The sequence below is a fragment of the Nonomuraea wenchangensis genome, from assembly GCF_900111685.1.
GTDB lineage: Bacteria > Actinomycetota > Actinomycetes > Streptosporangiales > Streptosporangiaceae > Nonomuraea > Nonomuraea wenchangensis.
Window position 1 is genome coordinate 486,948 of the sequence record NZ_FOHX01000003.1, and the last position, 108,669, is coordinate 595,616.

Annotated in this window: 119 protein-coding genes, 1 tRNA gene and 1 pseudogene (2 of these 121 running past the window's edge); 80 read left to right on the forward strand and 41 right to left on the reverse strand. The window is 71.0% G+C overall.

The genetic code is table 11. The features are described 5' to 3' along the window. The 3 genes in view from BMW85_RS10945 to BMW85_RS10955 are tightly spaced (each overlapping or abutting the next) and all read right to left on the reverse strand, a layout consistent with a single transcriptional unit that may run on beyond the window. On the reverse strand, window positions 1-575 hold the 5' portion of the coding sequence (locus BMW85_RS10945) for a hypothetical protein (RefSeq protein WP_177240604.1). The gene continues 88 nt to the left of window position 1, outside the view; the window shows 575 of its 663 coding nt (coding positions 1-575); its start codon is at window positions 573-575; the stop codon falls past the left edge of the window. Continuing rightward, window positions 572-2,974, reverse strand: a complete 2,403-nt coding sequence (gene hrpB, locus BMW85_RS10950) for an ATP-dependent helicase HrpB (protein WP_091080071.1) — start codon at window positions 2,972-2,974, stop codon at window positions 572-574. Before hrpB ends, BMW85_RS10945 begins: the two co-directional genes overlap by 4 nt. Then, a complete protein-coding gene (locus BMW85_RS10955) occupies window positions 2,971-3,294 on the reverse strand; it encodes an ArsR/SmtB family transcription factor (RefSeq protein WP_091080073.1) in 324 nt (107 codons plus the stop codon). The genes hrpB and BMW85_RS10955 overlap by 4 nt, the downstream gene beginning before the upstream one ends. A gap of 80 nt (window positions 3,295-3,374) precedes the next feature. On the opposite strand from BMW85_RS10955, the gene BMW85_RS10960 reads away from it, so the two are divergent. Both BMW85_RS10960 and BMW85_RS10965 read left to right on the forward strand, forming a co-directional pair. Beyond that, window positions 3,375-4,523 (forward strand): MFS transporter, encoded by a 1,149-nt coding sequence (locus BMW85_RS10960; protein WP_143082216.1) that lies wholly within the window; start codon window positions 3,375-3,377, stop codon window positions 4,521-4,523. A gap of 92 nt (window positions 4,524-4,615) precedes the next feature. Continuing rightward, complete coding sequence (locus BMW85_RS10965; RefSeq protein ID WP_091080078.1) at window positions 4,616-5,308, forward strand: hypothetical protein; 693 nt, start codon at window positions 4,616-4,618, stop codon at window positions 5,306-5,308. Here BMW85_RS10965 and BMW85_RS10970 read toward each other — a convergent pair. Beyond that, entirely contained in the window at window positions 5,260-6,129 is an 870-nt protein-coding gene (locus BMW85_RS10970) for an undecaprenyl-diphosphate phosphatase (protein WP_091080080.1), read from the reverse strand. The genes BMW85_RS10965 and BMW85_RS10970 overlap by 49 nt on opposite strands. Window positions 6,130-6,170: 41 nt before the next feature. Further along, window positions 6,171-6,980, reverse strand: coding sequence for an NAD(P)H-binding protein (locus BMW85_RS10975; RefSeq protein ID WP_091080082.1), 810 nt, complete (start codon window positions 6,978-6,980; stop codon window positions 6,171-6,173). 74 nt (window positions 6,981-7,054) lie between these two features. Here BMW85_RS10975 and BMW85_RS10980 point away from each other — a divergent pair, with 74 nt between their 5' ends. The 3 genes from BMW85_RS10980 (at window position 7,055) to BMW85_RS10990 (ending at window position 8,746) form a co-directional block, all read left to right on the forward strand. Next, window positions 7,055-7,984: an AraC family transcriptional regulator gene (locus BMW85_RS10980; protein ID WP_091080084.1), complete on the forward strand. Its 930-nt coding sequence runs from the start codon at window positions 7,055-7,057 to the stop codon at window positions 7,982-7,984. Then, window positions 7,981-8,493 (forward strand): HAD domain-containing protein, encoded by a 513-nt coding sequence (locus BMW85_RS10985; RefSeq protein WP_091080086.1) that lies wholly within the window; start codon window positions 7,981-7,983, stop codon window positions 8,491-8,493. The genes BMW85_RS10980 and BMW85_RS10985 overlap by 4 nt, the downstream gene beginning before the upstream one ends. Window positions 8,494-8,554: 61 nt before the next feature. Continuing rightward, complete coding sequence (locus BMW85_RS10990) at window positions 8,555-8,746, forward strand: PspC domain-containing protein (protein WP_091080088.1); 192 nt, start codon at window positions 8,555-8,557, stop codon at window positions 8,744-8,746. On the opposite strand, the gene BMW85_RS10995 is transcribed toward BMW85_RS10990, so the two are convergent. After that, complete coding sequence (locus tag BMW85_RS10995; protein ID WP_091080699.1) at window positions 8,731-9,582, reverse strand: alpha/beta fold hydrolase; 852 nt, start codon at window positions 9,580-9,582, stop codon at window positions 8,731-8,733. The genes BMW85_RS10990 and BMW85_RS10995 overlap by 16 nt on opposite strands. Window positions 9,583-9,646: 64 nt before the next feature. Here BMW85_RS10995 and lipB point away from each other — a divergent pair, with 64 nt between their 5' ends. Continuing rightward, window positions 9,647-10,285 carry a lipoyl(octanoyl) transferase LipB gene (gene lipB / locus BMW85_RS11000; protein ID WP_091080091.1) on the forward strand — a complete coding sequence of 213 codons (639 nt, stop codon included), beginning with the start codon at window positions 9,647-9,649 and terminating at the stop codon, window positions 10,283-10,285. A gap of 42 nt (window positions 10,286-10,327) precedes the next feature. Here lipB and BMW85_RS11005 read toward each other — a convergent pair whose 3' ends face one another. Both BMW85_RS11005 and BMW85_RS11010 read right to left on the reverse strand, forming a co-directional pair. After that, window positions 10,328-11,860 carry an amino acid permease gene (locus tag BMW85_RS11005; RefSeq protein ID WP_091080093.1) on the reverse strand — a complete coding sequence of 511 codons (1,533 nt, stop codon included), beginning with the start codon at window positions 11,858-11,860 and terminating at the stop codon, window positions 10,328-10,330. Window positions 11,861-12,016: 156 nt separating this feature from the next. Beyond that, complete coding sequence (locus BMW85_RS11010; protein ID WP_091080095.1) at window positions 12,017-12,562, reverse strand: type 1 glutamine amidotransferase domain-containing protein; 546 nt, start codon at window positions 12,560-12,562, stop codon at window positions 12,017-12,019. 118 nt (window positions 12,563-12,680) lie between these two features. On the opposite strand from BMW85_RS11010, the gene BMW85_RS11015 reads away from it, so the two are divergent. Further along, complete coding sequence (locus tag BMW85_RS11015; protein WP_091080098.1) at window positions 12,681-12,950, forward strand: heavy-metal-associated domain-containing protein; 270 nt, start codon at window positions 12,681-12,683, stop codon at window positions 12,948-12,950. 4 nt (window positions 12,951-12,954) lie between these two features. Here BMW85_RS11015 and BMW85_RS11020 read toward each other — a convergent pair whose 3' ends face one another. Next, on the reverse strand, window positions 12,955-13,305 hold the full coding sequence (locus BMW85_RS11020) for a ribosomal maturation YjgA family protein (RefSeq protein WP_218155725.1): 351 nt from the start codon (window positions 13,303-13,305) through the stop codon (window positions 12,955-12,957). 148 nt (window positions 13,306-13,453) lie between these two features. Here BMW85_RS11020 and BMW85_RS11025 point away from each other — a divergent pair, with 148 nt between their 5' ends. From BMW85_RS11025 to BMW85_RS11045, 5 genes are read left to right on the forward strand one after another with little or no spacing between them, the layout of a single operon-like run. Then, window positions 13,454-15,268, forward strand: coding sequence for an ABC transporter substrate-binding protein (locus tag BMW85_RS11025; protein WP_177240605.1), 1,815 nt, complete (start codon window positions 13,454-13,456; stop codon window positions 15,266-15,268). Then, a complete protein-coding gene (locus tag BMW85_RS11030) occupies window positions 15,265-16,317 on the forward strand; it encodes an ABC transporter permease (RefSeq protein ID WP_177240606.1) in 1,053 nt (350 codons plus the stop codon). The genes BMW85_RS11025 and BMW85_RS11030 overlap by 4 nt, the downstream gene beginning before the upstream one ends. Further along, complete coding sequence (locus BMW85_RS11035; protein ID WP_091080104.1) at window positions 16,314-17,195, forward strand: ABC transporter permease; 882 nt, start codon at window positions 16,314-16,316, stop codon at window positions 17,193-17,195. Before BMW85_RS11030 ends, BMW85_RS11035 begins: the two co-directional genes overlap by 4 nt. Continuing rightward, window positions 17,192-18,166 (forward strand): ABC transporter ATP-binding protein, encoded by a 975-nt coding sequence (locus tag BMW85_RS11040; protein ID WP_091080107.1) that lies wholly within the window; start codon window positions 17,192-17,194, stop codon window positions 18,164-18,166. Before BMW85_RS11035 ends, BMW85_RS11040 begins: the two co-directional genes overlap by 4 nt. Beyond that, window positions 18,163-19,167, forward strand: a complete 1,005-nt coding sequence (locus BMW85_RS11045) for an ABC transporter ATP-binding protein (RefSeq protein ID WP_091080109.1) — start codon at window positions 18,163-18,165, stop codon at window positions 19,165-19,167. Before BMW85_RS11040 ends, BMW85_RS11045 begins: the two co-directional genes overlap by 4 nt. Here the strand turns inward: BMW85_RS11045 and BMW85_RS11050 are convergent. Together BMW85_RS11050 and BMW85_RS11055 are read right to left on the reverse strand one after the other, a co-directional pair. Next, on the reverse strand, window positions 19,164-19,811 hold the full coding sequence (locus BMW85_RS11050; RefSeq protein WP_091080112.1) for a response regulator: 648 nt from the start codon (window positions 19,809-19,811) through the stop codon (window positions 19,164-19,166). The two genes, BMW85_RS11045 and BMW85_RS11050, sit on opposite strands and share 4 nt — an antisense overlap. Continuing rightward, complete coding sequence (locus BMW85_RS11055; protein WP_091080115.1) at window positions 19,808-21,001, reverse strand: sensor histidine kinase; 1,194 nt, start codon at window positions 20,999-21,001, stop codon at window positions 19,808-19,810. The genes BMW85_RS11050 and BMW85_RS11055 overlap by 4 nt, the downstream gene beginning before the upstream one ends. Window positions 21,002-21,110: 109 nt before the next feature. On the opposite strand from BMW85_RS11055, the gene BMW85_RS11060 reads away from it, so the two are divergent. Next, window positions 21,111-22,178 carry an alpha/beta hydrolase family protein gene (locus BMW85_RS11060; protein ID WP_091080117.1) on the forward strand — a complete coding sequence of 356 codons (1,068 nt, stop codon included), beginning with the start codon at window positions 21,111-21,113 and terminating at the stop codon, window positions 22,176-22,178. Here BMW85_RS11060 and BMW85_RS11065 read toward each other — a convergent pair. Together BMW85_RS11065 and BMW85_RS11070 are read right to left on the reverse strand one after the other, a co-directional pair. Beyond that, entirely contained in the window at window positions 22,139-22,963 is an 825-nt protein-coding gene (locus BMW85_RS11065) for an NmrA family NAD(P)-binding protein (protein ID WP_091080119.1), read from the reverse strand. The genes BMW85_RS11060 and BMW85_RS11065 overlap by 40 nt on opposite strands. A gap of 61 nt (window positions 22,964-23,024) precedes the next feature. Continuing rightward, on the reverse strand, window positions 23,025-24,203 hold the full coding sequence (locus tag BMW85_RS11070; RefSeq protein WP_091080122.1) for an FAD-dependent monooxygenase: 1,179 nt from the start codon (window positions 24,201-24,203) through the stop codon (window positions 23,025-23,027). A gap of 60 nt (window positions 24,204-24,263) precedes the next feature. On the opposite strand from BMW85_RS11070, the gene BMW85_RS11075 reads away from it, so the two are divergent. Continuing rightward, on the forward strand, window positions 24,264-24,830 hold the full coding sequence (locus BMW85_RS11075; RefSeq protein ID WP_091080125.1) for a TetR/AcrR family transcriptional regulator: 567 nt from the start codon (window positions 24,264-24,266) through the stop codon (window positions 24,828-24,830). A gap of 4 nt (window positions 24,831-24,834) precedes the next feature. Here the strand turns inward: BMW85_RS11075 and BMW85_RS11080 are convergent, their stop codons facing one another. The 3 genes from BMW85_RS11080 to BMW85_RS11090 are packed head-to-tail and all read right to left on the reverse strand — an operon-like array spanning window position 24,835 to window position 26,453. Next, entirely contained in the window at window positions 24,835-25,473 is a 639-nt protein-coding gene (locus BMW85_RS11080; protein ID WP_091080128.1) for a maleylpyruvate isomerase N-terminal domain-containing protein, read from the reverse strand. Window positions 25,474-25,491: 18 nt separating this feature from the next. Then, entirely contained in the window at window positions 25,492-25,806 is a 315-nt protein-coding gene (locus BMW85_RS11085) for a DMT family transporter (protein ID WP_091080131.1), read from the reverse strand. Beyond that, entirely contained in the window at window positions 25,803-26,453 is a 651-nt protein-coding gene (locus tag BMW85_RS11090) for an FMN-dependent NADH-azoreductase (protein WP_091080133.1), read from the reverse strand. The genes BMW85_RS11085 and BMW85_RS11090 overlap by 4 nt, the downstream gene beginning before the upstream one ends. 76 nt (window positions 26,454-26,529) lie before the next feature. Between BMW85_RS11090 and BMW85_RS11095 the strand changes: the two genes are divergently transcribed. Further along, window positions 26,530-27,090 carry a TetR/AcrR family transcriptional regulator gene (locus BMW85_RS11095; RefSeq protein ID WP_091080136.1) on the forward strand — a complete coding sequence of 187 codons (561 nt, stop codon included), beginning with the start codon at window positions 26,530-26,532 and terminating at the stop codon, window positions 27,088-27,090. Here the strand turns inward: BMW85_RS11095 and BMW85_RS11100 are convergent. Then, window positions 27,071-27,799: a nucleotidyltransferase domain-containing protein gene (locus BMW85_RS11100; protein WP_091080703.1), complete on the reverse strand. Its 729-nt coding sequence runs from the start codon at window positions 27,797-27,799 to the stop codon at window positions 27,071-27,073. The two genes, BMW85_RS11095 and BMW85_RS11100, sit on opposite strands and share 20 nt — an antisense overlap. A 10-nt stretch (window positions 27,800-27,809) precedes the next feature. On the opposite strand from BMW85_RS11100, the gene BMW85_RS11105 reads away from it, so the two are divergent. Continuing rightward, complete coding sequence (locus tag BMW85_RS11105; protein WP_091080138.1) at window positions 27,810-28,625, forward strand: SDR family NAD(P)-dependent oxidoreductase; 816 nt, start codon at window positions 27,810-27,812, stop codon at window positions 28,623-28,625. A 35-nt stretch (window positions 28,626-28,660) separates the two neighbouring features. Further along, complete coding sequence (locus BMW85_RS11110) at window positions 28,661-29,185, forward strand: hypothetical protein (RefSeq protein WP_091080140.1); 525 nt, start codon at window positions 28,661-28,663, stop codon at window positions 29,183-29,185. A gap of 15 nt (window positions 29,186-29,200) precedes the next feature. On the opposite strand, the gene BMW85_RS11115 is transcribed toward BMW85_RS11110, so the two are convergent. Continuing rightward, window positions 29,201-29,827, reverse strand: a complete 627-nt coding sequence (locus BMW85_RS11115; RefSeq protein ID WP_218155727.1) for an HAD family hydrolase — start codon at window positions 29,825-29,827, stop codon at window positions 29,201-29,203. Window positions 29,828-29,956: 129 nt separating this feature from the next. On the opposite strand from BMW85_RS11115, the gene BMW85_RS11120 reads away from it, so the two are divergent. Beyond that, window positions 29,957-31,759, forward strand: coding sequence for an alkyl/aryl-sulfatase (locus BMW85_RS11120; protein WP_091080145.1), 1,803 nt, complete (start codon window positions 29,957-29,959; stop codon window positions 31,757-31,759). Here the strand turns inward: BMW85_RS11120 and BMW85_RS11125 are convergent. Together BMW85_RS11125 and BMW85_RS11130 are read right to left on the reverse strand one after the other, a co-directional pair. Continuing rightward, window positions 31,749-32,273, reverse strand: a complete 525-nt coding sequence (locus BMW85_RS11125; protein WP_143082217.1) for a hypothetical protein — start codon at window positions 32,271-32,273, stop codon at window positions 31,749-31,751. The two genes, BMW85_RS11120 and BMW85_RS11125, sit on opposite strands and share 11 nt — an antisense overlap. 59 nt (window positions 32,274-32,332) lie before the next feature. Next, window positions 32,333-33,760, reverse strand: a complete 1,428-nt coding sequence (locus BMW85_RS11130; protein WP_091080159.1) for a purine-cytosine permease family protein — start codon at window positions 33,758-33,760, stop codon at window positions 32,333-32,335. 128 nt (window positions 33,761-33,888) lie between these two features. On the opposite strand from BMW85_RS11130, the gene BMW85_RS11135 reads away from it, so the two are divergent. After that, window positions 33,889-35,292, forward strand: coding sequence for an MFS transporter (locus BMW85_RS11135; protein WP_091080162.1), 1,404 nt, complete (start codon window positions 33,889-33,891; stop codon window positions 35,290-35,292). Between the two features lie 135 nt (window positions 35,293-35,427). Here the strand turns inward: BMW85_RS11135 and BMW85_RS11140 are convergent, their stop codons facing one another. Next, window positions 35,428-36,411 carry an NAD-dependent epimerase/dehydratase family protein gene (locus BMW85_RS11140; RefSeq protein ID WP_091080706.1) on the reverse strand — a complete coding sequence of 328 codons (984 nt, stop codon included), beginning with the start codon at window positions 36,409-36,411 and terminating at the stop codon, window positions 35,428-35,430. A 91-nt stretch (window positions 36,412-36,502) separates the two neighbouring features. After that, complete coding sequence (locus BMW85_RS49465; RefSeq protein ID WP_177240607.1) at window positions 36,503-36,679, reverse strand: hypothetical protein; 177 nt, start codon at window positions 36,677-36,679, stop codon at window positions 36,503-36,505. A gap of 152 nt (window positions 36,680-36,831) precedes the next feature. Here BMW85_RS49465 and BMW85_RS11145 point away from each other — a divergent pair, with 152 nt between their 5' ends. The 4 genes from BMW85_RS11145 to BMW85_RS11160 all read left to right on the forward strand — a co-directional run bounded on the left by BMW85_RS11145 (window position 36,832) and on the right by BMW85_RS11160 (window position 39,153). Then, window positions 36,832-37,140 (forward strand): MazG nucleotide pyrophosphohydrolase domain-containing protein, encoded by a 309-nt coding sequence (locus BMW85_RS11145; RefSeq protein WP_091080708.1) that lies wholly within the window; start codon window positions 36,832-36,834, stop codon window positions 37,138-37,140. Between the two features lie 90 nt (window positions 37,141-37,230). Then, a complete protein-coding gene (locus BMW85_RS11150; protein WP_177240608.1) occupies window positions 37,231-37,995 on the forward strand; it encodes an NAD(P)H-binding protein in 765 nt (254 codons plus the stop codon). Window positions 37,996-38,022: 27 nt separating this feature from the next. Beyond that, window positions 38,023-38,727 (forward strand): class I SAM-dependent methyltransferase, encoded by a 705-nt coding sequence (locus tag BMW85_RS11155; RefSeq protein WP_091080165.1) that lies wholly within the window; start codon window positions 38,023-38,025, stop codon window positions 38,725-38,727. Between the two features lie 87 nt (window positions 38,728-38,814). After that, window positions 38,815-39,153, forward strand: a complete 339-nt coding sequence (locus tag BMW85_RS11160) for a DoxX family protein (RefSeq protein WP_091080168.1) — start codon at window positions 38,815-38,817, stop codon at window positions 39,151-39,153. On the opposite strand, the gene BMW85_RS11165 is transcribed toward BMW85_RS11160, so the two are convergent. Both BMW85_RS11165 and BMW85_RS11170 read right to left on the reverse strand, forming a co-directional pair. Continuing rightward, window positions 39,154-40,371 carry a hypothetical protein gene (locus BMW85_RS11165; RefSeq protein WP_091080171.1) on the reverse strand — a complete coding sequence of 406 codons (1,218 nt, stop codon included), beginning with the start codon at window positions 40,369-40,371 and terminating at the stop codon, window positions 39,154-39,156. It abuts the gene before it with no gap. Next, complete coding sequence (locus BMW85_RS11170) at window positions 40,368-41,468, reverse strand: HesA/MoeB/ThiF family protein (RefSeq protein ID WP_091080174.1); 1,101 nt, start codon at window positions 41,466-41,468, stop codon at window positions 40,368-40,370. Before BMW85_RS11170 ends, BMW85_RS11165 begins: the two co-directional genes overlap by 4 nt. Window positions 41,469-41,735: 267 nt before the next feature. Between BMW85_RS11170 and BMW85_RS51890 the strand changes: the two genes are divergently transcribed. After that, window positions 41,736-44,681 (forward strand): AfsR/SARP family transcriptional regulator, encoded by a 2,946-nt coding sequence (locus BMW85_RS51890; protein WP_091080177.1) that lies wholly within the window; start codon window positions 41,736-41,738, stop codon window positions 44,679-44,681. Here the strand turns inward: BMW85_RS51890 and BMW85_RS11180 are convergent. Further along, entirely contained in the window at window positions 44,575-45,084 is a 510-nt protein-coding gene (locus tag BMW85_RS11180) for a GNAT family N-acetyltransferase (RefSeq protein WP_245774722.1), read from the reverse strand. The two genes, BMW85_RS51890 and BMW85_RS11180, sit on opposite strands and share 107 nt — an antisense overlap. A gap of 146 nt (window positions 45,085-45,230) precedes the next feature. On the opposite strand from BMW85_RS11180, the gene BMW85_RS11185 reads away from it, so the two are divergent. The 10 genes from BMW85_RS11185 (at window position 45,231) to BMW85_RS11230 (ending at window position 53,587) form a co-directional block, all read left to right on the forward strand. Further along, window positions 45,231-46,034: an SDR family NAD(P)-dependent oxidoreductase gene (locus BMW85_RS11185; RefSeq protein WP_091080181.1), complete on the forward strand. Its 804-nt coding sequence runs from the start codon at window positions 45,231-45,233 to the stop codon at window positions 46,032-46,034. 26 nt (window positions 46,035-46,060) lie between these two features. Then, window positions 46,061-46,801 (forward strand): phosphotransferase, encoded by a 741-nt coding sequence (locus tag BMW85_RS11190; protein ID WP_091080713.1) that lies wholly within the window; start codon window positions 46,061-46,063, stop codon window positions 46,799-46,801. After that, window positions 46,798-47,544, forward strand: a complete 747-nt coding sequence (locus BMW85_RS11195; RefSeq protein ID WP_091080183.1) for a Type 1 glutamine amidotransferase-like domain-containing protein — start codon at window positions 46,798-46,800, stop codon at window positions 47,542-47,544. Before BMW85_RS11190 ends, BMW85_RS11195 begins: the two co-directional genes overlap by 4 nt. Beyond that, on the forward strand, window positions 47,541-48,599 hold the full coding sequence (locus BMW85_RS11200; protein ID WP_091080185.1) for an ABC transporter substrate-binding protein: 1,059 nt from the start codon (window positions 47,541-47,543) through the stop codon (window positions 48,597-48,599). Before BMW85_RS11195 ends, BMW85_RS11200 begins: the two co-directional genes overlap by 4 nt. Window positions 48,600-48,675: 76 nt before the next feature. Then, window positions 48,676-49,011: a YciI family protein gene (locus BMW85_RS11205; protein ID WP_091080186.1), complete on the forward strand. Its 336-nt coding sequence runs from the start codon at window positions 48,676-48,678 to the stop codon at window positions 49,009-49,011. Then, window positions 49,008-50,231 (forward strand): RNA polymerase sigma factor, encoded by a 1,224-nt coding sequence (locus tag BMW85_RS11210; protein WP_091080189.1) that lies wholly within the window; start codon window positions 49,008-49,010, stop codon window positions 50,229-50,231. Before BMW85_RS11205 ends, BMW85_RS11210 begins: the two co-directional genes overlap by 4 nt. A 20-nt stretch (window positions 50,232-50,251) precedes the next feature. Next, complete coding sequence (locus BMW85_RS11215; protein ID WP_091080190.1) at window positions 50,252-51,415, forward strand: sensor histidine kinase; 1,164 nt, start codon at window positions 50,252-50,254, stop codon at window positions 51,413-51,415. Further along, window positions 51,403-52,056 carry a response regulator transcription factor gene (locus tag BMW85_RS11220; protein WP_091080193.1) on the forward strand — a complete coding sequence of 218 codons (654 nt, stop codon included), beginning with the start codon at window positions 51,403-51,405 and terminating at the stop codon, window positions 52,054-52,056. Before BMW85_RS11215 ends, BMW85_RS11220 begins: the two co-directional genes overlap by 13 nt. Before the next feature lie 72 nt (window positions 52,057-52,128). After that, window positions 52,129-52,830 carry a hypothetical protein gene (locus BMW85_RS50310; RefSeq protein ID WP_218155729.1) on the forward strand — a complete coding sequence of 234 codons (702 nt, stop codon included), beginning with the start codon at window positions 52,129-52,131 and terminating at the stop codon, window positions 52,828-52,830. 55 nt (window positions 52,831-52,885) lie between these two features. Next, complete coding sequence (locus tag BMW85_RS11230; RefSeq protein WP_091080195.1) at window positions 52,886-53,587, forward strand: nucleotidyltransferase domain-containing protein; 702 nt, start codon at window positions 52,886-52,888, stop codon at window positions 53,585-53,587. On the opposite strand, the gene BMW85_RS11235 is transcribed toward BMW85_RS11230, so the two are convergent. Beyond that, complete coding sequence (locus BMW85_RS11235; RefSeq protein ID WP_177240609.1) at window positions 53,553-54,314, reverse strand: MBL fold metallo-hydrolase; 762 nt, start codon at window positions 54,312-54,314, stop codon at window positions 53,553-53,555. The genes BMW85_RS11230 and BMW85_RS11235 overlap by 35 nt on opposite strands. Window positions 54,315-54,434: 120 nt before the next feature. Here BMW85_RS11235 and BMW85_RS11240 point away from each other — a divergent pair, with 120 nt between their 5' ends. From BMW85_RS11240 to BMW85_RS11275, 8 genes are all read left to right on the forward strand, one after another. Further along, window positions 54,435-54,956: an EF-hand domain-containing protein gene (locus BMW85_RS11240; RefSeq protein ID WP_091080199.1), complete on the forward strand. Its 522-nt coding sequence runs from the start codon at window positions 54,435-54,437 to the stop codon at window positions 54,954-54,956. Window positions 54,957-55,102: 146 nt separating this feature from the next. Then, complete coding sequence (locus tag BMW85_RS11245) at window positions 55,103-56,245, forward strand: ABC transporter permease (protein WP_091080202.1); 1,143 nt, start codon at window positions 55,103-55,105, stop codon at window positions 56,243-56,245. Beyond that, complete coding sequence (locus BMW85_RS11250; protein WP_177240610.1) at window positions 56,242-56,970, forward strand: ABC transporter ATP-binding protein; 729 nt, start codon at window positions 56,242-56,244, stop codon at window positions 56,968-56,970. Before BMW85_RS11245 ends, BMW85_RS11250 begins: the two co-directional genes overlap by 4 nt. Window positions 56,971-56,994: 24 nt before the next feature. Next, on the forward strand, window positions 56,995-57,618 hold the full coding sequence (locus BMW85_RS11255; RefSeq protein ID WP_091080204.1) for a TetR/AcrR family transcriptional regulator: 624 nt from the start codon (window positions 56,995-56,997) through the stop codon (window positions 57,616-57,618). A 10-nt stretch (window positions 57,619-57,628) separates the two neighbouring features. Next, window positions 57,629-58,282, forward strand: a complete 654-nt coding sequence (locus BMW85_RS11260) for a TetR/AcrR family transcriptional regulator (protein WP_091080207.1) — start codon at window positions 57,629-57,631, stop codon at window positions 58,280-58,282. Then, window positions 58,270-58,560: a DUF6204 family protein gene (locus tag BMW85_RS11265; protein WP_177240611.1), complete on the forward strand. Its 291-nt coding sequence runs from the start codon at window positions 58,270-58,272 to the stop codon at window positions 58,558-58,560. Before BMW85_RS11260 ends, BMW85_RS11265 begins: the two co-directional genes overlap by 13 nt. 223 nt (window positions 58,561-58,783) lie before the next feature. Beyond that, on the forward strand, window positions 58,784-59,428 hold the full coding sequence (locus BMW85_RS11270) for a hypothetical protein (RefSeq protein WP_091080212.1): 645 nt from the start codon (window positions 58,784-58,786) through the stop codon (window positions 59,426-59,428). Window positions 59,429-59,552: 124 nt separating this feature from the next. Next, a complete protein-coding gene (locus BMW85_RS11275; protein ID WP_091080215.1) occupies window positions 59,553-60,176 on the forward strand; it encodes a hypothetical protein in 624 nt (207 codons plus the stop codon). Window positions 60,177-60,406: 230 nt separating this feature from the next. Here the strand turns inward: BMW85_RS11275 and BMW85_RS11280 are convergent, their stop codons facing one another. Together BMW85_RS11280 and BMW85_RS11285 are read right to left on the reverse strand one after the other, a co-directional pair. Next, window positions 60,407-60,736, reverse strand: a complete 330-nt coding sequence (locus BMW85_RS11280) for a helix-turn-helix domain-containing protein (protein ID WP_091080217.1) — start codon at window positions 60,734-60,736, stop codon at window positions 60,407-60,409. Then, the gene (locus BMW85_RS11285; protein ID WP_091080219.1) at window positions 60,733-61,107 is read right to left on the reverse strand and encodes a type II toxin-antitoxin system RelE/ParE family toxin; all 375 of its coding nucleotides are present in this window, start codon (window positions 61,105-61,107) and stop codon (window positions 60,733-60,735) included. Before BMW85_RS11285 ends, BMW85_RS11280 begins: the two co-directional genes overlap by 4 nt. Window positions 61,108-61,561: 454 nt before the next feature. Between BMW85_RS11285 and BMW85_RS11290 the strand changes: the two genes are divergently transcribed. From BMW85_RS11290 to BMW85_RS11350, 13 genes are all read left to right on the forward strand, one after another. Continuing rightward, a complete protein-coding gene (locus BMW85_RS11290) occupies window positions 61,562-62,638 on the forward strand; it encodes a LacI family DNA-binding transcriptional regulator (protein WP_091080221.1) in 1,077 nt (358 codons plus the stop codon). 5 nt (window positions 62,639-62,643) lie between these two features. After that, window positions 62,644-63,564, forward strand: coding sequence for an ABC transporter permease (locus BMW85_RS11295; RefSeq protein ID WP_245774744.1), 921 nt, complete (start codon window positions 62,644-62,646; stop codon window positions 63,562-63,564). Continuing rightward, a complete protein-coding gene (locus tag BMW85_RS11300) occupies window positions 63,561-64,439 on the forward strand; it encodes an ABC transporter permease (protein WP_091080223.1) in 879 nt (292 codons plus the stop codon). The genes BMW85_RS11295 and BMW85_RS11300 overlap by 4 nt, the downstream gene beginning before the upstream one ends. 27 nt (window positions 64,440-64,466) lie before the next feature. Further along, window positions 64,467-65,981: an ABC transporter substrate-binding protein gene (locus tag BMW85_RS11305; protein ID WP_091080225.1), complete on the forward strand. Its 1,515-nt coding sequence runs from the start codon at window positions 64,467-64,469 to the stop codon at window positions 65,979-65,981. Next, window positions 65,981-66,991, forward strand: a complete 1,011-nt coding sequence (locus BMW85_RS11310; protein ID WP_091080228.1) for an ABC transporter ATP-binding protein — start codon at window positions 65,981-65,983, stop codon at window positions 66,989-66,991. Before BMW85_RS11305 ends, BMW85_RS11310 begins: the two co-directional genes overlap by 1 nt. Continuing rightward, window positions 66,988-67,812 (forward strand): ABC transporter ATP-binding protein, encoded by an 825-nt coding sequence (locus BMW85_RS11315; RefSeq protein WP_091080230.1) that lies wholly within the window; start codon window positions 66,988-66,990, stop codon window positions 67,810-67,812. The genes BMW85_RS11310 and BMW85_RS11315 overlap by 4 nt, the downstream gene beginning before the upstream one ends. Continuing rightward, window positions 67,809-69,863, forward strand: coding sequence for an MGH1-like glycoside hydrolase domain-containing protein (locus tag BMW85_RS11320; RefSeq protein ID WP_091080232.1), 2,055 nt, complete (start codon window positions 67,809-67,811; stop codon window positions 69,861-69,863). The genes BMW85_RS11315 and BMW85_RS11320 overlap by 4 nt, the downstream gene beginning before the upstream one ends. After that, on the forward strand, window positions 69,860-71,473 hold the full coding sequence (locus BMW85_RS11325) for an FAD-dependent oxidoreductase (RefSeq protein WP_245774723.1): 1,614 nt from the start codon (window positions 69,860-69,862) through the stop codon (window positions 71,471-71,473). The genes BMW85_RS11320 and BMW85_RS11325 overlap by 4 nt, the downstream gene beginning before the upstream one ends. After that, on the forward strand, window positions 71,473-72,390 hold the full coding sequence (locus tag BMW85_RS11330) for a dihydrodipicolinate synthase family protein (RefSeq protein WP_091080234.1): 918 nt from the start codon (window positions 71,473-71,475) through the stop codon (window positions 72,388-72,390). The genes BMW85_RS11325 and BMW85_RS11330 overlap by 1 nt, the downstream gene beginning before the upstream one ends. Before the next feature lie 3 nt (window positions 72,391-72,393). Next, window positions 72,394-74,490, forward strand: a complete 2,097-nt coding sequence (locus BMW85_RS11335; RefSeq protein WP_091080236.1) for a golvesin C-terminal-like domain-containing protein — start codon at window positions 72,394-72,396, stop codon at window positions 74,488-74,490. A gap of 2 nt (window positions 74,491-74,492) precedes the next feature. Beyond that, window positions 74,493-76,652, forward strand: a complete 2,160-nt coding sequence (locus BMW85_RS11340; protein ID WP_218155731.1) for a DUF6351 family protein — start codon at window positions 74,493-74,495, stop codon at window positions 76,650-76,652. 137 nt (window positions 76,653-76,789) lie between these two features. Continuing rightward, complete coding sequence (locus BMW85_RS11345) at window positions 76,790-77,227, forward strand: hypothetical protein (RefSeq protein WP_091080238.1); 438 nt, start codon at window positions 76,790-76,792, stop codon at window positions 77,225-77,227. Window positions 77,228-77,423: 196 nt separating this feature from the next. Then, window positions 77,424-77,903 (forward strand): GNAT family N-acetyltransferase, encoded by a 480-nt coding sequence (locus BMW85_RS11350; RefSeq protein ID WP_091080240.1) that lies wholly within the window; start codon window positions 77,424-77,426, stop codon window positions 77,901-77,903. 153 nt (window positions 77,904-78,056) lie between these two features. Here the strand turns inward: BMW85_RS11350 and BMW85_RS11355 are convergent, their stop codons facing one another. Beyond that, entirely contained in the window at window positions 78,057-78,620 is a 564-nt protein-coding gene (locus BMW85_RS11355) for a GNAT family N-acetyltransferase (RefSeq protein WP_091080243.1), read from the reverse strand. A gap of 589 nt (window positions 78,621-79,209) precedes the next feature. Here BMW85_RS11355 and BMW85_RS11360 point away from each other — a divergent pair. Together BMW85_RS11360 and BMW85_RS11370 are read left to right on the forward strand one after the other, a co-directional pair. Further along, window positions 79,210-79,830 carry an SMI1/KNR4 family protein gene (locus tag BMW85_RS11360; RefSeq protein ID WP_091080245.1) on the forward strand — a complete coding sequence of 207 codons (621 nt, stop codon included), beginning with the start codon at window positions 79,210-79,212 and terminating at the stop codon, window positions 79,828-79,830. 1,039 nt (window positions 79,831-80,869) lie between these two features. Further along, the gene (locus tag BMW85_RS11370) at window positions 80,870-81,232 is read left to right on the forward strand and encodes a hypothetical protein (protein WP_091080247.1); all 363 of its coding nucleotides are present in this window, start codon (window positions 80,870-80,872) and stop codon (window positions 81,230-81,232) included. Window positions 81,233-81,459: 227 nt separating this feature from the next. On the opposite strand, the gene BMW85_RS11375 is transcribed toward BMW85_RS11370, so the two are convergent. Beyond that, complete coding sequence (locus BMW85_RS11375) at window positions 81,460-81,906, reverse strand: WapI family immunity protein (RefSeq protein ID WP_091080250.1); 447 nt, start codon at window positions 81,904-81,906, stop codon at window positions 81,460-81,462. A gap of 641 nt (window positions 81,907-82,547) precedes the next feature. Between BMW85_RS11375 and BMW85_RS52505 the strand changes: the two are divergent. Beyond that, a pseudogene (locus BMW85_RS52505) lies at window positions 82,548-82,718 on the forward strand (transposase); the annotation flags it as partial. Window positions 82,719-82,945: 227 nt separating this feature from the next. On the opposite strand, the gene BMW85_RS49470 reads toward BMW85_RS52505, so the two are convergent. Then, on the reverse strand, window positions 82,946-83,701 hold the full coding sequence (locus tag BMW85_RS49470) for a hypothetical protein (RefSeq protein WP_177240612.1): 756 nt from the start codon (window positions 83,699-83,701) through the stop codon (window positions 82,946-82,948). Window positions 83,702-83,870: 169 nt separating this feature from the next. Between BMW85_RS49470 and BMW85_RS11390 the strand changes: the two genes are divergently transcribed. From BMW85_RS11390 to cutA, 4 genes are all read left to right on the forward strand, one after another. After that, window positions 83,871-85,646, forward strand: coding sequence for a sensor histidine kinase (locus BMW85_RS11390; protein WP_177240613.1), 1,776 nt, complete (start codon window positions 83,871-83,873; stop codon window positions 85,644-85,646). A gap of 26 nt (window positions 85,647-85,672) precedes the next feature. After that, window positions 85,673-86,320 carry a response regulator transcription factor gene (locus tag BMW85_RS11395; RefSeq protein ID WP_091080255.1) on the forward strand — a complete coding sequence of 216 codons (648 nt, stop codon included), beginning with the start codon at window positions 85,673-85,675 and terminating at the stop codon, window positions 86,318-86,320. Window positions 86,321-86,705: 385 nt separating this feature from the next. Continuing rightward, complete coding sequence (locus BMW85_RS11400; RefSeq protein ID WP_091080258.1) at window positions 86,706-87,248, forward strand: GNAT family N-acetyltransferase; 543 nt, start codon at window positions 86,706-86,708, stop codon at window positions 87,246-87,248. 208 nt (window positions 87,249-87,456) lie between these two features. Beyond that, entirely contained in the window at window positions 87,457-87,789 is a 333-nt protein-coding gene (gene cutA / locus BMW85_RS11405) for a divalent-cation tolerance protein CutA (RefSeq protein ID WP_091080261.1), read from the forward strand. Here cutA and BMW85_RS49475 read toward each other — a convergent pair. Together BMW85_RS49475 and BMW85_RS49480 are read right to left on the reverse strand one after the other, a co-directional pair. Further along, complete coding sequence (locus BMW85_RS49475) at window positions 87,755-88,069, reverse strand: hypothetical protein (protein WP_177240615.1); 315 nt, start codon at window positions 88,067-88,069, stop codon at window positions 87,755-87,757. The genes cutA and BMW85_RS49475 overlap by 35 nt on opposite strands. Then, window positions 88,066-88,419 (reverse strand): hypothetical protein, encoded by a 354-nt coding sequence (locus BMW85_RS49480; RefSeq protein ID WP_177240616.1) that lies wholly within the window; start codon window positions 88,417-88,419, stop codon window positions 88,066-88,068. The genes BMW85_RS49475 and BMW85_RS49480 overlap by 4 nt, the downstream gene beginning before the upstream one ends. Before the next feature lie 232 nt (window positions 88,420-88,651). On the opposite strand from BMW85_RS49480, the gene BMW85_RS11415 reads away from it, so the two are divergent. Further along, window positions 88,652-89,413, forward strand: a complete 762-nt coding sequence (locus tag BMW85_RS11415; protein WP_091080263.1) for a neutral zinc metallopeptidase — start codon at window positions 88,652-88,654, stop codon at window positions 89,411-89,413. Between the two features lie 67 nt (window positions 89,414-89,480). After that, entirely contained in the window at window positions 89,481-89,693 is a 213-nt protein-coding gene (locus BMW85_RS48310) for a hypothetical protein (RefSeq protein WP_143082221.1), read from the forward strand. Between the two features lie 302 nt (window positions 89,694-89,995). Here BMW85_RS48310 and BMW85_RS11420 read toward each other — a convergent pair whose 3' ends face one another. The 4 genes from BMW85_RS11420 to BMW85_RS48315 all read right to left on the reverse strand — a co-directional run bounded on the left by BMW85_RS11420 (window position 89,996) and on the right by BMW85_RS48315 (window position 91,712). After that, a complete protein-coding gene (locus tag BMW85_RS11420; RefSeq protein ID WP_091080265.1) occupies window positions 89,996-90,241 on the reverse strand; it encodes a hypothetical protein in 246 nt (81 codons plus the stop codon). After that, a complete protein-coding gene (locus tag BMW85_RS11425) occupies window positions 90,242-90,574 on the reverse strand; it encodes a DUF6247 family protein (RefSeq protein ID WP_091080268.1) in 333 nt (110 codons plus the stop codon). It abuts the gene before it with no gap. Window positions 90,575-90,765: 191 nt separating this feature from the next. Continuing rightward, entirely contained in the window at window positions 90,766-91,245 is a 480-nt protein-coding gene (locus BMW85_RS11430) for a hypothetical protein (protein WP_143082222.1), read from the reverse strand. A gap of 206 nt (window positions 91,246-91,451) precedes the next feature. Continuing rightward, window positions 91,452-91,712, reverse strand: a complete 261-nt coding sequence (locus BMW85_RS48315; protein ID WP_143082223.1) for a hypothetical protein — start codon at window positions 91,710-91,712, stop codon at window positions 91,452-91,454. Between the two features lie 564 nt (window positions 91,713-92,276). Here BMW85_RS48315 and BMW85_RS11435 point away from each other — a divergent pair. Then, complete coding sequence (locus BMW85_RS11435; RefSeq protein ID WP_091080272.1) at window positions 92,277-92,747, forward strand: hypothetical protein; 471 nt, start codon at window positions 92,277-92,279, stop codon at window positions 92,745-92,747. A gap of 497 nt (window positions 92,748-93,244) precedes the next feature. On the opposite strand, the gene BMW85_RS11440 is transcribed toward BMW85_RS11435, so the two are convergent. Together BMW85_RS11440 and BMW85_RS11445 are read right to left on the reverse strand one after the other, a co-directional pair. After that, complete coding sequence (locus BMW85_RS11440; RefSeq protein WP_091080274.1) at window positions 93,245-94,036, reverse strand: inositol monophosphatase family protein; 792 nt, start codon at window positions 94,034-94,036, stop codon at window positions 93,245-93,247. Then, a complete protein-coding gene (locus BMW85_RS11445; protein WP_218155732.1) occupies window positions 94,033-94,932 on the reverse strand; it encodes a DUF5919 domain-containing protein in 900 nt (299 codons plus the stop codon). Before BMW85_RS11445 ends, BMW85_RS11440 begins: the two co-directional genes overlap by 4 nt. A gap of 396 nt (window positions 94,933-95,328) precedes the next feature. On the opposite strand from BMW85_RS11445, the gene BMW85_RS11450 reads away from it, so the two are divergent. The 10 genes from BMW85_RS11450 to BMW85_RS11490 all read left to right on the forward strand — a co-directional run bounded on the left by BMW85_RS11450 (window position 95,329) and on the right by BMW85_RS11490 (window position 102,686). Further along, a complete protein-coding gene (locus BMW85_RS11450; protein ID WP_091080276.1) occupies window positions 95,329-95,514 on the forward strand; it encodes a hypothetical protein in 186 nt (61 codons plus the stop codon). Between the two features lie 184 nt (window positions 95,515-95,698). After that, window positions 95,699-96,430, forward strand: coding sequence for a GntR family transcriptional regulator (locus BMW85_RS11455; RefSeq protein WP_245774724.1), 732 nt, complete (start codon window positions 95,699-95,701; stop codon window positions 96,428-96,430). Window positions 96,431-96,939: 509 nt separating this feature from the next. Next, the gene (locus tag BMW85_RS11460; RefSeq protein WP_091080280.1) at window positions 96,940-97,353 is read left to right on the forward strand and encodes a plasmid replication, integration and excision activator; all 414 of its coding nucleotides are present in this window, start codon (window positions 96,940-96,942) and stop codon (window positions 97,351-97,353) included. Beyond that, a complete protein-coding gene (locus BMW85_RS11465) occupies window positions 97,353-97,628 on the forward strand; it encodes a hypothetical protein (RefSeq protein ID WP_091080281.1) in 276 nt (91 codons plus the stop codon). The genes BMW85_RS11460 and BMW85_RS11465 overlap by 1 nt, the downstream gene beginning before the upstream one ends. Next, complete coding sequence (locus tag BMW85_RS11470; RefSeq protein WP_091080284.1) at window positions 97,625-97,927, forward strand: hypothetical protein; 303 nt, start codon at window positions 97,625-97,627, stop codon at window positions 97,925-97,927. The genes BMW85_RS11465 and BMW85_RS11470 overlap by 4 nt, the downstream gene beginning before the upstream one ends. Before the next feature lie 88 nt (window positions 97,928-98,015). Continuing rightward, a complete protein-coding gene (locus BMW85_RS11475; RefSeq protein ID WP_091080286.1) occupies window positions 98,016-99,425 on the forward strand; it encodes an FtsK/SpoIIIE domain-containing protein in 1,410 nt (469 codons plus the stop codon). Beyond that, the gene (locus BMW85_RS49485; RefSeq protein WP_177240617.1) at window positions 99,422-99,574 is read left to right on the forward strand and encodes a hypothetical protein; all 153 of its coding nucleotides are present in this window, start codon (window positions 99,422-99,424) and stop codon (window positions 99,572-99,574) included. Before BMW85_RS11475 ends, BMW85_RS49485 begins: the two co-directional genes overlap by 4 nt. Window positions 99,575-99,603: 29 nt before the next feature. Next, window positions 99,604-101,139: a replication initiator gene (locus tag BMW85_RS11480; protein WP_091080728.1), complete on the forward strand. Its 1,536-nt coding sequence runs from the start codon at window positions 99,604-99,606 to the stop codon at window positions 101,137-101,139. 12 nt (window positions 101,140-101,151) lie between these two features. Further along, a complete protein-coding gene (locus BMW85_RS11485) occupies window positions 101,152-101,358 on the forward strand; it encodes a helix-turn-helix domain-containing protein (RefSeq protein ID WP_225271124.1) in 207 nt (68 codons plus the stop codon). Next, window positions 101,358-102,686, forward strand: a complete 1,329-nt coding sequence (locus BMW85_RS11490; RefSeq protein WP_091080290.1) for a tyrosine-type recombinase/integrase — start codon at window positions 101,358-101,360, stop codon at window positions 102,684-102,686. Before BMW85_RS11485 ends, BMW85_RS11490 begins: the two co-directional genes overlap by 1 nt. Before the next feature lie 104 nt (window positions 102,687-102,790). On the opposite strand, the gene BMW85_RS11495 is transcribed toward BMW85_RS11490, so the two are convergent. Beyond that, a tRNA-Gly gene (locus tag BMW85_RS11495) sits at window positions 102,791-102,861 on the reverse strand. Between the two features lie 148 nt (window positions 102,862-103,009). Here BMW85_RS11495 and dcd point away from each other — a divergent pair. The 3 genes from dcd (at window position 103,010) to BMW85_RS11510 (ending at window position 105,468) form a co-directional block, all read left to right on the forward strand. Then, on the forward strand, window positions 103,010-103,585 hold the full coding sequence (gene dcd / locus BMW85_RS11500) for a dCTP deaminase (protein ID WP_091080731.1): 576 nt from the start codon (window positions 103,010-103,012) through the stop codon (window positions 103,583-103,585). Between the two features lie 251 nt (window positions 103,586-103,836). Further along, entirely contained in the window at window positions 103,837-104,454 is a 618-nt protein-coding gene (locus BMW85_RS11505) for a DUF47 domain-containing protein (protein WP_043625094.1), read from the forward strand. A 9-nt stretch (window positions 104,455-104,463) separates the two neighbouring features. Then, entirely contained in the window at window positions 104,464-105,468 is a 1,005-nt protein-coding gene (locus BMW85_RS11510) for an inorganic phosphate transporter (protein ID WP_091080293.1), read from the forward strand. A gap of 6 nt (window positions 105,469-105,474) precedes the next feature. On the opposite strand, the gene mshD is transcribed toward BMW85_RS11510, so the two are convergent. Further along, window positions 105,475-106,389: a mycothiol synthase gene (gene mshD / locus BMW85_RS11515; protein ID WP_177240618.1), complete on the reverse strand. Its 915-nt coding sequence runs from the start codon at window positions 106,387-106,389 to the stop codon at window positions 105,475-105,477. 107 nt (window positions 106,390-106,496) lie between these two features. On the opposite strand from mshD, the gene BMW85_RS11520 reads away from it, so the two are divergent. Beyond that, window positions 106,497-108,296 carry a bifunctional metallophosphatase/5'-nucleotidase gene (locus BMW85_RS11520; RefSeq protein ID WP_091080298.1) on the forward strand — a complete coding sequence of 600 codons (1,800 nt, stop codon included), beginning with the start codon at window positions 106,497-106,499 and terminating at the stop codon, window positions 108,294-108,296. Window positions 108,297-108,393: 97 nt separating this feature from the next. Then, a protein-coding gene (locus tag BMW85_RS11525) for a GNAT family N-acetyltransferase (protein ID WP_091080733.1) crosses the window boundary here: on the forward strand, window positions 108,394-108,669 show its 5' portion. Its footprint extends 261 nt past the window's final position; the window shows 276 of its 537 coding nt (coding positions 1-276); it begins with the start codon at window positions 108,394-108,396; its stop codon lies off the right edge, out of view.

Here is a 108,669-nt window from a genome sequence, read left to right on the forward strand (position 1 = left end):
GGGCGGCCGGGGAAACGGGCGGCGGCCGCCGCGACGACGCCGGCCCAGGCGGTGTCCTCGTCGCAGCCCGTGGCGAACACGTTGGAGACGCCGACGACCCGTTCGCGCGGCGTGAGCACGCAGCCGCAGACCAGCTCGCCCCCGATCCGGCCGGACAGAACGCTCACCTCGGCGAGCAGCGCGGCCGGGAACAGCCCGCTCACCTCGCCGTCGAAGCACGCCCGCTCCCACTCGGGCAGCGTGCCGGGCGTGGCCTCCTCCCACCCGACCGGGGACGGGCCCGCCACCAGCGCGGGGTGGTGGATCCACCGCGCCTCGAACAGCACGTCGAAGCCCGGCAGGTCGAGCGTGGCGAAGCTGTCCTTGACGCTCGCCCCGGGGCCCGCGTCGATGCCGCCGAGCACGTCGGCGGCGGTCGCGGCGGGGGAGAGCGTCACCGCGTCGGGATAGTAGAGCGGCGTCCTGACGGCGCTGGTCCAGGCCCGCTCGGCGAACGCGCCGCCGGAGCCGTGGGCGCGGCACATGGTGTCGCACCACTCGGCGTTGTCGCGGGCGGCCAGCTCGGCGATGGTCATGAGCGGTTCCTGGGGTTCGTACGGCGGGTGGGCGGCGCGGTCAGCGGGTCCTCCGGCCAGGGATGCTTCGGATAACGACCGCGCAGCTCCGCGCGTACGGCACGATAGCCCTCCGCCCAGAACGAGGCGAGATCGGCCGTCACCGCCACCGGGCGGCCCGCCGGGGACAGCAGGTGCACCAGCACCGGTACGCCCGCGATCCGCGGCGTCTCCCGCAGGCCGAACAGCTCCTGCAGCTTCACCGCCAGCACCGGCTGCTCGCCCGAGTAGTCCACGCGTACGTGCGACCCGCTCGGCACCTCGACGCGCTCGGGCGCGGCCACGTCCAGGCGCTCGCTCCACGGGACCAGCCGGCGCAGGGCCTGGGCCACGTCGATCCGTTCCAGGTCGGCGCGGCGGCGGGCGCGCGACAGCTCGGGCTCCAGCCACCGGTCGGCCAGGGTCACGAGGTCGTCCACGGGCGGCCAGGGGTCGCCGAGCGCCCGGTGGCAGAAGGCCAGCCGGTCGCGCAGCTCCTTCGCCTGCCTGGTCCAGGTCAGCACGTCCTCCGTACGCAGGCCGTGCAGGAGCGCGGGGCGGACGTCGGCGCCCTCGATGGGGGTGGCGGACAGCTCGATCGCGCCCAGGCGCTCGACGGTGCGGGCCACGACGTCGCCGCGCCGCCCGCCGGGCGGCACCCGCCACTCGACCTCGTCCTCGTACGTGATCGGATGGGCGAGCCTGGCGATCTCCTCGTCGATGGCCACCGCCTGGCGGACCCGCGCCGAGGCCGCGCCGGTGGGGCGGTCGGCCACCGCGACGGCCAGCCACGGCGCGCTCTGGAGCCGTGAGCCGTCGGGGAGCAGGGCCTGGGTGCCCGAGGCCATCAGGTAGCCGCCGCCGCGCCGGCGCGCCACCCGCTCGGGGAACGCCAGCGCCACGACCAGCCCCGCCACGGCGTCGTCCGAAGCGTCCTCCGATCCGGGGGAGGCGGTGCGGCGGAGGCGGCGGGTCTCCTGGCGCCAGCGGGCGGCGAAGCCGGTGCCGCCGCGCCGCGCCGTACGCCAGACCTCCACGAGGTCGTCACCGGCGTCCCTCGGCAGCTGCTCGGAGAGCAGGGCCACCACCTCGGCGGCGCGCGGCCCGCCGTCGAGCAGCGCGCGGGCCAGCCGCGGGTGGACGCCCGCGAGCGCCATCCGCCGCCCCCGCCCCGTCACCCTGCCGCCGGCGTCCAGCGCGCCGAGTGCGGCGAGCGTGCGGGCGGCGGCCGACATGGCGGCCGGGGGCGGCGGGTCGAGCAGCGCGAGGCCGTTCGCGTCCGGATCACCCCAGCAGGCCGCCTGCAGCGCGAAGCCGGTCAGGTCGGCGAGCGCGATCTCCGGCCGCGGCTGCTCGGCCAGCCGCTCGTGCTCGGCCTCCGTCCAGCAGCGGTAGACCGCTCCGGGGGCCTCGCGGCCCGCCCGGCCGGCGCGCTGCCCGGCCGCCGCCTTCGACACGCGTACGGTGGTCAGCGAGCCGAGCCCGCGCGCGTGGTCGGTGCGCGGCTCCCGCGCCAGCCCCGAGTCCACGACCACCCGCACCCCGGGGACGGTCAGGCTCGACTCGGCCACGGACGTGGCGAGCACCACGCGGCGGGCCGCCCCGGCGGCGAGGACGGCGTCCTGCACGTGGGCGGGCGCCTGCCCGTGCACCTGGAGCACGTCCACGTCCAGCCCCGCGAGCAGCCCGGCCACCCTGGCGATCTCGCCGACGCCCGGCAGGAAGCACAGCACGTCGCCGTCGCGCTCGGCGAGCGCGCGCCGCACCACGGCGGCGACGTGCGCGAGCAGGGCCGGGTCGACACGCAGGCCGTGCGGCGGCGCGACCGGGCGCGGCGGCGGCGCCCAGACGGTCTCGACCGGGTGCGCCACGCCGCTCGCCGCCACCACCGGGCCGCCGAGCAGGCCGGACCAGCGCCCGGCGTCGGCGGTGGCCGAGGCCGCGACGAGCCGCAGGTCGGGCCGGAGCGTGGCGCGTACGTCGAGCAGGAAGGCGAGCGCGGTGTCGGCGTCCAGGTGCCGCTCGTGGCATTCGTCCAGGATGACGGCGTCGATCCCGGCCAGCTCCTGGTCCCGCTGGAGGCGCTGGAGCAGCACGCCGGTGGTGACCACCTCGACCATGGGGTTGGCCCCGGTGTGGCGCTCGCCGCGGATGGTATAGCTGACGCCCATGCGCCGGGCGGCGGCGCGCACCGCGAGCCGGCGCGGCTCGGCCACCAGCACCCGCATCCCGGCCTCGGCCAGGGCGAGCGGGACGACGGTCGTCTTGCCGGTGCCGGGCGGCGCGGTCAGCACGGCCGTCCCCGGCCCGTCGAGAACGCCCAGCAGGTCGGGCAGGACGTCCCGGATGGGCAGGGTGTCCCAGGTCGTGTCCCAGGTCACGGGCGGCCCACGCCCAGCACGGAGTTGAGCACCGAGTCGAGCAGGCCGGGGAAGCGGCGGTCGAGGTCGTCGCGGCGCAGGCTCATGTACTTCAGCCTGCCCACCTGCTTGGTGAGCACCACGCCGGCCTCGCGCAGCATGCGGTAGTGGTGCGAGGCCGTGGACTTGTGGACGCCGAGGTCGTCGCCGGCCACGGTGCAGGTCATCTCGCCGGCCACCGCGAGCCGGGCGACGATCTCCAGCCGGACGGGGTCGGACAGCGCCCGCAGAACCTCGGTGAGCTCGATGTTCTCCGTGGCGGGGTGAGGCAGCAGGCGCATGGCTGGAACCCTACCTCCGTTTTATTGTTTGACAACGATCCAACTATACGTCAGTTTGATGGACGTCCAATTGTTGTGTCGTGGAGGCTTCATTGAGCGCGCGGCTCTACCCCCTGGCCGTCGGGAACTTCGCCCTCGGCACCGGCATGTTCGTCACCGCCGGGTTGCTCCCGCCCATCTCGGCCGACCTCGGCGTCTCGCGCTCGGCCGCGGGGCAGCTCATGACGGTGTTCGCGCTGGCGTACGCGGTGCTCTCGCCCCTGCTGGCCGCCCTGACGGCGCGCATGCCGCGCAGACGGCTGCTGCTGCTCGCCATGGGCGTCTTCGTGGCGGGGAACGTGCTGACGGCGCTCGCGCCGACGTACCCGTTAGTGCTGGCCACGCGGGTGCTCGCGGCGGCGGGCGCGGCCATGTTCACCCCGACCGCGTCCGGCGTGGCCAACGCGCTGAGCACGCCCGAGCGGCGCGGGCGGGCGCTCGCGCTGGTGATGGGCGGGCTGAGCGTGTCCTCGGCGATCGGCGTGCCGCTCGGCACCTGGCTGGGCGGCGAGGCCGGCTGGCGGGCCACGCTCTGGATGGTGACCGGGCTCGGCGTGGTGGGGCTGGCCTGGGTGGCCGCCGTGGTGCCCGAGGTCAGGATGCCCGCGTCCGGGCGGCTGCGCGAGCGCTTCGCGCCGCTGGCCGAACGGCCGGTGCTGGCGGTCCTGGCGACGCAGTTGCTGATGTTCGCGGCGGGGTTCACCGCCTACACCTACATCGGGTCGCTGTTCGACCTGCCGCTGACGGCCGTGCTCTGGGCGTGGGGGCTCGGCGGCGTCGCCGGCAACCAGCTCGGCGGCCGGCTCACCGACCTGTACGGCCCCCGCCGGATGATCATCGTCGGCCTGGCCGCGTCCACCGTCTTCCTGGCCCTCATCCCGGTCGCCAACCTCGCCCTGCCCGTCGCGCTGGTGTGGGCGTTCCTGTGGGGCGCGCTCGGCTGGCTGATCGCCCCGGCGCAGCAGTTCAGGACCGTGGCCGCGGTGCCGGACAACGTGCCGATCGGGCTCGGGCTGCTGTCGTCCGCGCAGTACCTCGGGCTGTTCGTTGCGGGGCTGGCGGGCGGCGCGGCACTCGACTGGTTCGGCCGGACCGGGGTGACGGTGGTCGCCACCGCGTTCGGGCTGACGGCCCTGGTCGTGACGCTGGTCACGTACCGGCCGGCGCGGACGCCGGTGCCGGTGGCCTAGCCTGCCGGGCGATCTTCTCCCTCCCGTAGCGGACGGCGGATCGTCCGGCAGGCGGACGACCGCTCGCGGAAGCGGCGCCTACCGTTCGCGGCATGTTGAAGAACCAGGTGACCTTCCGCCGCGTCACGGCAGGCGTCCTGCTGATCGTGGCCCCGCTGCTCCAGGCCGTCGCCGTCGTCGTCGACCCGGGAACCTGGGGCGACGACCGCGAGGCCGTCAGCTTCGGCGACAACCCCGCGCTCGCGCAGGTCCAGTCCGCCCTCTACCACTGGTCGTGGATGCTCATGGCCGTCGCCGTGCTCGGGCTCGTGCACTTCACCCGGCGCAGGGCCAGCGTGCTCGGGCACGTCAGCGGCGGCCTGACGATCCTCGGCTACCTCGCGCTGTCGGCGCTGCTGATGATCGACCCCGTCGAGTGGTATCTCGGGCAGCGCAACTCCCCCGAGCAGGCGCAGAAGATCCTCGACGAGATGCTGAACCTGCCCGGCGTCATCTTCGGCTTCCAGATGCCGTGGATGTTCTTCGGCATCCTCGGCCTGCCGGTGGTGCTGCTCGCGGTCTGGCGGGCCGGCGCCGTGCACTGGTGGGTGCCGCTGGTCGTCGGCGTCGGCTACGTCGGCTCGTTCGCCGTCGACTACGGCCCGCTCACGGTGCCGCTCTGGGTCGGGCCCGCCGTGGCGCTCGGCTGGGTGGGCGTGAAGGTGCTGCGGATGGGGGACGCGGCCTGGGCCGCCTACTATCCGGCGCCGGTGCCCGCACCCGTGACCGAGGGCGCGCCCGCCTGAGGGTCGAGCCAGCCCATGCTGATCGCGAAGAGGATGAAGAGCCCCAGGAGGATCCGGTAGACCACGAAACCGGTGAACTTGTGCGTGCTGATGTACCGCAGGAACCAGGACACCGCCGCGTAGCCGACGGCGAACGAGATGACGGTGGCGAGGATGGTCGGCCCCCAGTCGGGGGCCGGCCCTTCGCCGATGTCCTTCAGCTCGAACAGCCCCGACGCCAGCACGGCCGGGATGGCCAGCAGGAACGAGTATTTGGCGGCGTCCTCGCGGCGGTAGTCGAGCAGCAGGCCGGCGGTGACGGTGCCGCCCGAGCGGGACACGCCGGGGATGAGCGCGAGCGCCTGGGCGAAGCCGTAGACGACGGCGTGGGTGAAGCTGAGGTGGCGCTCCAGCGTCAGCTTGTTGCGGGCGGTGTGGTCGGCGAACCACAGGATGACCGCGAAGACGATCAGCGTCGTGCTGACCAGCCGCAGGTCGCGGAAGACGGTCTCGATCTGGTCCTTCAGCAGCAGGCCGAGGATGCCGATGGGCAGCGTGCCGGCGATGACGTACCAGCCCATGCGGGCCGCCCAGTGGCCGCGCAGCTCCTTGTCGAACAGGGATCTGGTCCAGGTGGAGATGATCTCCCAGATCTCCTTGCGGAAGTAGATGAGCACCGCGGCCTCGGTGCCGAGCTGGATGACCGCGGTGAACGCCGCGCCGGGATCGGGCCATCCGGCGAAGGCGGACACCACGCGGATGTGGGCGCTGGAGGAGATCGGCAGGAACTCCGTGAGCCCCTGGACCAACCCCAAGATCACCGCTTCCAGCCAGCCGATCACGCGGACATCCTTCCAACACGTGCGAAGTGACGAAGGCGAGGCTAGCGGAACCGGTGGGCGTTGGCGCGGGCGAAGTCGACGAAGTCACGCGCCGGCCGGCCGAGGGCTCGCGGCACGCCGTCGGCGACGCTCGCGTTGCGGCCGTCCAGGATGCCGGTGAACAGGGCAGACAGCCCTTCCGCCTCCTCGCGCGGCACGCCGTGCGCGACGGCGCCGGCCACGTAATCCTCGGGCGTCACCCGGGTGAAGACGACCGGCCGGCCGACAGCCGCCGCCAGCTCCTCGGCCGCCTGGGCGAACGTCAGCAGCCGAGGCCCGGTCAGCTCGTACACCTGGCCCGCGTGGCCGCCGTCCCCGGCGAGCGCGGCCGCGGCCACGTCGGCGATGTCGTCGGCGTCCACGAACGGCTCCGGCACGTCCGCGGCCGGCAGCGCGATGACGCCGGCGCGCACCGGCTCCAGGATGAAGCCCTCGCTGAAGTTCTGCATGAACCAGCTGCAACGCACGATCGTCCACTCCGCGCCGGACTCCTGAACCGTGCGCTCGCTCGCCTGCGCCTCCGGCTCGCCCCGGCCCGACAGCAGCACCAGCCGGCGCACGCCGGAGCGCACGGCCAGCTCGGTGAACGCCTTCACGTCGTCGTACGCGCCGGGAAAGGCCAGGTCGGGATAGTAGGAGACGTACGCCGCCGTCACGCCCTCCAGCGCGGCGGGCCAGGTCGAGCGGTCCTCCCAGGCGAAGGACGGCGTGGCGGAGCGGGAGCCGACGCGCACGCTCAGCCCGCGGGCGGTGAGCCGGTCGGCGACGCGGCGGCCGGTCTTGCCCGTGCCGCCCAGAACCAGAATCGTCATGGATCCAGTAAGCCGCCTGCCCGTAAGACTCTCCATGGTTGAGAAGCGCAAAGGCATATGCGATCGTCTAACTCATGGATCAGCTCGCGGCGTTACTGGACGGCCCGCGGGCCCGTGGCGCGTTCCTGCTGCGCTGCGTCCTCGACCCGCCGTGGTCCATCCTGGTGCAGGACGAGGCCCCGCTGTCGGTGACCGCGCTGGTGCGCGGCGAGGCGTGGGTGCTGCTCGACGGCGCCGAGCCGGTACGCCTCGGTCCGGGCGAGGTGGCGGTCAACCGGGGGCCGGAGCCGTACGTGGTGGCCGACCGGCCCGGCACCGCGCCGCAGATCGTCATCCACCCCGGCCAGCGCTGCACCACGCTGGACGGCAGCACCCTCCACCAGGCCATGGACCTGGGGGTGCGGACATGGGGCAACGCCGCCGACGGCGGGACCGTCATGCTGACCGGCACGTACACGATGGAGGGCGAGGTCAGCAGGCGGCTGCTTGAGGCGCTGCCGCCGCTCGTCGTGCGGCCGGGCGGCCCGATCATCGGCCTGCTCGGCGCGGAGATCGACAAGGACGAGCCGGGCCAGGAGGCCGTGCTGGACCGGCTGCTCGACCTGCTGCTCATCGCCGTGCTGCGGGCGCATTTCGCCGCCCACGAGGCCCCGGCGTGGTACCGCGCCATGGGCGACCCCGTCGTGGGCAAGGCCCTGCGCATGCTGCACCACAACCCCGCCCACCCGTGGACGGTCGCCGCGCTGGCCGCCGAGGTCGGCGTCTCGCGGGCGGCCCTCGCCCGGCGCTTCACCGAGCTGGTGGGGGAGCCGCCGATGGCCTTCCTCACCGGCTGGCGGCTGGCGCTCGCCGCCGACCTGCTGCGCGAGCCCGACGCCACGATCGGGGCGGTGGCGCGCAAGGTCGGCTACGGCAGCCCGTTCGCGCTGAGCGCGGCCTTCAAGCGGGTACGCGGCGTGAGCCCCCAGGAATACCGGCGGCAGCCGGCCGGAGCCGTCGGGTGAGACCGCTGGTGCTGCTCGACGTGGACGGCGTGCTCAACCCGATCGGCCGCCGGCCCCCGGGCTACCGGCGTTACCGCTGCGTCGTTGAGGGCGTGACGTACGTCGTGAGCCTCGACCCCCGGCACGGCCGCCGCCTGCTCGGCCTCGCCGAGGCCACCGGGGCGGAGCTGGTGTGGGCGACGACCTGGGAGGAGCACGCCAACGACTGGATCGCCCCGCGCATCGGCCTGCCCTCGCTGCCCGTCGTCGCGGTGAACGCCGACACCCTGCCGGTGAGCGGGCACGGGGAGATGTTCAAGACCCCGGCGGTGGCGGCGTACGCGGGGCTGCGGCCGTTCGTCTGGTTCGACGATCAGGTGTGGGCCGAGGACGAGGAGTATCTCAGGGTCCATCAGGGTGTCGGCGATTTCCTGCTCGTGCACGTGGACCCGGCACACGGACTGACCAGCGATCATCTGGGCATGGCAAAGGAGTGGCTGACCCTTACAGGGTTTTCTCAGGGTTCCTGACGGGAGTCCTGAGCGCGGCCCCGTCCGTTGGCCCAGTAGGTCGAGAAACGGAAGGAACAACATGTACCGCTCCCGAGAGCACAGAATCCTCGCCGGCGTCTGCGGCGGCATCGCCGACAAGACGGGCATGCCCCCCACGCTGGTCCGGATCCTCTGGCTGCTCCTCTCCCTCATCCCCGGACCGCTCTGGGTCGTCTACGTCGCCATGTGGATCCTCGTCCCCGAGGAGCCCAAGGGCTACCGCACCGTCTGATCCAGCCAGTTCCGCAGCGTCTCGGCGAACCACAGGGGGTCGTCGAGCCACGGGAAGTGGCCGCCCCCGGGCTGCACCACGAGCCCGGCACGGGGGAACAGGCCGGCGACCTCGGCCACGGCCGGAGGCGGGCCGGCCACGTCCACCTCGCCGGCCAGTACGAGCACCGGCGCGTCGAGTGTCTTGAGCGCGGCGCGGGTGGCCGCCGGGTCGAAGGCGCCCTCGGCGCCGAACCCGGCCGCCGCCTCCCGGCTCAGCAGCCGCTCCCCGTCGGCGTGGTGGGCCCGCGCGGGCGCGTCCCAGCGCCCGTAGGTGAAGGGGGCGATCAGCGTGCCGTCGCCGGGCCGGCCCTCGCCGGCCGTGATCCGCTCCAGCGCCGCGTACGCCTCGGCGAACCAGGGCTCGGCGGCGCGCGAGCGGGCGACCTCGCGCCGCGCCTCCCCGGGGATGTCGACGCCGACGGCCCGGGTGCTGGGGGTGATCAGGACGAGGCGGGCGATCCTGGCGGGGTGGCGGGCGGCGTACTGGACGGCGAGGTTCGCGCCCGCGCAGTGGCCGAGGAGGTCGAGGCGGTCCTCGCCGAGATGCGCGCGCAGGGCCTCCACGTCCTCGGCCTGCCGGTCGCACCGGTACGTCCCCGCGTCGGCGGGCGTCGCGGACTCCCCGGTGCCGCGCAGGTCCAGCGTGATCACCCGCCGGTGGGCGGACAGCCCGCCCAGATCGCCCAGGTAAGCCGACGCCTGCGGCCCGCCCGGCAGGCAGACGAGCGGCCGGTCCCCGGAGCCGTGGACGTGGTAGGCGAGCGTGGTGCCGTCATGAGCGGCGAAGGTCGGCATGGCGGGCATTCTGGCAGGAGTCCCTGGCGTCCGCGGCGTTCCGGTGGCGGCATATCCTCGAACCATGAGGGCAAGGCCGTTGACACTCCTCCAGGACGATCTCGTCGACTACGACCCCGCGATGGAGCGCATGACCGACCTCGTCGGGCAGCGCCAGCGGGACGAACGCCCCGACACGCTCTGGCTGCTCAGCCATCCGTCCGTCTTCACCGTCGGCCGCCGCACCCCGGTCGCCCACCTGCCCGACCCCTCGCACGGCATCCCCGTCGCCGAGACCGGCCGCGGCGGGCAGCTCACCTACCACGGCCCCGGGCAGCTCGTCGGCTACCTCATCGTCAAGCTCGCCGAGGACGAGGGCATCGTCGACTACGTACGCGAGGTGGAGCTGCGCCTGGTGGAGGCGCTGGGCAAGCTCGGGCTCCCGGCCGAGCGGCGCGACACCCCGCCCGGCTCCGAGCTGCTGACCGGCGTGTGGACCTCCGAGACAGGCCGCAAGATCATCTCGATCGGCATGCGGCAGAGCCGCGGCGTCACCAGCCACGGCTTCGCGCTCAACGTCGACGGCGACCTCACGCCGTGGAGCTGGGCGGTCGCCTGCGGCATGCCGGACGTCGACATGACCTCGCTCCAGCGCGAGCTGGGCACGGCCACCATGGACGAGGTCCGCAAGGTCGTCGCGGAGGCGTTCGAGGCGTCCGACTGAGGGCCTGCCCGCCCCGGCCGGCAGGCCCCCTTCTGAGTGCGGTCAGACGGTCTCGGTCTCCTCGTCGACGGTCCGGCGCGGGCCGGTGAACCAGTGGCGGGCCGACAGGGTCCACCACAGCGCGATGAGGACGAGCACGACGCCGACCGCGATCGGCGCGTAGTTCACCGACGTCCAGGTGAAGTCGTCGCCGCCCGGCACGCCGGCCGGGCTGAACGGCATGATGAAGTAGATCGAGACGATCACGATCTCGACGCAGGCGATCCAGCACAGCACCTTGTACTTGCGTCCGAGGGTCCACGGTCCCGGCTGGAAGGCGTCGCCCATGCGCAGGCGCAGCCAGATCGGGATGAGGAAGGCCAGATAGAGGCCGATAACCGCGATCGACACGACGGCGTAGAACGCGACCGGGGTCGTCAGCCCGGCGGGGGCGTAGAGGGCGGGCAGGGTGATCAGGGCGGCCACGACGCAGCCGGCGATGATGGCGTTGACGGGCGTGCGGTTGCGGTCCACCTTCGACCACAGCCGCCAGCCGGGCACCGCGCCGTCCCGCGAGAAGGCGTACGTCATCCGCGACATCGAGGTCACGCAGCTCATGCCGCAGAAGAACTGGCCGATGGTGGAGATGGCGAAGACGGCCGTGGCGAGCGGCGAGGACAGCGCGGTCTCGAAGATGGCGCCGACGAACCCGCCCTGCTTGTTGAGCTCGTCCACGTTGGTGGCGGCGAACAGGAACGCGAGCAGCAGGATCCAGCCGCCGATCGCCGAGTAGAAGATCGACTGCCACAGGCCGCGGGCGGCGGTCCTGGCCGCGCCGTGGGTCTCCTCGGAGACGTGGGCGCAGGCGTCGAACCCGGTGATCGTGTACTGCGTGAGCAGGAAGCCGAGCGGCAGCACGTACAGCCAGAAGGGCAGGCCGTCGGAGCCGTCGCCGAAGCCGGAGTTGTTGTTGGTGCCGCCGAAGACGAAGCCGAGCGACTGGTGGTCGGAGGGGGCGAAGACCAGGATCGCGACGACGATCACGGCGCCGGCGACGTGCCACCAGACGCTCACGTTCTGCAGCAGCGAGATGAGCCGGTGGCTGAAGATGTTGATCAGGGCGTGCAGGGCGAGCACGATTACGAACAGCAGGAACGTCTGCGGGAGCGTGCCCTCCCAGGCGCCGCCGGTCAGGCGGGACAGGACGATGTTGAGGAACGTGGCGCAGCCGTAGTCGACCGACGCGGTGACGGCGATGAGCCCGATGAGGTTGAGCCAGCCGGTGAACCAGCCGTGGATCGGCTTGCCCATCTTGGCGGCCCACCAGTAGATGCCGCCCGCCGTCGGGTAGGCCGAGACCAGCTCGGCCATGCAGAACCCGATGATGAGGATGAACAGCGAGATCACCGGCCAGCCCCATGAGATGGCGATGGGGCCGCCGTTGTTCCAGGCCTGTCCGAAGGTCGTGAAGCAGCCGGCGAGGATCGAGATGATGGAGAAGGAGATGGCGAAGTTCGAGAATCCGCTCCAGGTGCGGGCCAGCTCTTGCTTGTAGCCGAGCTCGGCGAGTCGCCTGGAATCCTCGTCAACGGACATGAGGTCTCCCTGGGGGGCGCGGAGGACGCTCTGTATGGTCTACGTCTAGACCATTTCCTGCCGTGGGACAAGGCGTTACAGGCGGGTTTCGATCTCGTCAGGGCCGAACGGCGGCGGCCGGCGACCTCCTGGAGGTCGCCGGCCGCCCGATGCGGGTCACTGGCCGAACGCGTCGGTCGCGGCCTGGCAGAACGCCTTGAGGTCGTCGGGCTTGCGGCTGGTGACGAGGGTGTTCGGGCCCTCGGTGTCCACCACGACCTCCTGGTCGACCCAGGTGGCGCCGGCGTTGCGGAGATCGGTCTGGAGGCTCGGCCACGAGGTCATCGTGCGCCCGCGCACCACGTCCGCCTCGATCAGCGTCCAGGGCGCGTGGCAGATGGCCGCGACCGGCTTGCCGGCGTCGAAGAACGCGTGGACGAACCGTACGGCGCCGGGCTGCGTGCGCAGGAAGTCCGGGTTGGCGACGCCTCCGGGCAGCACGAGGCCGTCGAAGGACCCCGGGTCGGCGTTGTCCACCGTGTCGTCCACGGCGAACTCGTCGGCCTTGTCCAGGTGGTGGAACCCCTGGATCTGCCCGGAGTCGGTGGAGATCAGCTTGGGCGTGCCGCCCGCCTGCTTGACCGCCTTCCACGGTTCGGTGAGCTCCACCTGCTCCACGCCCTCGGGCGCGACGAGAAAGGCGATGGTCTTGCCGTTCATCATGGGAACTCCTCTATGAGTGTGGCGTTTTCTCCCCTCTATCCGGCCGTGTCGGATGTATGCGTCTTTACCCTAGGGGGGTATAGTGCCCGGGGAACGTCACTGTGAGGAGGGAGTCGACATGACCGTCACGACATACCAGGTCGAGGGCATGACCTGCGGCCACTGCGTGAGCTCGGTGACCGAGGAGGTCGGCAAGGTGGCCGGGGTGAGCGGGGTCGAGGTGGACCTGGCGTCCGGGGCCGTGACCGTGACTAGCGCCGCGCCGCTCGACGCGGACGCGGTGGAGGCCGCCGTCAACGAGGCGGGCTACGAGTTGGCCGGCCGGATCGAGCTGCTGCCGCAGGCGGGCGGTGGCGGGTGCTGCGGCGGCTCCTGCGGCTGCGGCTGACCGCTCAGCGCGCCAGGCGGGCGCGGGTGACGGTGTGGATGACCCATGCCACGCCCGCGCCGACCGCGTACCAGAGCAGGTCGGGCGGGTTGAAGGTGCTGCCCAGCAGTGGCCGCAGCGCGGCAGGGATCTCCCCGAGCTGGGCGAACTCGATCGCCCAGCTCAGCCCGGCCGACACCAGCGCCGCGGCCCACGGCCGCACCCGCGGGGCCACGAGCAGCACGAACGTGTAGATCAACACGGTGTAGAGCGCGTCACCGGCGTACTTCGGCACCGGCCCGTCCCAGAGCAGGCGCACGCCGAGACCCGCGGCGACGGTCAGGACGGCGGCGAGGGCGGTGAGCGGGCGGGGCACCGCATTCACGGTAGTGCCGTGAAGACTGAAAATTTACACCGCTAAAGGATACGAAGATGAAACAATTTTCCGTGTCTCGTTGACACGCGGTCTCCGTATGGTGTGCCTTTCCATACACAGGAAAACCCCGCCTGAAGGTGAGGCACTCATGAGGAAATGGCTCGCGCGCTTCGTAGCGCTGGGCGTGGCGGTATTAGTAGCAGGTCAGGGCACCACAGCGGCCCTTGCGCAGGAACCGGCGGCGGGGAAGAAGATCTTCAGGGTCGGCGCGACGCAGTCGATGGACTCGATGAACCCGTTCCTCGCGGTCCGCCTGGTCTCGACCTCCATCCACCGCTGGATGTACGGCTTCCTGACGGTGCCCGACCCCAAGACCCTGGCGCCCAGCCCCGACCTGGCCGAGTCGTGGACGACGTCGGAGGACGGGCTCACCTGGACGTTCAAGATCCGCCAGGCGAAGTGGTCCGACGGCCAGCCGATCACGGCTGACGACGCCGCCTGGACGTTCAACAAGATGATGACCGACGAGGCCGCCAAGACGGCGAACGGCCCCGCGGTGGAGAACTTCGAGACCGTCACGGCCAACGGCCAGGACCTCGTCATCAAGCTGAAGGCGCCGCAGGCGTCCATGCTGGAGAACCCGGTGCCGATCATGCCCAAGCACGCTTGGGAGTCGGTCACCGACATGGCCAACTACGACTCCGAGAAGTACCCCTCGGTGAGCAGCGGGCCGTACATCGCGGTCGAGCACAAGAAGGACCAGTACGTCAAGCTCCAGGCCAACCCCAACTACTGGCGGGGCAAGCCCAAGATCGACGAGCTCCAGGTCATCTTCTACGACAACCCGCAGGCCGCCATCGCGGGCCTGAAGAAGGGTGACATCGACCTGCTCGGCCGGATGTCCCCGCAGGAGTTCGAGGCCATCCAGAACGACCCGAACATCGAGGCCTGGAACACCCAGGGCCGGCGCGCGGCCTACCTGCAGGTCAACCACGGCGCCACCACGACCGACGACAAGGCCGTCGGCGACGGCCACCCGGCGCTGAAGGACGTCAAGGTCCGCCAGGCCGTGCACTACGCCATCGACAAGCAGAAGCTGGTCGACGAGGTCCAGAACGGCCTGGCCAAGCCCGCCGACGGCTCGATCGTGCCGCCGATGTACAAGGACTGGTTCTGGGAGGCCACCGGCGAGGAGAAGGTCACCTACGACCCCGCCAAGGCCAACCAGATCCTCGACGACGCGGGCTACAAGAAGGGCTCCGACGGCGTCCGTACGATGCCCGACGGCAAGCGCAAGCTGGAGTTCCGCTTCACCATCCACACCGACACGCCGGTCGAGGACAAGCTCGCCGAATACCTGACCGCCTTCCTCAAGGAGGTCGGCATCACGGTCACCACGGTCAAGCTGGACTCCAGCAAGTTCACCGAGGAGACCGGCACCACCGGCAACTTCGACATCGCGATCAGCGGCTGGTCCGTCAACCCCGACCCGGAGGAGGTCCTGGCCACGCACCTGTGCAGCCGGCGGCCCGCTCCGAACGGCGAGGGCGGCGGCACCGAGTCGTTCTTCTGCGACGACACCTTCGAGAAGCTCTACCAGGACCAGCTCAAGGAGCTGGACCGGCCCAAGCGCGTCGAGCTGATCAAGCAGATGCAGGAGCGGCTCTACACCCAGGCGCCGATCATCGCCATCTACTACACCAACGACCTTGAGGGCTACCGCAAGGACCGGGTCACCAGCATCACCCCGATCCCCGAGGACAAGGGCCTGCTCTACGGCGGCAGCGGCTACTGGCCGTTCTACACCGTGGACGTCAAGGCCGCGGCCGCGGCCGGCGCGAGCGGCGAGAGCGGCTCGAACACCGGGCTCATCGCCGGGATCGTCGGCGTCGTGGTGGTCCTCGGCCTCGGTGCCTTCTTCCTGACCAGGCGGCGCAAGAGCACCGCAGACGAGCGCGAATGACCACACCGCTCGAGTCAACGGAGCCCGCCGTCCAGGCGGCGGGCTCCGCGGACGACAGCCCCGCCCGCCGTGGCACGCTGCGTTACGCGGCGTCCAAGGCAGGCGGGGCGCTGTTCAGCATCGCCATGGTGATCGTCGGGACGTTCTTCCTCTTCCGCATGCTTCCCGGTGATCCCGTACGCAACCTGGCGCAGGGCCGCAACATGACCCCTGCGCAGCTCGACCTGGAACGTCGCCGGCTGGGCCTGGACAAGCCGCTGATCGACCAGTTCTTCGACTTCGTCGGCAAGACCCTCCGGCTCGACCTCGGCACCTCCTACGAGTACAAGCGGCCCGTGCTCGACCTCATCGGCGAGCGCATCGGCCCGACGCTGCTGCTCGCCGGCACCGGGCTGGTCATCGCGGTCAGCCTCGGCATCTGGCAGGGCACCCGCGCCGGCTGGCGGCACGGCACCCGCTTCGACCGCTTCTCCACCGGCGTGTCGCTGGTGCTCTGGTCGGTGCCGACCTTCTGGCTCGGACTGCTGCTCATGATGGTGCTCGGCGTCGGCATCGGGCCGATCCCCGGGCTGTTCCCGTTCCGGGGCATCGAGAGCGTGGACGCGCCCGACGGGTTCGCGTACGTGCTGGACGTCGCCTCGCACATGGTGCTGCCCTGCCTGACGCTGGTCGCCGTCGTCTACGCCCAGTACCTGCTCGTCATGCGCTCGTCGCTGCTGGAGGAGGTCGGGCAGGACTACGTCACCGTGGCGCGGGCCAAGGGGCTGCGCGACGACGACGTACGGCGGCGGCACGCCGTGCCCAACGCGCTGCTGCCGACCGTGACGCTGGTGTTCATGCGGATCGGGTTCGTCGTGGGCGGCGCGGTCACCGTCGAGACCATCTTCACCTGGCCCGGCCTCGGGCAGCTGTTCTACGAGGCGGTGCGGGTGCCTGACTTCACGCTCATGCAGGGCACGTTCCTGCTGATCACGGTCGCCGTGATCCTCATGAACACCCTGGCCGACGTGGTCTACCACATCCTCGACCCGAGAGTGAGGTCGGCATGACGAGCCTCGCCGCGACGCGGCGCCGCCTCGCGCTGAGCCGCTTCTGGGCCGACTTCCGCACCCATCGGGCCGGGCTCGCCGGCGCGGTGATCCTGCTGGTCGCCGTGCTGCTCGCGCTCGTCGCCCCGCTGTTCATCAGCGAGAACGTGACCAGCGTCGTGGAGGGCACCGGCCAGAAGTTCGCGCCGCCCAGCCTCGCCGAGCCGTTCGGCACCGACGAGTCGGGCCGCTCGATCCTGCTCATGGTGTGGTGGGGCTCGCGCACGTCGCTGCTCATCGGCTTCCTCGCCGCGCTGCTCAGCGTGGTCATCGGCCTGGTCGTCGGCGTCGCCGCCGGGCACTTCCGCGGCTGGCTCGGCGGCGCGCTCATGCGGGTCACCGACTGGTTCCTGGTGCTGCCGTCGCTGGTGACGGCGCTGGTGCTGGCGGCGATCCTGGGCGGCAGCACGCTGACGATCGTCACCGCGATCGCGATCACGACCTGGCCCTCGACCGCCCGGCTGATCCGCGCCCAGACGCTCGCCGTCGAGGCCCGCCCCTACATCGAGCGCTCCAAGGCGCTCGGCGCGGGGCACTGGCACATCACCACCCGGCACGTGCTGCCCAACGTGGCCCCGCTGCTGCTGGCCAGCACCACGCTGGAGGTGGCCAGCGCGATCGTGACCGAGTCCACGCTCGCCTTCCTCGGCGCCAGCGCCAACAAGACGTCCTGGGGCACGATGCTGCGCGCCTCCTACGACTTCGGCGCCGCCACCAACGCGGCCTGGTGGTACATCCTCATCCCCGGCCTCGCCATCCTCATCGTCGTCATGGCGTTCACCCTCATGGGGCGGGCGCTGGAGGCCGTGCTCAACCCCCAGCTCAGGAGGAAGGCGTGAGTCTCCTCGAACTCGATGACGTGTCGGTGACGTACCGGATCGCCGCCGGCGAGGTGCCCGCGGTGCGCGGCGTGTCACTGACCCTCGACTCCGGGGCGGCGCTCGGGGTCGCCGGCGAGTCGGGATCCGGCAAGTCGACGCTGGCCATGGCGCTGCTCAGGCTCCTGCCCGGGGACGCGCGCGTCGACGGCCGGATCCTCCTCGGCGGCGAGGACATCGCCGCCATGAAGTGGGGACGCCTGCGGGCCGTGCGCTGGGCGGAGGCGTCGATCGTCTTCCAGGGCGCGCAGCACGGGCTCAACCCCGTACGCAGGATCGGCGACCAGATCGCCGAGCCGCTGCTCGTCCACGGCCTGGCCAAGCCCGAGGGCGCCCGCAAGCGGGTGACCGAGCTGCTCGAACAGGTCGGCCTGCCGGCCTGGCGGGCGCGCAGCTACCCGCACGAGCTGTCGGGCGGGCAGCGGCAGCGCGTCATGATCGCGATGGCGCTGGCCTGCTCGCCGCGGCTGATCATCGCCGACGAGCCGACCACCGCGCTCGACGTGATGGTCCAGGCGCAGGTCCTGACGCTGATCAAGGAGCTGGTCGCCGAGCACGGCATCTCGCTGATCATGATCTCGCACGACCTGTCGGTGCTCGCCGACGTCTGCGACCAGCTCGCGGTCATGTACGCCGGCCGCGTCGTCGAGCACGGCCCGTCCGCGCAGGTCTTCCACGACCCGCGGCACCCGTACGCCAAGGCGCTGGCGGCGGCGTTCCCGACCGTGGGCGACCCGGCCTCGCGCATGGCGCCCAAGGGGCTCGGCGGCGACCCGCCCGACCCCATGCAGCTCCCGACCGGCTGCGCCTTCCACCCGCGCTGCCCGGTGGCGCTGCCGGAGTGCGCGAGCACCGACGTGGAGCTGTGGCCGGCCGGTCCCGGCCGCGTCGCGGCCTGCGTGCACGTACGGGCGAAGGAGGATGCCTCATGACCGAGACGCAGACCCCCGCCGAGGCGGTCGAGACCTCGCGGCCCACCCTGCTGGAGGCCCGCGACCTGCGCGTGGAGTTCAGCTCGCGGGGCCGCAGGGCGCGCGCCGTGGACGGCGTCAACCTGGCCATCGGCAAGGGCGAGATCGTCGCGCTGGTCGGCGAGTCGGGCTGCGGCAAGACCACGCTCGCCCGCACCCTGCTCGGCCTCGAACGCCCCACCGCCGGCGAGGTCCGCTTCGACGGGGCCGCGCTCGACTACCGGGCGCGGGCGCTCAAGGCGTACCGGCGGCAGGTCCAGCTCGTCCTTCAGGACCCGATGGGCTCGCTCAACCCCCGCCACACCGTGTACGAGGCCGTCGCCGAGGGCCCCCGCATCCACGGCCTGGCCGACGAGCGGGAGGTCGTGTCCACGGCCCTGTCGCACGCCGGGCTCCGGCCGCCGGACCGGTTCTTCCTGCGCCATCCGCACGAGCTGTCCGGCGGGCAGCGGCAGCGCGTGGTGATCGCGGGCGCGCTGGCCCTCGACCCGAAGGTGCTGATCGCCGACGAGCCGGTGGCCTCCCTGGACGCCTCCGTACGCGGTGAGATCCTGGCGCTGCTGCTCCGGCTGCGCGCCGAGCTGGGGCTGTCGGCGCTGGTCGTCACGCACGACCTCGGGCTGGCGTGGAACATCGCCGACCGGGTCGCCGTGATGTACCTCGGCAGGATCGTCGAGTCGGGGCCGGTCGAGCAGGTGCTGACCGCGCCGCGGCATCCGTACACGCAGGCGCTGCTGTCGGTGCTGCCGGAGTCGCCGGAACGGGTGGTGCTGACCGGCGAGCCGCCGGACCCGACCCGGATCCCCGGCGGGTGCCGCTTCCACGCCCGCTGCCAGGTGCTCGCCTCGGGGCGGGCGGCCGAGGCCGGGGTGGACGGCAGGTGCCGCTCCGAGCCGCCGGCCGTCCTGCCCGCCGACGCCGTGGCGCGGGCGGCCTGCCACTACGCGGAAGTGACCGGTTAGCCGAGCTCCGCGTCGTGGACCAGGATGGCCGCCTGGACCCGGTTGGCCAGGCCCAGCTTGGCCAGCACCCGGCTGACGTGCGCCTTGACCGTGGCCTCGGTCAGCCGCAGCTCGCGGCCGATCTCGGCGTTGGACAGGCCGCGGGCCAGGGCCCTGATCACGTCCTCCTCGCGATCGGTCAGCGCGGCGAGGCGGCGGCGGGCGGACTCGGCCCTGGACGGGGCGCGGCCGGCGTAGGAGGCGAGCAGGCGCCTGGTGACCGACGGGGCGAGCATGGCCTGGCCGGCCGCGACCGTGCGGACGGCCGCGGCCAGCTCCCTCGGCGGGGTGTCCTTGAGCAGGAAGCCGACCGCGCCGAGGCGCAGCGCCTCGTGGACGTACTCGTCGAGGTCGAACGTGGTCAGCATGACCACCTTGGGCGGGCTGGGGGCGGCGAGGAGCCTGGCGGCGGCGGTCAGTCCGTCGGTGCCGGGCATGCGCACGTCCATGAGCACGACCTCGGGGCGCAGCCGCGCCGCCGCCGAGACCGCCTCGGCGCCGTCGCGGGCCTCGGCGATCACGGCGATGTCGCCGGCCGCCTCCAGGATCAGCCGGAGCCCGGAGCGCACCAGCTCCTCGTCGTCGGCGACCAGGACCCGGATCACGCGGGGATCCTCGCCGCGACCAGGAAACCGCCGTCGTCCTGCGCGCTGGTGCGCAGGGTGCCGCCGAGCAGCTCGACCCGCTCGCGCAGGCCGACCAGCCCCCAGCCCGCGCCGGGCAGCCCGGCGGGCGGCGCTCCGGGGGCGCGGTTGCGCACCTCCACCTCCAGCGCCTCCGGCCGGTAGCGGACCCGCACGTCGGTGCGGGCGTCGGCGGCGTGCCGGTGCACGTTGGTGAGCGCCTCCTGCACCACCCGGTACGCGGTCCGCGCCACCGCCGGCTCCACCTCCCGCGCCTCGCCCTCGTCGTGCCTGACGACCTCGACGCCGAGCGCGCGCGACTGGTCGAGCAGCCGGTCGAGGTCGGCGAACGTGGGCGGCGGCGCGACCTCCTCCGCCCGCGGCCGGCCGGTGGCCCGGTCGGTGGCCCGATCGGTGGCCCGGTCGGTGGCCCGGTCGGTGGCCCAATCGGTGGCCCGGTCGGTGGCCCAATCGGTGGCGCGGTCGGTGGCGCGGAGCACGCCGAGCACGTCGCGCAGGTTCGCCAGCGCCTCGCGGCCGATGCCGCCGATGAGCGCGGCGGTCCGCGCGGCCTCCTCGTCGCCCGTACGCACCTCCAGCGCCCCGGCGTGCAGCACGATCAGCGAGACCCGGTGGGCGACCACGTCGTGCATCTCCCTGGCGATGCGGGCCCGTTCCTGGGCCCTCACCTGCTCGGCCCGCATGATCTGCTCGCGTTCGGCGCGCCGGCGCAGCTCGCGGCGGGCCCGCGTCCACAGGCCCAGCGCGAACGGCAGCCCGACCACGGCCAGCGCCATGAACAGCGCGTTGCCGGGGGTGGCCGCCAGGACCTCCCGCACGCCGTCGTGCCAGGCCCCCACCAGCGCGGACGCCCCGAACACGGCCGCGCAGCCGCCCAGGTAGGCCGCGACGTCCCGGCCCCTGACCAGGTCGCGGCCCGCGTGGTAGGAGGCGGCCAGCAGCGGCGGCCACAGCAGGAGCAAGGCGTGGCCGACGGCGGCCACGGCGGCGAGGGGCCACCAGGACCGCCGGGTCCACCACGCGGCCAGCCCGGCCGCCGCGGCGACCGCGAGCTCCGCCGGCAGCGGGAGCCCGGAAGGCGCCCCCGCCTGCCCCTGGAGGACGAACAGGGAGAGCCCGAACATGGCCGCGCCGAGCAGGACGAACCGCATGCCACCAGCGTAGGGGCCCGGCCGGAAGAGGCTTTACGACGAAAGTAGGGGGCGGCGATCGACGATCGGGGCGCACGCCCCGGCGGCTCCCGCCGCCAGATTGGCTCCCATGCTGAAGATTCTGACCGCCCTGTCCCTGGTCGCGGTGCCGCCGCAGGCGGACCTCGCGCTGCCGGAGCCCACCGGCCCGCTGCCCGTGGGCACGACCGACCTGCACCTGGTGGACGAGAGCCGGCCCGACCCCTGGAACCCGGAGGCGGACCGGCGCGAGCTGATGGTCACCCTCTGGTATCCGGCCCGGCGCGACAGCGGCGAGCGGGCGCGCTATCTGAGCCCGCAGGAGTCGGCCGCGGTCCTCGCCCCCTACCGCGACGTCCCCCCGGACGCGCTCACCCGGGTCAGGACCCACGCCGGGCGGGGCGCCGCCGTCCGCGCGGGCCGCCATCCGCTCGTCGTCCTCTCGCCCGGTTTCACCTTCCCCCGCGCCACCCTGACCTCGCTCGGCGAGGACCTGGCGAGCCGGGGCTACCTGGTCGCGGCCGTCGAGCACACCTACGAGTCGGTCGCCACCACGTTCCCCGACGGCCGTACGACCTCGTGTCTCGCCTGCGTCCCCGGCCAGGACGGCGCCGTCGTCGCGGCCGGGCGGGCGGCGGACGTGAGTTTCGTCCTCGACGAGCTGACGGCGGCGCGCTGGGGCCGGTCCGTCGACCGTTCGCGGATCGCCGTGGCCGGCCATTCGATGGGCGGCAACAGCGCCGCCGCCGTCCTGGCGAAGGACCGCCGGATCAAGGCCGGCGCCAACCTGGACGGCACCTTCATCCCGCCGGTCGAGCGCCTGGACCGGCCGTTCCTGTTGATCGGCTCCCCGCGTACGCATGCCTGGGACGGCAGCGACGACTCGTGGAAGAAGTCCTGGGCCCACCTGAAGGGTCCGAAGAAGTGGATCACGATCGCGGGCACCGATCACTCCGCCTTCGTGGACTACGCCGTGCTCCGGCCTCCGCTCGGCATCCCCGCTCAGGAGCTCGACGGCGCGCGGGCGCTGCGGATCACCCGTGATCACCTCGCGGCCTTCCTCGACCGCCACCTGCGGGGGCGGAAGACGCCGGTCCCGGCCTACCCTGAGGTCGTCGATCAGGGGCGGAAGGCGGCGGCGTTCTCCTCGGCCCACTGACGGAAGCTCCTGGCGTCCCGGCCGGTGACCTCCTTGACGGTCGGGACGACGGTGTAGCCGACCTCCGGCGTGTGGCCGAGCGCGCCGATCAGGAACTCGACGGTCTCCTCGCCCATGCCGTCGGCGCGCCACTTGGCGCGGGCCTCGTCCACGGTGAGCTCGACGAAGCGCACGTCCCTGCCGACGGCGGCGGCCAGGATCGCGACCTTCTCCCTGAGCGTGATCGCCTCGGGGCCGGTCAGCACGTACGTCCGCCCGCCGTGCCCGCCCTCCGTGAGCACGGTCGCGGCGACGGCGGCGATGTCGCGCTCGTGCACCAGCGCGCTCAGCCGGTCGCCGAACGGCTCCTTGATGACGCCCTCGGTCCGGACCGTCTCGGCCCACCAGCGCAGCGTGTTGGACATGAACTCGACCGGGTGCAGCAGCGTCCACTCGATGCCGCTGCCGGCGAGCGCCCGCTCCAGCTCGCCGTCCTCGCGCCCGCCGAGCACGGTGGCCCGCCGCACGCCCGCCTCGGCGGCCAGCCCGACCAGCGCGGCGCCGTCGGGGAGCGGGGCGTAGTCGTCGCCCGCGAAGTTGATGAGGTGCGCGGCCTCGACGCCGTCGAAGACGCCGGCCAGCTCGGCGGGCCGGGCGAGGTCGCCCGCGACCACCTCGACGCCCTCGGGCAGCGCGGCGGTGGCGGGGTTCCTGGTCAGGGCGCGGACCCGCTGCCCGGCGGCGAGCAGCTCCTCGACGACGAGCCGGCCGACGGTCCCGGTGGCGCCGGTGACGAGAACGGTCATGCTGAGACCCCCATAATTCGGAACGGAACGTTCTGCTCTCATAATAGCAGAACGGAATGGTTCATTCCATGTAATCCTTGAGCCCGATGGCGTTCGCCGCCCGGCGGATCGGCCCGGCGACGCGCTCCACCATGCGGTCGCGGCCCGGCAGGCGGGGGATCAGCCGGATCATCGCGAGCTGGAACCACAGGGCGAACCGCGACGGGATGACCATGCCCTTGAGGTTGGCGTCCGCCAGCGCCTGGTTGGCCGTGACGAAGTCGCGCAGCTCCCGCTCGTAGCCCTCCGGGCCGCGGCCCGCCGCCAGCTCGCCGGCCAGCACGTACGCCCCCACGACCGCCAGGCTCGTGCCCTGCCCCGAGGCGGGGGAGGCGCAGTAGGCCGCGTCGCCGAGCAGCACCACCCGCCCCTTCGACCAGCGGTCCATGCGGATCTGGCAGACCGCGTCGAAGTAGAGGTCGTCGGCCTCGCGCACCGCGTCGAGCAGGCGCGGCACCTCCCAGCGCATCCCGGACATGGCCGCGCCCAGCAGCTCCTTCTGCCGCTCGACGTCCCGGTGGTCGTAGGCGAGCGGCGGTGACGACCAGATGAACATGGCCCTGGCCACGCCGTCGTCCTGGCGGGTGCTGTAGACGTTGGCGGTGCGGCGGGGTGCCGCGTGCACCGCCTCCTCGCGGTCCAGACCGAGCGGGTCGGGCACCGAGCAGATCGAGATGTAGTGGCCGAGGTGGCGTACGAAGCCCTCCTCCGGCCCGAACGCCAGCCGCCGGACGTTGGAGTGCGCGCCGTCGGCCCCGATGACCAGGTCGAACACGCGCGGGGCGGAGCGCTCGAAGGTGACCGTGCCGTCCTCGGCGATGGCCGTGACCGAGTCGTCGAAGACGTACTCGACCTCGTCGCGGGTCAGCTCGTACAGCAGCTCGTTGAGGTCGCCGCGCATGATCTCGACGTCGTCGCCGGTGCGCCCGCCGAACAGGTCGGCGTCCATGGTCGCGACCTTCTCGCCGTCGGCGTCGTAGTGGGTGGCGACGCGCATGTCCGTGGCGCGGGCGCGGACCGCGTCCATGATCCCCATGCGCTCGATCACCCGCAGCGCCGCGCCCCTGAGGTCCACCTTGTAGCCGCCGGCGCGGACGGCGGGGGCCCGCTCGACCACGGTGACGGTGAAGCCGTGCCGGCGCAGCCAGTAGGCCGCGGACGTGCCGGCGATGCTCGCGCCGGAGATGAGGATGTTCGCCATGCCGGAAACAGTACAACTGTCTTAGACGCTTGTCTAGGACGATTGTGCTAGTCTTCTGGCATGGGAAACAGGGAGGACCTGCTGGCGGGCGCCAAGCGGTGTCTGGTCGAGAAGGGCTACACCCGCACCACGGCGCGCGACGTCGCGAAAGCGTCGGGCGTGAGCCTCGCGGCCATCGGCTACCACTTCAAGTCGAAGGAGGCGCTGCTCAACGAGGCGCTGTTCGAGGTCATGCGGGAGTGGGGCGACGAGCTGGCGACGACGCTGTCGGCCGAGGTGGAGCCGGGCGCGGACGGGCTGGAGCGCTTCGCCGTCGTCTGGGACCGCGTGCTGGAGTCGTTCGCGCGGCTGCGGCCGCTCTGGGTGACGCAGCTCGAACTCCTGGGCCAGGTCGAGCACCTGCCGGAGGTGCGCGAGCAGCTCGCCGCCGCGAACCGGGACGCCCAGGAGGGGCTCGCGGAGCTCTTCGGCGGCGGCGAGCCGGGCGCCGGTCCCGAGGACGCCCGGCTGACCGGGGCGCTCTACCAGGCGCTGCTCACTGGCTTCCTGTCCCAGTGGCTGCTCGATCCCGAGCGGGCGCTGTCGGGCCGCGAGGTGGCCGCCGCCCTGCGCCTGGTGACCGCGTGAACTTCTAGAACGCGCTGATGGTGGCCGGGGCGCGCTCGGCCCGGCTCAGCGTGCGGATGACCGCCGTCGCGCCGTGCCGGTGCACCGCCAGCCGGGCCAGCAGCTCGACCACGGGCCGGATGACCTCCGGCGGCAGCGCGGGCGTCTCGACGCCCACGCTGGCGGCCAGGTCGTCGGCGTGGACCACCAGCTCCACCAGGCGGGTGAGCAGGAAGTCGTCCAGGGTGAGCGCCCAGCCGGACCACTTCACGTGGACCACCCGGTCGGCGGGCTCGGCGGGCAGCGCGGTGATCTGCGCGTCGAGCAGCGCCCGCGTCCGCTCGATCAGCGCGGCCGGGCCGTCGGCCGCGGCGGCCTCGCCGCCCCGCCGGATGCCGACGTTGGTCTCGTGGTCGAGGCCCGCCTCCACCCACGGCGAGCGCGAGTAGTGCTCCAGGAGCTCGATCGGCTCGTGGCCGGCGCCGTCGGAGTCGAGCACGTCGCGAACCCGGACGATCTGGTGCGCCAGGTGCCCCGCCAGCCCCGCCACGCTGAACTCGGTGAGCGCGCTCGGTTTGTCCCAGGCCGCCGACACCGCCGGCTCCTCGAGCAGCGACACCGCCGACGTCGCGGCGATCACGTACGACTTCCTGATGTCCACCATCGTTCGCCCTTCCCTGTGTCAGGCCGTGATCCGGGCCAACACTATCCCTCCCACGATCAGCGCGAGCGCCGCCATCCGCCCCGCCGAGACGGGGTCGTCGTGGAGCACCACGCCCAGCGTGATCGCGCCGACCGCGCCGATGCCGGTGAAGACCGCGTACGCGGTGCCGACCGGCAGCGTGTTCATGGCCCGCGACAGCAGCCAGACGGCGGTGGCCATGAGCAGCAGGCTGACCAGCGTGGGCAGCGGGCGGGTGAAGTTCTGGGTCGGCTTGATGCTCTGCGACCAGGCCACTTCCACCAGCCCGGCCAGCAGCAGGACGAGCCAGCTCACCGCGCCGCCTCCGTGAGGGCCAGGGCGCGGACCTGGGCGCGGGCGGCGGCCAGCGACTCCTCGTGCCGCGCCCGCAGGTGGGCGAGCGCCGGGTCGAGGCGGGCGTTGACCAGCTCGGCGTGGATGAACGTCACGTCCTCGACCTGGAAGTGGCCCCGGAGGAAGTCGCGCAGGTAGCGCTCCTCGTGGTCGTACGGCTCGCGGGGGGTGCCGGGACCGTACGCGCCGCCCCGCGCGCCGGTCACCACGAACGAGCGGCCGGCCAGTGACATCTTGGGGAAGGTGATCTGGTCGAGCCACGCCTTGAGCGACGACGGGATCGAGTAGTTGTACATCGGCGTGCCGATCAGCACGACGTCGGCGGCGACGACCTCGGCGAGCAGCGGCTCGACGATCGCCCAGGCGGCCTTCTGCGCGGGGGTGCGGACCGCCTCGGGGTAGCGGGCGGGGTCGGTGATCCCGTGCTCCAGGACGTGGTCGCACAGCTCCGTCCACGCCTCGCCGATGTGCGGCACGGGGCGGGCGGCGAGGTCGCGGTAGGTGTAGCCGGCGTCGGGGTGGGCGGCGCGCCAGGCGCCGGCGTACTCGGCGGACAGCAGGCGCGAGAACGAGTTCCGACGCGCGCTGGCGTCCAGGTGCAGCAGCATCGTGGATCTCCTCAGCTATGTGGACGCTGTGTCCACTTCACTATAACCGGACGCCGTGTCCACCTACAATGGGCGCATGGAGAGAGCCGACGCCGCCCGCAACCGCGCCAGGATCCTGGAGGCCGCCGCCGCGCTCTTCGCCGAGCGCCCGCCCCAGGACGTGACGATGGACGACATCGCCAAGAAGGCCGGCGTCGGCCGGGGCACGCTCTACCGGCGCTATCCCGACCGCGCCTCGATCGCCGTCGCGCTGCTCGACGAGCACGAACGCGAGCTCCAGGAACGACTGCTGCGCGGCGAACCGCCGCTCGGCCCCGGCGCGCCCCCCGCCGACCGGCTCGCCGCCTTCTACGCCGCGATGGTGCGCCTGCTGGAGGACCACGCCCACCTGGTCCTGGGCACGGAGGTGGGCCGCTCGCGCTTCGAGACCGGCGCGTACGGCTTCTGGCGGGCCCACGTACGGGCCCTGCTGGTGGCGGCCGGCACCCCCGACCCGGACGCGCTGGTGGAGGTGCTGCTCGCCCCCCTCGCCCCCGAGGTGTACGGCCACCAGCGCACCCGGCTCGGCCTCACCCCGGACCGGATCATCGAGGCGCTGACCCGCCTGACCGTGCTGCTCAGGCCAGGGTCTTCCTGATCGCCGACCGGATGAACGCGCGGGCCAGCTTGGCCCGGCGGAAGCGGCTGAGCGGGGTGCGCGGCGTGCCGTACCTGCGGGCGCGCACGTCGGCCACCACGAGCTCGGGCGCCCCCATCCCCGGCAGCAGGTCCAGGGCCTCCCGCTTGGTGATGAGCCGCCCGTCGGCGAGCGTGACCGCGGCCCGCGCGACCGTCACCGTGCCGAGGTCCACCCAGATGTCATGCAGCCAGCGCCGCCGCCCGCGCGTCTTCTCCAGCCAGTAGTCCCGCAGATCCGTACGGACGAACTCGGCCAGCTCGGCGTCCGACACCGGCGGCAGCAGCCCGGCGGGCGACGGACCGTACAGTTCGAGCGCCTTCACGTGCAGCTCGCGCCGGGTCACGGGGGTCACCGGGCGGCGGAAGATCTGCTCGTGCGCCCACGTCACGTGCTCGGCGGACGGATCGGCCAGCTCCTGGCGCGGCATGTACGAGCAGTGCAGCCGGTCCGCCAGCGGCAGGTCCAGGCCGCGGTGCACGGCCTTGATCCGCCGCCAGTGCTCCATCGTGACCGGCTTGTCCACGACCGCGACGAGATCGAGGTCGCTGCGGCCAGGCTGGTAGTCGTCGCTCGCCAGCGACCCGTGGGCCCACAGCGCGACGAGGGGGACGGCGGGCTCCACGGCCTCCAGGAAACGGCTCAGCAGACGGTCGGTCGCGACGTGCATGATGGTCACTATGATCGATCCTCGCCTCACTGGAAAGGTCGCGTTGATCACCGGCGCCAATCAGGGCATCGGGGCGGCGGCCGCGATCGCGCTGGCGGCCCAGGGTGTGGCGGTCTTCCTGACGTACAAACGGCTCGACCCGCTGAAGCATCCGGCCTATCCCGAGGCGTACGACCGGCTGCGCGCCCGCGACGCAGGCGAGGTCGTGGCGCGGGTGCGCGAGGCGGGCGGCAGGGCGGAGTCGGCGGAGGCCGACCTCGCCGACCCGGAGACGCCCGGCCGGCTGTTCGACCTGGCGGAGTCGGCGTTCGGCCCGGTCGAGATCCTGGTCAACAACGCGAGCGGCTGGATCGCCGACACCTTCTCGGCGCAGGAGCACGACGGCTTCGGCCGCCCGACGCGGCAGGTGGACGCGGCGACGCACGACCGCCAGTTCGCGGTGGACGTGCGCGCGCCCGCGCTGCTCATCGCCGAGTTCGCCCGGCGGCACGTCGCCAGGGGCGCGAGCTGGGGCCGCGTCATCGGCCTGACCTCCGAGGGGCCGCACGGCTTCCCCGGCGAGGTCAGCTACGGCGCGGCCAAGTCGGCCCAGGAGAGCTACACGATGTCGGCGGCGCACGAGCTGGGCCGCCACGGCATCACCGCCAACATGATCCACCCTCCGATCACCGACACCGGCTGGATCAACGAGGAGGTGGAGAGCCTGGCCCGCGCGCACGGCCCGATCGGCACCGTCGGCCGCCCGGAGGAGGTGGCCGAGGTGATCACCTACCTCGCCTCCCACCAGGCCCGCCGGGTGACCGCACAAGTGATCAGAATGTACTGACCGGGGCGATTCCCGAGCGCTAAAATCCGGAAATTATGACTGAGGTTCTGCAGGTCGTCATCGGAGGGCCTGCGGCGGCGATGCCGCTTTCTGACCCTTATCTGGCTGATGTCATCGACCTCCTGCAGACCGTCGACAACGTCATGTGGCAGATCCGCGCGGCGGAAATAGTTCGTCGCGGCTTGCAGATCGGCCGGCGTGACCCCCGAAGCTACGGGCAGGGGTATCCTCCTCCGCCGGACGAGCCGACCCGCCGCGTCGGACGAGAATTACTCCACCGGGTGCGGCGTGAGATCGAGGACAAGCCGGCCGGCCTCGCGCGGCTCACCCGAATATCCATGGCGTCGCCGTTGGTGGCGGATTTAGCGGTCGCCGGCATGAGCGGCGCCGGCATCATTTCCGCCACCGTCTATCTGTTCAAGCATCCCGACCAGATCGGGGCGTGGTTTCCCACGCTCCAGACGTCATGGTGGAAAGGGCGCGAGGAGGCGCTGAAAGCGAAACAGTCCTTCGAGAAGCTGCGTGACGCGGGCGTGGAGATGCGGCAGCTCGAGGACTGATCGCGGCGGTGGGGCTCAGGGGATCAGGTCGGGGGTGAGCGCGGCGAGGTCGGGCAGGACCCGCCAGGCCAGCGCCAGCGCGTCCGGGGCGGGCGGGTAGCGGGGGTGCGGCACCGCGATCACCCGCATCCCCGCCGCGTACGCCGAGCGCAGCCCGTTGCTGGAGTCCTCGACCGCGACGCAGCCGCCCGGGTCCACGCCCATGCGCCGCGCCGCCTCCAGGTAGCCGTCGGGCGCGGGCTTGCCCCGTTCGACCTCCTCGGTCGAGACGGTGGCCGCGAAACAGGCCGTCAGCCCGGCCGCGTCCAGCACCACGTCGATCAGCCGTCGGGGGGACGAGCTGGCGAGCCCGAGCGTGCGCTCAGCCGCGAGCCGCCGTACGGCCTCCACCGCGCCCGGCATCAGCGGCACCTCGTCGCGGTAGCGGGCCGTCATCCGGTCGACGACCCCGCGCGCGATCTCGTCGGGTGTCAGGCGGACGCCCAGCTCGTGCAGGTAGGCGGCCCACTCGCCGGTGCTCATGCCCATGAGCCGCGACTGGGTGTCCGGCTGCCACGTGCCGCCGTGCTCGGCCACGAACGCCCGCCGCACCTCCTCCCACACCGGCTCGGAGTCGACCAGCACGCCGTCGAGATCGAACACACACGCTCCCATGGACGATCACTCTAATCACCCGGCCGGCCGTCCCGCTTGTCCCTATTGCCCGAGATTCATCCTCTAAGGGGGAATTGTTGAGCTATCCGGGAGCCTCTCCCGGGCATGCGGACAGACATGGCAGACCTTCCGTTTCGCGACACGGGCGACTTCGACGACGCCGATCGCGGCTTCATCGCCAAGCTCGACCCCGGAGTGATCAAAACGGCCGATGGCAGGGTCATCTGGGACGTCGACGCCTACGACTTCCTCCACGACGAATGCCCCGAGACCGCCCACCCCAGCCTGTGGCGCCAGGCCCGGCTCAGCGCCCGCCAAGGTCTGTACGAGGTCACCCCGGGCGTCTACCAGGTGCGCGGCCTCGACCTGGCCAACATGACGCTGGTCGAGGGCGAGCGGGGTGTCGTCGTCATCGACCCGCTCGGCTCCGTCGAGTGCGCCGCCGCCGCGCTCAAGCTCTACCGCGCCCACCGCGGTGAGCGCCCCGTCACCGGCGTCGTCTACACCCACCCTCACACCGACCACTACGGCGGCGGGCGCGGCGTCACCCACGGCGGCGTCCCGATCCTGGCCGCCACCGGGTTCCTGGAGCACGCGGTGGCGGAGAGCCTGTACGCCGGCCCCGCGCGGGCCCGCCGCGCCGTCTACATGTACGGCCCCGCCCTGCCCCGCTCGCCGGAGGGCCAGCTCGGCTCCGGCCTCGGCATGACCGTCGCCCCCGGCACCCGGTCGCTGCTCCCGCCCACGCTGGAGATCGCCCGTACCGGGCAGGAGGAGATCATCGACGGCGTGGAGCTGCTCTTCCAGCTCACACCCGGCGGTGGCGCGCCCGCCGAGCTGAGCATCCTCCTGCCCGCGCACCGGGCGCTGTTCCTCGCCGAGAACGCCGGCCGCGGCCAGCACGCCGTCCTGTCCCTGCGCGGCTCAGCCGTCCGCGACCCCCGGGCGTGGGCCCGCCACCTCGACGAGGCGCTCGCCCTGCTCGCCCCGCACGCCGACGTCGCCCTGGCCGCGCACCACTGGCCCACCTGGGGCGGCGACGGCATCGCGGGCCACCTCACCCGCCAGCGCGACCTGTACGCGTACCTGCACGACCAGACCCTTCGCCTGCTCAACAAGGGCCTGACCGCCGCCGAGATCGCCGAGGCCGTACGCCTGCCGCCCGAGCTGGAGCAGACCTGGCACGCCCGCGGCCACCACGGCTCGACCGCGCACAACGTCAAGGCCGTCTACCAGCGCTACCTCGGCTGGTTCGACGGCAACCCCGCCCACCTCTGGGAGCACCCGCCGAAGGAGAGCGCCATCAGGTATGTCGACTGCCTGGGCGGCGGCGCGGCCGTGGTCGCCTGCGCCCGCCGCTACATCGGCGAGAACGACCTGCGCTTCGCCGTCCAGCTGCTCAACCACGCCGTCTTCGCCGACGAGGGCAACAAGGAGGCCCGCGACCTGCTCGCCGAGGTCTACACCAGGCTCGGCCACGGCGCGGAGAACGCCGCCTGGCGCAACTTCTACCTGATGGCCGCGCTGGAGCTGACCGACGGCATCGTCCCGGCCACGCCGGAGCGGACCGCGCCGGACGTGCTGGCCGCGCTGAGCGTGGCGCAGATCTTCGACACGCTCGCCGTACGGGTGGACGGGCCGCGCGCCTGGCACGAACGCCTGGCCATCGACTGGCACCTGACCGACCTCGGCGAGCGCCACCGTACGACCCTCTCGAACGGCGCCCTCATCCACCAGCCGAACCCGCCCGCCGACGTGCCGCCCGACCTGACCCTGCGGCTGACGAAGGCGCAGCTCGTGGGGCTGATGGCGGGCAAGGGCGTGGAGGGCGTGGAGCGGGAGGGCGACACGACGGCGCTCAAGCGCCTGGTGGCCGTCCTCGACCATCCGATCCCGGACTTCGCGATCGTCACGGCGTGACCGGCGGCGCGGGCCGCTCCTGTGCCGTCCGGCCGGGATGCTCGGGCACGGGCCGGTCGGCATGCTCGCGCATGGACCGGCAGGCCAGCGCGAGCAGCGTGACCACGACCGCCGCCAGCGCGGGGCCCACCACCAGCGGCACCGCCGGCTCGCCCGCGTGCCACGCCGCCGCGAGGATCGCCGCCGACGTCACCGCCCCCACCCCGAACATCGCCAGCCAGAGCGGCAGCACCCGCACATAGGTGTAGAGCAGCGGGAACGCCGGCCACACGAACGGCGCCGAGGCGACGGCCAGCACCAGCCAGAGCGCCGTCAGCGCCCCGAGCCACACCGGCCCGGCCACCGGCCGGCCCTCGACCGACGGCCCGGCCGCGTAGAGCGCGCCGAGCAGCACGCCTCCCGCGGCGATCCCCACCTGGTCCTCGCGCAGCACGGTGACCACGGCCATCGCCAGCAGCCCGAAGACCGTGAGATGCACCGCCCACGTCAGCAACCGCAACGGTATGTCCATCATCGATCACCAACAGTAACGGCGATCGGCCGCGGACGCGACGTACCAGGCGGTGACGGGTTTCAGGCGCCGGACCGGTCCGCCGCGCGGCGGCGCGCGCCCACCGGCATCGTGGCGGCGAAGTACAGCACCCCGGCCACCACCAGCGCGATCACCACGCCGATGTTCGCCGCCCCGAACGTGGACCCCTTCAGCTCCTCGCTCATCAGGAACCCGACGACCTTCGCGATGTTCTCGTCCGCCGAGGTGATCAGCCCCATCCCGACGACCGACGCCACCACCAGTGTGGCGACGCCCGTCCAGTTGACGGCGGGCCCGCCGGGACGCAGCAGCCGCTCGTCGTAGCCGCGCCCGCCGTCCCGCAGCCGCCACATGTCCACCAGGAAGATCGCCACCCAGGCGGCCATCACCACGCCGACGATCGCCAGGAACGCCTGGAAGGTGCCGAAGAAGCTGTCGCTGACGAACAGCAGGTAGTAGCCGCCGAGCACCATGAGCACCCCGTCGATGAGCACCGCGAGGTGCCGCCGCACCGGCACCCCGAGCGCCAGCATCGACAGCCCGGACGAGTAGATGTCCATGATCGCCCCGGCCAGGAACCCGCCGATCGCGGTCAGCAGGTACGGCAGCAGGAACCACGTCGGCAACGCCCCCGCCAGCGCCGCCACCGGATCGCCCCCGGCCGCCTCGGCCAGCTTGGGGTCGCCGCCCGCCAGCAGCACCCCGAACACCAGCAGCACCATCGGCGGCAGCGCGCCCCCGAGCATCGTCCAGAACGCCACCGCCCGCCCGGACGAGCGGGAAGGCAGGTAGCGCGAGTAGTCCGCGCCGCAGTTGACCCAGCCGAGGCCGAGCAGCGTCATCGCGAAGATGATCCCGCCGATCCAGCCGCCGGCGCCGGTGGTGGTCTCCAGCGACACGCCGAGCCTGGGCATCATGAGCGCCATGTAGACGAGGGTCAGCACGACGAACGCGTACGTCAGGTACCGCTGCACCACCATGATCAGCGCGTGTCCGTACACGCCGACGGCGATCACGACCAGCGCCGCGACCGCGAAGCAGACGGCGGTGGCCGTCGTGCGGGGCAGGCCGGGCGCGAGCCGGGCGAGGATGGCCGCCCCGCTCTGCGCCGACAGCGTGACCAGCACGATCTCCCAGCCGACGTTCGAGATGTACGACAGCGTGGCGGGCAGCTTGTTGCCCTGGTAGCCGAAGGGCGCCCGGCCCAGCGTCATCGTCGGCACGCCGGACCGGGTGCCGCCGACCGCGACCAGGCCGACCAGCAGGAACGACAGCGCGTACCCGACGGCGCCGGTGATGATCGCCGGGATGACGCCGAGGCCGAGCCCGACGATGTAGACGCCGAACGCGACCCCGAACAGCGACAGGTTGGAGCCGGCCCAAGGCCAGAAGAGGTCACCCGGCCGGCCGTGCCGCTCCGCCTCGGGGACCGCGTTGATGCCGTTCTGCTCGACGGCCATCGTGTCCATGATCCGGACGTTACATCCGGTCTGTGGCGAAACCCACCCTTCGCGAATATCGGGATCGTTACGGCGACGAAATCCTGGTTAGGGAAGGACGATATTCGCACGCCGGCCGGGGGGAAGGGCAGCCGCTGATGAAGGCGTCGTCGTGGCGGGCCGACCCGCGCGGGCGTGCGCTCGCCGTGTGCCTGGTGGCGGCCTTCATGACCGGGCTCGACGTCAGCATCGTGAACGTGGCCCTGCCGTCCATCCGCGAGGGCCTGCACGCGATGGAGGACGGGCTCCAGTGGACGCTGTCCGGGTACGCGCTCACGTTCGGCCTGCTGCTGGTGCCCGCCGGGCGGCTAGGGGACGCGCGGAGCCGGCGCACGCTCTTCATGTGGGGCGTGGTGCTGTTCACGCTGGCCAGCGTCGCCTGCGGTCTTGCCTGGAACATGAACGTGCTCATCGTGTCGAGGCTCCTCCAGGGCATGGCGGCCGGCCTGTTGAACCCGCAGGTGTCGGGGCTGATCCAGCAGATGTTCCGCGGGCACGAGCGGGGCCGCGCCTTCGGCGCTCTGGGCGCCACCATCGGCGTCTCCACGGCCGCCGGCCCCCTGATCGGCGGGGCCCTGGTGACCGGGTTCGGGCCGGAGCTCGGGTGGCGCTGGGTCTTCCTGGTCAACCTCCCGATCGGCCTCGCCCTCCTCCCGATGGCCCGCCGCGTGCTCCCCACCCCGGACCCCGCGCAGCTCTCCGGGCGGAGGGAGAGCATGGACCCCGTGGGCGTCCTGCTGCTCGGCCTGGGCGTGGGCTGCCTGCTCCTGCCCTTCATCCAGCAGCACCAGTGGCACGGCCAGGTGAAGTGGCTCCTCGTCCCCGCCGCCCTGATCATCCTGGCCGGCTTCGTGCTCTGGGAACGCGCCTACCGCCGCGAACCCCTGATCAACCTGGCGCTCTTCCGCAAGCGCTCCTACAGCCTGGGCTCCGCCATCGCCCTGTTCTACTTCGCGGGCTTCACCGGCATCTTCTTCACCTTCACGCTCTACCTGCAGAGCGGCCTCGACTACAGCCCTCTCATGGCGGGGCTGTCGATCACGCCGTTCGCGCTGGGCTCGGCCTCCGCCTCCGTGGTCGGCGGACGCCTCGTGGGGCGGGCGGGCCGCCGGCTGGTGGCCGCCGGGCTCACCACCGTGATCGTCGGGCTGTGCGCCACGATGGCCGCCACCGTGCTCGTGCCCGGGCACAACGTCGGCCTGGCCACCGCCCTGCCGCTGCTGATCGCGGGCGTGGGCAGCGGCCTGGTCATCTCGCCGAACCAGGCGATCACCCTCTCCGAGGTGCCGCCCAAGGGCGGCGGCAGCGCGGCCGGGGTGCTGCAGACCGGCCAGCGCCTCGGCTCGTCGATCGGCATCGCCGCCGCAGGCTCGATCTTCTTCAGCGCCCTTCCCCAGGGCTGGCCGACCGCCTTCCGTCACGGCCTCCTGGTGGTGCTCACGTGCGTCTCCATCGCCCTGCTGGCCGCCGGCTACGACCTCCTCCGCACCTACCGCCGCTGACGCGCCCCGCCGTGCCCGCGGCCCCAGCCCCCCGACGTGCCCGCAGCCCCAGGACGCCGCCCGCCCCAGGGCGCCGCCCGCCCCCAGAGCGCTGCCCGCCCCCAGAGCGCTGCCCGCCCCCAGGGTGCCGCCCGGTCACAGGCCCAGCAGGCGGGCCTCCACCTCCGGGGCGAGGCCCTTGCGGGGGCGGTCGGGGCGGTGCGGGGCCTCGCCGCCGATGCTCCGCAGCCACGCCCACGTGTCGCCCACCGTCTCGGCCACCGGCCGGCAGCTCAACCCGGCCGCCACCGCCTTCGACACGTCGCCGCCGTGCAGGAAGTCGTAGTCGGGGTTGACCAGCCAGAACGGCAGCTCCGTCCACGGCTGCACCCCGGCCGCCAGGATCGTCTCCGGATCGACCCAGCGCAGCTCCGCCGCCGCCCCCGTCACCTCGACGCAGGTCTCCAGCATCTCGCGCATCGTCACGAACCCGGGCGGGCTCACCACGTTGAACGCCCCGCCGATGCCGCGCTCGGCCGCCCGCAGGCACCACAGCGCGAGGTCGCGCGCGTCGATGTACTGGAGCCCCTGATCGGCGGGACCGGGCGCGAGGACCGGCCCGCCCCGCGCGATCCGGTTGAGCCACCACGGCAGCCGCCCGATGTTCTCGTAGGGCCCGACGATCAGCCCGGCCCTGGCCAGCAGCGCCCGCTCCCCGAACGCCGCCACCGCCCCCAGCTCGCCCCCCGCCTTGTTCCTGGCGTAGTCGGAGGGGTCGTCGTCGTCGGCCGAGGCCGGCACCACCGGTGCGTTCTCGTCGGCGCCGAACGGCACCGGCTCGGCGTGCACGGACCTGCTGGAGACGTAGACGTAGTGGCCCGCCCGCCCGGCGAGCAGCGAGGCCGCGTCGCGCACCGCCGAGGCCGCCCACGACCAGGTGTCGAGCACGACGTCCCACTCGCCGCGCTCCAGCGCCGCGAGGCCGCCGGGGGCCGTGCGGTCGCCGAGCAACGCGGTGACCCCGGCCGGGGGCGCGTGGGTGCCCCGGTTGAAGACCGTGACGTCCCACCCGAGACCGAGCGCCTCCTCGACGACCGCCCGCCCCACGAACTCCGTGCCGCCCAGCACCAGGATTCTCATGCCGCCCACTCTGGCGCAGGCGGCGGGCCGCGCGTACCCGTGCACGCCCGCAGCGGAATCGCCACGAGCGAAACCCGCCGGGCGCGTCCGTTCAGTACTCGCAGCCGCCCGGGTCCGGCAGGTCGTCGTCGAACTCCGGGGGAGGGGGCGGCTTCGGCACGCGCCGCTCGCCGTGCTCCATCCCCGGCCGCGCCCGCCCGGACACCCGGACGGTGAGCCCCTGGCCGCCGCGCGGACCGGCTTCCAGCAACACCTCGATGTCCCGCATCGCCCCGTCCTCTCGCCTCTCGCCGCCGTCGTCCGTTCCGAATGATGGACGGCATGGATGCACGGAGCGTGGCGAAACGCCCCTCATGGCACCCCGCTTACCGAATCTCGATCCCCCATAGGTCCGCCCCGCGCGGGCCGTACACTCCGGTGGTGGACCTGCGGCAGCTCTCCGACGCGATCGAGTCCGTCTCCAGCCGGTACGCCGCCTCGCTCGGCATCGAGCGGGACGACATCTGGCACATACTGAAGCTGCAGGAGGAGGTAGGCGAGCTCACCCAGGCGTTCCTCACCCGCAGCGGCAGGGCCAGGACCAGGGGCCGCACCCCGTCCGAGATCGAGGCCGACTTCCGCGAGGAGCTCGCCGACGTCCTGTGCCAGGTGCTGCTCCTCGCCCGCCATCACGGCGTGGACGTGGAGGCGGAGGTCCAGCGCAAGTGGCTGAGCCGCCTGCCTGACTGAGGGGTGGCAGGCGCCGGAAAATGCGTGGCGCGGCCGTGCCGGGCGGGAGTTCACTGGGGCGGTCCCCACCCGCGAAGGAGCCCTCCCCGCATGATCGTGATCACGGCCGCCTCCGGTGCGCTCGGCCGCCTCGTCCTCGACCGGCTGCGAGCCGCCGGAGCGGAGGTGACGGCCGCCGTGCGCGATCCCGCCCGCGCGCCCGGGGGCGTTCCTGCCCGGCACGGCGACTACGACGACCCCCGCAGCCTGCGGGCCGCCTTCGAGGGCGCCGACCGCGTCCTGCTGATCTCCTCCCCCGAGCTCGACACCGGCCGCAGGATCGAGCAGCACCTGGCCGCCGTGACCGCCGCCAAGGAGACCGGCGTGGGCGCGATCGTGTTCACCAGCTTCCTCGGCGCCGACACCGCCGCGACCGGCCTGACCGAGGCTTACCACGTGACCGAGCGGGCGATCATCGACAGCGGCCTGCCGTACACCCTGCTCCGTCACCCCTACTACAGCGACGCGTTCGTGCCGCGCGTCACCCCGGACGGGGAGGTCGTGAGCGGCACCGGCGGCCGGGGGCTCAACACCGCCTTCCGCGCCGACCTCGCCGCCGCCGCGGCGAACGTCCTGACCGGCGGCGACGGCCACCTGGGCCGGGCCTACGACTTCACCGGGCCGCTGTGGACGTACCCGGAGGTCGCCGCGGCCCTCGGCGCGACCTACCGCGAGCTGCCCGCCGACGCCGAGCAGGGGCCCATGGGCTGGATCTCCGCGAGGATCCGCGCCGGCGCGCTGGAGCGGCAGACCTCCGACCTCGAACGGGTCCTGGGCCGCCCCGCCGAGACCATGATCGACCACCTCGGCGCGTGACGGGCGCGTGCACTACGGTTTCCGCTCATGGCCGACTTCATCTCCCTCCCCTTCTACGACCTGTTCCACGAGAACGGTCACGTCCCGGTCATCCGTGAGAAGCTGCCGCCGCTCCTGGCCGGGGTGACGCGCAGCATCCTGGAGATCGGCGCCGGCTCCGGCCTGATCACCGTCTCGCTGGCCGAGTGGACCCCGGCGGAGATCTTCGCGCTGGAGCCCTCCGCCGGCATGCGCGGGATCCTGCTGTCCCGGCTCTGCGGCCGTCCCGAGCTCCTCGACCGGGTCACCGTCCTGCCCTGCGACGCGCTCGCCGCCCGGGTGCCCGAGCCGGTCGAGGCCGTCGTGATGATCAACGTCATGTACTCGCTGCCGCACGACTACCGCAAGCGGCTCTGGCCCGTGCTCGCCGAGCTCATGGAGCCCGGCGGCCTGCTCGTCTTCACCTGGCACGACGGCGGCGCGCCCGCCTCGCGGCCGGTCGAGAAGCTGGAGAGCCGCCAGGTGGGCCGCCACACCTACTCCATCTGGTCCGGGATCACCCAGCTGGACGCGGAGACCTTCGAGGGCCGCTTCGTCCACCGCGTGACCGAGGGCGACACGGTGATCAGCGAGGAGGAGCTGGTCGGCGAGGCCTACCGGCCGCTCTGGCCGACCATCGAGAGCGAGCTCACGGGCGCCGGCTTCACCCGCGAGGACGCTCCCGACGGACTGCTCGCCTGGCGTCGTTCCTGAGCGGTCACACTTCCGGCGGCTGAGGGGTCAACGAGATGCCGGGCCGTACGCGGCCCGGCATCCGTAACGCCGGAAGGAGAGCCACCGATGTCCACCGCCGCTGTCGTCGTCACCGTCCTGACCGCCCTCTGGGTGGGGTTCTCGGCCCTGTCGGTCTTCATCCGCGCCAGTTGGGTCGTGGAGCCGCTCGCCGAGTACGGCGTGCCGCGCGCCGCGTGGCCCTGGCTGGGCACGGCCAAGGCGCTGGGCGCGGCCGGCCTGCTCGCCGGGCTGGCCGTGCCCCCGCTCGGCGTGGCCGCCGGGATCGGGCTGGTGGTGTACTTCACGGGCGCGGTCGTCACCGTGCTCCGCGCCCGTTCGTACCGGCATGTGCCGTTCCCGCTGCTCTACCTGACGCCGGTCGTGGTCGCCATGGCGCTCGCCTGATCAGCGCCGGGCGGCGAGGCGCGCGACGTACTCCTTGACGGCCAGGGAGAGCGCCAGCGCCTCGGGGCCGAGCAGCAGCCCGGCGCAGAGCAGCCGATACCAGAACGCGGCGGTCAGGGGCCCTTCGGCCAGCCCCTCGGCCGTCCAGCGCAGCACCTCGGCGAAGACCGGCAGCAGCAGCAGGCAGAACCAGGCGACCACGCCCGCGAAGCCCGCCAGCCACACCCAGCGGAACCAGCGCCCCACCCGCAGGTCGGTGTCGGTCGCGTCGGCCAGCTCGGCGGCCTCCTCCTCGGTCAGCCGCCCGAACGCCCGCCGCAGCATCAGCGTCTTCACCCGCCACAGGTTGCGGCAGCCGAGCGCGTTCACCAGCACCGCGTAGAGGTCGGTACGCAGGAACACGAGGCTCTGCCAGAGCATCTGCATGATCTTGATGAACGCCCACGCGGCCAGCAGCGCGGCCACCAGCCCGGGAGCGGCCCACACGCCGGTGTCGATCAGCAGCCGGCCGGTGAGCAGCGCGGCCAGCAGCACGGAGTCGACGGCGAGACCGGCCAGCAGCGGCCCGTACCGCTGCCGGCGCGGCAGCGTCCAGAGCTGGGTGAGGTCGGTCTCGAAGACGAGCATCCACAGGCGGCGGTCGACGCCGAAGCGGGTCTGGATGCCGAGGGCCCGCGCGCCGAGCCAGTGCCCGCACTCGTGGCTGGCCGCCGCGAACCAGACGAACGGCAGCCAGGCGAGCGCGCTCAGCCCGGTGTCGCCGAAGGCGAAGGCGTCCTCGGCGGGATCGGGGGCAAGGCCGGGGCGCAGGACGAGGACGGCCACGGAGTAGAGCAGGCAGGCGGCGTAGAAGGTCCAGGCGACGGGGCCGAAGAAGGGGCGGACCGTCTCGGGGCGGATGCCGGTCATCCACCTGCTGGCCTGGATGGGCGCGGTGCGCACCGGTGAGGCCGCTTCCTCGCCGTCCTCCGCGAGGAAACCGAGCTCCCCGAGGGTGTCGACGAACGACGGCACGTTGACCGGCTCCCCGGCGAACTCCGCGGCCTCGGCCGCCGCCTCCTCGACGCTCGCACCCCGCTGGAGCGCGGCGATCACCACCCCGCCGACCGCCGGGATCGTCACGAACGTACCGGTCGCCGGATCGCCGACCAGCACCTCGTCCTCGCCCTCGGGGACGACGCTGAGCGGCTTGAGCCGGACCGTCGCGGGCACCGTCACCGCCGGTCACCCTCGCGCGGCGGCGCCAGCCGGCAGACCCGGCACTCCGGGTTCGCGGGGAGTGGCCGCCGCTCCGGCGTCAGGCCCTCGCGCAGGTCGAGCGTGACCCGCTGCCCGGCCGCCCGCGGCGGCTCGAACCCGGTGAGGTAGCGCTGCGCCTCCAGGGCGAGCAGCGAGCCGACCTGCATCGCCATCGGCCCGGTGAGCGGGTTGCTCAGCTTCATGTTCTCCACGATCCGGTACGCCACCGCCTCCGGGTCGTCCCCGACCGGCCGGTCCGCGTAGTCGCAGGCCAGGCACGCGGTGCGGCCCGGGTCCACGGACAGGTACATGAGCTGGCTGCGGTTCGCGCCCCCCAGCACGTACGGGATCCCGGCCCGCACGGCGGCCTCGTTCGCCCAAAGGTTGGCGTGCGGATGGCCGTCGAGGCCGCCCGCGATGAGGTCAACGCCCTGGACCAGGTCCGCCAGGTCCTCCGGCGCCGACACCCAGCGGTCCACCGGATGGACCTTGATGTCCGGGTCGTACTCGCGGACCCAGGCCGCGGCCCGCTCGGCCTTCGACAGGCCGAGGTCGGCGTGGTGGTAGAGGAACTGGCGGGCGAAGTTGCGCGACTCGACGCGGTCCTGGTCCACCAGCGTCAGCTCGCCGACGCCGAGCCCGGCCAGGCACTGGACCAGCGAGGACCCGCCCCCGCCGACGCCGAGCACCAGCACGTGCGCCTCGCGCATCGAACGCTGGAACGCGGCCCGGTGGCGGTCCAGGGCGGCGTAGGTGCCGTAGAAGCTGAGGTTGGAGAAGTGCCGCTCGTTCTCGCCGGGATCGTCGAGCGCGCGGCCGTCGGCGTCCTCGACCAGGCCCAGGGAGTCGAGCCCGGCCAGGCCCCGGCCGACGTCCTCCTCGGAGAGCAGGAAACCGCGCCCGGCGAGGGCCACGCTCAGCTCGGCGGCGGTCCGAGGGGCCTCGCGCAGCTCGCTCAGGAGCGCGGCCACCTGCCCTTCGGGATCGCTCAGGGTCATCGCCTCGCGAGCGTCGAAGATCACGAGGAGGTCCTCGCCGATCGTCTCCCACTCGCATTCCTTCAACGCCACACGCATCGTGCCTCCAGCGCCGGCCAGTACGCAAAGGGATCCCGCGGGGAGCCCGAACTCCCCGCGGGACAGTCGTCAGGCGGTGTCAGCCCCTCACGTGGCGGGGTTCTGGGTGGCCTTGACGGACTCGACCTTCTTGACCTTGATCTCCATGACGTTCCTCCTCGTGAGGGTTGTGCGGCCGGGTGCGCCGCTCGTGACCAGAGTGCGTCGTGGTACTGAAATGGCGCTTACTTTCGGCTGATCCGGCGGTTAGGCTGCCGGTAATGATCATTGGCGGCACGCTCCCGCGGCCGGGAACAGGAGGCGGAGACGGGTACGAGGGAGGGCGTCGAGTTCCGTCTGCTGGGTCCGGTGGGGGTGTGGGACGCGGGGCGGCTCCTCGGCCCGTCCACCGCGCAGCAGCGCACCGTCCTCGCCATGCTGCTGCTCGAACCGGGACGCCCGGTGCCGGTGACGCGGCTGGAGACCGGCCTGTGGGGCGCCGAACCGCCCGACTCATCTCGCAACGCCATCCAGGGCCACATCTCCCGGCTGCGCAGGCTGCTGGCCCCGTTCCCCGAGGCGGCGCTGACCACCTCCGCGCACGGCTACTGCCTGACCGTCGCGCGCGAGCGCGTCGATCTGCACCGCTTCCGTGACCTGGTCCGCGAGGCCGGCGGCGAGCCGGAGCCGGAGCGGGCCACCGGCCTGCTGCGCGCCGCGCTCACGCTGTGGCAGGGCACGCCGCTGGCGGACGCCGCCGGCCGGTGGGCCGCCGACGTCGTCGCGCCCGGACTGGAGGAGGAACGGCTCACGGCCCTGGAACGGCTGGCCGCGCTCGACCTGCGGCAGGGACGCCACCAGGAGGTCGCCGCCGAGCTGGTGGCGCTGCTCGGCGAGCATCCGCTGCGCGAGCGGCTGGTGTCCCTGCTGATGACGGCGTTGCTGCGGGACGACCGGCGGACCGAGGCGCTCGCCGTCTTCCGCCGCGTACGCCGGCGCTTCGCCGAGGACCTGGGCATCGAGCCGGGGGAGGAGCTGCAACGGCTGCACCAGGCGATCCTCGCCGGCCACGAGCCCCCGGCCGCCGCCGCGCCCGGCGGATCCCCTGACGGGCCGTCCGGTGGGCCGTCCGGTGGGCCGTCCGGTGGGCCGTCCGGCGGGCCGGCCGCGCTCGCCGTGCCGCGGCACCTGCCGCCCGACACCGAGCTGTTCACCGCCCGCGTGGAGGAGCTGGCCGCCCTCGACCGGCTGACGCTCCCGCCCGACGGCTCCCCGGTGCTCGCGCCCTGCGTGATCACCGGCACCGGCGGCGTCGGCAAGACCACGCTGGCCGTGCACTGGGGACACCGCGTACGCGACCGCTTCCCCGACGGCCAGCTCTACGTGAACCTGCACGGCTTCGGCCCAACGCACGGCCTGCGCCCGCCCGCCGAGGCGGTGCGGCTGTTCCTGGACGCGCTCCAGGTGCCGCCGCAGCACATCCCCGCCACGCTGGAGGCCCAGGTCGGGCTCTACCGCAGCCTGCTCGCCGAGCGCCGCATGCTCATCCTGCTCGACAACGCCCTCGACTCCGACCAGGTGCGCCCGCTGCTGCCCAACACGCCCGGCTGCCTGGCCCTGATCACCAGCCGCGCCGAGCTGACCGGCCTGGTCGCCGCCGAGGGCGCGCACACGCTGTCGCTCGGGCTGTTCTCGCCCGCGCAGTCGCGCGAGCTGCTGACCCGCCGGCTCGGCGTGGACAAGGTGGGCGCCGAGCCGCGGGCCGTGGACGACATCGTCTCCCGGTGCGCCGGGCTGCCGCTGGCGCTCGCCATCGTGGCCGCCCGCGCGAACGAGCGGCCGGCGTTCCCGCTCGGCACCCTCGTCTCCGACCTCGCCGGCGAAGGTGACTCTTCCGAGGACCTGGACGTGTTCGACGGAGGCGACGCCGCGACGAACATGCGCACCGTGCTGTCCTGGTCCTACCGCGCGCTCAGCCCCGACGCCGCGCGCCTCTTCCGCCTGCGCGGCCTGCTGCCGGCCCCGGAGATCTTCACCGCCGCGGCCGCCAGCCTGGCCGGCATCCCCGTGCCCCGGGCCCGCCGCCTGCTGACCGAGCTGACCAGGGCCAACCTCGCCACCGAACGCACCCCGGGCCGCTACGGCTGGCACGACCTGCTGCGTGCGTACGCGGAGGAGCTGACCCGCCTGCACGACTCGGCGGCCGAGCGCCGCGAGGCCCTGCACCGGCTGCTCGACCACTACCTGCACAGCGCCCGCGTCGGCGACCGGCTCCTCGACCTGCTGCACCGCGTACCGCTCACGCCGCCGCCGCCCCGCCCCGGCGTGGTCCTGGCCCGCATCACCGATCCAGCGCAGAGCCGGGCGTGGTTCGCCCAGGAGCACCGGACGCTGCTCGCCGCGATCCGGCACGCGGCCCGATCCGGGTTCGACGTCCACGCCTGGCAACTGGCCGGCGCCTGCTGGGGCTTCCTGTCGCAGGACGTACGCTCCGACGACCAGGCGGCGATCTTCACGATCGCGATGGAGGCGGCGTCCCGGCTGGGGGACCGGGCCGCGGAGGCCCACGCCCGCGTCGGCCTCGCCCACGCCTTCACCCGGCTGGGCCGCGACGAGGACGGCGAGTCGCACCTGCGCCGGGCCCGCGAGCTGTTCGCCGGGCTCGGCGACCCGGCCGGCGAGGCCCTGTGCCTCATCTACCTCAGCGTCCTGATGGACCGCCACGACCAGTACGCGGACGGGCTGGCCCTCAGCGAGGAGGCGCTGCGGCTCTGCCGGGCGGCCGGCGACCGGGCGGGCGAGGGCCGGGTGCTCAACAACATCGGCTGGTTCCACGCCCAGCTCGGCGCGTACGAGGAGGCGCTGCGCCGCTGCGAGGAGGCGCTCGCCATCCACCGCGAGCTGACCGACCTGCCCGGCGAGTCCGCCACCCTCGACAGCATGGGCCACATCCACCACCTGCTCGGCCAGTACGAGGAGGCGATCGCCTACTACCCACGGTCGCTCGCCTGGCGGGGCGGCGGGAAGCGCGCGCTCGGCGCCCGTACCCTGCGCCGCCTCGGCGAGGCCCAGCTCGCCGCGGGCCGGCTGCGCGAGGGTGGCGAGACGCTGCGTCAGGCCCTCGCCCTCATCTCCGAGCTGGCCCCTGGGGACGCCGAAGCCCTTCGCGCCCGGGTCGCCTCCCTGCCGGACGCACCAGGTACACATCCACCGCGTCCTCGCGCTCGAACGTGAACCCGTGCCGCTCGTACAGGCGGCGCGCCGGGCTGCCCTGCAACACGTTCAGCCGGACGACCGCGTCCTCACGGTCGCATCGCTCCAGCAGCTCCCGCAGCACCGCCGATCCGATCCCCCTGCCCTGCGCGCGCGGGTCCAGGTAGAAGTGCTCCAGCCAGTAGCCGCTCCGGCCGTCCCCCTCGCTGCCGCCCGCCGGCCGTAGCGCGACAGATCCGGCGAAGACCCCGTCGAGCTCGATCATCCAGGTGTGCGCCGGCAGGAAGCCGTCGCGCAGCCGCTGCCGCACCCGATGCTCGTCGTAGCGGCCGAGCCTTTCGAGATCCGCCCGCATCACCACGGCCCGCAACTCGGCCACGGCCTCGACGTCCGCCGCCGAAGCCTGCCGAACACCCCAATTCACCACAAATCACGATGCTATCGGCCCTGCCTCGCGGGATGGGGGGTCCGAAATCAGCTGAAGTTGTCAGTCCGAATCGCGCCAGCCCCTTTCCTGCGGCGGCTCATAACGTATTAACCGCACAGCGGATCTAAATAAGGAAAAACAATATGGACCTTCAGCTTTCCGGCCGGATCGCCATTGTCACCGGCGCTTCCAAGGGCATCGGACTGGCCGTCACCCGCACTCTCCTCGCCGAAGGCGTCCGCGTCGTGGCCGCCTCGCGGAAAAGCACGCCCGAACTCGAAGCGCTCGCCGGCGACCTGATCCACGTCCCGGTCGACCTGATGGACCCCGAGGCTCCCGGCCGGCTCGTGGCGAGGGCCGTGGCCGAGTTCGGCGGGCTCGACATCCTGGTGAACAACGCCGGCGGACCGCCGCCCGGCGTGGCGCTGCCGCGCTTCGGGTTCCTGACCCCGAACGACGAGGACTGGCGGGTGATGTTCGAGTTCAACCTGTTCGCGGTCGTACGCGCGGTCCGGGCGGCCGTCCCGGCGATGCTCGCCCGTGGTGGAGGGTCGATCGTCAACGTGTCGTCCGGCAACGCCCGCATGCCCGCTCCCATGAACGTCGACTACAACGCCGCCAAGGCGGGGCTCAACACCCTGACCAAGGCCCTGTCCGAGGAGTTCGCGCCCCAGGGCATCCGGGTGAACACCGTCTCCCCGGGCCCGGTGCGTACGGCGTGGTGGACGGAGACCGGCGGCGCGGCCGACATCATCGCCGCCCAGGCCGGGACCGACCGCGACACCGTGATCACCCAGGTCGCGCCCGAGATGATGAAGCTGTCGACCGGCCGGCTGGTGGAGCCGCAGGAGATCGCCGACGTGGTCGCCCTGCTCGCCTCACCGCGTTCGGCCAGCACGACCGGTGCGGACTTCGCCGTCGACGCCGGCTTCCTCAAGCAGGTCTGACCGCCGCGAGTGCGATGATGGACGGCGTGGAGCAGGTCGAGGTCGTCGTCGCCCATCGCGAGCGCGCCACCCTGCGCGTCGGGGACGTGTTCCTGAAGATCGACGCCGATCAGACACGCGCCGACGTCGAGGTCGAGGCGATGGCCGCGGCGCCCGTCCCGACTCCTGAGGTCCTGTGGCGCAGGCCGCCCGTGCTCGCGCTCGCCGCGCTCCGGGGGACGGCGCTCGGCCGCCTCGGCGAGCCGTCGCCCGCGTCGCCGGCGGCGTGGGCCGCGGCGGGCGCCGCCGCGCGGACCCTGCACGACGCGCCGCTGCCGCCCTGGCCCCGCCGGAGCCCCGACGAGGTCGCCGCGGACCTCGACGCCGAGTGCGCGTGGCTGGTCACGAACGGCGTCCTCCCCGCCCAGGTGGTCACGCGCAACCGCCGGGTCGCCGAGGCCGCGTTACGGCCGTGGACGCCGGTGTTCGCGCACGGCGACCTCCAGGTCACCCACGTGTTCGTGGACGGCGACGAGGTCACCGGCGTGCTCGACTGGTCCGAGGCGGGCCGGGGCGACGCCCTGTTCGACCTCGCCACCTTGACGCTCGGGCACCCGGAGCGCCTCGGCGACGTCGTCGCCGGCTACGGCGCCGACGTCGACCTCGACGTGATCCGCGCGTGGTGGTCGTTGCGCAGCCTGCGGGCGATCCGCTGGCTGACCGAGCACGGCTTCGACCCCCGGCCCGAGATCGCCGTCCTGGAGGGCTGCGATGATACGTGGTCATGATCGGAGAACCGCAGATTCTGGCCTGTTCCGGGGTGCTGGACCCGCCCGAAGGGTTCCGGCACGCCGGCGCGCAGATATGGCAGGCGAGGCAGCTCGCCGGCGTGCGCAGGCCGCGCATGTGCCTCGTCCCGACGGCGGTGGGCGACGCGCGGGAGCACATCGACGGCTGGCTGGCGCGGGCGGCGTCGTTCGGCGACGCGGAGCTGTCACACCTCCAGCTCTTCACGCAGCCGAACGTGCAGGACGTGCGGGCACACCTGCTCGCCCAGGACGTGATCTTCGTGTCCGGCGGCAGCGTGGTGAACCTGCTGGCGGTCTGGCGCGCGCACCGGCTCGACGCGATCCTCCGCGAGTGCTGGGAGAAAGGCGTCGTGCTGGCCGGTCAGAGCGCGGGCAGCCTGTGCTGGCACGCGGGAGGCGTGACCGACTCCTTCGGTGACGACCTGGACGTTCTCGACGACGGCCTGGGATTCGTGCCGTTCAGCAACGGCGTCCATGACGACCTGGGCGACCAGCCCCGGCGGGCCCGGTTCCGCGAGTCCGTGGGCGGCGGGGCGCTGCCGTCGGGATACGCCACCGAGGACGGCGTCGCCCTCCACTACGTGGGCGACCGGCTGCACGAGGTCGTGAGCGTGCTCCCCGACCGGAACGCCTGGTTCGTCGAGGCCGACGGCGAGGGCGGGAGCAGGGAGACCGCCCTTCCCGCACGCCGCTGGGTCCCCTTGGAAGAGGTCCAGGCATGAACACGCGGACAGACGGCTCGGCCGTCCGGATCGGCGTCCTCGCACCGCTGACCCCGCCTGGCTGGGTCCAGGCGGGGCAGCACCTGCTCGCCGGGGCCGAGCTCGCCGCACGCGAGGTCAACGACGCCGGCGGGATCGGCGGAAGGCCGCTCGAACTGCTGGTACGCGACACCGCGGCCGACCCGGAGAAGGCGGCGGCGGCCGTGGACGAGCTCGCCCGGCTGGGCGTGGCCGCCCTGGCGGGGGAGTACCACAGCGTCGTCGCCCGTGCCGCCGCCGCCCGCGCCGACGCCCTCGGCCTGCCGTTCCTCTGCTCGTCGGCGGTGCTCGACGCGCTCACCGACGAGCCGGCGGAGCGGGTCGCGCGCCTCGCCCCGGCGCAGTCACACTCCTGGCGGATCTACGCGGACTTCCTCCTCGGCGCGGGCCACTCCAGGATCGCCGTGGCCGCCGCCCCGAGCGCCTACTGGGCGTCCGGGACCCGCATCCTGCGGGAGCACCTCGCGCCACGTGGCGGCGCGGTCGTCGAGCTCGACATGAGCGCCCCCGTGTGCGACGAGCTCGCCGGCAGCCACGCCACCGCCCTCCTTCTCCTGGTCGGGCACCCCGAGCCGGCGGTGCCGATCGTCAGGTCGGTCCGCCGGGACCCGCGCCTCGCCGGGATCATGATGGGCGCTCCCGCCGGGCAGCCGGAGTTCGCCGCATGGGAGGCGGCGCTGGGCGGGGACGGCGCCGCGATCCCGTTCCTGCGCTACCTGCCCGAGCGGCTCGGCCCGCTCGGCGCCCGGGTCGCGGCGGCCCTCCGCGAGCGGCTGCCGGAGCCGCCGTCGTTCGTCGCCTTCGAGGGGTACGACACGATCGCCGTGCTCGCCGAAGCGCTGCGTTCCGGCCCCATCCCGTCCTGGCCGGACGTCGCGGTCGAGGGCACCCGTGGGACGATCAGGTTCTCCCGGACCCCGGGCATCAGCGTCTGGCAGTGGGCGTGGCCGCCGGTCCAGGTCGTCGATCGCGATCCGGCACGACCCGATCGTCTCCGGGTCCTGCACACCGGCTGAGAAAAAACTTCGCGGCACCTGTCCGGAACCGGCTCGGCCGTACGTCATCAGGGTGAAACCGAACAAGGAGAACGTGATGAAGTACATGATGTTCGTCTGCAGCGACACCGAGCCCGACACCGACACCGCCGACTACCCCGACATCGAGGTGTGGGTGGCCGAGCGGGACGCGGCCGGGCAGCGGCTGCAGGGGATGGCGCTGGCGCCGACGAGCGCGGCGACCACCGTACGCGTCCGTAACGGCGAGCTGCTGGTGTCCGACGGGCCGTTCACCGAGACGAAGGAGATCATCGTCGGGTTCGACCTGCTGGAGTGCGCCGACCTGGACGAGGCGATCGAGGTCGCGCGGGCGCATCCGATGGCGCGCGGCGGCCGGTTGGAGATCCGGCCGGTGGCCGACTTCGAGCAGTGACCGGGCCAGGTCGGAGACACCCCGCCGATGCGGCCGTCGCGGAGGCGGCCGCCGAGGCGTACACGAGGATCGTCGCGGCGCTCATCCGGATCACCGGCGACTGGACGCTCGCCGAGGACTGCGCGCAGGAGGCGCTGGCCCAGGCGTTGTCGCGGTGGCCGGAGAGCGGCGTACCCGACAATCCGGGCGGCTGGCTGATGGCCGTGGCCCGCAACCGCGCGCTCGACCAGCTACGTCGCGCGTCCGTCGAACGCCGCAAACTGCGCGAGCTGGCCGTGCTGGCGCTGACCGCGGCCACCGGCGGGCCCGCGCCGGAGGAGGGGGAGGACGTCGTGGACGACCGGCTGCGCCTGATCTTCACCTGCTGCCATCCGGCGCTGGCGATGGAGGCCAGGGTGGCGCTGACGCTCCGCACGATCTGCGCGGTGCCCACGCGGGACGTTGCGCGGGCGTTCCTGGTCAGCGAGTCCGCCATGACCCGCCGGCTGACCCGGGCGAAGACGAAGATCGCCGACGCCCGGATCCCTTACCGGGTGCCGGGCGGGCCCGCGCTGGCCGAACGGCTGCCGGGCGTGCTCGCCGTGCTCTACCTGCTGTTCACCACCGGCTACGACGCCGACGGTGAGCCCGCGTTCGCGGCCGAGGCGATCCGGCTGGCCAGGCTGCTCGCCGGCCTGGTGCCCGGCGAGGGCGAGCCGCGCGCGCTGCTGGCCCTCTTCCTGCTGCAGAACTCCCGGCGCGACGCCCGCAGGGACGCCGGCGGCGATCTTGTCCCGCTCGACCGGCAGGACCGCACCCGCTGGGACCGGGCCGCCATCGCCGAGGCGGCCGGCCTGCTGCGCGACCTGCGGCACACCGGCCCGTACGTGCTGCAGGCCAGGATCGCCGCCTCCCACGCCTCCGGTGACGCCGACTGGCCGGCCGTCGCGCACCTCTACGACCGGCTCGCCGCCCTCCAGCCGAACCCGGTCGTCGAGCTCAACCGCGCGGTCGCCCACGGCTACGCGTACGGGCCGCGGGCGGGGCTGGCCGTGCTCGCCGCGGCGCGCTCGGGCGGCGCGCTGGACGGTTATCCGCTCGCCCTGGCCGCCGAGGCCGACCTCACCGCGCGGGCCGGTGACCGCACCAGGGCCGCCGGGCTCTTCCGCGAGGCCGCCGCGCGGACGCACAGCGAGGCGGAACGGCGGGCGCTGCTCGCCCGCGCCGACGAGATCACCTGACCCTGCCCTACGCTCTGAGCGTGCGCACCACGACCGCTCTGGAGGCTTTCGCCCGGCGGCCGCTCTCCTTTCTCCGCTCGGTCTGGCCCTGGCGGTCGCTCGCCTACCTGCTGGCGGGCGTCGTGCCCGGGATCGTCGTCGCCGCCGCCGTGGTCACGGTGTCCCTCGTGGAGCCGGTGCCGCTGATGGCCGTCGCCGGGCTCGTCGCCGTGGTGGCGCCGGCCCCGTTCGTGGCGAGGTTCGAGTGGTGGCGGCTGCGGCTCGTCGATCTCGCGCCGCCGGCCAGGAAAAGCGGGCTGTCGGTGCGGGAGGCGGTGCTGGGCGTGGTCTCCCTGCTCGCGCTCTGGTGGATCGACCTGGTGGTGGCCGGGTTCGCCGTGGCGGGGCCCGCGGTGCTGATCCTGTCGCCCGTGCTGCAACCTCTGGAGGGGGACGGGGCTGTCGCGGCGGCGGTGGCCGTGTCCGGGGCGGGGCTGCTGCTGCTTCCGGTGGCCGCGTACGTCGTGACGGCCTGGGCCGGGGCGCGCGGAGCCGTGACCAGGGCGCTGCTCGCGCCGGACGAGCTGGCCGAGGTGCTGCGCTCGCGGGCCCGGCTGCTGGAGTCGTTCGAGGCCGAACGCCGCAGGATCGAACGCGACCTGCACGACGGCGCCCAGCAGCGGCTGGTCGCGTTGAGCATGAGGCTGGGCCTCGCCCGGCTCGACCTCCCGCCGGACTCCCCCGCCGCGACGGAGCTCGCCGAGGCGCACGAGGAGGCCCAGCGCGCCCTCGCCGAGCTGCGCGAGCTGATCCGCGGCGTGCACCCGCAGGTGCTCACCGACCGGGGACTCGCCGCCGCCGTACGGGACGTGGCGGGGCGTTCCCCCGTGCCGGTCGAGGTGGACGTCCGCCTCCCGCGACTCCCCGAAGCCGTCGAGACGACCGCCTACTACGTCGTGGCCGAGGCCCTCGCGAACGTCGCCAGGCACAGCCGGGCGACCCGGGCGCGCGTCCACGGCCGCCTGACCGGGGAGGTGGCCGTCGTGGAGATCCGGGACGACGGCGTCGGCGGCGCCGATCCGGCGCGCGGCACCGGCATGGCGGGCCTGGCCGACCGGGTCGCGGCGGCTGGCGGCAGACTGGCGCTGTCGAGCCCGGCGGGCGGGCCGACGACGATGAGCGTGGAGCTTCCGTGCGCGTGGTGATCGCCGAAGACGCAGTCCTCCTCCGTGAGGGCCTGGTCAGCCTGCTCGAACGCTTCGGGCACACGGTCGTCGCCGCGGTCGCGGACGCGGTCGCGCTGACCGCCGCGGTGGACGAGCACGAGCCGGACATCGCGGTGGTCGACGTACGCATGCCGCCGACCTTCACCGACGAGGGGCTGCGGGCCGCGCTCGCGCTGCGCGCGGCCCGGCCTGAGCTGGCCGTGCTGGTGCTCAGCCAGTACGTCGAGCAGACGTACGCGGCCGAGCTGCTCGCCTCCGGCCGCGGCGCCGGAGTCGGCTACCTGCTGAAGGAACGCATCGGGAAGGTCACCGAGTTCGCCGACGCGCTCGTCCAGGTCGCGGGCGGCGCCACGGTGGTCGACCCGGAGGTGGTCCGGCAACTGCTGAGCAGGAACCGCGACCCGCTGGACCGCCTCACGCCCAGGGAACGCGAAGTGCTCGCCCTCATCGCGGAAGGGCGGTCGAACGCGTCGATAGCGCGGGAGCTGTTCGTGACCGACGCGGCGGTCGCCAAGCACATCGCCGCCATCTTCACCAAGCTCGGCCTCCCGCCGACCGTCGACGGGCACCGCCGCGTGCTCGCGGTCCTCGCCTATCTGCAGGCCGAACCGGGATGGTAGTGCCAGGTCCACCAGGAAGGCTCGCCCGTACGCCAATGCGCCGGCGCGCGCGCCGCCGGTTGGATCGACGGCATGACACCCTCCTCGTTCGACTTCCCCGGTCGTTGGGCTGAAGCGGCCGGGCTGATCCTCGGGCCGGTGCTGATGCTCGCCGGCGTCCTGCTCCGCGCCGGCACGGACGGCTTCTTCCCTGCCCAGCTCGCCGCCTACGCCGCCGACCCGGCCCTGATGAGCCTGTCGTACGGCGCCTTCGCCGCCGGGAACGTGCTGCTGTGGCCCGCCGTCATCGCCCTGGTCCGGCGGATGTGGCCGGCGCAGCCGCGCTGGGCGCTGTGGGGCGGGGCGCTGGTGCTGCTCGGCCTGTTCGCCCGGACCTTCCACGCCGGGGTCAACCATCTCGCCTTCCAGCTCGTCGACGTACAAGGGGTGCGGGCGGCGCAGCAGGCCGTGGCCGAGTCGTACGGCGCCTTCCACGTGTTCCAGACGCTGTCGTTCGCGATCTTCTTCGGCTGGATCGTGCTGGCCGTGGGAACGTGGCGGTCGCGCGTCCTCGGACCCGTCCGGTCCGTGGCCCTGGCGTCGATGAGCGCCCTGCCGCTCGGCGTGCTCAAGGGCACCGGGCCGATGTCCGTCGTCGCCACCGCCGGCCTGTGCGTGGCCTTGGTGCCGCTGGGGCTGCGGGTCCTCAGGGACGGCCCGGCTCCGCGATGGTGGGCCTACCCGCTGGCGCTCGCCCTGGGCGGCGCGGCGGTCCTGCTGGGCCTGGCCGGCTGAAAACCGCGTGCGTCGCCGGGGTGATCACGTCCATCCTGATGCTGGGAGGACCACCATGACCGCGAACGTCTTACTCGCCGGCATCGTCGGCTCGACCGCGTACGGACTGGCCGGGCCCGGCAGCGACGTGGACCGGCTCGGCCTCTACGCCGCCCCCACGCTCGACCTGGTCGGCCTGACCCGCCCCAAGGAGAGCGTCGTCTCCACCGGCCCGGACCGGACGCTGCACGAGGCGGGCAAGTGGTGCGGGCTCGCCCTGGGCGGCAACCCGACCGTGATGGAGCTGCTGTGGCTGCCGGACGACCTGTACGAGACCCGCACACCGCTCGGCGACGAGCTCATCTCGATCAGGGACGCGTTCCTGTCGGCGCCGCGCGTCCGCGACGCCTATCTGGGCTACGCCACCCAGCAGTTCCGGCGGCTCGAACAGCGCGGCGACGGCTCGTTCTCGGCCGACACCCGTAAGCGCACCGCGAAGCACGCCCGGCATCTCGCCCGCCTCCTGCACCAGGGCCGCGAACTGTACGAGACCGGGCACCTCCCCATCCGCCTGTCCGACCCCGACGCCGTCCACGCCTTCGGTGAGCGGGTCGCCGCCGGAGACACCGAGGCGGCGCGCACCCTGCTGACGTCCACGGAGACGGCCTTCGACACCATGCGCACCCCGCTGCCCGCGCAGCCCCACCGCGCCGTGGTGGAGGAATGGCTGCGGCAGGTCCGCGTCACCCACTGGGAACCGCTCGCGTCCCGACAGTGACCTGGAGGTCTTCCTCAGCGGCCAGCACGTCACCGCCGAACGCGAGCCGAGCCGCGGCCACGGAGGCGTCCCGGTCGTTGCCCGGCCAGAAGTGGGTGAGCATCAGCCGCCGGGCGCCCGCCCGTGCGGCCCACTGGCCGGCCTCGGCGGAGGTCAGGAGATTACGGGTAGGGCGATCGGTCTCGCCGTCCCGATCGGTGGCCTCGACGATGAACAGGTCGGCGTCGCGGCCAAGCTCGGCGAGCAGGGGGGTCGGGCCGGTGTCCCCGGAGTAGGCCAGGGCGACCCCGTCGGCCTCCAGGCGGATGCCCGCATTGGGCACGTAGTGCGGGAGCGGCAGCCCTGTCAGCTCGAAGGGGCCCAGCCGGTGGCTTCCGGGCAGCGGACGCACGTCGAAGACCGCGTGCAGATCGACGTCCGGCTCCAGGCCGCCGAGCCGGTCGAGCACGCCGGGCGGGCAGTAGAGCGGCAGCTTGGGCCCGCCGGGGTCGCCGTAGAGCCGCATCCGGAACAGCCCGTGCAGGTCGACGCAGTGATCAGGGTGCTCGTGGGTGATGACGACGGCGTCCACCGCGCCGTCCGGCCAGTGCGCGAGCAGCCGGGGCAGCGTGGCGTAGCCGAGGTCGAGCACCAGGCGGAAACCGTCCCAGTCCACCGCGAAACCACTGCAGGCACGGCCTGGCTCGGGAAAGGCGCCACAACTGCCGAGCACGGTGACCTGTCGCATCCGCCCAGGATGTCAGTTCGGGCCGGCCGGCCTCGTGACAGATTCATCACTCACCTGACTATGGTCACGATGCGTGCTCTTTCGACAGCATTGAGTCTCCACAGAAGAGCGGAGGCGAATGTGGCCAGTGAGTTCCAGCGTAAGAAGGTCGGCGGAGTCTTCCGGGCGATGGACGTGGACGGCGACGGCCTGCTGACCCAGGCCGACTTCCAGGCGCTCGCGCACCGCTGGACGGCCGTCGCGGGCTCCGCCGGCCCGGAACGGCTGGCCGCCGTCATGACCGGTTGGTGGCCGGTGCTGCGGGCCGCCTCCAGGGGCGACGACGGGGTCTCCCTCGACGAGGTGCTCCGCGTCGTGGACGGGCTCGGCGACCTGACCGACGCCGTCTCCGGCACCGCCGACGTCATGTTCGAGACCATCGACCTCGACGGCGACGGGCTCATCTCCCGCTCGGAGTACGCCGTGCTCATCGAGACGTGGAACGGCGCCCCGGCGGGGACCGACGAGATCTTCCCGCGCCTCGACCTGGACGGTGACGGCCACCTCACCCGCGACGAGTTCCGCGTCCACTGGACGGAGTTCTGGGCCGGCGACGACCCGGACGCTCCAGGAAGCTACGTCTTCGGCGCGCTCATGGACTAGCGACGCCTGGTCAGGGGCCCTTTTGGTCAGGTCTGGCCGGAGGCGGCGTCCAGGTTCCCGACTCGGTGTTGGTATCTTGCCAACGGCGCGTCGGTAACTCGGGCGCTCATCCGTCTCCGTGAAAAACCCTTCACAGAAGGAGTGCCATGTTCCTGGCCTGGCGCGAGCTGGTCTTCGCCCGCGCACGTTTCGGCCTGATGAGCGGAGTCGTCGCCCTCATCGCGATCCTCGTCGTCCTGCTGTCCGGCCTCTCCTCCGGGCTCGTCAACGACGGCGTCTCCGGGCTCCAGCGGCTGCCCGTCACCGCGTTCGCCTTCGCCGAGGGCACCAAGACCGACTCCGCCTTCTCCCGCAGCACCGTCAACGTGAGCCAGGCCGAGGCGTGGAAGGGCCGCCCCGACGTCGGCGACGCCGCGCCGTTCGGCAACATGCTGGTCAACGCCAAGGCCACGACCGCCGCCGGCACGCAGGTGCCGATCGACCTCGCCCTGTTCGGCGTCGAACCCGGCTCGTTCCTCGCACCTGCCGTCTCCGACGGCGCGAAGCTGGGCGACCCCGACGGGATCGTGGTCAGCCAGACCGTCCTGGACGAGGGCCTGGCCCTCGGCGACACCGTCGTCATCGACCGCCTCGGCACCCGGCTCAAGGTCATCGGCACCACCGGCGACCAGCGCACCTTCGGGCACGTGGACGTGGCGTACCTGCCGCTGCGCGCCTGGCAGCAGGTGCACGCCGGCGCCGGTCCTGGGGACGAGGCGCGTGAGGGGGCGTACGAGGAGGCCACGGCCATCGCCCTGCGCGCCCGGGACGGCAGCCGGATCGACCTCGCCGGCGGCGACGCCGCGGCGGGCACCACGAGCATGACGCTGGAGGACTCCTTCAGCGCCTCACCCGGCTACTCCGCCGAGACCTCCACGCTCACGCTCATCCAGGTCTTCCTGTACGCCATCTCCGCGCTCGTCGTCGGCACGTTCTTCACCGTGTGGACGATCCAGCGCAAGCACGAGCTCGCCGTCATCCGGGCCATGGGCGCCTCCACCGGCTACCTCATGCGGGACACGATGATCCAGGCGACCGTCATCCTGGCCGGGTCCACCGCCGTGGGCTTCCTGGCGGGGGTGGGCGGCGGCACGCTGCTCACCACGACCGCCATGCCGTTCGCGCTGGAGGCGGGTCCGCTCGTCCTCGCCGCCCTGCTCCTCGTCGGCCTCGGCCTCGCCGGCGCCGCGGCGGCCGTGGGCCGCATCGTCCGCGTCGACCCGCTCGCAGCCCTGGGAGGGCAGAGATGACCACCAGCTCCACGTCCCCGCGCCCCGGCTACCGCCGGGACCGCGCCGAACAGGAACGCGGCGGCCTCCTGGTCGAGGGCGTCACCCTGTCCCTCGGTGACGGCGACGCCACGGTCACCGCGCTCGACGACGTTCACCTCGACGTGGCGCCCGGCGAGTTCGTCGCGATCGTCGGGCCGTCCGGCTCGGGCAAGTCGAGCCTGCTCGCCGTCGCCGGCGCGCTCACCACGCCGGACAGCGGCCGGGTCCTGCTCGACGGCGTCGACATCTCCCGCGCGAGCGCCCGCGAGAAGGCCCGCCACCGCCGCGAGCGGATCGGGTTCGTCTTCCAGTCCGGCAACCTCATCCCGGCCCTCACCGCGCTCGACCAGCTCCGCTTCGCGCTCGACGTGGCGGGCAGGCGCGCCGGTGACGGGTACGACCCGCGCGAGCTGCTCGACCGCGTCGGCATGGGGCACCGCGCGAGGCACCGCCCCCACCAGCTGTCCGGCGGCGAACGGCAGCGGGTGGGCATCGCCCGCGCGCTCGTCACCCGCCCGGCCGTGCTCCTGGTGGACGAGCCGACCGCCGCGCTCGACCGCGCCCGTAGCGACGACATCGTCACGCTGCTCGCCGCCGAGACGCACGAGGCGAACGTGGCGACGATCATGGTCACCCACGACCACGACGTGCTCCACCACTGCGATCGTGTCCTGTCGATGGTGGATGGGAGACTGTCGGAGTAGGCCGACCATGGGGGAGGGGGGCAGGTGCCGCGCATCCGGGCGTCGACCGTCGCCGAGCACCGGGCCGTCCAGCGCCGGGCGCTGCTCGACGCCGCCAGGGAGATCCTCGCCGAGACCGGCCGGCCGCCGACGCTGACCCTGGTCGCGGCGCGCGCCGGGCTGGCCCGGCCCAGCCTCTACCAGTACTTCCGGTCGCCCCAGGACCTGCTCAACGCGATGGTGGAGGACGTCTTCCCCCGCTGGTCGGCCCGGGTCGCCGCCGCCATGGACGCCGCGGCGACCCCCGGCGATCGTGTGCTCGCGTACGTGCTGACCAACTTCGAGCTCATCACCGAGGGCGAGCACGCGCTGGCGACCGCCCTCGCGGAGGTCGCGCCGGGCGACACGGTCGCCGAGCAGAGCCACGCCATGCACCAGCACCTCCTGGAGCCACTGGTGGAGACCCTGCGCAGGCTCGGCGTCCGTACGGTGCCGGAGACGGCGGAGATGATCAACGCCATCGTGTTCGCGGGATCCCGGCTGATCGAGTCCGGCGCCGACCTGGAGACCGTGTGGGCGTCGGCGCGGGCCCTGCTGGAGCCGTTCGTACGGGCTTCGGCCGAGACGACGCCAAAATTGCAGTCGACTCCAAGTATGGAGTCTGATTAAAGTTCTCCCCATGTCCGAAGGGCTACGGGAACGCAAGAAACGCGAGACCCGGCGGCACATCAGGGAGACCGCCATCGCGCTGTTCGTCGAGCGGGGCTTCGAGCACGTGACGATCGCCGAGGTCGCCGCCGTCGCCGGAGTGTCGGCCAACACCGTCTACAACTACTTCGAGACGAAGGAGAACCTCGTCCTGCCGCCCGACGAGGCGTCCCCCCAAAGGCTCGCCGACATGGTGCGCCGGCGCCGGCCCGGCGAGGCCGCCGTGCCAGCCGTGCTGCGCACCCTGCGCGGCGAGGTGCGGCGGCGCGACCCCAGTCTCGGCCTGACCGACGGATTCGGCCGCGTCTTCGAGATGATGCGGGCCGCGCCCACGCTGACGGCCCGCCTTGAGGACCTCGGCCGGCAGATGACGGACGCGCTCGCCGCCGTACTCGCCGAGGAGACCGGCGCCGCACCCACCGCCCCGCTGCCCCGCGTGGTGGCCTGGCAGGTCGGCGCCCTGCACGCGCTCGTGTACACCGAGATCGGCAGGCGCACTGCCCTCGGGGAGGAGCCGGACACCATCGCCGCCGCCGTCCTCGGCATCCTCGACGCCGCCGAGGAACTGCTCGGCGGCCACATCCTCACCTATGCCGTCAGAAAGGACCCCCAGTGTTCAGAGTGATCATCTCCGGCAGGTTCGGCGAGCTCGACGAGGCCGGCCGCGCCGCCGTGCTCGCCGCGTCCGAGGTGGCCTTCACCGAGCGCGGCGCCTTCACCCACGACGGCACCCTGTCGGCGTTCACCTTCCGCTGCCAGGTGCCGGCCGGACCGGACGACGGCGAGCAGGACGCCACCCGGCGCGCCTTCGCGGCACTGGACGCGTACGGGCAGGCGTACGACGTCCTGCGGGTCGCGGTGACCGACATGCGCGCCATCAAGACGCGCCGACGTCCTGCCTAGCCGTTCCCGAATTGAACGACCTGAGCTGTGAACAGGTCACCGGTCTCGATTCGCTGCGCCGGCCACGGACGGGCGTCATACTGTTGCTGACGGTCATCGCTGTTCTCCTTCTTGGAATCGTTGCTATGAAGGATCACGCGATGACCGTTCTCACTTCACGGCGCCACCCCCGCTGACCCCACCGGATGGCCTGGGTCGTGCCGGATCTGGCAGGCTGATCATCATGGGAACCGGTGCGGCGACTCTGGGGCTCGTGGAGGTCATGTCGGCGTTGGAGACTGCTCTCACCGCCTTGAAGGCGGCAGGGGCCGACCCGGCGTACCGTGTGGGCGGCACCGGCGCGGCCCTGCTGCAAGGCGTCCGGCTGCCAGTCGGGGACCTCGACCTCCTGGTTGCGCAGCGAAAGGACGTGGACGCGTTCGCCGCCGCCCTCTCGTCCTTCCCCTGCCTCTACACGCCGTCCTGGCTGCCGGAAAGCGCGCAGTATTTCACCCGTTACGAGGTGAACGGGGTGCACCTGGAGATCAGCACGGTCGAGAAGGAGACGGACTCCGACGCCATGGAGTGCATCGGCCGCGGCCCCTGGCAGCACTACGTCCTGATCGCGTGCGGCCCCTACCGGGTCCCTGCCGTACGCCTGGAACTGCGCCTGGCCACGGAGCTCCTGCGCGATCGCCCCGACCGGTACGAGCCACTCCTCGACCACCTGGCCACGCACGGGTACGACGCGGATCTCCTGGACAGAGCCATGACCGGGTGCGCTCTGCCGACGGAACGCCGGCGCTTGGCCCACGACCGCCTCGACGGCCGCCCGGCCCTCGGCTCGACCGACCTCGGGATTCATCACTCGGGAAACCCCAGCGTCTGAAAAACACCCCACCACCTGCTCGCCGGGCCCGGCCCTGTTAAATCTGGCCATGTAACGGAACAAGTCCGTCGATATCGGTATCGATCTTGGTTGCCTGGGCTCAAGCAGTAGGAAACACTGCAGCGTGCACTCCGAAGAGCAGGCCGAACAGAGGGTCGACGAGTTGAGCTGCCGTATCTACACGGCATTACGTGACGGCGGCCTGGAGACCGAACCCCTCCTCGAACTGGCCTACTTGCTGGAGGAATGGGACATGAGCACTCCGGCGACGCAGGAGCTTCTCAAGCGCCCCGCCGCTCAGTTGACCACGGCCGATCTGACCCGCCTGGGCGAGAGCCTGCTCCGCGACTCCAACTTCGAGCCGACCTTCGCCCTCGAACCACGTCTGTGGGCGACGCTGGAGCACGCGCTGGAGGTCGTGGAGCGCGACGTTCGCGCCCGAGGCATCACCGGTACGCTCCGCTTGATCAGTCACGACTGGGGCAACGGCAGTCAAGCCTGGGTGGAGTTCCAGGGCGGCTACCACGGCAACGGCATCCCGCCGATCGTGGGAAGCGACCCTCAATCGGCGCTCACGGTGGTTGCCGATGCCGTCCAAGAAACGATCATGGAGCTGATCTGGAAAGTCTGGCCCGTCTGCGCTGAGCACAATCTCGGCCTGCACGCCGGGTGGGAACATGAGACCCCGGTTTGGCGGTGCGCCGGCGATGGAACGCACACCGTCGCGCCGGTCGGCGAACTGCCTTGATCACGTCGGCGGGTGTGTGTGGGAATGCGCACAGGACTGTGGACAGACGACCGCTACCACTCGGTGAGCCGGTGGGGCATCCCCATATTGAAGATCCCAGGGCCCTGCTGGGCGTCCTGAAAAAGGCAAACCCGAGCTGTCAGCTGGGAACAGCATGGATCACCGCAGCGCCCACCGGACGTTCGATGGCCGCACTTCCTGGCCGGACCGGGCGTGATCACAGAGTGAAGCTACGCCACCTTGACCGAGTGGGGTCCGACACTGATGGTGATGTCGAGATGCCCGCCCAACGCGACTGCATAGGCGCGAAGGGTCTCCAGCTCCATGGCCTCGATGTTGCCGTTCTCGATCTGAGAGATCCGGGATTGGGACACGCCCAGGATCTGGGCGACCTCGGCTTGTGTCTTCCCGGTGGCCTTGCGGAGTTCCTTGAGGTGATGGCCGGCGATGTAGGCGTCGAGTTCGGCGCGCGCCTTCGCCTGACGTCCTGGATCCGCCAACTCGGGATGCCGGCGGTGTGCCTCGGCCTTGACGTCCTGCCATCGGCGGGCGCTACTCATCGGTCGGCCTCCTTGTTTTGCTCCGCTCGGTAATCCGAGTAACGGGCCTCGGCTAGTGGTATGGCTTCGTCATACCATCGGGACCATTGTCCTGCTTTATCCCCTGCAACCAAGAAGATCGCTGATCGGTCGGGATCGAAGACGAAGAGCATGCGGATCTCTGATCGCTTACGCGAGCCTGGCCGGAGCTCCTTCAAGTTCTTGAGGTTGCTGTGGTCAAGGGTGTCAACGAGCGGGCGCCCGAGCGCGGGTCCAACCTCGGCGAGGCGGTCGATGGCCTGTTCGATCAGCGCTGCCGTGTCCGGGTCGGACTCGCAGAGCTTCATGAACCACATCTCCACCGGTTCCAGGAGGATGATATCCCACGCCATGCAGCGAATATAACTCAGGGCTCATGTCTTGTCCTTGTTTCAGGCCCAGGCCGTCACTGTGCTTCATGTTGGATGCCCCCTGATCAACTCCTGGGGAGGTCGGTGCCGCCGTGTGGATCGACGAATGCGGCGAGGTTGAGTGGGAGCGCAATGCACATACGCCCATCCTCCTGATCCAGCTGTGGTGTCCCACGGGTTGTTGCTGAGCATGATGTTGACGTCGATCCTGCCGTCCGCCACCTACGCAAGATCGATGGCGACCGAGCGAACGTCCGGAAGTCCTCAGGCCGCCTGCTCCCCAGCCGGGCGCCGACGGCGACGCGGCCGGCTTCGCCTGAGGAGGGCCTCGTCCTCATGATCGTCCGCTGCCGCTGAACGGGCCGCCTATTGACGTGCCCGAAACCGGTCATTAGCATTGCGCATCAATTCCTAATACGTATTAATAGGGGTTGATGTGGTTCCTCCTCCACGGCAGCGCCGCGCCACCCAGGTGGACATCGCCAGGCGTGCCGGCGTCTCCCAAGCCACCGTGTCGCTTGTGCTCAGCGGCGGCGCGGTGAGCGACCAGATCGCCGAATCGACCCGGCAGGCGGTCCTCGCGGCCGCGGCCGAGCTGGGCTACTCGGTCAACATCGCCGCGCGCAGCCTCAAGGGCGGGCGCAACCACCTGCTGGGCCTGTACACCTTCGAGCCCGTCTTCCCGACCGACCAGCGTGACTTCTACTTCCCCTTCCTCATGGGCGTGGAGGAGGAGACCGCGCGGCAGGGCTACGACCTGCTGCTGTTCAGCTCGGTCAGCTCGGGCGACCGGGCGATCTACACCGGCGGGGTGAACAGACTCAAGCTCGCCGACGGCTGCGTGCTGCTCGGCCGCAACGTCCGGCGCGAGGAGCTGGCGGAGCTGGTCAGGGAGGACTTCCCGTTCGTCTTCATCGGCCGCCGCGAGCTGCCGGGCGCCGAGCTGTCCTACGTCGGGGCCGACTACGTGACGGCCACCAGTGACCTGGTCGCCGAGCTGGTCCGGCTCGGCCATCGCAGGATCCTCTACCTGCGCGAGCCCGCCGACACCGAGCCGACCCGCGACCGCGAGGCGGGCTACCGCCAGGGCCTCGCCGCCGCCGGCATCGAGGTGGACGAGTCGCTCATCCACGAGCTCGCCGACCCGGCCGACCTGTCGCCCGCGTTCGTCGGGCACTGGACCGGCACCGCGGGGGTCACCGCGATCCTCGTGGAGCCGAGCGAGGACAACCGGCTGACCACCGCCCTGGACGCGACCAGTACGGCGGCCACGATGCGCTTCCCCGACGACTGCTCGATCGCGCTGCTCGGCGACCCGCCGTCGTGGACCCCGGAGCTGCGGGACTGGACCCGCTTCTCCCTGCCCCGCGCCGACATGGCCCGTACGGCCGTGCAGATCCTCGTCGACCTGCTCGGCGACCCGCACGGCGCGGCCCGGCAGGTCACCCTGCCCTGCAGTTTCGTGCCGGGTGACTCCATCGGCCCGGCGCCCGACCGGAGGTGGCCGCGGTGATCCGGATGATCGTGCGCCGGCTGCTGATCGGCCTGTTCGTGATGTGGGGCGCCGCGTCGGTCATCTTCATCATCGTGCGGGCCGCGCCGGGCGATCCGGTGACGGTCTTCCTCGGCCCGGACGCGAGCAGGGAGCAGATCGACCGGCTCACCGCGGCGCTCGGGCTGGACCGGCCGCTGTACGAGCAGTACGTCAGCTACCTCGGCGACGTGCTGCGGCTGGACTTCGGCGAGTCCTACCGGCTGGGCCGCCCGGCGATGGAGGCGGTGCTGGAACGGCTGCCGGCCACGATCGACCTCACGCTGACCGCCACGGCCATCGCCGTCATCGCCGGGCTGGCCCTCGGGCTCCTCGCGGGTCGCCGGCCCGGCGGCGCGGTGGACCGGGTGGTGTCGGCGGCGACGATCGCGCTGCAGTCCTTCCCGACGTTCTGGGTGGGGATCATGCTGGTCCTGACCTTCGCGCTCGGCCTGCGGCTGCTGCCGAGCGCCGGGGTGGGCACGCCCGCTCACCTGGTGCTGCCGGCGGTGACGCTGGCCCTGCCCTTCACCGCCATCGTCGCCCGCCTGACCAGGAGCAGCATCACCGAGGCGATGAGCGAGCCATATGTCCAGACGGCCCGCTCCAAGGGGCTCACCGAGCGGCAGGTCCTGCTGGGCCACGCGCTGCGCAACTCGCTCATCCCGGTCGTGACGATCGTCGGGCTGCAGATGGGCGCGCTCATGGGCGGCGCGGTGATCGTGGAGAACGTCTTCGCCTGGCCCGGGCTCGGCTCGCTGGTCGTCGGCGCGGTCGCCAACCGTGACTACGCCGTGGTGCAGGCGGTGACCCTGCTGATCGCGGGCATCGTGATGGTGCTCAACCTCGCCGCCGACGTGCTCTACACCAGGCTGGACCCGCGCATCAGGACGGAGGCCCGGTCATGAGCGGCGCCGCGGTCCTGCCCCGGCGGGCCGCCGCCGCCCGCCGGTGGCATCGGGGCGTGCCGGCGCGGGTGCCGTACGTGGTGATCGCGCTGTACGCGCTGATGGCGGTCCTCGGGCCGCTCGTCATCGACTACGACCCGGTGCACACCCCGCTGCAGGACCGGCTGCTCGCCCCCGGCGCGCGGATCGCGTCCGGCGAGATCGCCTGGCTCGGCACCGACGCGCTCGGCCGGGACATCCTCGCGCAGATCGTCTACGGCGCGCGTACGTCCCTGACCATCGGCCTCGCCACGGTGCTGGTGGCCTCGCTGGTCGGGGTGACGATCGGCGTCGTGTCCGGCTACGCCCGCGGTCGGCTGGACGCGGTGCTGGCCCGGATCATCGACATCCTGCAGGCGTTTCCGGCGATCCTGCTCGCGATCGTGATCGCCGGCGTGTTCGCCCGCAGCGTCCCGGTGGTGGTGCTGGCGCTGTCGGTGACGGCCTGGATCTCCTTCGCCAGGGTCACCCGCGGCGTCGCGCTGTCGTTGCGGGAGCGGGCCTGGGTCGACGCCGCCCGGGTGATGGGCGTGCCCGTCCGTTCGATCATGGTCCGGCACGTGCTGCCGTTCACCGTCGGGCCGGTCGTCGCGCTGGCCACCCTCGAGTTCGCCCTCGTCGTGCTGGCCGAGGCGGGCCTGAGCTTCCTCGGCATCGGGCTGCCCAGCACGGCCGTGTCGTGGGGGCAGACGATCGCGAACGGCCAGCAGTACCTGGAGACCGCCTGGTGGATCTCGACGCTGCCGGGCATCGCGCTGTCCCTGTTGATCATCAATATCGGCATCCTCGGCGACCAGCTCACCGCCCGCTACGGGCAGCGTCGCGGCCGGATCTGACCCCCCTTCTCCGACAGGAGCCCCCCGATGACCCACTTCCGCAAGAGCACGGCGACCGCGGCCGTGGCCGTCCTGCTGCTGACCGCCTGTTCCACGACCACCGGCGGCACGGCCGGCGGCGGCACCGCCGGCCGCGACCTGACCGCCGCCGGCACCTATCCGATCGAGAGCCTCGACCCGCACGGCGCCCAGGGCGCGACGACCGGCACGCAGCTCGCCGCCCAGGCGATCTTCAGCAGGCTCGTCCGCCCGGACGCCACCGGCCAGGTCACCGGTGACCTGGCCGAGAAATGGGAGCCCGGCGCCACCGCCGCGCAGTGGAACTTCCACCTGCGCAGCGGCGCCACCTTCTCCGACGGCAAGCCGGTGACCAGCGCCGACGTGGTCGCCTCCTTCGAACGCATGCAGAAGCTGGACGGCCCCAACGCCGCCAACTTCCCTGACTACGAAATGACCGCGCCGTCCGCGGACCAGGTCACCCTGACCGCCCCGGCGCCGGACGCGTCCATCCCGCGCAAGCTCGGCCTCTTCTACGTCATCCCGGCCGGCGTCACCGCCGAGGACACCGCCTTCTTCGAGCGGCCGGTCGGCTCCGGCCCGTTCACCGTGAACCGCTTCGCGCCGAGCGAGGTGCTGGCGATGTCGGCGAACAGCAAGCACTGGGCCGGCGCGCCCCAGCTCGACCGGCTGGAGATCCGTACCATCCCGGACCTGTCGGCGCGGCTGACCGCGCTGCGCACCGGCGAGGTGGACGTGGTCTGGGGCATCCCCGACGACCAGCTGCCCGTCCTGCGCGGTACGAGCGGCGTGACCGTCGAGACGGTGCCGAGCACCGCGGTGTTCACCATGTGGTTCAACTCCTCCAGCCCGGCGCTGAAGAGCCCGAAGGTGCGCCGCGCCCTGTGGCAGGCGGTCGACTTCGCCACGATCATCAAGCAGCTCTACCCGGAGACCGGCGCCCTGGCCGACGGCCTGGTGGCGCCCCCGGTGCTCGGCTACGCCAAGCAGGAGCCGGTCGGCTACGACCCGCAGGCCGCCAAGGCCGCGCTGCGGGAGGCCGGTTTCGAGAGCGGCGAGAAGCTGCGGCTGCAGTTCTCCGACGCCGAGTTCCGCCCGTTCGTCCAGGCGGTCGCGTCCGGGCTGGCCGAGAGCGGCGTGCAGGTGGACGTGCTGGAGAAGGAGAAGGCCGTCTTCACCAAGGACCTGCTCGCGCTCAACTGGGACATCAACTTCCAGCAGCTCGCGACGCCGACGTACGACGCCGCCAGCAACCTGGGCCGCCTCTACCCCTGCGCGGCGGGCCGTACCGGCTACTGCAACAAGGAGCTGGACGCGCTGCTCGCCAAGGCGGGCGCCAGCGCCGACGAGGCCGAGCGCGCCGAGCTCTACGGCCAGGCCGGCCAGATCATCTGGCGGGACGCGGTCGGCATGTACCCGATGACCGTGAAGCTCGCCTACGCCTGGGGCAAGAAGGTCACCGAGTTCACCCCGGACCCGAGCGGGCTGCCCGACTTCTCCCGCGTGAAGCTCACGGCGAAGTGATGGGGGAGCCACTGACAGCACCGCGGGCCACCACGGCCGCGCCGCTCCTGCGGGCCGACGGGCTGACCGTCGACCTGCCTGCCCCCGGAGGCGGAGAGCCGGTCCGGGTCGTGGACGGCGTGACGTTCGACGTGCCGGCTGGCACCACCGTCGGCCTCATCGGCGAGTCGGGCAGTGGCAAGACGATGACCGCGCTCGCGGTCATCGGCCTGCTGCCCGAGCGGGCCGCGACAGGCGGTGAGCTGGCCTGGCGCGGGGAGAACCTGCTGCGCCCCGGCACCGACTGGCATCGGGTCAGGGGCCACGAGATTGCGATGATCTTCCAGGATCCGCTCGCCGCGCTGAACCCGAGCCTGACCATCGGCCGCCAGGTGGGCGAGATCCTGCGCCGCGCGGGCCGGCCCCGGGCCGAGGTCCGGCGCGCCGTCGCCGACCTGCTCGACCGCGTCGGGGTGCCCGACCCCGTGCGGCGGATGGACGCCTATCCCCACGAGTTGTCGGGCGGGCTGCGGCAGCGCGCCATGATCGCCCTGGCCCTGGCCGGCAGTCCGTCGCTGCTGCTCGCCGACGAGCCGACCACCGCGCTCGACGTCACCGTCCAGGCCAGGATCCTGCGCCTGCTCCGCTCGATCCAGCAGGAGCAGGGGCTGGCGATGCTGCTGGTCAGCCATGACCTGCGGGTGGTCGCTCACGTGGCCGACGAGGCCGTGGTCATGTACGCGGGACGCGTCGCAGAACGCGGGCCGGCCGGTGCGACCCTGCGGCGCCCGGCCCATCCCTACACGCGGGCCCTGGTGGCGAGCGTGCCGGCGGTACGCACCCGGACGGCGCTCGCCGACCCGCTGCCCGGCGCGCCCGCGACGCCGGCCAACCGGCCCTCCGGCTGCGCCTTCCACCCGCGCTGCTCGCTGGCCAGGGACAGGTGCCGGATCGAGGTGCCCCGGACCCGCGAGGTCGAGCCGGGCAGGTGGAGCGCCTGCCACTTCGCCGAGGAGGTGATCGGGTCGTGAGCGACCTGCTCGTGGTGTCCGACCTGCGGGTCACCTTCGGCGGCCGGCCAAACGGCCGGGCAGGCGGCCGAACCAAGAGCTGGGCCCGGCGTGGCAGGACCGGGCTGGTCGCCGTCGACGGCGTCAGTCTGCGGGTCGCGCCGGAGGAGACCCTCGCCGTCGTGGGGGAGTCCGGCTCGGGAAAGACCACCGTGGCCCGCTGCGTGGTCGGGCTGCAACGGCCGGACTCGGGCTCGGTGACCTTCGAAGGCCGGCCGCTCGGCCCGGTGGGACGCCGCCCGCCCGAACTGCAGCGCGCCGTCCAAATGGTCTTCCAGGACCCGCGCTCCTCGCTCAACCCCCGGATGACGGTGGCCGAGCTCATCGGGGAGGCCTGGCGGACCCATCCGGCCGCCGCGCCCGCCGGGGACAGGCCCGCGGCGCTGCGCCGCGTGCTCGCCGACGTCGGCCTCGACGGCGACGTGGCCGCCCGGCGCGCCGGTGACCTGTCCGGCGGCCAGTGCCAGCGGGTCAGCATCGCCCGCGCGCTGGCGGTCGGCCCGCGCCTGCTGGTGTGCGACGAGGCCGTCTCGGCCCTGGACGTGTCCGTCCAGGCGCAGATCCTGCGGCTGCTCGTGGACCTGCGCAGCAGCCACCGGCTCGCGCTGCTGTTCATCACGCACGACCTGGGCGTGGTCCACCAGATCGCCGACCGGGTCGCGGTCATGCGGGGCGGCGCCCTCGTCGAGGAAGGCCCCGCGGGACAGGTGCTCGGCGCGCCCCGGCACGAATACACCAGAACCCTGCTGGACGCGGCGCTGGACCTGGGAGCTGAAGCATGACCACGGGCTGGAACACCTGGGACGTCACCACCCACACCGGCATGGTGCACCTGCCGTCCGGGCTGCGGATCCGCTTCGGCGTGCCCGGCGCCCCGCTCGACGGCTTCACCTGGCGCGACGGGCTGGTACGTCTCGGACACCACAGCGTCGGCGGGGAGTACGCGGAGGTCACCGTCGAGGCCGGCGGCGGCCGGCTGCACCTGGTGATGGCCGGTGGGCCCGGCGACGAGCTGTACGTACGGGCCGAGGGCAGCAAGGGCGTCCTCGTGGTCCTCGACGGCTGGCACGGCGCCCGCGTGACCGCCGACGGCGGGCTCGTCCGGGCCGGCGACACGCTCTGGCAGGTGGACGCCTCGACACCGGCCGATGGCCTGGAGCTGGAGTTCGCCGACCAGGCCGACCTGTACGTAGCCCCGCACGGCGCGCCCGGCAGCGCCCGCGACGTGGGCCGGGAACTGGCGCGGCGACGGGCCCAGGCGGAGCGCACCGCACCGCGTTCCGAGGGCTGGCTGGGCGAGGCCGCCTGGGCCGCGACCCGCGCCGTCACCTGGAACACGATCTACGCGCCCGACCTCGGCCGGGTGCTCACCCCCACCTCCCGCGACTTCGTCTCCGCCCAGCGCAAGGGCTTCTACGGCACCTGGGCGCTGCACGCCTGGGACACGTTCTTCACCGGGCTGGTCGCCTCAACCGTCGACCGTGACTACGCCCGCGAGATCTTCGGCCAGATCCTGCCCTTCGCCGACGCCTCGGGCATGATCCCCAACCGGGTGTCCGACGAGCGGGGCACCACCGCCGACCGCTCGCAGCCCCCGGTGGGCGCGCTGACCGTGCACAAGGCGTACCTGGCGGGCGGTCTGTCCGACGACACCCGCGACCGGGCGCTGCTCGCCGGAACGTTCCCGGCGCTGCTGGCCTGGCACGACTGGTGGCCCGGCGCCCGCCGCGGCCCGCACGGCCTGCTCACCTGGGGTTCCGACCCGGTCGCGGACGACCCGGAGTCGGCGACCCTGGACCGGGCGAAACGGGAGTCCGGCCTGGACGACTCGCCGATGTACGACGACGTCGCCTACGACCCCGCCACCCGCACCATGAACCTCACCGACGTAGGGCTCGTCGCCCTGCACATCGCCGACGCCGACGCGCTCGCCGCGATCGCCGACGTCCTGGGGAAGCACGATGTGGCCCAGCGGCTGCGGGACGAGGCGGCGGCTGCGCGTAAGAGCGCGGACGCGCTGCTGTGGGACCCCGGCCGGGGCGGCTACCGCAACCTGCGTGCCGACGGCACCCACGACCCGCACGTCTCCCCGACCCTGCTGTACCCGCTGCTGGCCGCGATGCCGGACGCCGGCCGGGCCGCCGCCCTCGCCGCCCGGCTGCTGCGACCAGAAACGCTCGGCGGCGATCCGCCGCTGCCGAGCGCCGCCCGCGACGATCCCGGCTACGCGGCGACGTACTGGCGCGGGCGGATCTGGGCGCCTATGGCGTTCCTCGCGATCGAGGGCCTGCGCCGCTACGAGCTCACCGAGGCCAGCCGTCCGCTGGTCGGCGCGCTGCTGCGGCTGTTCCTCGCCGAATGGGACCGGCACAGCCACGTCCGCGAGAACTATCCGGCCACCTCGGGCGAGGACGTACGGGCGTTCCAGGCGCGCTCCGACGGGCTGATGGCCTGGGGCGGCCTGCTCGCCTACCTCGCCTACGGCGAACTCGCCGACGCCCGGCAGGACGGCTGGCGCTTCGCCCATCCCGGCGAGCCCGCCGAGCTGGCCAACCTGCCGCTCGGCGACGGCCTGCTCACCGTGACCGCCGGAGACCGGCTGACGGTGACGCTGGACGGGCGGACGCTGCTCGACGCCGCGCCGGGCGTCGTGGTCACCGCATACCGGCGCACCGCCGAGGAGGTCACCGGGATCGCCCACGGCAGCGGCGACCTGCTCCTCAGCCCGCCCGGCGCCGGCGAACCGGTCCGGGTGGCGGTCACCGGGGAGCCACGGCCCTTCCGGTTGCACCGCGACGATCGACACGACAACGATGGGGGAATGCCCGCGTGACCGAACAATCCGAGACCATGGCCGACATCCTCGTCGCCGGTGGCGGGCTCGGCGGGGTCGCCGCCGCGCTGGCCGCACTGCGCAGGGGACGCTCCGTGCTCATGGTCGAGCCGACCGACTGGCTCGGCGGCCAGCTCACCAGCCAGGGGGTGCCACCGGACGAGCACACCTGGATCGAGCAGTTCGGATGCACCCGCAGCTATCGCCGCCTGCGTGACGCGATCCGGGACCACTACCGCACGTGGTACCCGCTGACCGACGAGGCGCGCGCCCGCCCCGACCTCAACCCCGGCGAGGGCCGGGTCTCCCGGCTGTGCCACGAGCCCAAGGTCGCCGCCGCCGTGCTGGAGGCCATGGTCGCGCCGTACGTGTCGGCCGGCCGGCTGCGCGTCCTCCACCACCATGAGGTCGTCGGCGCCGCCATGGACGGCGACAGGGTCGGCGCGGTCACCGTCGAGTCGCGCGACGGGCGCCGGCTGACGGTGACGGCCGCGTACGTGCTGGACGCCACCGAGCTCGGCGACCTGCTGCCGCTCACCGGGGCCGAGCACGTCACCGGCTTCGAGTCCCGGCACGACACCGGCGAGCCGAGCGCCCCCGACGAGGCCCAGCCGGCGAACATGCAGGCGTTCTCGTGGGTGTTCGCGGTCGACCACCGGCAGGGGGAGGACCACACCGTCGACCGTCCCGCCGGCTACCGGGACTGGGTGCGCTACCAGCCGCCCCAGTGGCCGAACCCGCTGCTCAGCCTGAGCGCGCCCGACCCCAGGACGCTCAGGACGGTGAGCCGCGCGTTCGTCCCGAACGCCGAGACCGGTCCGGTCGTCGCGGACCAGCGGGCCGATCCGGGCGACAAGGAGCTGTGGGCGTTCCGCAGGGTGCTGTCCCGCGGCCTGTTCCGGCCCGGCTTCGCCGCGAGCGACGTCACCATCGTGAACTGGCCCATGATCGACTACCTGCCCGGCCCGTTGATCGGGGTGAGCGACGAGGAGCGGGCCAAGCACCTGGCGGGCGCCCGCGAGCTGAGCATGAGCATGCTGTACTGGCTGCAGACGGAGGCGCCCCGCCCGGACGGCGGCACCGGCTGGCCCGGCCTCCGGCTGCGCGGCGACGTGATGGGCACCACCGACGGGCTGGCCAAGGCGCCCTACATCCGCGAGTCCCGCCGCATCGCCGCCCGCTACCGCGTCACCGAGCAGGACCTGTCGATGGCCGTACGCGGCGAGGCCGGCGCGGTGCGCTACCCCGACTCGGTCGGGATCGGCATGTACCGCATCGACCTGCATCCTTCGACCGGCGGCGACACCTACATCGACGTCGCCAGCTCCCCGTTCCAGATCCCGCTCGGCGCGCTGCTCCCGGTCCGGCTGCGCAACCTGCTGCCGGCCGCCAAGAACATCGGCACCACCCACATCACCAACGGCTGCTACCGGCTGCACCCGGTGGAGTGGAACATCGGCGAGGTCGCCGGGGCGCTCGCCGCGCACTGCCTGGAACACCGGCTGGAACCCGAGCAGGTGCACGCCGACGGCGCCCGGCTGCGGGCCTTCCAGGACGAGCTGGCCGCCGACGGCGTCGAGCTGGCCTGGCCCGAGATCAAGGGGTACTGATGCCGACCGACGGCCGGCGACTTCTACGGGGCGTGATGATCCCCCTCGTCACGCCGATGAGCGAGCCGGGGAGGCCGTCCGCCGAGGCGGCGACGACGCTGCTCCAGAGGCTCGCCGCGGCGGGCGCGCGCAGCCTGATGTTGTTCGGCAGCAACGGCGAGGGCCCGCTGCTGCCGGTCTCCCGCCTGGCCGGCTTCGCCGAGCGGGTGGCGGAGGAGTGGCGCGGGCTGACCGGCGGCCCGGTGCTGTGCAACGTCACCGCGGCCGGCACCGCGGAGGCGCTCGACCGCGCGGCGGCGCTCGCGCCGGCCCGGCCCGACGCGCTGGTGCTCAGCCCGCCCATCTATTTCCGGCACCGCGACGACGAGATCATGGCGCACTACGCCGCCGTGGCCGCGGCCGGCGTCCCGCTGGTCGCCTACAACGCGCCGCGCTACAGCAACCCGCTCGGCCCGGCGCTCATCGACCGGCTGGTGGAGCTTCCCGGCGTGGTGGGCATCAAGGACAGCTCCGGCGACCTGGACCTGCTGCGGCACATCGTCTCCGCCGCCCGGCGCCGGCCCGACTTCGGCGTGAGCCAGGGGGCGGAGACCCAGCTGCTCGCCGCGCTGCGGCTCGGCGCCGACGGCATCGTCCCGGGCATCGCGAACCTGGCGCCCGGAGCCGCCGTCGAGCTCGTCGAGGCCCACGGAACCGGCCGGGACGGCGAGGCGGAGGCCGCGCAGGGCGTGCTCACCCGGCTGCTCGCCCTGCACGGCGTACGGCCGGGCGTGCCCGCCGTCAAGGCGGTGCTCGACGACCGGGGCCTGTGCCCCCCGCACGTGGCCGCGCCGCTCCTGCCGTGCACCGAGGCCGAACGCCGCGAACTGATCGCCCTGCTCAGCACCGACGAAACCCATCTCTTACCGCGGAGGTAGCACGTGGCCCAGCCAGATCCCCATCACCCCCTCATCGGCCGCCGCGCGTTCGGCCTCGGGGCCGCCGCGGCTTCGGTGGCCGCGGTGCTCGGCCCGGCCCTGCCCGCGAGCGCGGCGGCGGCCCGGCCGCCCCGGGCCTCCTTCGACGACTTCACCCTGTGGGACAACACCGTGGATCCGCTGCAGAGCTACCACGTCCACGGGCTGACCGTGCTGCCGGACGACACCATCCTCGTCGTCACCGAGGGACGTCACGAGGTGTGCGACGCCGGCCCCCGCGACCTGGTGCTGCGGCGCAGCCCGGACGGCGGCGACACCTGGGAGCCGACGCGTACGCTCATCAGCTCCGTCGACGGCCAGTCGTGGGGCAACCCGGCGTTCGTCGTCGACCGGGCCACCGGCGAGATCTTCCTGTTCTACATGCTGTCCATCCTGCTGCCGGAGAACACCGGGTGCTCCGGCGACATCGGCGACCTCTACCTGATCTCCAGCGCCGACGGCGGCAGGACGTGGAGCGAGCCGCGCGCGATGTCCGGGCTGTTCGACCACTTCCCCCACGACTGGCGACTGCACAGCCCCGGCCCCGGCCACGGCATCCAGCTCGACGACGGCCGGCTGCTGATGAACTGCGCACACCGCCGGGTCATCATCGGCAACACCGTCGAGCAGCGGAACTACGGCGTCGCGTCCATCTACAGCGACGACCACGGGAAGACCTGGAAGGCCACCGCCGAAGTGCCGGTCTCCGTCCCGTACCCGATCAACGAGGCCAGGCTGATCCAGCGCTCCGACGGCACTGTGCTGGTCAACGGGCGCGCCGCCGCGGGCGGCAACCGGCAGCGGATCGTGTCGGTCAGCACCGACCGCGGGCTCACCTGGTCGCCGCCCCGCCTGGACGGCTCCACCGGGACGTTCAACGCGGTGGACGCCAGCCTGCTGCGCTACACCGGCGGGCCGGGCTCGTCCGAACCGAGCCGGGTGCTGTTCAGCCGCCCCGACTCGCCGGTGCGTACCAACATGACCGTCTCGATCAGCTACGACGACGCGCACTCCTTCCGCTACAGCCGCGTCATCAACGAGGGCCGGTCGTACTACTCCGAGCTGGCGAGGCTGTCGGACGGCACGATCCTGCTGGTGTACGGCTGCGACGGCGACAACCCGAGCTTCCCGCGCCGGGTGGCCCTGTGCCGGTTCTCCCTCGAATGGCTCACCGACGGCAGGGACGGCCTGCGCAAGGGACCCCGCTACCGCGAACGGCTCGTGGACCTGGCGACGGGGGCACGCGCCACCGACGGCGCCGTGTCCGTGGTCGCCGATCCGGTGGCCCGCGGGGGCAGCCGGGCCGAGTTCACCCCGGCGCGGACCGGCGCGTACGTCGAGTACACGGTGAACGTCCCGGTGCCGGGGGACTACGAGCTGCTGCTGCGCTACTTCCGCGCCGCCGCCGGCGGGCTGGTCACCGTGACGGTCGACGGCAGCGCGATCCCGGCCCTGGTGCTGGACACCACGGCCGACCGCGCCGACGGTTACGACGTCGCCCAGCTCGGCAGCGTACGGCTGAAGCGCGGCCCGCACACGATCCGCTTCACCGCCTCCGGCGCGGGCCGCGGCGGCGGCAGCCTGATCTCGCTGGACACGCTGAGCCTGATCACCGCCCCGTCCCAGCCGGACGTACGCGAGGAGGTGGTGGTCGACAACGACGAGCTCGGTTACCAGGTGGTAAGCGGTACCTGGTCGGCGGGGACGGGGGTGGCCGGCTACCGGGGCGGCAACTACCGATCCGCGCCTGCCGGCACCGGCGCCCGCGTCGTCCGGTGGCGCCCGGTGGTCCCACGCGCGGGCGACTACGAGGTGCAGGTCTCCTACACCGCGCACGAGAACCGCGCGAGCAACGCCCCCTACACCGTCACCCACGCGGACGGCACCACCGTGGTGCGCGTCGACCAGCGCAAGCCAGGGGCGCCGGAGCCGCGCGGCGGTTCCTGGGTGTCGCTCGGCACGTTCCGCATGGCCGCGGGGCTGGCGGCGATCGAGCTGAGCGACGCCGCCGACGGCACCGTCATCGCCGACGCCGTCCGGCTGATCGACGTACGGAGGTAACGATGCCCCTTCCCCTCATGCGGCCGGCGGTCGTCGTCGCGGTCTCCGCCGCCCTGCTCCTCGCCGGCGCGCCGGCCGGCCACGCGCAGGAGCCGGCCGGTCCGCTGCGGCTCGTGTCGCTGTCCGGCCCCGCGGACACGGTGAGCGGCGACGACGTGCTCATCCAGGTGGACGCCAAAGGACGCTTCCCTCTCGACGCCGTCAAGGTCACGCACGACGGTACGGACGTGACGCACCTGTTCGACCCCGACCCCGACCCGCGGCAGCGCCGGCTGACCGGCCTCGTCAGCCGCCTGCGGCCGGGCGCCAACACGCTGACGGCCTCCCTGAGCTCCGGCCGTGGCGGCACGGCCCGCCTCACGGTCGTCAACCACCCGATCACCGGCCCGGTCATCAGCGGTCCGCACGAGCAGCCGTACATATGCGCCACGCAGCGGTTCAAGCTCGTGGACGGGACCACGCTGGGCGCGCCCCTGGACGCCGACTGCTCGATCGCGACCCGGGTGGACTACGCCTACCGCTCGACCTCGGGGACCGTCAAAGCGCTGCCCGACCCGGCCGTCCGACCGGCCGACCTCGCCCAGACCACGACCTCGGACGGCGTGACCGTTCCGTTCCTGATCCGGATCGAGACCGGCACGATCAACCGGGGCATCTACCAGATCTCGATGCTGCACGACCCGGCACAGCCCGAGCCCGCCCGCGCCGACCGGAGCGACGGCTGGAACGGCCGGCTGATCTACACCTTCGGCGGCGGCTGCCGCAGCGGCTGGTACGTCCAGGGCGCGAACACCGGCGGCGTGACGAACCCGGAGATGCTGGGCCGCGGATACGCGGTCGCGTCCTCGTCCCTGAACGTGATGGGCAACAACTGCAACGACCTCCTCGCCGCCGAGACCATGATGATGGTGAAGGAGCACTTCAACGAGCGGTACGGCCCGCCGCGCTTCACCATCGGCTGGGGCACCTCGGGCGGCTCCTACCAGAGCCACCAGATCGCCGACAACTATCCCGGTCTGCTCGACGGCATCATCGTCGGCCAGAGCTTCCCCGACGTCGCCTCGGCCACCAACATCACGCTCATGGACGCCCGGCTGCTCGACACCTACTTCAAGCAGTCGCCCGACGCGTTCACCCCCGAACAGCAGCGCGAGATCGCCGGCTTCAGGGTGGCCGCCAGCGTCCCCAACCTGAGCGGCGGGGCGATCCGGCTGGACCCGGACGGAGAGTTCGCCTCCTACGTGCCGGCCGCGCTGCGCTACAACGCCACGACGAATCCGGGTGGCGCCCGCGGCGACGTCTACGACCACACCGTGAACGTCTACGGCAGGGACCCCGCCACCGGCTTCGCGCTGCGGCCGCTGGACAACGTCGGCGTACAGTACGGGCTGGCCGCGCTCAACAAGGCGGTCATCAGCAAGCAGCAGTTCCTCGACCTCAACGCCGGCGTCGGCGGCCTCGACATCGACGCCGACCACGTCGCCGAACGCACCGTGGCCGACCTGCCGGCCACCCGCGCCGCCTACGAGACCGGCCGCATCCTGTCGGGGGGAGGGGGCCTGGGCTCCACGCCCGTCATCGACTACCGGGCGTACTCGGACGACGCGCCCGGCGGCGACATCCACATGATGGTCCACGGATTCTCCACCCGGGCCCGGCTCGTCGCCGAGAACGGGGACGCGCGCAACCACGTGATCCTCGTGGAGGACAACCGGTTCGGCGGCTTCAGCCTCGACAGCCCGGTCCTGCGCGACGCCCTGACGGGCATGGACGCCTGGCTGAGCGCGATCACCGCCGACACCTCCGGCCGAGGCCCGCGCGACAAGGTGCTCCGGCACAGGCCCGCCGACCTGACCGACGCCTGCTGGACACCCGGCACCCCCTCCCGCAAGATCACCCAGGTGCTGACCGCCGACAACCAGGGGGAGTGCGGCGCCCTGTTCCCCGCCTTCACCACCCCGCGACTCGCCGCGGGCGCGCCGCTGGCCGACAACGTGGTGAAATGCCGACTCAAGCCGGTGGACAGCGCGGACTACGCCGTCACGTTCACACCCGCCGAACTCGACCGGCTACGCGGCATCTTCCCGGACGGGGTGTGCGACTGGTCGGCGCCCGGCGTGGAACAGCGTCCGCTCAAGAAGACCTGGCTCGCGCTCGACTGACAGTGACGACGGAGGCGAGAGCTTCCCTCCAACGGGTCCGACCCGTCGACAGACTGCCCTCGAGTCCTCGACGGGATCTGCCGGCCCTGGCAGGGAAGCACTCACCTGCCTGGTCATCAGCGCTGACGTCGGAGGCCGTGGCATACAACTCCGCGCCTCTGGACCAGCTCGTTGCTCTGGCTCCTCCGCCGTCGTCGCCGCTCTTCGGCACTCGCGCATGGGATGAGCTCTTCGCGGATATCGGAATCCGGCTTCCGGACGACTACGTCGCCTTCATCGAGCGCTATGGCAGCTGTCAGTTCGCTCGCTGGCTCGGCATCTACGACAGGCGCCTTTTCAGCAAAGAGGATTGTGCTCAAGTGCCGCAAGAAATGGACTACTACCGAGAGTGGCGAGACGACTCCCCAGAAGAGCATTCCCTTGCCATGTGGCCGGAGCCTGGCGGCTTCTTCCAGTGGGGTAGCACCATCGACGGCGACGCGATGGGCTGGTTGACAGTCGGCGTGCCTGAAGAATGGCCGGTGGCTGGTGGGGTGGGCTTCCGGCAATCGATACGACAGCAGCGGATTCGCTGAAGGCGCCGAAGGCCATCCGCTGGTGTGCGAAAGGTGGTGAAGGGCCCTCTCACCGCAAGCTCGCCCTGCGCGCCGGCGCCTGCGCCGCCGCCTTGCAAGCGCATCGTCAGCATCCCGGCACCCCTGCTTGCCCCTCCACTCACCATGGGACACACCACCCCGCCCGGTCATGCGATCTCCGCCCTATGGTTCTCTCATGAACAAGTCACTACGGCTGGCGCCTATCACCCCTGCCAACGTTGAGATGGCCATCGCTGTGAAAGTCCGTCCCGACCAGGAGCATTTCGTCTCACCGGTGGTGAAGTCTCTCGCAGAGGCCTACGTGCAGCCACAGGTGGCCTGGCCTCGCCTCATCCTGGACGGCGATCGTCCCGTCGGATTCCTTATGGCCTTTCTCGACATCGACTGGGACGGTAAGGGCGTCGACTTCCGGTCAGGCTTGTGGCGCCTCAACGTGATACCCGAGGCACAGGGACAGGGCGTCGGCCGATTCGCCGTCAGGGCCGTGGCCGCCGAAGTCAGGCGTCGCGGTGGCGGGCAGATGTATGTCACGTGGGAGCCGGGAGAAGGCGGGCCCGAAAACTTCTACCGAAAGCTCGGGTTCCAGCTCACAGGCGAGGAAAGCGGTGGCCAGAGGGTCGGGATGCTGGACCTGACTGAACTGGACCTGCACTGAGAGAGCCCAGGCACATGCCGAATGTGTTCAGAGGGGGATGACACACAGGAACTCGCAGAGCGGCGCGGCGCTCAGGCTTCCACCTCACCCACCTACGACCCTGGCGTGACGCATGGCCATCATCCCGGAGCCGGAGCGCCCTCGCCGGAGCCTCTAGGAGGCGCGCCGATCGGTGGTGGAACGGTTGTCAGCAAGGGTTCGGACGACGTCAGGAGCCCATGTGTACTCGACGACGGGCAGTTCGAATCCTGCCGGGAAGCGTTCTATGAACTCTTTGCTGGGCTGGCCACCGAGGCGCCGGTAGAAGGTGATCGCGGCGACGTTGTCGCGCAACACCTCCAGGTAGACCGCCTTGTCAGGGTGTTGCTCGGAGGCCCAGCCAAAAGCGTGGTAGACGAGTTGGCGGCCGATTCCGGACTGCTTGCGCTCCGGCTGGACATGCAGGTTGTCGAGCAAGAGACGCCCGTCGGTTGCGACGGCGAGATAGGCGAACCCCAGGAGCGCGTCGTCATCAACAGCAACGAGCAGGCAGCGGCTGTGATCCTGTTCCGCAGTGACAGTGGCGAGCCGCGTGCTCCACATGGCCTTGCGCTCGTCGAGCAGGGGCCCACCCAGGTAGCTGGCAGGCATGATCTCGGCATAGGCGGTCAGCCAGCTACGAGTGTGGAGCTCTGCGATGTGCTCGGCGTCGTCTTTGGTACCGGACCTGATGTGCATGGCGTAGAGGTTGGCATAGTGGCTGATAGGGGCGTTAATCGCCGGGAGCGTCTTCTTGAGGCCGAGTGGTCAATCGGAGCAGAGCGGGTTGCTTCGATCCGAGGTATCAGCAGGTCAAGGTAGCGGTCGCTGAGGAGCGGTCCAGCGGCGGCGTGCCGCGGGAACCGGTGGGCGACATTGGACATGGCGGGGCGCGCTACGGCGATGCGCCGGCGCGGGCCGCCAACTGTCCGGCCCGATAGCGGAATCGAACCCGTACAAGATCAAAGCCCAGGTCCCGAACCCCTGGATCAACCTGGGCTTCCACCTCGAGAGCGGGTGACGGGAATCCAACCCGCGCTGTCAGCTTGGGAACTCGCTACTGATCTTGGCGTCCTGAGCTGGGAAAACGGGGATGTAGGTCAGCACGGCTCGTTGCCCTTGAGCGACCGTGAGAGGCCGCGACTGCCCGCCTGTTCAGGCACAGATCTGGCACCCGATCGATTTCTCCATGTCGTGGCATTGTCGGCCGAAGCTGGCAGCATGCAGCCTCATGACGTGGACGACTACAGGCTCTTCCTTCATCGGTCCCGCACGCGGAGCGCAGATCATGACCGAGGATGAGATCTTCGAAGCGATACGGTCAGACGCTGGGCCCGATGTCCTACCGGTGGCCTCGTCCGAGGCGGTTGCTGAGGCTGAAGAGGCCATTGGGTACCCGCTTCCCTCGCTGCTACGGCGGTTGTATCTGGAGGTGGGAAACGGAGGTTTCGGCCCTCGGGGTGGCATCATCGGTGTCCGAGGCTACGACTTCTGGAGCAGCGATATCTTCGCGGACATCACTGAATCGGCTGTGGGGTTTCAGACCGGGTCCTACGGACGACGGGCAGGCATGATCCAATTGTTGGACTGGGGGTGTGCGATCGCGTCACTGCTGGATTGTCGTGATCCTGAGGGTGCGATGTGGGGATGGGATCCCAACCTGTGCTGCTTGGATCATGCGCTTTTTCCTCAGGACGTCACCTTCGCGGCGTGGCTTGCGGAGTCGATTGGCCGCGACTTCGCCGAGCCCTTCTATGACGGTTACTTCGAGGTCTCGTCGCAAGATGACACAGGGAGCGCGGTGAGCACCTTCGGAGAAGAGGATGAACCGTGCATGTGGGTGCCACCCGTCTGGGTGAAAGGCAGGAAGACCGGCATCTGGGAGCGCCGTCACCAGTCCGATGACTGACGGGTCGGGCCTCGTAAGCAAGTGCGGGGCCCAGCCGGGAGGAGCACTTCCAGTCGGATCTCGGGATTCCGCATCCGGCCTGGACCATCACAATGAGGAGCAAAAGATCCAGTTCAGGCCGTTCCAGATCGTTCAATGTAGGTCAGAGTCACGGTCGCTCAACGGGCGGATGCCCAGGTCAGCGTTTTCCCTGGTCGGAGGGCATGACCTTGAAAGAGTTCCCAAGCGGACCAGCGCGGGTTCGATTCCCGTCACCCGCTCCACGCGCCGCCATACGGCTCACCAAGCAGGTACGGGGGTTCGCACGCAACGGCTGTGAACGGCCTCGTATTGCAACCCGAACTGCAACCCTGGCGGCTCGCTGACGACCACGAACGGACGGCCTGACCTTCGTCCGGCACAGCTCATGATTGTTCGTTTCGGTGGCTCCCGGGGAGGGCGGGCTTGCCAGCGGATCACCACGAGTATCGGCGGCTCACGCGGGCACTGGCATGGCTCCCGAATCAGATCGAATCCGCGGGGTTCACCCAGACTCGGCGGCAGTGGTTCGGTGTCTGCTTCGATCACGGTTATGGAACCAGAAGCGGCACGCTATGAGCCGATGACTCCGGCACACCTGGCCGTAGAGCATGGCGACCTGAGGGAGCTGACCCGACTGCTCGACGCCGGCACCGATCCAAATGAGGTGTGGTCCAGCATGACACTGCTCTTGCACGCGATCGACGTGGAGGCGGACGGAGCAGCCCAGACCGGAGAGCCACTCGATGCTGCATGCACCGCCGTGCTGCTGGCATATGGGGCGGATCCCGAACGCCCGGGGCCCCATGGGGAGATCCCGCTGCTCTTCGCCTTCCACTACGGTCATGGGCTGGCTGTTCGGCTACTTGAGGCTCACATCACCCACCGTCACGGTGGCACCGCGCCTGTCCGCTGTCCCGAGCTTCCTCCAGCAGAACCGAGGTCGCGCCCCCGGCCCTAGCGAGTTCTACGTACCGCCACCATCGTCGACGAGACAGCCAGCTACAGAAGGGACTACGGGGTGATCGCTTTCGATGGGATCTTCTATCGCATCACGGATCCGGAGTTCGAGATGACGATCCCAGCATGGGACGGGCACGAGCCGGACACCGCGGATGAGGCGGACGCGACGATCACTTTTCGCGACGGCTCACGCCGGTATGCGACCTTCATGACCATGGATGTGGTCCGCCGGAACATGGACAAGAACGTGCGCACCGGTGAGTGTCTCGGCGGCAGGTACTTCTGGTGCTCAGACTTGATCATCATCCGGGACGCTGGGTTCGACAGTATGGCGGCTGCGATTCGCGATCTGATCTCGTCTGGAGACATCGAGGGAGCTTGCGGCCTGCTCGCTCCTGATGACGATGACGGGGAGAAATGAATGCCCCGGGACACGCGGGAGTTGAAGCGGGTGACGGGATCGAACTCGCGCTGTCAGCTTGGGAAGTGCAGGGATCATGACTGCCGTAGCTCGCGTTCCCCGGTCAGCGCCGCTGTCGGGCCGGTCGTGAGTGACCGTGGTTGACCCCTTGTCACCCCCCTTAATGGCACGCTAATAGCACGACGATCAATCCGCGAACGTGGGGCGCCGGTCACTCTCGAAGGTCATTACCGGCATAGGACTGGAAATCGCTTTTCCGCAGAAACCAGGGCGTCAACGGTCGCCGGGATGTCCGTCTGATCCAAGCCTTCTAGCTCGAACCGGAGAGTGTTACGCATCGAAGGATGGTCCGCTATCGTCCCCGCGACGGAGAGGGAACCTCTTGGATGACAGTCCACGATGAGCTCCACCCAGTGCTCCATCGAGGACAGTACGGCGCGCCCCTGAACCTCTGCGTAGATGCGTTGTAGATCCACTCGGAAGTCACGTAGTTCCTCGACCCGGAGCCCGGCGTCGATCTTGGCAATGAAGCCTCCGACGCGCACGAGGACGGGAGAGGCGAGCCAGTTTCCGTCCCAGAAATCAGTGGTGCCGGGGTGCATGCGACCTACTACTTGGATCGCCACATGATCGGCCTGCCTGCTCCTGCCAATGACGATCTCCGTGGAGTCCATGCGCTCATCCTGCACGAGCAGGCGCGGCCTCGCGCACCCTGCCCGCCTGCCTGATCATCCCGTCTGCCGTCGACCCGCCCGTAGGGGAAGCGGGCCCTGGTCTGCTCGGCTTGTCCCGGGTCGATGGAGGGCGGGATGATCAGGCTTCCACCTCAGCGACCTACGCGACGGCGAGGGACTGGCCAAGGCCATCTTGCGCGACCGTACAGTCACCGCGTGGCTCGCTCTCGCGCGCGCCGACGACCTCCGCGTCATCACCTCTGCCGCCACCCTCGTTGAGGCGGTCCACCCCCGCATCAAACGGCCGGCCCTGGGGTGGACGCTATCCCGCCTTATCGTCGAGCCAGTCACTGAGCCCCTCGCCCGCGCTGCTCTGTACGGCGTACGCGTCACCGCCATCAAGGTCTGAGTCATGCTTCCCACCCTGCTTCGCTCGGATCGCGTAGTCGCCGGCTTTGAGGTCCCCGTCGTAAGCTGCGCAAGGGGAGCGGTTCACATGATCATCGGCGATGGCTCAGGGGGCCGTCCACCGACCAGCACAAGAGCCCCGCCGAAGCCGACCCGATAGGCCGGCGAGCAAGATCGATCCATGTTCGGCGTGGCGGCGTGACGACTGGTGCGGATGCCGTCAGGATGGCCGGATTCCCCCTGATCGCTACCCCTCGGACCTGACCAATGGGCAGTGGGAGCTGACGGAGCCCTTACTTCCCGAGCCGAACACCGGTGCGCGCCCGGAGAAGCATCCGCGCCGGGAGATTGTCGACGCGATCCTGTACGTGGTCCGCTCGGGCTGCCCGTGGCGGTACCTGCCCTCTTCGCCGATCAAGGCTTCGCTGGACGACAGCTGTACTGGCCCGTGACACCCTGTGCACCACGTTGGAGATCGTGCGCGAGCCCGCCGACCAGCGCGGCTTCAACGTCATCTCCCGCAGGTGGGTGGTGGAGAGGACGCTCGCGTGGCTGACCACCTACCGCCGTCCGGCTCGTGACCACGAACGCGATACCGCCATCTCCGAGGCCATCCACCCTCGGCAGCGCGTCAGCCGAGCGCGAGCGACACCCCTGCCACGACGGTGTACGCCGCCACCGCGGCCAGGATGATCGCGAGCGTGCGCCAGCCCTCGCGGGCGCGGATGCACTGCGCCCCGCCGAGCGCGAACGCGAGGCCGAACAGCACGAAGCCGACGACGTCGTCCTCGCGCGGGTTCTCGATGATGCCGCCGGCGAGCCGCCAGACGATCGCGCCGACCGCGATGAGGGCTCCCGCGACGACGAGCGCCCAGAGCGCCGCGAGGAGCGGTCCGCGCGGCCGGTCCTCCGACGCGACACCTCCTGCGGGCAGGCCGCGGCGGTCTGGCGCGAGGAGCAGGGGCGGCACGACGAGCAGCGCGAGCCATCCGGCCGCGAAGATCGCGGCGTCGAGGAGGTCGTGCCCCTGGATGACCGACGAGACCACGCTGGTGATGCCCATCGCCGCGACCATCGCGACGAACCAGCCGGTGAGCGCTGACCGCCGGCGCGGCAGTACGGCGAGGACGATGCCCGCGGCGCCGACCGCGCCCATGACCGCGGCGCTCATGGTGTCGGCCGTCCGGTGCAGTTCCGGAGTGCGGGTCCAGCCGTGGTCCGTGGTGTCGGCGAAGCTCACCCACGGCGTGAGGATCGACAGCCACACGCCGAATCCGACGATGAGCAGCAGCGCGATCGCGGCGACGATGATGCGGAACGCGATGTGGCGACGGACCCGCGTGGGTGACGCGGGCGCGGGCGGAGACGCTTCGGCGGACAGGGACATGGGATCTCCTCCGGATCACGGACTGGTGGACTGGGTCGTGCTCGACCAGCGTCGCGGCGCGAGGGCGCCCCGGAATAGGGCGAGGGAACCCGTCGACTCGGGCGATGTGCCCGGCCGAACGGGACACCGGCCCGTGGCGTTCCGGGCGCGCGGGCTCCAGACTGATCCCATGTGGGTCCCGAGAGCCGCCGTCGGTGCGGTCGCCGTGCTCGTCGGCGTGGCCGGCCTGGCCGGCGCGGCGGCCGAGGGGTTCGCCGCGGCCGCCTACGGCGTACGGCTCCCCCTCACGCTCGCGCTGGCCGGCACGCTGGTCGGTGTCGGATGGTCCGTCGCCGGCGCGCTCCTCGCCTGGCTCCGCCCCGCCAACGCGATCGGCTGGCTCCTCCTCGTCGTCGGGACCATGACCCAGCTCTCGCTGACCGAGGAGGCGTTCGCCGCGGCCGGATGGCTCGGCCCCGCAGCGGCCGCGGGCGACTGGACGGCACGCGCTCCCGGGCTGGTCCTCACCCTGGTCGGCGGATGGAGCATCATGGCGATGCTGGGCACGCTGCCCGCGTTCTTCCCCACGGGGCGCCCGCCCGGACGTACCTGGTGGTGGCCGGTGGGCGTCGTCGCCCTCGGCGCGGTGCTCATCCAGTTGCACTGGCTCGCGGGGCAACCGTCGGACGACCCGCTCGGCGCGGTGTCCTTCGTCGTGTACCTGGCCGGTGCGGCGACGATCTGGGTGCTCGCGACCATCAGGCTGGCCAGGTCGGCCGGGCCGCGACGCCAGCAGCTCGCCTGGCTGCTCGGCAGTGTCATCCTCATCATCGTGGTGAACCTGCTCGGCGACAGTCTGGTCGCCCAGGTCGCCCAAATCACGAGCCTGTATCTGCTGCCGGCGGCGATCGCGATCGCCGTGCTGCGCTATCGCCTGCTGGGCATCGACGCGTCACCACGGGCGGATCCGGTGCGGATCGTAACCGAGATCGGCACGCACGTCGGCGCGTCGGCCGACACCGAGGGCGAACTGCTCACCGCGGTACTCGCCGCCGTGCGGCGGTCGGTCGCCGCCCCCGGCGCTCGGATCCGCGACGCCTCCCGATCGGTGATCGCGTGCAGCGGCGACCTGCAGCCCGACGCCGAGCTTCCCCCCACGGCGTTCAGCGCCGCCCTGGCGGTCGGGGACCTGCCGCTCGGCGTGCTTGAGGTCGCGCCGAAATGGCCGGAGGAGGGGTTCGCACGGCGCGAGGAACGGATGCTCGCCGCGCTGGCCGCGCAGGTGGCCGCCGTGCTCCACGCCCGGAGCCTGGCCGAACAGCTCGAAGCGCAGCGGGATGCCGCGATGGACGCCCGCACGCGGGAGCGCGAACGGCTCCGCCACGAGCTGCACGACGGGCTCGGGCCCGCCCTGACGGGGATGGGACTGGGGCTTGCCGGACTGGAGGACGCGATCCGGGCGTCCAGCGCGACGACCGCGCTGCAGATCACCGGGGTGCTCCGAGCCGAGGTGGCCAGGACCGTGTCGGAGGTACGTCGCATCCTCGACGACCTGCAGCCGACGGCGCTCGAGGAGCGCGGCTTCGCCGAGGCGATCCGGCGCGGGGCCGTCTCGGTGGCCGCGGCCCTGCCGGTCAGCGTGGAGGTCGGTCCGCTGCCCGCGCTGCCGCCGCGGGTGGAGCAGACGGCCTACCGGGTCGTTGCCGAGGCGGTGACCAACGCCGTCCGCCACGCCGGCGCCACGCGACTCGACGTGTGCGTGCGAGGGGACGAGGGCGACAACCTCGTTATCGACGTACGCGACGACGGCGCGGGATTCGACCCGTCCCGGCCGCCGCGCGACGGGATCGGCCTGGCCTCGATGCGGGCACGGGCCCGCGAGCTCGGCGGCGAGCTGGCGATCAGCTCGTCGGATGCGGGCACCACGGTGACGCTGAGGGTGCCGGCGGCGGTGCTGATCGCATGAGCGCGCCGGTCGATGCATCCGCCCCCGTGCGTCTGGTCGTCGCCGACGACCACCCGATGTTCCGCTTCGGCCTGCGCGCCGCGCTGGCCTCCTCACCCGACGTCGAAGTCGTCGGCGAGGCCGCTGACGGCGCGGAGCTGGTCCGTCTCGTGGCGGAACTGTCACCCCAGGTCGCGCTCACCGACCTTGAGATGCCCGGGGTCGACGGGCTCAGTGCCCTCGCCGTACTGACCGCCCGCTTCCCCGACCTCGGGGTGCTCGTGCTGACGATGCACGCCGACGATGAGCGGCTGCTCGCCGCGGTCCGCGCCGGCGCCCGCGGCTACCTGCTCAAGGGCGCGGAGCGCGAGGAGATCACCCGCGCCGTCCTCGTGGTCGCCGCCGGCGGCACCGTATTCGGCGGAGAGGTCGGCCGCCGGATCGCCGCGTACGCGACACGACCGCTCACCGCCGCGGGCAAGGTCTTCCCAGAGCTCACCGATCGCGAGCACGAGGTGCTCGGCCTCGTGGCGGCGGGGCTCGGCAACCACGAGATCGCGGCCAGGCTCGTCCTCTCCGAGAAGACCGTGCGCAACCACGTCGCCGCCATCCTCGCCAAGCTCCAGGCGCGCGACCGCGCAGCGCTCGTCGCGCGCGCCCGCGACCGCGGACTCGGGCAGCATGAGGTCGAGTGACGTCGTACGCGGTCGAGGATCGGCGCCTGCGCCGCGTCTCGAGACCTTGCCGTCGGTCTCGAGACGCCTGCGGCGCTGCGGCCGGCGAGTGTTGTCGCGCGTCCAGAAACCCGGGCGGGCGGCGCTTGCCGCGCAGCTCGAGGCCAGGCGTCACGAGCAAGGCGAGGAAGAACGCGTTGAGGACGTGCTGCCAGGCGCGCGCCACGCGGGGAGACCGACGGGCGCGCCACCTGGTGGCGCGACCATGCCCCGCTCCGGGACCCGTCACGGTCCGGCCCCAGCCACCTACGGACTCCAGCCCAACGCGGGCGATCATCCCGGAGCCCGAGTGCCCCCGCCGGAGGCGGTCTTCTAGCCTGTCGGAGGCGTCTGCGACGCTGGGGCCATGACGCGCGAGAGGGTTCCGGAGTTCCTGCAGATCACCGGTCCGGGCGAGATGTCTCCCGACCTGCGACGGGAGATCATCGAGTGCTGGGTCACCGTGAGCAACGCTGGGGGCGCAGCCGGTTTTCCGTTCCCGCCGGTCGGCTTCGATCAGGTGGCGGAGGTGGCTGATCGGATCATCGCCGGCCTTTCTCCACAACGCAGTCGGTTCCTCCTGGCCTGCGCCGACGGGACGCTCGCCGGGTGGCTGAACGTGCGGAGGGACACCAACCCGTTGATCAGGCATTGGGGCACGGTCCATCACGTCCAGACGCATACCAGCTTCCGTGGCAGGGGCATCGGGGCCGCGTTGATGCACCGTTTGCATCGCCTCGCGCGCGAAGAGATGGGGCTCGAACAGCTCCACCTTGCCGCCCGGGGTGGAGTAGGGCTTGAAGACTTCTATGGGCGACTGGGCTGGAAAGAGATCGGCCGGTGGCCTGGTGCGCTCCGGCTCGACCCCGGCGATGACCGCGACGAGATCCTGATGGTGCTTGAGCTCTGACCAGATGTGGAGGTGGCGCGGCGCTGGCGTCGGCGAGTTCGCTTGGTACGGCGGACGCGGCGGTCGGCGTAGCGGTCCGGCGCTGCCGCAGTCCGGGACCGGCCCCCAGGCCGCACGTTCGGGCGGCGGGCAAGCGACGGGCCGCCGTACGCCGGCGCGCCGCGCCGCCGCTTGATTCCTACAAGAACGTTTCGGCAGTGTGGGCGGCATGGCCGAGTTCGTCGAGGTCCATGTGACCGTGCCGGATCGTGACACCGCTGAGCGGATCGCTGATGTGGTGGTGGGGGAACGCCTGGCCGCCGCTGCACAGCTCGTCGCGCCGGTCACGTCCGTTTACTGGTGGCGTGGGGAGATCAACCGGGGCGAGGAGTGGTTGCTGTTCATGATGACGACGGCTGAACGGTTCGACGAGCTGGCCGTTGCGATCCGGGGGCTGCACCCGTATGAGGTGCCGCAGATCATTGCCGTGCCGCTGGTCGCCGGGACGGCGGACTACCTGGAGTGGATCAGGCGGGAGACGACCCCAGAGCCCGGCGTGTAGAGATCAGGTCGCCCAGGAGTTCGCGAGCGGCAGGATCACGCTGGCCGGTCAGCGTCTTCTCCACGTTGCCCAGGTGTTGCAGGCCCCATGTCGACTCGGTTCGTTGGGCTGCGTCCAGAGCGCGGCGAGCGTAGGTGACGCCGGTGGGGATGTCGCCGATCTGGAGCTGTGCTTGGGCGATGTCGGCGTAGATGACGGCGATGCGCTTGTGGTCGCCGTCGCCGTCGCCGTCGCCGTCGCCGTCAATGGAGGTGAGGGCCTGTTGCCCGGCTGCGGTCACCTGTCGTTCGTCGCCCAGTCGTACTGAACGGAGAGCTGGAAGGCGGCCATGCGGCCGGTGTCCAGGAAGCGGGTCCAGGCGCGTTCGCGGTGGGGGCGGGGGCGGTGGAAGGCATCTTCCGCCTGCTGTAGCCGTTCGGCTGCTTGCCGATCTCCCAGGCCGGCGAGGTATTCAGCTTCCAGGCAGAGCAGCCATGCTCGTGTGGCGTCGTCGCCTTGCGCTGGTAGGAACTGCTGCGCCCGCCGTACCGCTTCCAGGGCGGCCCGTCCTTCCAAGGCGTACGAGTGGCAGGCGTGGGTGCATGCCTGAATGTAGGCCAACACCCTCGGCCGGTCCGCCTGGAACGGCATGGCACGGCCGGTGGACTGCAACCCAACTCGCCGAGCTCGCCGCCACCTCGCCCGACCCCTCGCCGTCCTCGGCATCACGTAACCAACTGAAGCTCAACCGACTTTTGCCGGGGCCCCCTGGTCACCCTCGGACTCACGTGATCATCAAGGGCTCATCAATTATGTCGACACCCTGAGACCGTCACCGATAGGCCTTTACCTAAGGCTTTGCATCCTTCTAATCTTGATCACCATGAAACGGGCTCTGATCATTCTTTCCGGCATAGTCGCCGTCATGCTCCCCTACGGAACAGCCCACGCGTATCCAATCAAGAACAACACCCTCACCGTCAACGCGATCTACAGCAGCGGAGCTCTCAACACCACTGAGTGTCCGGAGAAGCCCATCAAGCGGCGCAATGTGAAGCTCGCCGAGGCCTATGTGAAGGTCGTCGTGGGCTGCCTCAACACCACATGGGCAGCCCAGTTCGAGAAGTCGGGTCAGGCATTCAGGCGCCCGAAGCTGAAGCTGGTCACCAAGCCACCCGCCAAGTTCTGCGCGCTCAAGTGGGATCAGTCTGAGCAGGACGCGTACTACTGCGACCAGACCGAGACGATCTTTATCGTGCTCGGCAACGACCTGCTCGACGACCCTTCCGATCTGTACCTCTTCAACCTGGTGAGCATGGAATACGGCCAGCACGTCCAGACGCTCACCGACATCTACAGCGAGTACGAGGAAATCGACTTCCGCAACAAGAAAGAGCTCCAGGAGCAGGGCCGCCGCTACCAATTGCAGAACAACTGCTTCGGCGCCGCTTTCCTCGCGAGCGTCTGGAACTCCCTCGACCGCTCCTCGGCCGATTGGAAGCTGCTGCTCTCACAGGTTAAGGACTGGACCGACAAGGACAACGCGACAAGGACGAACATTGCCTACTGGATGAACCAGGGGTTCAGCACGGGAGATCCGGGGGCATGCAACACCTGGGCGGCGTCTGTCAAGCGCGTGGCCTAACTGACTGATGACGACGCGGCCCGAGGGCTGGCGACAGACGTCTATGCAACGTCAAAGGTCTTCGGCCGTGGCCGTCGACCCACTGGCCTCGCGCCTTGGCATCGACAACGAGAACACCCTGAGCGCTTGGCTGAACTTGGCCTACGCGTATCTGCTCCTCGGCGACTCTGCAGAGGCAAGTCGCCAACTGACCGATGTCTTGATGACGTACGAGAACGGTTGTCGTGCTCCGGACGAGCTGCTGGCATCCGCACAGGATCTGCAGCGTCAACTAGGCTGAGACCGCACTGAATTGGCAGCAGGTGTGGTCGGCCCGAAGCTGCCTGGTCTTTGGCCTCAGCTGTCTCCGGGGAGCCATTGAGCGGCGGACGGTTGATGCTCGGGAGGCAAGACAGGGCCGTCTGGGAGCACAGCAACCGGTGCGTCGGGAATCGAATCCGCGCTGTCAGCTTGGAGAGCCTTTCCAAGATCATGGACCCTGAGCAGGGGAAACGCTGACCTGGGCATCTGCGAGTGGAGTGACCGTGAGTTCTGTGACTCCCCGCGGATCGCTCTGCGAACGGGCACGCAACGAGCGTGAACCTATGGCCATTCGATGCGAACGAGATAGACCTCGCGCTGCTGGTCCAAAACCACATAGGTGGCGAGACCGCGCTCTCCGAACGGGTGCGTAAGCATGTTCGCCCTGGGGTTTCTGGAGTTGTACGGGTTGCCGCTCCAAGGAGCGGCCTCCAGCAGCGCGAACAGATCCGCGAGCGGATGCAGTGCGTGATCGGGTAGCCCGGCGATCTGTTCCTCGGCTACGGGATCGATGATGAGCTTGAACACCTAGACATCGATCCCGCGAGCAGCAAGGATCTCCCGCCACGACCTCCCCTGAGGAACGGGTTCGCCAGCAAGAGCCTGCTGGGCGCGGACGTGCATCTGACGGCGCCCCTCGGGATCCTTTGCGGTGTCACACGCGGAGATCCACCAGCGGTGCACGAAAGTGTTCAGCGCCCCAAGATCCAGGCTCACCCTGACATCGTCGAGCACGGCCTTGAGCCCGGCGTCGAAAGCTTCGCGATCTTCCGGGACGACCAGCGCGGCGCGGATGGCCCGCAGGTTCTTCTCAGGCAGAGGTGCGCCGACGGAGATGAAGTCCTGCGGTTGTGCGGTCATGCCCGCTCCCTTCCTTGTCCTGTAGAGACTACAGAGGAGGAGTGACATCCTTCACGCACACACGAGAGATGGGCCCGCCATGAGAGTGGAGCGGTGACGGGAATCGAACCCGCGCTGGGACTGAAGCCGGCGTGGGTGACCGTGGGCGCCCTCTCGTTGACGCCCTCAACGGGACGTTAATGGCACGACGATCAGGCTCTCGACCTCAATCGTTGCCACCATGAAGGCTTACTGACACGGGCGGTTGTCCTGCGTTGCGTCTCTCCTGTCACGGCGTACTTGAAGAACGCCTCAAGGTCCTGCTCGGCTCCGTTGTGGATCCGCTTTGCGACCTCGTTATGTGGATAGCCGCGAAGCTGCTCGGGGCTCTCCACGGCGGCGGCGTTCTCGTCCGTGCAGTACACCCATGTCAAGTCGCTGTTTCGGACGATCATCTCGCCGAGACAGGCCCTCGCACCCGTGATCACGCTGTGGATGGCCTCGGGCGACGGCTTCGAGGCGGCGAACTCGGTGCAGTAGTTGTCGAGATGATGGATGAACGCCGGGTCCCAGTCGAAGGAGTATCCGTTCTCGCGTGTGTGCTCAACGAAGAGCTCAGCCAGGTTCCGCATGTGCTCTGCAGTCTCAGCGTCGCTCGGTGGCGGTTCCTGTTGCGACTTCCTGCGCACCATCGACTCCTACGTCCCGGTTCGGATCATCAGCGCTGCTTCTCATGACACGGTCTGAAGACGGAGGCCTGGTCCGCGCGCCGCGCGCACCAGCCCCACTGATCACCTGTGCGCCGTCGATCCACCCGAAGGAGAAGCGGGCCAGGGCCACGGGCCCGAGGGCGGACGGGATGAGCAGTCTTCCACTTCAGCCACCTACGGTCTCGCTCTCAGCTTTTACGGTCGAGGTCGGCCGGCAGTCCACGCGCGTACGCACTCGCCGCGCGATGTGGTTCGATGCGCCCGAACCGGCTGGCGATCCGGGTCATCAGTTCGTTGAAGATGACCATCCAGCCGTCAGGGTTTGCGCTGTGGCTCGGCCACGGCACGAACTCTGAATGATCACGCTGGGGCGTCTCCAGACCGTGATTACCTGTCAGCACGCCCGTCGGGGAATGGACAAGGTCTTCGCCGTGGCCATCGATGAGCACGACCCGTCGAGCGGGAGTCGCCGTGGTTGCCAGGTGGGTGAATCGGCTCGGACCAAGCCGCTTGCCGCCACCTACCCGGGCCCGGGCAACGCGCAGTACGGGCGATGGCGAGCGGAGCGAGCGTTCGGGGGTCGAAGAGGGCGGAGCCCCCTGGGAAGCAGAGCCTGGAGCTGTGAGCGCGAAGCGCCCCCGAAGCGAAAGACCGCGCAGTCAAGGCCCCCACATGATGGGAGCGGGTGACGGGAATCGAACCCGCGCTGTCAGCTTGGGAACTGCATCGATCACGGCCGGATGAGGCGCTGAGCTGGTCAGAAGACTGGTCGTGAGTGACCGTGGTTGACCCCTCGTCGCCCCTCTTAATGGCCCGCTAATGGCCCGGTGATCAGCCCGGTGGGTAAGGATTCCATTTGGTCGGAGCACTGCCGTACGGTATGCGGTCCACGGGGATTGGCGTGTTCACCTGTTGGAATGCCCTGACTGGCCAGGGAGACGGTCATCCCGTCCTCATGATGTGACGGCCCAGCGCGCCTCGGACAACGAGTATGCATCGAGAAAGGCAGAACGATGAGCAGCATCCTCCGTACGGTCGCGGGCGAGGTGAGGGCCGAACATGGACTCTTCGCCGTGGCCAGCGTCGTTGACGGTCAATTAGTAGGTTCGGCGCTCGGGGAGATGGAACCGCCAGACGGTCCAGATGAAAGGGTTTCCGCGGGTCACGACGGGCTCATCATCCAGGCGGCACACCACCTCCACCACCTGCATGCGATTCATGGCCGGTTCGAGCGGTGGGACGGGCTTCCGCCGATGGATGCCTGGGAAGAACTGTGGGCCGGGCGGCTCTTTCTGAAGTCCGAGCTGGTCGGCGTCGTGGCTTGGGCGGCTGGCTATCCATACCGGTTGGAATTCGATCTGGGGCAGGGCGAGACGACCTGGTCCGCACGGGTAGTCACCAAGATTCTTCAGACCGAGGAGGAAGCCGGTTTCCCCGAAGCAATTGCCCAGGTCGAATTGTACAAGATCCAGTTTTGGACCTGAGGACTGCATACCTGTCCGCCATACCTGGTCCTGCTGATGCGACCCGGCTGGCTGGAAACGCCGGACATATGCAGGGATGACGATCAAGAGCGTGCTGGTCCCTATCCAATCCGCAACGAGCTGCCCTTCGATCTGCTGGCGCAGGGCTTGCCTCTGCCTGGACGCAGACCGCAACCACGTTATCCGGTGAGCCGTGCTGAGGAACGAAGCACGGATCGTCGATCGCCCCCAAGCACGTACGGCGTCCAGCCATGCAGTGGCGATCGTAAGGGCTGCGCGTGTGCGGCGGCGGGGCAACCCTGGTCGGGGGGTTTGGTCGGTACGGCGGGGGCGGTGTGCGGTGGCCGGCCCGGTGTCCCGCCGCCGTCCGGGACCGGCCCCCAGGCCGCATGCCCGGACGGCGGGCGGGCGGAGGGCCGGGGGTACGGCGGCGCGCCGCGCCGCCGCTTGATACCTACAAGAGCTATTCGGCAATGTTCCGGTTGAACGCCGCAGCCTTACCGGGTCTCGGCGATGAGTTCGACCAGGTCAGCGACGAGCTTGGGGCTTGCTGCGATGGTCGCGTGGGCGGTCATGTTGTGTGGACTGCCGTCGATATCGATCACGGTTGCTCCTGCTTCTCGGGCGATGATGACGCCTGCCGCGGTGTCCCATGGGTTGTTGCTGAGCATGATGTTGGCGTCGATCCTGCCGTCCGCCACCCATGCGAGATCGATGGCGGCTGAGCCGAACATCCGGATGCGCTGGACGCGGGCGGCCAGCTCTTGGGTCAGGGCGAGCCGCGGCCGGTTCCGCTTGTCCGCATCCTCGCCCACGGCGTAATCGCCGATCGCCACGATCGCCGTTCGGAGTTCTCGGGCATCGCTTACGTGTATGGCGGATCCGTTGGCATTGGCGCCGGCTGCCTCTGCTGCCGAGTAGCGGAGGTTGAGGAACGGCAGGTCGATCACACCGAGTGTAGGCGTGTCCTTGTCGACCAGGCCGAGGGAGACGCCGCAGAGCGGGATGCCGTGCAGGAAGTTGGCCGTTCCGTCCACAGGGTCCAGCGCCCACGTAAGGCCGTCGCCCTTGTAGCTGAGGCCTTCCTCTTCGCCGAGGAATCCGATCTCGGGTGTCTCGTGGGACAGGAACTCGCGCACGGCATGCTCGACTGCGTAGTCCACCTCCGTCGCCATGTCCCGGTCCCCCTTGGCTGTGATGATGCCTGGAGCCTTGGTACGGATGATCTCGCTGGCGATCGACACGGCGCGCTCAGCGATGGGGAGGAGAGTTCGGGCGTCGATGGTCATACGGGTTTGCTCCGCTCCCATATATCCCTGAACACCTGGTCGAAGACGGGGAACAGCCCCTCTGCGGCGGTGTTGTCCTTGATAACGAAGGTCGGTGAATCGACGCCGCGTGCCTGCGGCAGGTACGGCTGGACCACGCACAGCGCCCGGTCCACGAAGAGCAGGTTGAATCGGATCGTCTCGTCGTAGACGTGGAGTTCGAGACGCTGGGCCGACGTGGTGTCGAGCCGGTCGCGCAGCCTGGTCAACATGCTGATGTTGAGCGCTGTGAGGGTCGTCAGGGTGCTGTCGGTGTAGCCCTCTTCCGCTTCGCGGGCGCGGATCGCCTGGCCCTTCGGGTCGAGGAAGAGACAGCGGATGCGCGTGCCGGTGTCGAGCAGACGCTTGAGCTGATGGTCGGGGTAGCTCTGGCAGAGGATGTTGAGCGACAGGCCTGCCGCGTTGATCTCCTTCGCGTCGTCGAACAGTGACGAGGCAGGGTAGGCGGAGGAGAAGGCTGAGCGGCTGCTGAAGACCGCGGTCACGTCGGCCATCTGCGGCATCGAGCAGGCGGCGGTGTCGGGGCCGGCGCTTCTGCCTGGCTCCGGGGCTGATCTCTGCGCGGGGATCTCAACCGCAGTCGCGGAGAACAGCTCATGTGCTGACCTGCCTGGGAACATCGCCTCCAGGACGCGGCAGTGGCCCGAGTACGGCAAGCCCTTGAGTTCCCCGTTCAGCCATCGGTGGAGCTGCGCCCGGCTCGGCCAGCCACCCTGCAACGACGGGTCCACCTTCTTGGCCGCCTTGTCGTACTCCTTGCAGAAGGTGCTGTACGTCTGCCAATGGCGTTGCGTCAGGAGGGTCTTCAACAGGATCGGCTGGTCAGTCATGATCCGCGCCTCGGGCTGGGGTGCCATATAGGCCCAGGTTAGCGACAGAGACGGTCTCGGACGAGACAAAGAGGAGACGAACAGAGACGGGTCGATCACAGACGGTGCTCGGGAGCGATCGAGACGTGACAGTTGCTCGGGCAATTCTCGTTCCATGACTGCGCCGTGTAACTCCTGCTCAGGCCGGGGCTGGAAATACATCAGCCTCCGCCGGACCGTGGTGGTGGCCGGGAACAGCTCAGACGATGTCGCTGCGGACGACCGGCACCGTGATGACTGCTGGCGGTGCAACGGAACCGGGCGGGCGGGTGCGTCGCTGTGAAGATCTATGTCGGCTGTTTCGCGCCTCACGTCGGTCCGCCTCGTCCGAACCAGATGCGCTTGGTTTGGCGTGAGGTTGCTCGCGAGCAAGATCCTCCGCGCGTGGTCGAGTACACCTGTGGTTGCGAGGACACGTTTTACGAGCTGTGCCGCGAGGCCGGCCTTGCCTACATCCGCCGGATCACCCGTCTCGACGGAGCGGTGCAGGCGATCCACGAGACGTATCGCTGGCGGTGCAAGGAGACGCACGAGGTCTGGATCGCCCTTCTCAACGGCGAGGCCCAGTAAGCGGGCGCGGCGGTCGGCGAGTACAGGGGTGCCAGGCCGTCGCGTCTTGGTGCTGGTGGAGGGACTGTCTGTTGCGCAGTCAGATGGTCCTCCGCCAGTCCGTACGCTTCCTGAAACAGAGAGGAAGACAGGGCGTCCATCTCCAATTACGCTTGACGACAAGTCGAGTTGTTGGATGGTCGTCATGTCCTCTGAAGAGTTCGCGCCACCGAAGTATGCCCAGATCGTGCAGACGATCAGGCAGAAGATCGCGGACGGGACCTATCCGCCCGGCTCCCTGCTGCCCTCCGAGACGCAGCTTGTCCGCGAGTTCAAGGTGAGCCGGCCGACCGTCGTCCGCGCTCTCCAAGTGCTCCAGCTCCGTGGAGTCATCGAGCGTGAGCACGGCAAGGGGTCCTTCGTGAAGGCTGCCCCACCGGGCGCGTCCAACCAGAACTCACGTCCAGGTCGGGCCGTTCTGGACCGGGTGGAAGCGGACGAGAACTGTGCGGTCATCGAGGCTGGAACGCTAGCGGCTACCGGCGCGGTCGCCAACCTGCTGGACGTGCCAGAGGGGTCCACGGTAATGCGGCGCCGTGTTCTCTTTCGCGATGGCGAGCGGCCGACTGACCTGTTGACCGTGTGGTGTCCGGCGCATCAGGCAGAGGGAACGGACCTCGGCGAGACAGGGCCGCTCACCGCCGGCATCAGGGAGCATCTATGGGCGAGCAAAGGCGTCAAACTTCAGCATGTTGTCGAGCGGCTGAATGCTCGGCATCCGTCAGCCGACGAAGCCAAGCTCATGGAGGTCCGCAGGACGACACCCGTCCTCGGTGTGCTGGCGAGTGTGTTCAATGGAGGAGGGCGGCCCGTGCTCGTCGTGGACCTGGTGCTCCCCGGTGACCTCCACGAGCTGGAAGACTCTTACTCCCTATAGTTCAGAGCCCGTTTCTGCGGCGCTCCTGTTCCTGCTCCCAGGCCCGTTTTAGCGCCATGCGCCGCATTAGGGCTTTTTCTTCTGCCGTGGTCAGCCTATGTCTGGCTAGCTGCCGATTGCGCGCTTTGGCGACTTCGATCCACCGCGTCCCTCGCGCGCCTGGTGGCCGCATGGGTTCGTCGTCGGGCTCGCTCCTGATCGACATGTCGCGAGCGTGGTTCAGGTCGTACCGTAATTTCGAGATCTCGCACACTCCTTGCACGGTCCCATATCGGCGCGACTGCCACATGGTCCCCGCATGAGTCGTGGAGATCACGTGGAGTTGGTCGTCATTTAAACCGATCCAACTGTTATGCCGCAATGGCTTATGGATGGATTTGTTGCGACCTCGTAAAAGATCTTGAAAGAATCCCGCTAACTCGTGTTGTCAAGTCGCTGAGCTGCGGGTACCTTCATGACAACTCGACAAGACGAGTTAGCGACAAGACGACTAGTTAGGAGCAAGCCTCATGGCACTGCAAGGTCCCATCCCCGTCTCGTTCGACATGGTCTTCCCGCACGGCTGCTACATCGTGGGCGAGGTCGAGCCCGTCAAGGACTTCGAGGCCTCGACCAACGGGCGCTTCGTCCAGACCCGCGACAAGCAGAGCGGGGAGCTCGTCTGGCAGGTCAGCGTCATGGACGCGGACCCGACGCTCAAGGCGGCCCAGAAGACCGTGTCCGTCAAGATCCTCAGCCCGGTGCAGCCGGTTCCTCCCGCTCCGATGGCGGGGATGCCGTTCACGCCGGTCGAGTTCGACCAGATGACCGCCACGCCGTACGTCAACCAGGCCGGGAGGCTGGCGTACTCGATCAAGGTCCGCGAGATGCGGGCTCCTCGCCCGGCCGGTAAGGCGACGGCCGCTGCCAAGGACGCGGCGTGATGGGGCGGCGGAAGGCCCGTCCGGTCAGCACGATCGCCCTCAAGGCCGGCCAGGGCGCTGACGTGCGGAACCATCCGTATCCGCAGCGCTCGCCGGTCCTGGGGCTCGTCTTCGGCGGCACACAGGTGCTCGTCACCACCTCGGCCAATGATCACGTCACCCTGGACGACGTCGAGTTCGCCCGGAGCCTGGCGCGCGAGGCCGCCATGTTCGCCGGTGCGGTGGAGCGCATGTTCCACGGCCTGCCGAACGGGCCGGGGGTGGCGGGTCGATGACGCTCAGCCCGTACACCTACGTCACCGTCTCCATGCGTCCCGGTCAGCCGTCCCGGTTCAACGTCTCCTTCTGCTCGGCGGAGCTGCGGGTGCATGCCTGGCTCGGGGACACCGGCAAGCCCTGCCTCGACCTGAACACCTCGGACACGTCGGTGACCGTCTCGACCTCGGGGCCGGTGACCGACCACGACGTGACCGTTGCTCGCGAGATCTTCAACGCCGCCGCGCGGTACCTGGCCGACTGCGAGCGGCTGCACTCCGGTCAGACGGACAAGGCCACCGGCAGCGAGGCGGCCTGATGCTCAGCGGGGCCGCAGGAAGCGGCAACTTCCGGCGGCCCCTCGGTCTTCCGTACACACGCGACATGCTTGGAAGGACTTCACCCTAATGTTCAAGAGGATGCCCGGCGACGAGCCGCACCGCATCGTCTCCACCACCCCTGACACGGCGGTGGTTTTCAAACCGGCCGTGGTGCAGACCCCGGCGATCATCACTCTGGTCATCTTCATCGCCCGGTTCGTGGCCGGCCTCTTTCGGCTGGCCTGGCGGCATCCCATCGCGCTGGCGGCCGTCGCCGTTCCTGCTGGGCTCTGCCTCACGTACGGCTGGCGCGTCGCGCTGCTGCCCGTCGTTCCGGCTCTTGTGGCCATGGGCGCCTGGGCGGTCCTCGACAGGCCGACGTTCCTGCGATGGGTCGGCTGGCGGCTGCTCGCCTTCGCACGCTGGTTCTGGATCTACCGGCGGCACTGGCAACCAGTCATGACCGTCGCCGGTCTCGCTCGGCACATAAGCGGACGGGAGTACGTTCCGCGGCTGGTCAAGGTCACCTCCGACTCCTGGGCCGACAGGCTCACCGTTCGCATGCTCGACGGCCAGGCGGCCAAGGACTGGTCCGACAGGATCGAGAACCTGTCCCATGGCTTCGGGTCGGAGTCATGCCGTGTGGCGGTGGCCAAGGCTGGTCGGCTCGTGCTGACGTTCCCGCGTCACGATCCGCTGGCCGCGCCGATAGCAGCGCTTCCGATTCCGGGCACGCCGACCGTCGGGCCGGTCGAGATCGGCAGGCAAGAGGACGGTTCACCGTGGCTCCTACGACTGCACGGGACTCATGTCCTCGTCGCCGGTGCCACCGGGGCGGGCAAGGGCTCGATCATCTGGTCAGCGATTCGCGGGCTCATGCCTGCGATGCGTGCGGGCCTGGTCGAGATATGGGCGCTCGACCCCAAGCTCATGGAGCTGTCGTACGGCAAGGCTCTCTTCGGCGGTCGGTACGCGGCCGACCCCGCTGACTGCGCTGATCTGCTCGACGAGGCCGTGAGCGTCATGCACAAGCGGGCGGCTCGGTTCGCCGGGGTCCAGCGATCACATACGCCCACCCTCGACGATCCCTTCGTCCTGGTCGTGGTCGACGAGGTGGCGTTCCTGACCGCCTACCAGTCCGACAGGCAGCTCAGGCAACGCATCTCCGCTGCCCTGGCCACGCTGACCACCCAAGGGCGTGCGGTCGGCGTCGGCGTCCTGGCGGCTCTTCAGGGCCCACGCAAGGAGGTCATGAACATCCGCAACCTGTTCCCCGACAAGATCGCCCTACGACTCGACGAGTCGGAGCAGGTGGACATGGTGCTCGGCGACGGGGCGAGGGATCGCGGCGCGCTGGCCGACCGCATCTCTCCTCGTCCGGAGCGGGGCGCAGGCGTCGGATATGTGCGGCTGGAGATCAGTCCCGATCCAATTCGCGTCCGTGCCGCGTACGTCTCCGACTACGACATCCGCGCGATGGCTGGTGAGGTCCGATGACACTGGCTCACTTCCTCGACGGCCTTCGCTGCGCCCTGTGCGGCGCGCTGAATGCCCTCTGGCTCGACTCGCTGCGTGGCCTGGTCGAGTGCTCCGAGTGCGGACAGACCGCGCTCACGTCCCCAGAGATCGGAGAGGAGGCCCGTTGACCGACCGCAAGACTCCGCGAGCGATCCGCATGGCTCAACCGCTCGCCCGTGACGTGGCCGAGGAGATCGCCAAGCTTCACGGCGTCTGCATCCGGCCCGTGGCGCTCAGGCGGCTCGACATGACGACCGGCAAGTCAGAGGTCGTCGATGTCCCGTGCGGCTCCCCGCTGGAGAGCAAGTGTCCTCCGTGCGCCAAGCGCAACCGGCAGCTCCGGATGGCGCAGTGCCGCGAGGGCTGGCACCTCGACGAGGAGCCGATCATCACGCCCGATGAGCCGACCGACGGGCAGCGCTGGCTTGTCGAGTTCCGGGCCGACATGCAGGCCAAGCGCGATGAGGAGGCAAAGGCCGGCGGAGACACCTCCGACCTGGACGCCGTGCTCACCGGGCTTGACATCGAGATCAACGAGGCCGGGATGCGCGGGAACGTGGTAGGCCGAACGAGCTCCAAGCGGGTCCGTTCGACGAAGCGCCGCCAGGACGCACCCGACCTGCCCAAGCGGAAGATGGCCAGCACCACCCTGGGCCGGACCTTCGAGGCGGCCGACGGCAGGACCTACCGTCCTTCGCTGTTCGTCACGCTCACCCTGCCGAGCTACGGCAAGGTCCTCAACGGCGCGCCCATCGACCCGGACGCGTACGACTATGTCCGGGCCGCTCGTGACGCGCTGCACTTCTCCAAGCTGGTGGACCGGTTCGTGCAGAACCTTCGCCGGGTCGCCGGCTACGACGTGCAGTACTTCGCCACCGTGGAGCCTCAGAAGCGGCTCGCCCCGCATCTGCACATGGCCATCCGGGGCACCTCGCCGCGCGCCGAGATGAAGCAGATCGCGGCGGCGACGTACCACCAGGTCTGGTGGCCTCAGGCGGACGAAGCCCGCTTCGAGGGTGAGCACCTGCCCGTCTGGAACGACGGCACCGGCTACGCGGACCCCGACACCGGCGAGGTCCTGCCCACCTGGGACGAAGCTCTTGACCAGCTCGGCGACGAGCCTATGCACATGATCCGCTTCGGTGACCAGGTGGACGTGAAGGGTGTGCTCGCCGGGTCGCCGGACGCTGACCAGTGCATCCGGTATCTGTCCAAGTACCTGACGAAGAGCCTCGGCGAGACCTTGGACGGCCAAGCTCAGCGGGAGCACGCCGCCCGCTTCGTCGATGCGCTCCGCTACGAGCCGTGCTCGCCGACCTGCCCGAACTGGCTCCGGTACGGCGTGCAGCCCAAGAACGCCAAGCCGGGGATGGTTCCCGGATGCTGCCGGTCGAAGGCCCACAAGCCGGAACACCTCGGGTACGCCGGTCGCCGGGTCCTCGTCTCCCGCAAGTGGAGCAACAAGACCCTCGCCGAACACAAGCAGGACCGCCGCACCTGGGTCCTGGAAGCGCTCGGCCAGGCCGACGAGCCCACCGCCCCGCACCGCTACGTCTGGCAGCCGGTACGGCCCGGTGATCCCGATGTAGCTCCGATCGGCGTCCGGCTCCTCAGGTCCATCGCCGAACGGCAGCGATGGCGCGCTCACCTGAGACGGCTCGAAGAACTTTCGGCAAATCCGCAGGCAGCCTGAGAGGAGGAGATCTTGGACCAACTGTTCACCGTCCCGGAAGCGGCCGAACTGCTCAGCACCTCGGTTCGCTTCGTCCGCCGGCTGATCGCTGAACGCCGGATCGAGTTCGTGAAGGTCGGGCGGCACGTCCGCATCCGAGAGTCCGCACTGATCGCCTTCGTCGTCGCCGGGACCGTCGCGCCCATGACGACCTTCGACGCAACCGGGAGGGCCGCCTGATGGCGAACAAGGACAACCATCGCCGTTTCGGCAACATCCGCAAGCGGGAGTCTGGTCGGTACCAGATCCGGTATCTCGCACCGGACGGCCGGATGCGCACGGGCACCGAGACCTACGAACGCAAGTCCGACGCGGAACGGGCGCTGTCGCTCATCGAAGCACAAATCATCAAGGGCGAATGGAACGATCCAGAGCGCGGCAAGATCAAGCTGCGCGACTACGCCGAGACCTGGATCGCTCAGCGCCCTGGCCTGCGTCCCCGGACCGTCGATCTCTATCGCTGGCTGCTCAAGAAGCACATCACGCCGTATCTCGGCAACGTCCAGATAGCCAAGATCAGCACAACGACCGTCCGGCAGTGGCGGGCCGATCTGCTCGGCAATGGTGTGTCGGTGAGCATGGCGGCCAAGGCGTACCGGCTGCTGCGGGCCGTGCTGATGACCGCCGCCGATGACCGGGTCATCCCGCACAACCCGTGCCGGATTCGAGGGGCCGGCGACGAGCACGCTCAAGAACGGCCGGTGCTCACTGTCCCCCAGGTGTTCGAGCTGGCCGACCGGGTCGGGCTACGACCGATCGGCAACGTCCGCAAGATCAAGGACGGGGCGTACCGGCTGCGTTTTCAACGGTACGGCGCGATGCGAGCCCATACGGAAACCTTCCACACGCGTGCTGCCGCTGAGCGTGCACTGTGGAGGATGGCCATGGAGGGAAAGGCAGACTCCACCCAGGACCGGCGGTTCCGCGCGATGGTGCTGCTGGCCACGTTCGCGAGCCTGCGTTGGGTTGAGGTCAGCGCACTACGCCGGATGGATGTCGATCTCAAGGCGCGTACGGTCCGCGTCCGGGTCGCCTTCGTCGAGCGCTCCACGGGCGGGCTGGTGCTGGGGCCTCCCAAGTCCAAGGCCGGACGCCGGACGGTCGGCATTCCCCAGAGCATCGTCCCCGTCCTCCAGGAGCACATCAACACGTACGTGCAGGACGACCCGGCCGCCCTCATGTTCCCAGGGGCCAAGGGCGGCCCGATCCGCCGCAGCGGCTTCAACACCCGCACACGGTGGGTGGACGTCGTCACGGAGATGGGCCTGCCGGGGCTCCACTTCCACGACCTGCGCCACACCGGGAACATGCTCGCCGCGGAGTCCGGCGCGGGTCTCAAGGACCTCATGGCGCGCATGGGGCACGACAACGTACGGGCGGCCATGATCTACCAGCACGCGGTCAGAGGAGCCGACGAGGCGATCACCAACGCCATCGATCGGCAACTCGAAGCACGTGACGATGACGACGACGAGGGCACAGCGGGCGTACTGGTCCCGGCAGGCTGATCAAGAGCTAATGGCCCGTTAATGGCCCGCGAAGATCGAATCAGTCGGGAAACTACTAAGGCCCGGGTCGGGATTCATGTCCCCACCTGGGCCTTCACCTTGAGAGCGGGTGACGGGAATCGAACCCGCGCTGTCAGCTTGGGAAGCTGATGTTCTGCCATTGAACTACACCCGCGCGCACTTCCCGAAGCCCACAGCCCAGAACCCACAACCTCACAGCCCGCAGCCTTGGGGAAACTCGCGTCCCCCACTGTAGCGGAACTTTGGCCCTCAACAGCACTCCCGAGCGCCGAACTTCGACCCCGACCGGTAAGTTGCTCTCCGTGCTGCTATCTGATCGTGACATCCTCGCCGAGATCGACTCCGGCCGGCTGGTGCTGGAGCCCTTCGACCAGGAGATGATCCAGCCGTCCAGCATCGACGTGCGGCTCGACCGGTTCTTCCGGGTGTTCGAGAACCATCGTTACCCGCACATCGATCCGTCCGTGGAGCAGCCGGATCTGACGCGTATGGTGGAGCCGGACGGCGAGGAGCCGTTCATCCTGCATCCGGGGGAGTTCGTGCTGGCCTCGACGTACGAGGTCATCACGCTGCCCGACGATCTGGCGTCCCGGCTGGAGGGGAAGAGTTCGCTCGGGCGGCTCGGGCTGCTGACGCATTCGACGGCGGGGTTCATCGATCCGGGGTTCAGCGGGCACGTGACGCTGGAGCTGTCGAACGTGGCGACGTTGCCGATCAAGTTGTGGCCGGGGATGAAGATCGGGCAGCTGTGCGTGTTCCGGTTGAGCTCGCCGGCGGAGCACCCGTACGGCTCCGCCAAGTACAGCTCCCGCTACCAGGGCCAGCGCGGTCCGACCCCGTCGCGCTCCTATCGAAACTTCCACCGTACGCAGATCTGATTCAGATGAACATCAGGTGAACGGCCGGGGAACAGTCGGATGAACGGGCGGGCGTCCGGCCTGATCAGGAGGGCCGGCCCCGGCTCGCCGGAGCGGGCTGGAGCTGCAAAAAGGCCCGAAAACTAGCGGATTTCTCGGTGTCGCGCCACCTACTACGGGTAGCCATTAGGCGAAGGGGACATGAAGTTCGCATTTCGCCTGGTAGGCCGTACCCTCTTCCACGGACCATCCCCGCACATCTGGAGAACGACGTGCGCCTGCGTCTCACGCCACGTGAGGACAGCTACTACGACCTGTTCGCCGACTCCGCGAACAACCTGGTCACGGCATCGCGCCTGCTGGTCGAGATCATCAGCGACGGCTCGGACAGGGAGGCCCTGGCCGAGAAGATGCGCGCCTGCGAGCACGCCGGTGACGAACGCACCCACGCGATCATGAACCGGCTCAACGAGAGCTTCATCACCCCGTTCGACCGCGAGGACATCTACCGTCTCGCCTCCAACCTCGACGACGTCATGGACGCGATGGAGGCCGCCTCCGACCTCATCGTCCTTTACCAGCTCGACCATCTCCCCAAAGATGTCGTGCGCCAGGTCGAGGTGCTGGAGAGGGCCGCCGAGCTGACCGCGGAGGCCATGCCGCGCCTGCGCTCGATGAAGAACCTCAACGAGTACTGGATCGAGGTCAACCGCCTGGAGAACCAGGGTGACCAGGTCTACCGCCGGCTGCTGGCCAAGCTGTTCAGCGGCGAGTACGACGCCCTCACCGTCATGAAGATGAAGGAGGTCGTCGACGCCCTCGAGGAGGCCGCCGACGCCTTCGAGCACGTGGCCAACACCGTCGAGTCGATCGCGGTCAAGGAAAGCTAGGCCCGCCCAGTGGACCTCACGCTCGCCCTCGTCATCGGCGTGGTCGTCGTCGCTCTGATCTTCGACTACACCAACGGGTTCCACGACGCGGCGAACGCCATCGCGACCTCCGTCTCGACCCGGGCCCTGACCCCCAGGGCCGCCCTGTTCATGGCGGCGGCCATGAACTTCATCGGCGCCCACCTGGGCACCCAAGTCGCCCAGACGGTCGGCAAAGGCATCATCGACGCACCGGACGGCTCACATGGTTTGGTGATCGTCGCCTCGGGGCTCATCGGCGCGATCGCCTGGAACCTCATCACCTGGTACTTCGGTCTCCCGTCCTCCTCCAGCCACGCGCTGATCGGCGGTCTCGTCGGGGCGGCGCTCGCCTCGGCCAGCGTCGTGCACTGGGACGGCGTGCTCGAGAAGGTCGTCATCCCCATGGTGCTGTCGCCGCTGGTCGGCTTCACGCTGGCGGCGGGCATCATGATCGCCATCTACTGGATCTTCCGGCATGCCCAGCCGGGCAAGACCAACCGCGGCTTCCGCTACGCCCAGACCGTCTCGGCCGCCGCCATGGCGCTCGGGCACGGCCTCCAGGACGCGCAGAAGACCATGGGTGTGATCTTCCTGGCCCTCGTCGTCGGCGGGTTCGCCTCTCCCGGCGACGACATCCCGCAGTGGGTCATCCTGGCCGCCGCGGGCGCGATCTCGCTCGGCACGTACGCGGGCGGCTGGCGGATCATGCGCACCCTGGGCCGGCGCATCATCGCGCTCGACCCGCCCCAGGGCTTTGCCGCGGAGTCGGCGGCGGCGACGGTGCTGTACGTGGCCGCAATCGGGTTCGGGGCGCCCATCTCCACCACGCACACGATCACCTCGGCGATCATGGGTGTCGGCGCGACCAAGCGACTCAGCGCCGTGCGGTGGGGCGTGGCCGGCAACATCGTGACCGCCTGGATCCTGACCATCCCGGCCGCGGCCGCGGTGGCCGCAGTGTCCTACTTCATCCTCCACGCGATCATCGAGTAAGCAGGATCACGCGATCGCGTACATCACGTCCACGTCCCAGCGGGCGAACCCCAGCCCCTCGTACAGCCTGATCGCGGCCGTGTTGGCCTCGTCCACGTAGAGCATGGCCTGGGCGAGGCCGCGCGCCCGCAGGTGGTCGAGGCCGGCCAGGGTGAGGGCCTTGCCCAGGCCGGTGCCCTGCTGGGAGGGGTCGACGCCGACGACGTACACCTCGCCGAGCGGCTCGTGGCCGTGCTCGGTGGACTCGGTGGAGCCGTGGATCTTCGTCCAGTGGAAGCCGACCAGCCGATCGCCGCGGACGGCGAGGAAGAAGCCCTCCGGGTCGAACCAGGGCTCCCGCTCGCGCCGCAGCAGGTCGTCCATGGTCCACGCGCCCTGCTCGGGGTGGTGGGCGAAGGCGGCGGCGTTGACCTTGAGCCAGGACTCCTCGTCCTGGCCGGGCACGAACGTCCGCATCCGCACCCCCTCCGGCAGCGTGTACGCCGCCAGCGGCGCGAACAACGAGCGGCGCATCTGCCAGAGCGACCGGACGCGTTCCAGGCCGAACGAGGCCGCGAGCGCCCCGGCGGCGACGTGGTCGCCGTGGGCCCAGAGGCGCAGCCGGCCGTCGGCCAGGTCGAGTACGGCCCGCAGCAGGCGGGCGCCGTTGCCGGAACGCCGGTGCGCGGGGTGGATGACCAGCTCGGCGCTCGGGCCCTCGACCTCGTCGGTCGGATCGACGTGGGCGTAACCTGCCAGAACATCGTCCTGGAAGAGCAGGATCGAACGGGCTCGTACGTCGCCGCCGTAGCGGAGGTGGAGCATCACGTGCTCGTTGAGCGGGCGGACGCCGTCGGCCTGCGTCGCGGCCTCCACCAGCCGCAGCACCTCGGCGATCTCGGGGTCGTCCAGTCGTTGCCTGATTTCCACGTGCGCGCTCACACCAGAACTCTAGGCGTACGACTGGCAAATAACGCCATGCGACAGCCGGGCAAATCGTTACCTTTGCGACATTGGCCGCTTGGGTTCCGGCTTTAACGTGGTGGGCCATGACGTCTCGTTCATTCCTCCGGCTGGTCCTCGCCGGAGCCGTCGCCTCGGGCGCGGTCGTGCTGGCCGCCGTCCCCGCGGGCGCGGCGAGCCCGGGCAAGGCGAAGGCGCCGCTCACGGTCCCCGTGCGGCTGCTCGCGCTCAACGACTTCCACGGCAACCTCGAACCCCCGACCGGCTCCTCGGGCCGCATGGTGGACGAGAACGGCAACACCGTCGACGCCGGCGGTGCGGCGTACATCGCCACGCACATGAAGGCACTGACCGACAAGAACACGATCGCCGTGGCCCAGGGCGACCTCATCGGCGCCTCGCCGCTGCTGTCGGCGGCCTACCACGACGAGCCGTCCGTCGAGTTCCTGGGCAAGCTCGGGCTCAAGGTGGCCGCGGTCGGCAACCACGAGTTCGACGAGGGCTACACCGAGCTGCGCCGCATCATGAAGGGCGGCTGCCACCCGGTCGACGGCTGCTCGCCGGCCGGCAAGTGGAAGGGCGCCACGTTCGACTACGTGGGCGCGAACGTGCTGTTCAAGAACCCGAACGAGCGCACCGACGCGCTCGCCTCGCTCGGCGCCCAGCAGGCGCAGGCGAAGAAGCTCATGGCCGACTGGGGCGTGCCCGCCCTGCCGCCGGTCAGCGTCAAGTGGGTCAACGGCGTGCCGATCGGCTTCATCGGCCTGGTCACCCAGACCACGCCGAACATCGTCACCGCCGAGGGCATCAAGAACCTCAAGTTCATCGACGAGGTCAAGGCCGCGAACGTGGCCTCGAAGATCCTCAAGCTCGTCGGCGTCAAGGCGCAGGTCGTGCTGATGCACGAGGGCGACCAGGTCAACGCGGGGCAGTCGCCGGACGCCTGCTCGGCCGTCGCGGGCGCGGGGGCGCGCATCGCCACGCAGGTGGACCCGGAGATCGACGTCGTGCTCAGCGGGCACTCGCACCAGGCGTACCTCTGCAAGATCAAGGACCCGGCGGGCAACGACCGGCTCTACTCGCAGGGCGGCTCGTTCGGGCGGGTCATCACCCAGGTGGACCTCAAGGTCAACCTGAAGAACCTGGACATCGACCGGTCCTCGGTCGTCGCGGACAATCACGTCGTGACCCGGACGGTCGATCCCGATTCGGATATCAACACCTTCGTCCAGACGTGGAGGGACCGCGTGGCCCCGGTCGCCAACAAGACGATCGGCTCCATCACGGCCGAACTCAGCAACACCGCCACGCCCTCCGGCGAGTCCCCGCTCGGCGACGTCATCGCCGACGCCCAGCTCGCCGCCACCAGGACCGGCGGCAACGCGCAGATCGCGCTCATGAACCCGGGCGGCGTGCGGACCTTGCTCAGCTACCCCTCCTCCCCGGCCGGCGAGGGCGACGGCGTCGTGACCTACGGCGAGGCGTTCGCCGTGCAGCCGTTCAACAACCTCATGCAGGTCGTGACGCTGACCGGCGCGCAGCTCAAGACGGTGCTGGAGCAGCAGTTCACCGGCGGACCCAACAACCAGCCCTTCACCAAGATCCTCCAGCCCTCCGCGAACTTCACCTACACCTACAGCACCGGCGCCCCCTGGGGCTCGAAGGTGTCGGACATGAAGATCGACGGCGTGCCGGTGACGGACGCCCAGACCATCCGGGTCGCGGCGAACAACTTCCTGGTCGGCGGCGGCGACGCCTTCGCCGCCTTCACCCAGGGCACCGACCTGTGGAGCGGGCCGCTGGACATCGACGCCTTCGTCGCCTACCTCGGCACGAACAGCCCCATCGCCCCGCCGGCCACGAACCGCATCACCGTGACCAGCTGAGTTCGCTGAACGGGCCCGCCGCGCGGCGGGCCCGTTCCGCTTGCCGGAGGGGAAAACCGGTTGACCGGGGGCCGGCCCGGTGACCATCGTCGGGCGGATGCGCATCCAGTTCACGAGGTTCGCGGCGGCCGACGCCGCCGCCCTGGCCGACTTCCTCACCGGCGAGGAGTGGCCCTACCACGCCGGGGTCCAGGAGCGGGAGGCCGTCCTGCGGCGGGTCGCCGAGGGCGGCTACGACGACGGCGGCAACCGTACGTTCTGGATCGTGGCTGGCGGCGAGCGCGCGGGGCTGGTCAGGCTCCAGGACCTCGACGACGACACGCCGATGTTCGACCTGCGTGTGAGGGCCGCCTGGCGCGGCAAGGGCCTCGGC

What these genes read in the sequence shown, in the direction of transcription:
- BMW85_RS11470 (WP_091080284.1), top strand. Translation starts at nt 97,625, where the DNA reads ATGACGCTCAGCCCGTACACCTACGTCACCGTCTCCATGCGTCCCGGT.
- BMW85_RS11105 (WP_091080138.1), top strand. Translation starts at nt 27,810, where the DNA reads ATGATCGATCCTCGCCTCACTGGAAAGGTCGCGTTGATCACCGGCGCC.
- BMW85_RS11095 (WP_091080136.1), top strand. Translation starts at nt 26,530, where the DNA reads ATGGAGAGAGCCGACGCCGCCCGCAACCGCGCCAGGATCCTGGAGGCC.
- BMW85_RS11250 (WP_177240610.1), top strand. Translation starts at nt 56,242, where the DNA reads ATGACCACCAGCTCCACGTCCCCGCGCCCCGGCTACCGCCGGGACCGC.
- BMW85_RS11475 (WP_091080286.1), top strand. Translation starts at nt 98,016, where the DNA reads ATGTTCAAGAGGATGCCCGGCGACGAGCCGCACCGCATCGTCTCCACC.
- BMW85_RS11060 (WP_091080117.1), top strand. Translation starts at nt 21,111, where the DNA reads ATGCTGAAGATTCTGACCGCCCTGTCCCTGGTCGCGGTGCCGCCGCAG.
- BMW85_RS11110 (WP_091080140.1), top strand. Translation starts at nt 28,661, where the DNA reads ATGACTGAGGTTCTGCAGGTCGTCATCGGAGGGCCTGCGGCGGCGATG.
- BMW85_RS11185 (WP_091080181.1), top strand. Translation starts at nt 45,231, where the DNA reads ATGGACCTTCAGCTTTCCGGCCGGATCGCCATTGTCACCGGCGCTTCC.
- BMW85_RS11320 (WP_091080232.1), top strand. Translation starts at nt 67,809, where the DNA reads ATGACCACGGGCTGGAACACCTGGGACGTCACCACCCACACCGGCATG.
- BMW85_RS11400 (WP_091080258.1), top strand. Translation starts at nt 86,706, where the DNA reads ATGACGCGCGAGAGGGTTCCGGAGTTCCTGCAGATCACCGGTCCGGGC.
- BMW85_RS11005 (WP_091080093.1), bottom strand. Translation starts at nt 11,860, where the DNA reads ATGTCCGTTGACGAGGATTCCAGGCGACTCGCCGAGCTCGGCTACAAG.
- BMW85_RS11460 (WP_091080280.1), top strand. Translation starts at nt 96,940, where the DNA reads ATGGCACTGCAAGGTCCCATCCCCGTCTCGTTCGACATGGTCTTCCCG.
- BMW85_RS11415 (WP_091080263.1), top strand. Translation starts at nt 88,652, where the DNA reads ATGAAACGGGCTCTGATCATTCTTTCCGGCATAGTCGCCGTCATGCTC.
- BMW85_RS11010 (WP_091080095.1), bottom strand. Translation starts at nt 12,562, where the DNA reads ATGATGAACGGCAAGACCATCGCCTTTCTCGTCGCGCCCGAGGGCGTG.
- BMW85_RS11260 (WP_091080207.1), top strand. Translation starts at nt 57,629, where the DNA reads ATGTCCGAAGGGCTACGGGAACGCAAGAAACGCGAGACCCGGCGGCAC.
- BMW85_RS11235 (WP_177240609.1), bottom strand. Translation starts at nt 54,314, where the DNA reads ATGCGACAGGTCACCGTGCTCGGCAGTTGTGGCGCCTTTCCCGAGCCA.
- BMW85_RS11520 (WP_091080298.1), top strand. Translation starts at nt 106,497, where the DNA reads ATGACGTCTCGTTCATTCCTCCGGCTGGTCCTCGCCGGAGCCGTCGCC.
- BMW85_RS11390 (WP_177240613.1), top strand. Translation starts at nt 83,871, where the DNA reads ATGTGGGTCCCGAGAGCCGCCGTCGGTGCGGTCGCCGTGCTCGTCGGC.
- BMW85_RS11015 (WP_091080098.1), top strand. Translation starts at nt 12,681, where the DNA reads ATGACCGTCACGACATACCAGGTCGAGGGCATGACCTGCGGCCACTGC.
- BMW85_RS11150 (WP_177240608.1), top strand. Translation starts at nt 37,231, where the DNA reads ATGATCGTGATCACGGCCGCCTCCGGTGCGCTCGGCCGCCTCGTCCTC.
- BMW85_RS11360 (WP_091080245.1), top strand. Translation starts at nt 79,210, where the DNA reads ATGACCGAGGATGAGATCTTCGAAGCGATACGGTCAGACGCTGGGCCC.
- BMW85_RS11035 (WP_091080104.1), top strand. Translation starts at nt 16,314, where the DNA reads ATGACGAGCCTCGCCGCGACGCGGCGCCGCCTCGCGCTGAGCCGCTTC.
- BMW85_RS10955 (WP_091080073.1), bottom strand. Translation starts at nt 3,294, where the DNA reads ATGCGCCTGCTGCCTCACCCCGCCACGGAGAACATCGAGCTCACCGAG.
- BMW85_RS49465 (WP_177240607.1), bottom strand. Translation starts at nt 36,679, where the DNA reads ATGCGGGACATCGAGGTGTTGCTGGAAGCCGGTCCGCGCGGCGGCCAG.
- BMW85_RS11130 (WP_091080159.1), bottom strand. Translation starts at nt 33,760, where the DNA reads ATGGACACGATGGCCGTCGAGCAGAACGGCATCAACGCGGTCCCCGAG.
- BMW85_RS11075 (WP_091080125.1), top strand. Translation starts at nt 24,264, where the DNA reads ATGGGAAACAGGGAGGACCTGCTGGCGGGCGCCAAGCGGTGTCTGGTC.
- BMW85_RS11135 (WP_091080162.1), top strand. Translation starts at nt 33,889, where the DNA reads ATGAAGGCGTCGTCGTGGCGGGCCGACCCGCGCGGGCGTGCGCTCGCC.
- BMW85_RS11355 (WP_091080243.1), bottom strand. Translation starts at nt 78,620, where the DNA reads ATGCACATCAGGTCCGGTACCAAAGACGACGCCGAGCACATCGCAGAG.
- BMW85_RS11270 (WP_091080212.1), top strand. Translation starts at nt 58,784, where the DNA reads ATGGGAACCGGTGCGGCGACTCTGGGGCTCGTGGAGGTCATGTCGGCG.
- BMW85_RS11295 (WP_245774744.1), top strand. Translation starts at nt 62,644, where the DNA reads ATGATCGTGCGCCGGCTGCTGATCGGCCTGTTCGTGATGTGGGGCGCC.
- BMW85_RS10965 (WP_091080078.1), top strand. Translation starts at nt 4,616, where the DNA reads ATGTTGAAGAACCAGGTGACCTTCCGCCGCGTCACGGCAGGCGTCCTG.
- BMW85_RS49485 (WP_177240617.1), top strand. Translation starts at nt 99,422, where the DNA reads ATGACACTGGCTCACTTCCTCGACGGCCTTCGCTGCGCCCTGTGCGGC.
- BMW85_RS10990 (WP_091080088.1), top strand. Translation starts at nt 8,555, where the DNA reads ATGTACCGCTCCCGAGAGCACAGAATCCTCGCCGGCGTCTGCGGCGGC.
- BMW85_RS11440 (WP_091080274.1), bottom strand. Translation starts at nt 94,036, where the DNA reads ATGACCATCGACGCCCGAACTCTCCTCCCCATCGCTGAGCGCGCCGTG.
- BMW85_RS49470 (WP_177240612.1), bottom strand. Translation starts at nt 83,701, where the DNA reads ATGTCCCTGTCCGCCGAAGCGTCTCCGCCCGCGCCCGCGTCACCCACG.
- BMW85_RS11425 (WP_091080268.1), bottom strand. Translation starts at nt 90,574, where the DNA reads ATGACCGCACAACCGCAGGACTTCATCTCCGTCGGCGCACCTCTGCCT.
- BMW85_RS10995 (WP_091080699.1), bottom strand. Translation starts at nt 9,582, where the DNA reads ATGCCGACCTTCGCCGCTCATGACGGCACCACGCTCGCCTACCACGTC.
- BMW85_RS11160 (WP_091080168.1), top strand. Translation starts at nt 38,815, where the DNA reads ATGTCCACCGCCGCTGTCGTCGTCACCGTCCTGACCGCCCTCTGGGTG.
- BMW85_RS11155 (WP_091080165.1), top strand. Translation starts at nt 38,023, where the DNA reads ATGGCCGACTTCATCTCCCTCCCCTTCTACGACCTGTTCCACGAGAAC.
- BMW85_RS11070 (WP_091080122.1), bottom strand. Translation starts at nt 24,203, where the DNA reads ATGGCGAACATCCTCATCTCCGGCGCGAGCATCGCCGGCACGTCCGCG.
- BMW85_RS11140 (WP_091080706.1), bottom strand. Translation starts at nt 36,411, where the DNA reads ATGAGAATCCTGGTGCTGGGCGGCACGGAGTTCGTGGGGCGGGCGGTC.
- BMW85_RS11280 (WP_091080217.1), bottom strand. Translation starts at nt 60,736, where the DNA reads ATGAGTAGCGCCCGCCGATGGCAGGACGTCAAGGCCGAGGCACACCGC.
- BMW85_RS11025 (WP_177240605.1), top strand. Translation starts at nt 13,454, where the DNA reads ATGAGGAAATGGCTCGCGCGCTTCGTAGCGCTGGGCGTGGCGGTATTA.
- BMW85_RS11305 (WP_091080225.1), top strand. Translation starts at nt 64,467, where the DNA reads ATGACCCACTTCCGCAAGAGCACGGCGACCGCGGCCGTGGCCGTCCTG.
- lipB (WP_091080091.1), top strand. Translation starts at nt 9,647, where the DNA reads ATGAGGGCAAGGCCGTTGACACTCCTCCAGGACGATCTCGTCGACTAC.
- BMW85_RS11465 (WP_091080281.1), top strand. Translation starts at nt 97,353, where the DNA reads ATGGGGCGGCGGAAGGCCCGTCCGGTCAGCACGATCGCCCTCAAGGCC.
- cutA (WP_091080261.1), top strand. Translation starts at nt 87,457, where the DNA reads ATGGCCGAGTTCGTCGAGGTCCATGTGACCGTGCCGGATCGTGACACC.
- BMW85_RS10975 (WP_091080082.1), bottom strand. Translation starts at nt 6,980, where the DNA reads ATGACGATTCTGGTTCTGGGCGGCACGGGCAAGACCGGCCGCCGCGTC.
- BMW85_RS11445 (WP_218155732.1), bottom strand. Translation starts at nt 94,932, where the DNA reads ATGGCACCCCAGCCCGAGGCGCGGATCATGACTGACCAGCCGATCCTG.
- BMW85_RS11230 (WP_091080195.1), top strand. Translation starts at nt 52,886, where the DNA reads ATGACCGCGAACGTCTTACTCGCCGGCATCGTCGGCTCGACCGCGTAC.
- BMW85_RS11455 (WP_245774724.1), top strand. Translation starts at nt 95,699, where the DNA reads ATGTCCTCTGAAGAGTTCGCGCCACCGAAGTATGCCCAGATCGTGCAG.
- BMW85_RS50310 (WP_218155729.1), top strand. Translation starts at nt 52,129, where the DNA reads ATGACACCCTCCTCGTTCGACTTCCCCGGTCGTTGGGCTGAAGCGGCC.
- BMW85_RS11065 (WP_091080119.1), bottom strand. Translation starts at nt 22,963, where the DNA reads ATGACCGTTCTCGTCACCGGCGCCACCGGGACCGTCGGCCGGCTCGTC.
- BMW85_RS11285 (WP_091080219.1), bottom strand. Translation starts at nt 61,107, where the DNA reads ATGGCGTGGGATATCATCCTCCTGGAACCGGTGGAGATGTGGTTCATG.
- BMW85_RS11435 (WP_091080272.1), top strand. Translation starts at nt 92,277, where the DNA reads ATGAGCAGCATCCTCCGTACGGTCGCGGGCGAGGTGAGGGCCGAACAT.
- BMW85_RS11245 (WP_091080202.1), top strand. Translation starts at nt 55,103, where the DNA reads ATGTTCCTGGCCTGGCGCGAGCTGGTCTTCGCCCGCGCACGTTTCGGC.
- BMW85_RS11055 (WP_091080115.1), bottom strand. Translation starts at nt 21,001, where the DNA reads ATGCGGTTCGTCCTGCTCGGCGCGGCCATGTTCGGGCTCTCCCTGTTC.
- BMW85_RS11120 (WP_091080145.1), top strand. Translation starts at nt 29,957, where the DNA reads ATGGCAGACCTTCCGTTTCGCGACACGGGCGACTTCGACGACGCCGAT.
- BMW85_RS49480 (WP_177240616.1), bottom strand. Translation starts at nt 88,419, where the DNA reads ATGCCGTTCCAGGCGGACCGGCCGAGGGTGTTGGCCTACATTCAGGCA.
- BMW85_RS11030 (WP_177240606.1), top strand. Translation starts at nt 15,265, where the DNA reads ATGACCACACCGCTCGAGTCAACGGAGCCCGCCGTCCAGGCGGCGGGC.
- BMW85_RS11490 (WP_091080290.1), top strand. Translation starts at nt 101,358, where the DNA reads ATGGCGAACAAGGACAACCATCGCCGTTTCGGCAACATCCGCAAGCGG.
- BMW85_RS11205 (WP_091080186.1), top strand. Translation starts at nt 48,676, where the DNA reads ATGAAGTACATGATGTTCGTCTGCAGCGACACCGAGCCCGACACCGAC.
- BMW85_RS11300 (WP_091080223.1), top strand. Translation starts at nt 63,561, where the DNA reads ATGAGCGGCGCCGCGGTCCTGCCCCGGCGGGCCGCCGCCGCCCGCCGG.
- BMW85_RS11375 (WP_091080250.1), bottom strand. Translation starts at nt 81,906, where the DNA reads ATGGACTCCACGGAGATCGTCATTGGCAGGAGCAGGCAGGCCGATCAT.
- BMW85_RS11090 (WP_091080133.1), bottom strand. Translation starts at nt 26,453, where the DNA reads ATGCTGCTGCACCTGGACGCCAGCGCGCGTCGGAACTCGTTCTCGCGC.
- BMW85_RS11080 (WP_091080128.1), bottom strand. Translation starts at nt 25,473, where the DNA reads ATGGTGGACATCAGGAAGTCGTACGTGATCGCCGCGACGTCGGCGGTG.
- BMW85_RS11045 (WP_091080109.1), top strand. Translation starts at nt 18,163, where the DNA reads ATGACCGAGACGCAGACCCCCGCCGAGGCGGTCGAGACCTCGCGGCCC.
- BMW85_RS11310 (WP_091080228.1), top strand. Translation starts at nt 65,981, where the DNA reads ATGGGGGAGCCACTGACAGCACCGCGGGCCACCACGGCCGCGCCGCTC.
- BMW85_RS11350 (WP_091080240.1), top strand. Translation starts at nt 77,424, where the DNA reads ATGAACAAGTCACTACGGCTGGCGCCTATCACCCCTGCCAACGTTGAG.
- BMW85_RS11100 (WP_091080703.1), bottom strand. Translation starts at nt 27,799, where the DNA reads ATGCACGTCGCGACCGACCGTCTGCTGAGCCGTTTCCTGGAGGCCGTG.
- BMW85_RS11480 (WP_091080728.1), top strand. Translation starts at nt 99,604, where the DNA reads ATGGCTCAACCGCTCGCCCGTGACGTGGCCGAGGAGATCGCCAAGCTT.
- BMW85_RS11340 (WP_218155731.1), top strand. Translation starts at nt 74,493, where the DNA reads ATGCCCCTTCCCCTCATGCGGCCGGCGGTCGTCGTCGCGGTCTCCGCC.
- BMW85_RS11195 (WP_091080183.1), top strand. Translation starts at nt 46,798, where the DNA reads ATGATCGGAGAACCGCAGATTCTGGCCTGTTCCGGGGTGCTGGACCCG.
- BMW85_RS11125 (WP_143082217.1), bottom strand. Translation starts at nt 32,273, where the DNA reads ATGATGGACATACCGTTGCGGTTGCTGACGTGGGCGGTGCATCTCACG.
- BMW85_RS11170 (WP_091080174.1), bottom strand. Translation starts at nt 41,468, where the DNA reads ATGCGTGTGGCGTTGAAGGAATGCGAGTGGGAGACGATCGGCGAGGAC.
- BMW85_RS11430 (WP_143082222.1), bottom strand. Translation starts at nt 91,245, where the DNA reads ATGGTGCGCAGGAAGTCGCAACAGGAACCGCCACCGAGCGACGCTGAG.
- BMW85_RS11330 (WP_091080234.1), top strand. Translation starts at nt 71,473, where the DNA reads ATGCCGACCGACGGCCGGCGACTTCTACGGGGCGTGATGATCCCCCTC.
- BMW85_RS11200 (WP_091080185.1), top strand. Translation starts at nt 47,541, where the DNA reads ATGAACACGCGGACAGACGGCTCGGCCGTCCGGATCGGCGTCCTCGCA.
- BMW85_RS10980 (WP_091080084.1), top strand. Translation starts at nt 7,055, where the DNA reads ATGGATCAGCTCGCGGCGTTACTGGACGGCCCGCGGGCCCGTGGCGCG.